The sequence below is a fragment of the Thalassobaculum sp. OXR-137 genome, from assembly GCF_034377285.1.
In the GTDB taxonomy this organism is placed as follows: Bacteria; Pseudomonadota; Alphaproteobacteria; order Thalassobaculales; family Thalassobaculaceae; genus Thalassobaculum.
The window spans coordinates 1,869,487-1,983,041 of the sequence record NZ_CP139715.1 but is presented as its reverse complement, the minus strand read 5'-3'; the positions used below and the strand labels follow the sequence as shown (position 1 = coordinate 1,983,041).

The 113,555-nt window shown below is 68.6% G+C and carries 102 protein-coding genes (2 of these 102 only partly in view); 44 read left to right on the top strand and 58 right to left on the bottom strand.

The features are described 5' to 3' along the window. On the bottom strand, nucleotides 1–4,599 hold the 5' portion of the coding sequence (locus T8K17_RS09275) for a PAS-domain containing protein (protein ID WP_322334221.1). It extends 3 nt beyond the left edge of the window; only the first 4,599 of its 4,602 coding nucleotides appear in the window; its start codon is at nucleotides 4,597–4,599; the stop codon falls past the left edge of the window. A gap of 245 nt (nucleotides 4,600–4,844) precedes the next feature. Here T8K17_RS09275 and T8K17_RS09270 point away from each other — a divergent pair, with 245 nt between their 5' ends. The 7 genes from T8K17_RS09270 to trxA all read left to right on the top strand — a co-directional run bounded on the left by T8K17_RS09270 (nucleotide 4,845) and on the right by trxA (nucleotide 15,976). Next, nucleotides 4,845–6,797, top strand: coding sequence for a sensor histidine kinase (locus T8K17_RS09270; RefSeq protein WP_322334220.1), 1,953 nt, complete (start codon nucleotides 4,845–4,847; stop codon nucleotides 6,795–6,797). Then, on the top strand, nucleotides 6,794–7,285 hold the full coding sequence (gene tsaE / locus T8K17_RS09265; protein WP_322334219.1) for a tRNA (adenosine(37)-N6)-threonylcarbamoyltransferase complex ATPase subunit type 1 TsaE: 492 nt from the start codon (nucleotides 6,794–6,796) through the stop codon (nucleotides 7,283–7,285). The genes T8K17_RS09270 and tsaE overlap by 4 nt, the downstream gene beginning before the upstream one ends. Further along, on the top strand, nucleotides 7,278–8,327 hold the full coding sequence (locus T8K17_RS09260) for an aminoglycoside phosphotransferase family protein (RefSeq protein WP_322334218.1): 1,050 nt from the start codon (nucleotides 7,278–7,280) through the stop codon (nucleotides 8,325–8,327). The genes tsaE and T8K17_RS09260 overlap by 8 nt, the downstream gene beginning before the upstream one ends. Before the next feature lie 21 nt (nucleotides 8,328–8,348). Then, the gene (locus T8K17_RS09255; RefSeq protein WP_322334217.1) at nucleotides 8,349–9,113 is read left to right on the top strand and encodes a nucleotidyltransferase family protein; all 765 of its coding nucleotides are present in this window, start codon (nucleotides 8,349–8,351) and stop codon (nucleotides 9,111–9,113) included. Nucleotides 9,114–9,133: 20 nt separating this feature from the next. Continuing rightward, nucleotides 9,134–12,139: a double-strand break repair protein AddB gene (gene addB, locus T8K17_RS09250; RefSeq protein ID WP_322334216.1), complete on the top strand. Its 3,006-nt coding sequence runs from the start codon at nucleotides 9,134–9,136 to the stop codon at nucleotides 12,137–12,139. Beyond that, the gene (gene addA / locus T8K17_RS09245) at nucleotides 12,136–15,594 is read left to right on the top strand and encodes a double-strand break repair helicase AddA (RefSeq protein ID WP_322334215.1); all 3,459 of its coding nucleotides are present in this window, start codon (nucleotides 12,136–12,138) and stop codon (nucleotides 15,592–15,594) included. The genes addB and addA overlap by 4 nt, the downstream gene beginning before the upstream one ends. A 61-nt stretch (nucleotides 15,595–15,655) precedes the next feature. Continuing rightward, nucleotides 15,656–15,976, top strand: a complete 321-nt coding sequence (gene trxA / locus T8K17_RS09240; protein ID WP_322334214.1) for a thioredoxin — start codon at nucleotides 15,656–15,658, stop codon at nucleotides 15,974–15,976. A gap of 69 nt (nucleotides 15,977–16,045) precedes the next feature. On the opposite strand, the gene T8K17_RS09235 is transcribed toward trxA, so the two are convergent. Further along, on the bottom strand, nucleotides 16,046–16,972 hold the full coding sequence (locus T8K17_RS09235; protein ID WP_322334213.1) for a LysR family transcriptional regulator: 927 nt from the start codon (nucleotides 16,970–16,972) through the stop codon (nucleotides 16,046–16,048). A gap of 105 nt (nucleotides 16,973–17,077) precedes the next feature. On the opposite strand from T8K17_RS09235, the gene T8K17_RS09230 reads away from it, so the two are divergent. Then, nucleotides 17,078–17,977 carry a TauD/TfdA family dioxygenase gene (locus T8K17_RS09230; RefSeq protein WP_322334212.1) on the top strand — a complete coding sequence of 300 codons (900 nt, stop codon included), beginning with the start codon at nucleotides 17,078–17,080 and terminating at the stop codon, nucleotides 17,975–17,977. 18 nt (nucleotides 17,978–17,995) lie between these two features. On the opposite strand, the gene T8K17_RS09225 is transcribed toward T8K17_RS09230, so the two are convergent. The 5 genes from T8K17_RS09225 to clpB form a co-directional block, all read right to left on the bottom strand. Beyond that, nucleotides 17,996–19,207, bottom strand: a complete 1,212-nt coding sequence (locus T8K17_RS09225; RefSeq protein ID WP_322334943.1) for a folylpolyglutamate synthase/dihydrofolate synthase family protein — start codon at nucleotides 19,205–19,207, stop codon at nucleotides 17,996–17,998. Nucleotides 19,208–19,366: 159 nt separating this feature from the next. Next, nucleotides 19,367–20,317 carry an acetyl-CoA carboxylase, carboxyltransferase subunit beta gene (gene accD, locus T8K17_RS09220; RefSeq protein ID WP_322334211.1) on the bottom strand — a complete coding sequence of 317 codons (951 nt, stop codon included), beginning with the start codon at nucleotides 20,315–20,317 and terminating at the stop codon, nucleotides 19,367–19,369. Nucleotides 20,318–20,357: 40 nt separating this feature from the next. Then, nucleotides 20,358–21,194 (bottom strand): tryptophan synthase subunit alpha, encoded by an 837-nt coding sequence (gene trpA, locus T8K17_RS09215; protein ID WP_322334210.1) that lies wholly within the window; start codon nucleotides 21,192–21,194, stop codon nucleotides 20,358–20,360. Then, complete coding sequence (gene trpB / locus T8K17_RS09210) at nucleotides 21,194–22,420, bottom strand: tryptophan synthase subunit beta (RefSeq protein WP_322334209.1); 1,227 nt, start codon at nucleotides 22,418–22,420, stop codon at nucleotides 21,194–21,196. The genes trpA and trpB overlap by 1 nt, the downstream gene beginning before the upstream one ends. A 429-nt stretch (nucleotides 22,421–22,849) precedes the next feature. Next, the gene (clpB, locus tag T8K17_RS09205) at nucleotides 22,850–25,465 is read right to left on the bottom strand and encodes an ATP-dependent chaperone ClpB (RefSeq protein WP_322334208.1); all 2,616 of its coding nucleotides are present in this window, start codon (nucleotides 25,463–25,465) and stop codon (nucleotides 22,850–22,852) included. Between the two features lie 247 nt (nucleotides 25,466–25,712). Here clpB and T8K17_RS09200 point away from each other — a divergent pair, with 247 nt between their 5' ends. Then, nucleotides 25,713–26,471 carry an MOSC domain-containing protein gene (locus T8K17_RS09200; RefSeq protein ID WP_322334207.1) on the top strand — a complete coding sequence of 253 codons (759 nt, stop codon included), beginning with the start codon at nucleotides 25,713–25,715 and terminating at the stop codon, nucleotides 26,469–26,471. A 304-nt stretch (nucleotides 26,472–26,775) separates the two neighbouring features. Here T8K17_RS09200 and T8K17_RS09195 read toward each other — a convergent pair whose 3' ends face one another. The 8 genes from T8K17_RS09195 to T8K17_RS09160 form a co-directional block, all read right to left on the bottom strand. Further along, complete coding sequence (locus T8K17_RS09195) at nucleotides 26,776–27,705, bottom strand: DUF4167 domain-containing protein (protein WP_322334206.1); 930 nt, start codon at nucleotides 27,703–27,705, stop codon at nucleotides 26,776–26,778. Nucleotides 27,706–27,916: 211 nt separating this feature from the next. Next, the gene (gene prmC, locus T8K17_RS09190; protein WP_322334205.1) at nucleotides 27,917–28,780 is read right to left on the bottom strand and encodes a peptide chain release factor N(5)-glutamine methyltransferase; all 864 of its coding nucleotides are present in this window, start codon (nucleotides 28,778–28,780) and stop codon (nucleotides 27,917–27,919) included. 10 nt (nucleotides 28,781–28,790) lie between these two features. Next, the gene (gene prfA / locus T8K17_RS09185) at nucleotides 28,791–29,861 is read right to left on the bottom strand and encodes a peptide chain release factor 1 (protein ID WP_322334204.1); all 1,071 of its coding nucleotides are present in this window, start codon (nucleotides 29,859–29,861) and stop codon (nucleotides 28,791–28,793) included. Then, nucleotides 29,858–31,114 carry a glutamyl-tRNA reductase gene (gene hemA / locus T8K17_RS09180; RefSeq protein WP_322334203.1) on the bottom strand — a complete coding sequence of 419 codons (1,257 nt, stop codon included), beginning with the start codon at nucleotides 31,112–31,114 and terminating at the stop codon, nucleotides 29,858–29,860. Before hemA ends, prfA begins: the two co-directional genes overlap by 4 nt. Nucleotides 31,115–31,235: 121 nt before the next feature. Further along, a complete protein-coding gene (gene ispG, locus T8K17_RS09175; protein ID WP_322334202.1) occupies nucleotides 31,236–32,366 on the bottom strand; it encodes a flavodoxin-dependent (E)-4-hydroxy-3-methylbut-2-enyl-diphosphate synthase in 1,131 nt (376 codons plus the stop codon). A gap of 127 nt (nucleotides 32,367–32,493) precedes the next feature. Then, nucleotides 32,494–33,846, bottom strand: coding sequence for a RodZ domain-containing protein (locus T8K17_RS09170; protein ID WP_322334201.1), 1,353 nt, complete (start codon nucleotides 33,844–33,846; stop codon nucleotides 32,494–32,496). A 375-nt stretch (nucleotides 33,847–34,221) separates the two neighbouring features. Beyond that, nucleotides 34,222–36,432, bottom strand: coding sequence for a phosphoenolpyruvate--protein phosphotransferase (gene ptsP, locus T8K17_RS09165; protein ID WP_322334200.1), 2,211 nt, complete (start codon nucleotides 36,430–36,432; stop codon nucleotides 34,222–34,224). A 59-nt stretch (nucleotides 36,433–36,491) separates the two neighbouring features. Then, entirely contained in the window at nucleotides 36,492–37,721 is a 1,230-nt protein-coding gene (locus T8K17_RS09160; RefSeq protein ID WP_322334199.1) for an aspartate kinase, read from the bottom strand. Between the two features lie 164 nt (nucleotides 37,722–37,885). Here T8K17_RS09160 and ubiG point away from each other — a divergent pair, with 164 nt between their 5' ends. Next, nucleotides 37,886–38,689: a bifunctional 2-polyprenyl-6-hydroxyphenol methylase/3-demethylubiquinol 3-O-methyltransferase UbiG gene (gene ubiG, locus T8K17_RS09155; RefSeq protein WP_322334198.1), complete on the top strand. Its 804-nt coding sequence runs from the start codon at nucleotides 37,886–37,888 to the stop codon at nucleotides 38,687–38,689. 251 nt (nucleotides 38,690–38,940) lie between these two features. On the opposite strand, the gene T8K17_RS09150 is transcribed toward ubiG, so the two are convergent. From T8K17_RS09150 to T8K17_RS09120, 7 genes are all read right to left on the bottom strand, one after another. Next, nucleotides 38,941–40,176 (bottom strand): phenylacetate--CoA ligase family protein, encoded by a 1,236-nt coding sequence (locus tag T8K17_RS09150; protein WP_322334197.1) that lies wholly within the window; start codon nucleotides 40,174–40,176, stop codon nucleotides 38,941–38,943. A 26-nt stretch (nucleotides 40,177–40,202) separates the two neighbouring features. After that, nucleotides 40,203–41,036, bottom strand: a complete 834-nt coding sequence (locus tag T8K17_RS09145; RefSeq protein ID WP_322334196.1) for an ABC transporter ATP-binding protein — start codon at nucleotides 41,034–41,036, stop codon at nucleotides 40,203–40,205. Nucleotides 41,037–41,130: 94 nt separating this feature from the next. Next, the gene (locus tag T8K17_RS09140) at nucleotides 41,131–42,444 is read right to left on the bottom strand and encodes an ABC transporter substrate-binding protein (protein ID WP_322334195.1); all 1,314 of its coding nucleotides are present in this window, start codon (nucleotides 42,442–42,444) and stop codon (nucleotides 41,131–41,133) included. Nucleotides 42,445–42,567: 123 nt separating this feature from the next. Then, on the bottom strand, nucleotides 42,568–43,644 hold the full coding sequence (locus T8K17_RS09135; protein ID WP_322334194.1) for a branched-chain amino acid ABC transporter permease: 1,077 nt from the start codon (nucleotides 43,642–43,644) through the stop codon (nucleotides 42,568–42,570). A 2-nt stretch (nucleotides 43,645–43,646) separates the two neighbouring features. Beyond that, nucleotides 43,647–44,543 carry a branched-chain amino acid ABC transporter permease gene (locus T8K17_RS09130; protein ID WP_322334193.1) on the bottom strand — a complete coding sequence of 299 codons (897 nt, stop codon included), beginning with the start codon at nucleotides 44,541–44,543 and terminating at the stop codon, nucleotides 43,647–43,649. A 17-nt stretch (nucleotides 44,544–44,560) separates the two neighbouring features. Further along, nucleotides 44,561–45,358 (bottom strand): ABC transporter ATP-binding protein, encoded by a 798-nt coding sequence (locus T8K17_RS09125; protein WP_322334942.1) that lies wholly within the window; start codon nucleotides 45,356–45,358, stop codon nucleotides 44,561–44,563. A gap of 47 nt (nucleotides 45,359–45,405) precedes the next feature. Beyond that, on the bottom strand, nucleotides 45,406–47,334 hold the full coding sequence (locus T8K17_RS09120) for an AMP-binding protein (protein WP_322334192.1): 1,929 nt from the start codon (nucleotides 47,332–47,334) through the stop codon (nucleotides 45,406–45,408). Nucleotides 47,335–47,639: 305 nt separating this feature from the next. On the opposite strand from T8K17_RS09120, the gene T8K17_RS09115 reads away from it, so the two are divergent. From T8K17_RS09115 to T8K17_RS09100, 4 genes are all read left to right on the top strand, one after another. Next, complete coding sequence (locus T8K17_RS09115; RefSeq protein WP_322334191.1) at nucleotides 47,640–48,392, top strand: alpha/beta hydrolase; 753 nt, start codon at nucleotides 47,640–47,642, stop codon at nucleotides 48,390–48,392. Between the two features lie 112 nt (nucleotides 48,393–48,504). Beyond that, complete coding sequence (locus T8K17_RS09110) at nucleotides 48,505–49,041, top strand: RNA polymerase sigma factor (protein WP_322334190.1); 537 nt, start codon at nucleotides 48,505–48,507, stop codon at nucleotides 49,039–49,041. Continuing rightward, entirely contained in the window at nucleotides 49,031–49,912 is an 882-nt protein-coding gene (locus T8K17_RS09105; RefSeq protein WP_322334189.1) for a hypothetical protein, read from the top strand. The genes T8K17_RS09110 and T8K17_RS09105 overlap by 11 nt, the downstream gene beginning before the upstream one ends. Nucleotides 49,913–49,915: 3 nt before the next feature. After that, on the top strand, nucleotides 49,916–51,058 hold the full coding sequence (locus T8K17_RS09100; RefSeq protein ID WP_322334188.1) for a 2OG-Fe(II) oxygenase: 1,143 nt from the start codon (nucleotides 49,916–49,918) through the stop codon (nucleotides 51,056–51,058). 211 nt (nucleotides 51,059–51,269) lie between these two features. Here the strand turns inward: T8K17_RS09100 and T8K17_RS09095 are convergent, their stop codons facing one another. Next, the gene (locus T8K17_RS09095) at nucleotides 51,270–53,000 is read right to left on the bottom strand and encodes a sensor histidine kinase (protein ID WP_322334187.1); all 1,731 of its coding nucleotides are present in this window, start codon (nucleotides 52,998–53,000) and stop codon (nucleotides 51,270–51,272) included. A 42-nt stretch (nucleotides 53,001–53,042) separates the two neighbouring features. After that, the gene (locus T8K17_RS09090) at nucleotides 53,043–53,738 is read right to left on the bottom strand and encodes a response regulator transcription factor (protein WP_028793497.1); all 696 of its coding nucleotides are present in this window, start codon (nucleotides 53,736–53,738) and stop codon (nucleotides 53,043–53,045) included. A gap of 152 nt (nucleotides 53,739–53,890) precedes the next feature. Between T8K17_RS09090 and T8K17_RS09085 the strand changes: the two genes are divergently transcribed. The 3 genes from T8K17_RS09085 to T8K17_RS09075 all read left to right on the top strand — a co-directional run bounded on the left by T8K17_RS09085 (nucleotide 53,891) and on the right by T8K17_RS09075 (nucleotide 55,664). Then, nucleotides 53,891–54,646, top strand: coding sequence for a HugZ family protein (locus tag T8K17_RS09085; RefSeq protein WP_322334186.1), 756 nt, complete (start codon nucleotides 53,891–53,893; stop codon nucleotides 54,644–54,646). Between the two features lie 71 nt (nucleotides 54,647–54,717). Further along, nucleotides 54,718–54,978, top strand: a complete 261-nt coding sequence (locus tag T8K17_RS09080; protein WP_322334185.1) for a hypothetical protein — start codon at nucleotides 54,718–54,720, stop codon at nucleotides 54,976–54,978. A 140-nt stretch (nucleotides 54,979–55,118) separates the two neighbouring features. Then, nucleotides 55,119–55,664, top strand: coding sequence for an NUDIX hydrolase (locus tag T8K17_RS09075; protein WP_322334184.1), 546 nt, complete (start codon nucleotides 55,119–55,121; stop codon nucleotides 55,662–55,664). 168 nt (nucleotides 55,665–55,832) lie between these two features. Here T8K17_RS09075 and T8K17_RS09070 read toward each other — a convergent pair whose 3' ends face one another. After that, nucleotides 55,833–56,603 carry a molybdopterin-synthase adenylyltransferase MoeB gene (locus T8K17_RS09070; RefSeq protein WP_322334183.1) on the bottom strand — a complete coding sequence of 257 codons (771 nt, stop codon included), beginning with the start codon at nucleotides 56,601–56,603 and terminating at the stop codon, nucleotides 55,833–55,835. A gap of 202 nt (nucleotides 56,604–56,805) precedes the next feature. Here T8K17_RS09070 and T8K17_RS09065 point away from each other — a divergent pair, with 202 nt between their 5' ends. From T8K17_RS09065 to T8K17_RS08995, 15 genes are all read left to right on the top strand, one after another. Continuing rightward, nucleotides 56,806–58,440: an acyl-CoA synthetase gene (locus tag T8K17_RS09065; RefSeq protein ID WP_322334182.1), complete on the top strand. Its 1,635-nt coding sequence runs from the start codon at nucleotides 56,806–56,808 to the stop codon at nucleotides 58,438–58,440. Continuing rightward, nucleotides 58,437–59,030, top strand: a complete 594-nt coding sequence (locus T8K17_RS09060; protein WP_322334181.1) for a 2-hydroxychromene-2-carboxylate isomerase — start codon at nucleotides 58,437–58,439, stop codon at nucleotides 59,028–59,030. Before T8K17_RS09065 ends, T8K17_RS09060 begins: the two co-directional genes overlap by 4 nt. 5 nt (nucleotides 59,031–59,035) lie before the next feature. After that, nucleotides 59,036–59,884: a sugar phosphate isomerase/epimerase family protein gene (locus T8K17_RS09055; protein ID WP_322334180.1), complete on the top strand. Its 849-nt coding sequence runs from the start codon at nucleotides 59,036–59,038 to the stop codon at nucleotides 59,882–59,884. Between the two features lie 63 nt (nucleotides 59,885–59,947). Continuing rightward, a complete protein-coding gene (locus T8K17_RS09050; protein ID WP_322334179.1) occupies nucleotides 59,948–60,361 on the top strand; it encodes a hypothetical protein in 414 nt (137 codons plus the stop codon). 239 nt (nucleotides 60,362–60,600) lie between these two features. Continuing rightward, complete coding sequence (locus tag T8K17_RS09045) at nucleotides 60,601–61,170, top strand: queuosine precursor transporter (RefSeq protein ID WP_322334178.1); 570 nt, start codon at nucleotides 60,601–60,603, stop codon at nucleotides 61,168–61,170. A 13-nt stretch (nucleotides 61,171–61,183) separates the two neighbouring features. After that, a complete protein-coding gene (gene queA, locus T8K17_RS09040; RefSeq protein ID WP_322334177.1) occupies nucleotides 61,184–62,221 on the top strand; it encodes a tRNA preQ1(34) S-adenosylmethionine ribosyltransferase-isomerase QueA in 1,038 nt (345 codons plus the stop codon). Further along, the gene (gene tgt / locus T8K17_RS09035) at nucleotides 62,218–63,342 is read left to right on the top strand and encodes a tRNA guanosine(34) transglycosylase Tgt (protein WP_322334176.1); all 1,125 of its coding nucleotides are present in this window, start codon (nucleotides 62,218–62,220) and stop codon (nucleotides 63,340–63,342) included. Before queA ends, tgt begins: the two co-directional genes overlap by 4 nt. 152 nt (nucleotides 63,343–63,494) lie before the next feature. Continuing rightward, nucleotides 63,495–64,607 (top strand): tRNA epoxyqueuosine(34) reductase QueG, encoded by a 1,113-nt coding sequence (gene queG / locus T8K17_RS09030; protein WP_322334175.1) that lies wholly within the window; start codon nucleotides 63,495–63,497, stop codon nucleotides 64,605–64,607. A 77-nt stretch (nucleotides 64,608–64,684) separates the two neighbouring features. Then, entirely contained in the window at nucleotides 64,685–65,188 is a 504-nt protein-coding gene (locus T8K17_RS09025; protein ID WP_322334174.1) for a PAS domain-containing protein, read from the top strand. After that, a complete protein-coding gene (gene queF, locus T8K17_RS09020) occupies nucleotides 65,185–65,652 on the top strand; it encodes a preQ(1) synthase (RefSeq protein ID WP_322334173.1) in 468 nt (155 codons plus the stop codon). Before T8K17_RS09025 ends, queF begins: the two co-directional genes overlap by 4 nt. Before the next feature lie 220 nt (nucleotides 65,653–65,872). Next, complete coding sequence (locus tag T8K17_RS09015; RefSeq protein WP_322334172.1) at nucleotides 65,873–66,295, top strand: hypothetical protein; 423 nt, start codon at nucleotides 65,873–65,875, stop codon at nucleotides 66,293–66,295. A gap of 68 nt (nucleotides 66,296–66,363) precedes the next feature. Further along, nucleotides 66,364–67,167 (top strand): hypothetical protein, encoded by an 804-nt coding sequence (locus T8K17_RS09010; protein ID WP_322334171.1) that lies wholly within the window; start codon nucleotides 66,364–66,366, stop codon nucleotides 67,165–67,167. A 176-nt stretch (nucleotides 67,168–67,343) separates the two neighbouring features. Next, nucleotides 67,344–68,030 carry a DUF4286 family protein gene (locus T8K17_RS09005; RefSeq protein WP_322334170.1) on the top strand — a complete coding sequence of 229 codons (687 nt, stop codon included), beginning with the start codon at nucleotides 67,344–67,346 and terminating at the stop codon, nucleotides 68,028–68,030. 10 nt (nucleotides 68,031–68,040) lie between these two features. Continuing rightward, a complete protein-coding gene (locus T8K17_RS09000) occupies nucleotides 68,041–70,092 on the top strand; it encodes a hydantoinase/oxoprolinase family protein (RefSeq protein ID WP_322334169.1) in 2,052 nt (683 codons plus the stop codon). Continuing rightward, nucleotides 70,089–71,777, top strand: a complete 1,689-nt coding sequence (locus tag T8K17_RS08995) for a hydantoinase B/oxoprolinase family protein (RefSeq protein ID WP_322334168.1) — start codon at nucleotides 70,089–70,091, stop codon at nucleotides 71,775–71,777. The genes T8K17_RS09000 and T8K17_RS08995 overlap by 4 nt, the downstream gene beginning before the upstream one ends. On the opposite strand, the gene T8K17_RS08990 is transcribed toward T8K17_RS08995, so the two are convergent. From T8K17_RS08990 to T8K17_RS08885, 22 genes are all read right to left on the bottom strand, one after another. Beyond that, the gene (locus tag T8K17_RS08990) at nucleotides 71,747–71,956 is read right to left on the bottom strand and encodes a hypothetical protein (protein WP_322334167.1); all 210 of its coding nucleotides are present in this window, start codon (nucleotides 71,954–71,956) and stop codon (nucleotides 71,747–71,749) included. The two genes, T8K17_RS08995 and T8K17_RS08990, sit on opposite strands and share 31 nt — an antisense overlap. Beyond that, complete coding sequence (locus tag T8K17_RS08985) at nucleotides 71,953–72,159, bottom strand: hypothetical protein (protein WP_322334166.1); 207 nt, start codon at nucleotides 72,157–72,159, stop codon at nucleotides 71,953–71,955. Before T8K17_RS08985 ends, T8K17_RS08990 begins: the two co-directional genes overlap by 4 nt. Before the next feature lie 30 nt (nucleotides 72,160–72,189). Then, nucleotides 72,190–72,390, bottom strand: coding sequence for a hypothetical protein (locus tag T8K17_RS08980; protein ID WP_322334165.1), 201 nt, complete (start codon nucleotides 72,388–72,390; stop codon nucleotides 72,190–72,192). A 143-nt stretch (nucleotides 72,391–72,533) separates the two neighbouring features. Further along, nucleotides 72,534–72,959, bottom strand: coding sequence for a hypothetical protein (locus tag T8K17_RS08975; RefSeq protein WP_322334164.1), 426 nt, complete (start codon nucleotides 72,957–72,959; stop codon nucleotides 72,534–72,536). Nucleotides 72,960–73,011: 52 nt separating this feature from the next. Continuing rightward, a complete protein-coding gene (locus T8K17_RS08970; protein WP_322334163.1) occupies nucleotides 73,012–73,530 on the bottom strand; it encodes a hypothetical protein in 519 nt (172 codons plus the stop codon). Between the two features lie 35 nt (nucleotides 73,531–73,565). Beyond that, nucleotides 73,566–74,420 carry a hypothetical protein gene (locus T8K17_RS08965; protein ID WP_322334162.1) on the bottom strand — a complete coding sequence of 285 codons (855 nt, stop codon included), beginning with the start codon at nucleotides 74,418–74,420 and terminating at the stop codon, nucleotides 73,566–73,568. A gap of 6 nt (nucleotides 74,421–74,426) precedes the next feature. Then, nucleotides 74,427–75,944 carry a hypothetical protein gene (locus T8K17_RS08960; protein ID WP_322334161.1) on the bottom strand — a complete coding sequence of 506 codons (1,518 nt, stop codon included), beginning with the start codon at nucleotides 75,942–75,944 and terminating at the stop codon, nucleotides 74,427–74,429. After that, nucleotides 75,941–79,444: a hypothetical protein gene (locus tag T8K17_RS08955; RefSeq protein WP_322334160.1), complete on the bottom strand. Its 3,504-nt coding sequence runs from the start codon at nucleotides 79,442–79,444 to the stop codon at nucleotides 75,941–75,943. The genes T8K17_RS08960 and T8K17_RS08955 overlap by 4 nt, the downstream gene beginning before the upstream one ends. Nucleotides 79,445–79,458: 14 nt before the next feature. Next, nucleotides 79,459–79,806, bottom strand: coding sequence for a hypothetical protein (locus T8K17_RS08950; protein WP_322334159.1), 348 nt, complete (start codon nucleotides 79,804–79,806; stop codon nucleotides 79,459–79,461). Next, nucleotides 79,764–80,219, bottom strand: a complete 456-nt coding sequence (locus T8K17_RS08945) for a hypothetical protein (RefSeq protein WP_322334158.1) — start codon at nucleotides 80,217–80,219, stop codon at nucleotides 79,764–79,766. The genes T8K17_RS08950 and T8K17_RS08945 overlap by 43 nt, the downstream gene beginning before the upstream one ends. Before the next feature lie 26 nt (nucleotides 80,220–80,245). After that, on the bottom strand, nucleotides 80,246–81,415 hold the full coding sequence (locus T8K17_RS08940) for a phage tail tube protein (RefSeq protein WP_322334157.1): 1,170 nt from the start codon (nucleotides 81,413–81,415) through the stop codon (nucleotides 80,246–80,248). A 43-nt stretch (nucleotides 81,416–81,458) separates the two neighbouring features. Then, on the bottom strand, nucleotides 81,459–81,818 hold the full coding sequence (locus T8K17_RS08935) for a hypothetical protein (RefSeq protein ID WP_322334156.1): 360 nt from the start codon (nucleotides 81,816–81,818) through the stop codon (nucleotides 81,459–81,461). Continuing rightward, nucleotides 81,815–82,285 carry a DnaT-like ssDNA-binding protein gene (locus T8K17_RS08930; RefSeq protein ID WP_322334155.1) on the bottom strand — a complete coding sequence of 157 codons (471 nt, stop codon included), beginning with the start codon at nucleotides 82,283–82,285 and terminating at the stop codon, nucleotides 81,815–81,817. Before T8K17_RS08930 ends, T8K17_RS08935 begins: the two co-directional genes overlap by 4 nt. A gap of 12 nt (nucleotides 82,286–82,297) precedes the next feature. Further along, a complete protein-coding gene (locus T8K17_RS08925) occupies nucleotides 82,298–82,564 on the bottom strand; it encodes a hypothetical protein (protein ID WP_322334154.1) in 267 nt (88 codons plus the stop codon). Nucleotides 82,565–82,692: 128 nt separating this feature from the next. Continuing rightward, nucleotides 82,693–83,847 carry a P22 phage major capsid protein family protein gene (locus T8K17_RS08920; protein ID WP_322334153.1) on the bottom strand — a complete coding sequence of 385 codons (1,155 nt, stop codon included), beginning with the start codon at nucleotides 83,845–83,847 and terminating at the stop codon, nucleotides 82,693–82,695. Nucleotides 83,848–83,947: 100 nt separating this feature from the next. After that, nucleotides 83,948–84,259, bottom strand: coding sequence for a hypothetical protein (locus T8K17_RS08915; RefSeq protein ID WP_322334152.1), 312 nt, complete (start codon nucleotides 84,257–84,259; stop codon nucleotides 83,948–83,950). Between the two features lie 466 nt (nucleotides 84,260–84,725). Then, complete coding sequence (locus T8K17_RS08910) at nucleotides 84,726–85,358, bottom strand: hypothetical protein (RefSeq protein ID WP_322334151.1); 633 nt, start codon at nucleotides 85,356–85,358, stop codon at nucleotides 84,726–84,728. Nucleotides 85,359–85,383: 25 nt separating this feature from the next. Then, the gene (locus T8K17_RS08905) at nucleotides 85,384–86,736 is read right to left on the bottom strand and encodes a DUF4055 domain-containing protein (RefSeq protein ID WP_322334150.1); all 1,353 of its coding nucleotides are present in this window, start codon (nucleotides 86,734–86,736) and stop codon (nucleotides 85,384–85,386) included. A 16-nt stretch (nucleotides 86,737–86,752) separates the two neighbouring features. Then, nucleotides 86,753–87,157: a phage tail terminator-like protein gene (locus T8K17_RS08900; protein ID WP_322334149.1), complete on the bottom strand. Its 405-nt coding sequence runs from the start codon at nucleotides 87,155–87,157 to the stop codon at nucleotides 86,753–86,755. A gap of 731 nt (nucleotides 87,158–87,888) precedes the next feature. Continuing rightward, entirely contained in the window at nucleotides 87,889–89,163 is a 1,275-nt protein-coding gene (locus T8K17_RS08895; protein WP_322334148.1) for a DNA-packaging protein, read from the bottom strand. Beyond that, a complete protein-coding gene (locus T8K17_RS08890; protein ID WP_322334147.1) occupies nucleotides 89,111–89,599 on the bottom strand; it encodes a hypothetical protein in 489 nt (162 codons plus the stop codon). Before T8K17_RS08890 ends, T8K17_RS08895 begins: the two co-directional genes overlap by 53 nt. Before the next feature lie 145 nt (nucleotides 89,600–89,744). Beyond that, nucleotides 89,745–90,206 (bottom strand): DUF6362 family protein, encoded by a 462-nt coding sequence (locus T8K17_RS08885; RefSeq protein WP_322334146.1) that lies wholly within the window; start codon nucleotides 90,204–90,206, stop codon nucleotides 89,745–89,747. 127 nt (nucleotides 90,207–90,333) lie between these two features. Between T8K17_RS08885 and T8K17_RS08880 the strand changes: the two genes are divergently transcribed. From T8K17_RS08880 to T8K17_RS08865, 4 genes are all read left to right on the top strand, one after another. Continuing rightward, entirely contained in the window at nucleotides 90,334–91,065 is a 732-nt protein-coding gene (locus T8K17_RS08880) for a S24 family peptidase (protein WP_322334145.1), read from the top strand. A 77-nt stretch (nucleotides 91,066–91,142) separates the two neighbouring features. After that, entirely contained in the window at nucleotides 91,143–93,233 is a 2,091-nt protein-coding gene (locus T8K17_RS08875) for a hydantoinase/oxoprolinase family protein (RefSeq protein WP_322334144.1), read from the top strand. 27 nt (nucleotides 93,234–93,260) lie between these two features. After that, on the top strand, nucleotides 93,261–93,680 hold the full coding sequence (locus T8K17_RS08870; protein WP_322334143.1) for a hypothetical protein: 420 nt from the start codon (nucleotides 93,261–93,263) through the stop codon (nucleotides 93,678–93,680). Between the two features lie 16 nt (nucleotides 93,681–93,696). Beyond that, a complete protein-coding gene (locus T8K17_RS08865; RefSeq protein WP_322334142.1) occupies nucleotides 93,697–95,370 on the top strand; it encodes a hydantoinase B/oxoprolinase family protein in 1,674 nt (557 codons plus the stop codon). A gap of 30 nt (nucleotides 95,371–95,400) precedes the next feature. Here T8K17_RS08865 and T8K17_RS08860 read toward each other — a convergent pair whose 3' ends face one another. Next, nucleotides 95,401–95,724, bottom strand: coding sequence for a hypothetical protein (locus T8K17_RS08860; protein ID WP_322334141.1), 324 nt, complete (start codon nucleotides 95,722–95,724; stop codon nucleotides 95,401–95,403). A gap of 190 nt (nucleotides 95,725–95,914) precedes the next feature. Between T8K17_RS08860 and T8K17_RS08855 the strand changes: the two genes are divergently transcribed. After that, nucleotides 95,915–97,153, top strand: coding sequence for a TIGR04372 family glycosyltransferase (locus tag T8K17_RS08855; protein WP_322334140.1), 1,239 nt, complete (start codon nucleotides 95,915–95,917; stop codon nucleotides 97,151–97,153). A gap of 18 nt (nucleotides 97,154–97,171) precedes the next feature. Here the strand turns inward: T8K17_RS08855 and T8K17_RS08850 are convergent, their stop codons facing one another. The 4 genes from T8K17_RS08850 to T8K17_RS08835 all read right to left on the bottom strand — a co-directional run bounded on the left by T8K17_RS08850 (nucleotide 97,172) and on the right by T8K17_RS08835 (nucleotide 100,208). Continuing rightward, nucleotides 97,172–97,558, bottom strand: coding sequence for a type II toxin-antitoxin system HicB family antitoxin (locus T8K17_RS08850; RefSeq protein ID WP_322334139.1), 387 nt, complete (start codon nucleotides 97,556–97,558; stop codon nucleotides 97,172–97,174). A gap of 5 nt (nucleotides 97,559–97,563) precedes the next feature. After that, nucleotides 97,564–97,752: a type II toxin-antitoxin system HicA family toxin gene (locus tag T8K17_RS08845; RefSeq protein ID WP_322334138.1), complete on the bottom strand. Its 189-nt coding sequence runs from the start codon at nucleotides 97,750–97,752 to the stop codon at nucleotides 97,564–97,566. Nucleotides 97,753–97,866: 114 nt separating this feature from the next. Then, complete coding sequence (locus tag T8K17_RS08840; protein ID WP_322334137.1) at nucleotides 97,867–99,033, bottom strand: M20 aminoacylase family protein; 1,167 nt, start codon at nucleotides 99,031–99,033, stop codon at nucleotides 97,867–97,869. A gap of 14 nt (nucleotides 99,034–99,047) precedes the next feature. Then, nucleotides 99,048–100,208 carry a M20 aminoacylase family protein gene (locus tag T8K17_RS08835; RefSeq protein ID WP_322334136.1) on the bottom strand — a complete coding sequence of 387 codons (1,161 nt, stop codon included), beginning with the start codon at nucleotides 100,206–100,208 and terminating at the stop codon, nucleotides 99,048–99,050. An 82-nt stretch (nucleotides 100,209–100,290) separates the two neighbouring features. Between T8K17_RS08835 and T8K17_RS08830 the strand changes: the two genes are divergently transcribed. Then, complete coding sequence (locus T8K17_RS08830) at nucleotides 100,291–100,938, top strand: GNAT family N-acetyltransferase (RefSeq protein ID WP_322334135.1); 648 nt, start codon at nucleotides 100,291–100,293, stop codon at nucleotides 100,936–100,938. Nucleotides 100,939–100,974: 36 nt separating this feature from the next. On the opposite strand, the gene T8K17_RS08825 is transcribed toward T8K17_RS08830, so the two are convergent. The 3 genes from T8K17_RS08825 to T8K17_RS08815 are packed head-to-tail and all read right to left on the bottom strand — an operon-like array spanning nucleotide 100,975 to nucleotide 103,534. Then, a complete protein-coding gene (locus T8K17_RS08825) occupies nucleotides 100,975–101,613 on the bottom strand; it encodes a 2-dehydro-3-deoxy-6-phosphogalactonate aldolase (protein WP_322334134.1) in 639 nt (212 codons plus the stop codon). After that, entirely contained in the window at nucleotides 101,610–102,521 is a 912-nt protein-coding gene (locus T8K17_RS08820) for a 2-dehydro-3-deoxygalactonokinase (protein WP_322334133.1), read from the bottom strand. The genes T8K17_RS08825 and T8K17_RS08820 overlap by 4 nt, the downstream gene beginning before the upstream one ends. Further along, complete coding sequence (locus tag T8K17_RS08815; RefSeq protein ID WP_322334132.1) at nucleotides 102,518–103,534, bottom strand: NADP-dependent oxidoreductase; 1,017 nt, start codon at nucleotides 103,532–103,534, stop codon at nucleotides 102,518–102,520. Before T8K17_RS08815 ends, T8K17_RS08820 begins: the two co-directional genes overlap by 4 nt. A 139-nt stretch (nucleotides 103,535–103,673) precedes the next feature. Between T8K17_RS08815 and T8K17_RS08810 the strand changes: the two genes are divergently transcribed. Genes T8K17_RS08810 through T8K17_RS08795 form a run of 4 tightly spaced genes read left to right on the top strand, consistent with a single transcriptional unit; the run spans nucleotide 103,674 to nucleotide 107,264 of the window. Beyond that, nucleotides 103,674–104,519: a fumarylacetoacetate hydrolase family protein gene (locus tag T8K17_RS08810; protein WP_322334131.1), complete on the top strand. Its 846-nt coding sequence runs from the start codon at nucleotides 103,674–103,676 to the stop codon at nucleotides 104,517–104,519. A gap of 17 nt (nucleotides 104,520–104,536) precedes the next feature. After that, on the top strand, nucleotides 104,537–105,727 hold the full coding sequence (locus T8K17_RS08805) for a fumarylacetoacetate hydrolase family protein (protein ID WP_322334130.1): 1,191 nt from the start codon (nucleotides 104,537–104,539) through the stop codon (nucleotides 105,725–105,727). A gap of 11 nt (nucleotides 105,728–105,738) precedes the next feature. Next, nucleotides 105,739–106,488 carry an SDR family NAD(P)-dependent oxidoreductase gene (locus T8K17_RS08800; RefSeq protein WP_322334129.1) on the top strand — a complete coding sequence of 250 codons (750 nt, stop codon included), beginning with the start codon at nucleotides 105,739–105,741 and terminating at the stop codon, nucleotides 106,486–106,488. 14 nt (nucleotides 106,489–106,502) lie between these two features. Then, the gene (locus T8K17_RS08795; protein ID WP_322334128.1) at nucleotides 106,503–107,264 is read left to right on the top strand and encodes an SDR family oxidoreductase; all 762 of its coding nucleotides are present in this window, start codon (nucleotides 106,503–106,505) and stop codon (nucleotides 107,262–107,264) included. Between the two features lie 632 nt (nucleotides 107,265–107,896). On the opposite strand, the gene T8K17_RS08790 is transcribed toward T8K17_RS08795, so the two are convergent. Beyond that, nucleotides 107,897–109,135, bottom strand: coding sequence for an MFS transporter (locus tag T8K17_RS08790; RefSeq protein WP_322334127.1), 1,239 nt, complete (start codon nucleotides 109,133–109,135; stop codon nucleotides 107,897–107,899). A gap of 102 nt (nucleotides 109,136–109,237) precedes the next feature. On the opposite strand from T8K17_RS08790, the gene T8K17_RS08785 reads away from it, so the two are divergent. Further along, nucleotides 109,238–110,026, top strand: coding sequence for a helix-turn-helix transcriptional regulator (locus T8K17_RS08785; RefSeq protein WP_322334126.1), 789 nt, complete (start codon nucleotides 109,238–109,240; stop codon nucleotides 110,024–110,026). Between the two features lie 99 nt (nucleotides 110,027–110,125). Beyond that, the gene (locus T8K17_RS08780; RefSeq protein ID WP_322334125.1) at nucleotides 110,126–110,533 is read left to right on the top strand and encodes a nuclear transport factor 2 family protein; all 408 of its coding nucleotides are present in this window, start codon (nucleotides 110,126–110,128) and stop codon (nucleotides 110,531–110,533) included. 117 nt (nucleotides 110,534–110,650) lie between these two features. On the opposite strand, the gene T8K17_RS08775 is transcribed toward T8K17_RS08780, so the two are convergent. Both T8K17_RS08775 and T8K17_RS08770 read right to left on the bottom strand, forming a co-directional pair. Continuing rightward, nucleotides 110,651–111,514: an OmpA family protein gene (locus tag T8K17_RS08775; protein WP_322334124.1), complete on the bottom strand. Its 864-nt coding sequence runs from the start codon at nucleotides 111,512–111,514 to the stop codon at nucleotides 110,651–110,653. A 422-nt stretch (nucleotides 111,515–111,936) separates the two neighbouring features. Further along, nucleotides 111,937–113,555: the 3' portion of a TRAP transporter large permease subunit gene (locus T8K17_RS08770; RefSeq protein ID WP_322334123.1), read on the bottom strand. 367 nt of this gene lie beyond the right edge of the window; only the last 1,619 of its 1,986 coding nucleotides appear in the window; its start codon lies off the right edge, out of view; the stop codon is at nucleotides 111,937–111,939.

The window sequence follows — 113,555 nt, the reverse complement described above, 5'->3', positions numbered from 1 at the left end:
GGTCGGCGCCTTCGTGCGTCGCAGATAGTCGAACACCTCCGCGCTGCGGCTCTCCACCTCTCCGAACAGGCGCGCGACCGAGCCCTCGTCTCCGTCGGTCGCCGCGAGCTGGAGGGCCTCCAGGGCGGCGCGCAGGCGGTTGGCGCACGCATTTGCCGAAGCCCCCTTGGCCGCGTGGGCGGTCTCCCGCAGCAGCCCCATATCGCCGGCCTCGATCGCAGCCCGCATCTCCGCGTTCAGCGACCGGAAGCTCTCCGCGAAGAGGTCGAGCATCGAGGCGGTGAAAGCCGGGTCGGTGCTGCCGAGGATCAGCCTGAGCTGCCCGAAATCGATCGGACTGTCGGCGGCGCCGTCCGCCTCTGCCCCCGCGACAGGCCGGGTCGCGGCATCGAGCCAGCGGTTGAGGGTGGCCCCCATGGTCTCCAGCGTCACCGGTTTGGCCAGGTAATCGTCCATCCCCGCCGCCAGACACCGTTCCGCCTCGCCCACCAGGGCGTTCGCGGTCAGGGCGACGATCGGCACCCGGCGTCCGGTTCCCTTCTCCGCCTCCCGGATCGCCGCCGTCAGCTCGTATCCGTCCATGTTCGGCATGTGGCAGTCGGTGAGCACGAGGCCGTAGGGCTTCTCGCGCCACATCCTCAGCGCCTCCACCCCGTCGACAGCCGTCTCCGCGGCGAGACGCAGGAAGCCGAGCTGGCGCTCGACGACCATGCGGTTGGTGGCGTTGTCCTCGACCACCAGGATCAGCCGCCCCGCGGCGGCGGCCTCCTCGACGGAGGGCGCTTCGGCGACATCCGTCGTCCGGTCCCGCCGCGGAACCGCCTTCGGCGCCTCCGGGAAGGCACGGCCGACGCTCGCCGCCACCGCCTGCAGCAGAGGGGCGCGGCGCACCGGCCGGAGGACGGCGATGGGCATCATGTCCGGGGCTCCGGCGCTGGCGACCCAAAGAGCCCGGGTTTCATGGCCGGAGACATCGTGTCCCCAGGCGCCGGAAGGGATCAGCCGGCGCAACAGGTCCGTCCCCAGCCGGCCGTCGACGATCGCCGCTCCGCCAGGGTCCGGCAGCACCGCATCGGCATCGCCCACGCGGGACACGACCATGCCCCTGTCGGACAGCAGGGCGGCGACCTGATCGCCCAGCGGTCCCGGCCGGATCGCGACCAGTGCCGGAACGCCGCTCAGATCGATGGCGTCGACGTCGGACCTCGCTTCCAGGATCGCCGGTTCCACCGGGATATCGACCCAGAAGGTCGAGCCCGCCCCCGGCTCGCTCTCGACACCGATCAGGCCCTGCATCATGCCGACCAGGCGGCGGCAGATGGAGAGGCCGAGACCGGTTCCGCCGTATCGTCTGGTGGTGGATACCTCCGCCTGGCTGAACGGCTCGAAGAGCTGGTCCAGCCGGTCGGCCTCGATGCCGACCCCGGTATCCCTGATCTCCAGCCGCAGCCGCATCCGCGATGCCAGATCGTCGTCCGGTCGGGCCGAGGCATGGATCGCCACCGAGCCGGTCCGGGTGAACTTCACCGCGTTGCCCGCGAGGTTCATGAGGATCTGCCGCACCCGGGTCGGATCGCCGACGAAGACCGCCGGCGCCGACGGATCGATCTGCAGCACCAGGTCCAGATCCTTCGCCTCCGCGGCGGGCGCCAGCGTGTCGAGCACGGCCTCGCAGACCGCCCGCAGATCGATCTGTTCCACCTCCAGGTCCAGGCGGCCCGCCTCGATCTTGGAGAAGTCGAGGATGTCGTCGATGATCCGCAGCAGCACCTCCCCGGAATCGCGGATCGTGGCCGTGATGGCCCGCTGGTCGTCGTCCAGGCCGGTCTGCTCCAGCACTTCGGCCATGCCGATGACGCCGTTCAGCGGGGTGCGGATCTCGTGGCTCATCGCCGCCAGGAAGGCCGACTTCGCCCGGGTCGCCTCCTCCGCCGTGTCGCGGGCGTCCAGGGCCGTGCGCTCGGCCTGCTTCTGCTGGGAGATGTCGACGATGACATTCACCCGCCCACCGTCCGGCAGGGAGGCGACGATGTACTGGACGTCCAGGCCGGTGCCGTCGAAGAAGAACTCGGTCGTGAAGCGCTCGTCCGAGTCGTAGACCTGCCGGCGGAACGCCATGAACCTGTCCAGGCTCATATGGCGGCGGCGGTCGTGGGCATCGTAGATGTAGCGGGAGTAGTCGCGGAAATGAGGGCGATCCACTAGCGCCTCCGCCGGGATGCCGGTGAAGTTGCAGTACGCGTCGTTCCAGAACGCCACGTGCATGCTGGCGTCGTAGACCAGCACGCCGACCGGGATGGACTGCAGGATGGCGCGGATCCGCTCCCGGGTCTCCTCGGCCTCCTCGCGCGCCGCCACCGCCTCGGCCTCGCCGCGCTTGCGTTGGGTGATGTCGGTCAGGGTACGCACCGTGCCGCCGCCGCTCAGCTTGCGGCCATAGACCAGCATCCAGTTCCCGCGACGGAACTCCCGCTCGTGGATGAAGATGTCGGAGGTGTCGCTGCCGACCCAGTCGTTCCAGTGATCCACATAGGCGGCGATCTGCGGATCGGCGGTGTCGAATTCGCCGAGACGCCGGCGCACCTCCCGCAGTTCCTCGATCGTCGGCTGCCCTTCCATGGCCGAGACCGGCAGGGCCAGGATCTCACGCGCCCGGTCGTTCCACAGGATGATCCGGCCGCGCGCGTCGGCCACCAGGACACCCTGCTCCATCGCGGCCAGTACCGTTTCGAGGAACTCGGTCTTCTCCACCAGGGCCTGCCGGGACCGCCGCGCCTCGGTGATGTCGCTGAAGGTGCGGATCACCCGGCCGTGGGCCAGCGGCTGGAAGACCGCATGTATCCACCGGCCGTTCGGCACCATGCGGTCGTATTCGAGCCGTTCCACCGTCTCGCCGCTCTGATGGCGCGCGAGCCAGTCGTCGATCCGGCGGTTGAGCTCGGCCGGGATCTCGACCTCTGTCTGCGCCAGATGATGGGCGTAGACCACGGAGGACGGCCGGTTCTCCCGGTACAGGTCCAGCGGGACGCCGAGCAGATCCGCCAGCCGGTCGTTGAACACCAGAACGTTGTCGTCCGCGTCGCGCATGATCACGCCCTGGTCGATGCTGGCCAGGGTCGTCTCCAGCAGTTCCCGCCGTTCCGCCGCGGAGATTTCCGCCAGCTTGCGGCTGGTGATGTCGGTGAAGGTGCGGACATGGCCGCCCTCGGGAAGCCGGTTGGCGACGATCAGCAGCCAGTTGCCGTTCGGCTGCCGGCGCTCGTAGATCAGCCTGGGCGACGGGTCTTCGCCGGTCTCCCAGCGATCGATGCAGGCGTTGAGCTCGGGCGAGAGCCCGACCAGTTCTCCGCGCGCCTCCAGATCGTCCAGGACCTGCTGCAGCGGCACCGGGCGGCGGCTGTAGTCCTCCGGCAATCCCAGCAGTTCGCAGTAGCGCCGGTTCGCGAGGACCTGGTCGCCCTCCGCATCGACGATGGACAGACCCTGGTCGATGCTGTCGAGGGTGAGTTGAAGCATGCGGGTCCAGCGCGCCGTCTCGCGTTCGGCCGCGCGTTCGTCGGAGACGTCGGTCCAGGACCGCACCCAGCCGCCGTCGGGCATCGGACGGTTGTCGACGCGCAGAACCCGCCCGTCCGGCAGAAGCCGCTCGTAGCCGAAGGGGCTACCGCCTCCGCTGAGCCGCTCCCAATGGGCGATCTGGGCCTCCATCTGGGCCGGGTCGAGGTGGTCGAAATCGCCCCGTTCGGACCGGAACTCGTTGAACTGGCGGTGGTTCAGTGTCCCGTCGAGGAGATTGTCCGGCAGGTCGAACATCGTCTGGAACCGGTCGTTGGCGTAGACGACACGGCCCTGGGGATCGACAACGGCGATCGCGTTGGGAATCGCCTGGAGGACGGATTGCAGCACGGCGCCCTGTCGTGCGACCCGGTCGGCGAGATCGACATTCTCCAGACGTCCCTTGATCTGGTCGACCAGCGCCCGCTCGAACCGGCGGGAAAACCGCAGAAAGAACCCGCACATGATCGCGCAAAGAACGGCGATGATGAGCAGGTCGAGATTTGCGTCGAGGTACCAGAGCTCCAGCAGCAGCAGCAACAGCGGCGCCATGGAGGCGAACAGGTAGAATCGGAACGCGTTCGCATAGGCCGACAGCGTGCCGAGCGCGCCGCCGGCCATGCCCGACATGATCAGCAGGATCCAGGCGGTGACCTGAAAGTTCTCCGGATCCAGAAACAGCACCGGCAGCAGGCCGAACAGCCCGCCGGAGGCGAAGGAGATAGCTTCGAACCAGCGTCGCCAGCGCCGGGTTTCCTCGGGCGTGAGGTTCTCGCGGGGGAAGCGGCGATAGAGCAGCAGGCGGGACGCGGCCACCGACAGGGCGACGCCGAGCCAGACGATCAGCGCCGTCTGGTCGACCGGCTGGTTGATCAGCAGCAGGAAGACCGCGATGGCCAGGACCGTGTGGCCCGCCACGGCGTCCCGCGTCTGGCCGAAGAAGAACCGGAGCTGCTCTCCGAGGACGCGGAACTCCATCGCCTCCCGGCCCGCGGCACCGGCGGGCCCGCCACCTCCCGTCTCGACATCCCCGACCACCGTCATCGCCACCCTCCATCCGGCTCACGACGCCGGCCGCCTCGAACCCCGAGTCCGAGAATACGCCATTGAAGAGCACACAGTACCGCAGCGCGACTATGGGAAGTTGCACATGCCGGAGCGCTTCCGGCGAGCGTCGACTTGCGCTGCGCAGGCGGCTAGGCTTCGGATGTGAAAAAGGTTTCCAATAAAAAATTCGATCGTGGCGCGCCGCCCCTCACCGGCCCGCCGTCGAAGGGGAGAAAGCGGCCATGACCCCGCTGTCCTGGGGCGCGATCGCGCTGCTGGGTTTGACATCCGCCTGCCTGGGCTGGATCGCCTACCGGCGCTCCCAACGGGTCGCCGCGCTGGAAGCCGAGTTGGAGCGGACCCGGCGACAGGCGCCCGATTCAACCCTGGCGGCCCTTCCCAGCCCGGCCTGGCGCCGCGACCCGAGCGGAGCCGTTTCCTTCGTCAATGCCGCCGCGGTCCCGCTGGCCGACGACCTGGACCGCAGCACCGCCCTCGCCGCGCGGGCCCAGGAGACCGGTCGGGCTCAGAGCGAGAGCCGCAACCTGGTGATCGACGGCGACCGGCGGCTGTTCGAGATCTTCGAGACGCCGCTGGCGGCCAGCGCCGGTGCCGGCACGATCGGCCTGGGCCGGGACGTGACCGGCCTGGAGCAGATCCAATCGGACCTCGCCCGCCATGTGGACGCCCATGCGGAGGTGTTGGAGAAACTGAACAGCGCGATCGCCGTCTTCGGCCCCGACCGCCGCGTGGTCTTCGCCAACACCGCCTTCGCCCGGATGTGGCAGATCGAGTCCGCCCGCCTGGAGATCGGCCCGACCCTGTCCGAGGTCCTCGACATGGCGCGGGAAAGCCGACGCCTGCCGGAACAGTCGGATTTCCGGGCCTGGCGGGACGACTTCAACCGGCTCTTCACCACCCTGATCGACGCCCATGAGGAGCTGCTGTTCCTGCCCGACGACAGCACCGTGCGCATGGTGGTCACGCCGCATCCGTTCGGCGGGCTGCTGATGACCTTCGAGGACGTGACCGACCGGCTGACCCTGGAGCGCTCCTACAACACGCTGACCGCCGTGCAGCAGGAGACGCTGGACAATCTGTACGAGGGCATCGTGGTGTTCGGCGTGGACAGCCGCATGAAACTGTCCAACCCGACGTTCCGCGCCCAATGGGGCTTGCGCGGCACGCCGGACGATCCGGTGTTCCTGGAACCCGAACCGCCGGCGGAAGTCGTGTTCCAGGCGATGCGGCCGAAATTCCCGACCGACCGGCCCTGGACCGACATCAAGGCGGAGTGGATGAGCTACCTCGCCGGGCGCGAGGCGACCAGCGGAACGCTTCACCTGACCGACGGCCGCGCGCTCGACTTCGCCATCGTGCCGCTGCCCGACGGCGCGACCCTGCTGAACTTCCGCGACGTCACCGACACCCTGGCCGTCCAGACCGCCCTGCAGGAACGCACCGAGGCGCTGGAGACAGCCGACCGGCTGAAGAGCGAGTTCCTGGCCAACGTCTCCTACGAGCTGCGCACGCCGCTGAACGCCATCATCGGCTTCTCGGAAGTTCTCGAGCAGGAATATGCCGGGCCGATGAACGAGCGGCAGAAGGACTATGCCAACGCCATTCTCGGCTCGTCGAACCGGCTCGTCCGACTGGTGAACGACATCCTCGACCTCGCCTCCATCGAGGCCGGCTATCTGGAGTTGGAACGCGAGAAGATCGCCCCGTCCGCCCTTGTCACCGCCGTGGAGTCCCTGGCGCGCGAGCGCGTTCGGGCACGCGGGGTCGGCCTGTCGGTCAACTGCCCGGCTGATCTGGCGCCGATCGAGGTGGACGAGCGCCGCCTGACCCAGGCGCTGTACAACGTCGTCTCCAACGCCATCGCCTTCACCCCGGAAGGGGGCGACGTGATGATGTCGGTGGAGGACCGGGGCGACACGGTCGCCTTCATCGTCAAGGACACCGGCGTCGGGATCGCGCTCGACGACCAGAGCCGGGTGTTCGAACGGTTCGAGCGCCGCGGCCGCTCCAGCGGCGCCGGTCTCGGCCTGGCCCTGGTGAAATCGCTTATCGAGCTGCATGACGGCACCGTCGCCCTGACCTCCGCGCCGGGCGAAGGCACCGAGGTGATCTGCACGGTCCCGCGCCATCCGCGGAAGATGGAGACCGAAGAAGCCGGAGACGACACCGAGTGACGTTCCTGCCGCCGCCCCTCTCCCTGGACCACCTGGACGCTACCCACCGCCTCGCCGCCTCTCTAGCCGACAGGGCCGAGCCGGGCATGGCCATCCTGCTGACCGGACCGCTGGGCGCCGGCAAGAGCGAGCTCGCCCGCGCCTTCGTTCGCGCCTGGCTGGACGACCCCGAGGCGGAGGTGCCCAGCCCCACCTTCACCCTGGTTCAGCCCTACGAGGGCGAACGCGGCACCGTGTGGCATTGCGACCTGTACAGGCTCGGCGATCCGGACGAAGTGGAAGAGCTCGGACTGCTGGAGGCGTTCTCCGAGGCCGTGGTGCTGGTGGAATGGCCGGACAGGTTGGGGGCACACCTTCCGTCGGATCGGCTCGAACTCGCGCTCGAAATATGCCATGGAAACGACCGGCGGATCGCCCGCCTGACGCCCCATGGGCGCTGGGCCGACCGCCTTGGCGAGATTGAGACGGGAACCCTGCCGGGTGAGTGACCGCGAGACCGAGATCAAGACATTCCTGGAGAATGCGGGCTGGAGCGGGGCCGAGGTCACGCTGCTGGCCAAGGATGCGTCCTACCGGGTCTATCACCGGGTGCTGCGCGACGGCGCCCGAGCCGTGCTGATGGACGCCCCGCCGACCCTGGAGGACGTGCGGCCGTTCCTCGACATCGCCGGCCAGCTGCGCCGATTCGGCTATTCCGCCCCGGCTGTCCTGGCCGAGGACGTGCCCGCCGGCCTGCTGCTGCTGGAGGATTTCGGCGACCGCACCTTCACCCGCATCCTGGCCGATCCGAACGAGCGGGCCTGGAGCGAGGAGGCGCTGTACGCCATCGCCGTCGATCTGCTGGCCGACCTGCACGACCGCGCGCCGGAGATCGGCTTCTCGGCCCCGCCCTATGACGGCGGACGGCTGGTGGAGGAGGCCGACCGGATGTTGCGCTGGTACGCACCGCTGACCCTGGGCGATGTGGTGCCCGACGACGCGGCCGAGTCGTATCGAGCCGCCTGGCAGGACGCCGTGCCGGTGATGACCTTCGGCGACGACACCCTGGTGCTGCGCGATTTCCACGTCGACAACCTGATGATCCTGGAGGGCCGTGAGGGCCTGGCGCGCTGCGGCCTGCTGGACTTCCAGGACGCCCTGTCCGGCAGCCCCGCCTACGATCTGGTCTCGCTGCTGCAGGACGCGCGGCGCGACCTGGCGCCGGGGCTGGAGGCGGCGATGCTGGAGCGCTATCGCGACCGGCGGAACGTCTCGGACTGGGACGCCTTCCTGCGCGCCTATCACGCGCTCGGCGCCCAGCGGGCGATCAAGATCCTGGGGCAGTTCGGCCGCCAGCAGGGCTTCTTCGGACGGACCAGCTACATGGTTCATATCCCGCGCTGCTGGGCCCATATAGAGGCCGATCTGACACGGGCCGGCCTGGACGGCGTGGCCGCGTGGCTCGACCGGGAGATGCCGTCCGCCGTACGCCGCATCCCCGAGCCGGACAGGCGCCTGCCCAGTTCGATCAGCCCCGAGATCAAACGATGAAAGACCGGTGAGGACACACGCATGCTGCTGCCCGGACTGAGCCGCCGGCCCGACTGGCTGCCCGAGACCGCGATGGTGCTCTGCGCCGGCCGCGGAACCCGCCTGGCGCCGATCACCGACAACCTGCCCAAGCCCATGGTCCCGGTCGGCGACGTGCCGATCCTGGAACGCACGCTGGAGCACCTGAAGGACGCCGGGGTGAAGCGGGTGGTGGTCAACACCCACTACCTGTCCGACTACGTCACCCGCTATATCGAGCGCCGCAAGGACCCGGCGATCACCGTCATCCACGAGGACAATGTGCTGGAGACCGGCGGCGGGGTGAAGAACGCCCTGCCCCAGCTCGGCGACGAGCCGTTCTTCGTCATCAACGGCGACAGCGTCTGGCTCGACGGCTTGCGGAACGCCCTGCACCGCTTCGCCGATACCTGGGACGCGGAGAAGATGGATATCCAGTTGCTCCTCTACCCCTTCGCCCGGGTACTCGGCTGGCACGGCTATGGCGACTACACCATGGACGAGATCGGCCGGCTGACCAGCCGCGACGAGGTGCGGGTCGCCCCCTATGCCTATATGGGCGTGTCCATCGTCCACCCGCGGATCTTCGCCGACGCGCCGGAGGGCGCCTTCTCCATGCGCAAGCTGTACGACAAGGCCGAGGAAGAAGGCCGGCTTTTCGGCGCGCTGCATGACGGGCTCTGGTACCATATCTCCACGCCGGCCGACCTGGAGCGCGCCAATCAGCGCTTTGCCGCGGGGCATCTGGCCGACGTGCCCTTCTTCTGAAGCCTGACCGGCGGAGCCGGATGACCGACCGCGTCTACACTATTCCCATCGGCACGCCGTTCCTCGACCGGCTGGCGGCCGGCGTGTGGGAGCGGGTGGCCGGCGATCCGATCGCCCTGACCGACGTCCGCCTGCTGCTGCCGACCCGCCGCGCGGTACGCTCGGCGGCGGATGCCTTCCTGCGCTTCGGCGACGGACGGCCGATGCTGCTGCCCAAGCTCTCCACCGTCTCCGACGTGGACGAGGACCTGCTGGACGTGGAGATGGGCTCGGAGGCCGGTGCCGCCGGCGCCCTGGAGATCCCGCCCGCCATCCCCGACCTGCAGCGCCATCTGGAGCTGATGCGGCTGGTGACGGCCTTCCTGCGGTCCGATCCGGACAGCGCCACGCCGGACGCGCCGGAGCACGCCTACCGTCTGGCCGCGGCCCTGGCGCGGCTGATCGACGAGGTGCAGATGCACGGGCTGGAATTCGCCGGCCTGAAGGATCTCGCCCCGGATGCCTATGCCGCCCATTGGGACAAGACCATCGCCTTCCTGAAGATCGTCACCGAGATCTGGCCGGCCCGGCTGGAGGAGCTGGCGGCGATCGATCCCATGGCCCGGCGCGACGCCCTGATGCGGGCGGAGGCCGCCGCCCTGCGCGCCAGCCGTCCGGCGACGCCGGTCATCGTCGCCGGCTCGACCGGGTCGATTCCGGCCACCGCCGAGCTGATGCGCGCGGTGCTGGAGCTGCCGGCCGGCGCCATCGTGCTGCCGGGACTCGACCGGGACAGCGATACGGCGAGCTGGGCCGCCATCGGCGACGACCCGACTCACCCCCAGCACGGCCTGCACAGCCTGCTGCGCAGCCTCGGCATCGACCGCGAGCAGGTGCGCGACTGGTCCCCCGCCGTGACCGGCGGCCGCGACCGGCTGATCCGCGAGACCATGCGCCCGGCGGCCACGACCGAGGCCTGGCGCGGCCTGTCCACCGCGCCCGACGCCCCCACCCCGGCCGCCTTCGACGGCATCACCCGGATCGACGCCGCCTCGCCGCGCGAGGAGGCCGGGATCATCGCCCTGCTGATGCGCGAGGTGCTGGAGCATCCGGGCAAGACCGCCGCCCTGGTCACCCCCGACCGCCGGCTCGCCCGCCGGGTCGCCGTCGAGCTGCGCCGCTGGCGGATCGAGGCCGGCGACGGCGAGCGGCTGGAGGTGAACGATTCCGGCGGCGCGCCGCTGTCCAACAGCGCGCCGGCGGTGTTCCTGCGTCTGCTGGCCAGGGCTTCGGTCGACTGCGCGCCGGTTGCCCTGCTGTCGCTGCTGAAGCATCCCCTCAGCGGCGCCGGTCTGCCGCCGGAGCGGTTCGAGCGGCTGGTGGAACGGCTGGACCGGGACATCCTGCGCGGCCCCCGCCCCGCCCCCGGTCTTGCCGGGCTGCGCCGGGCGGTGGCGCTCTCCGGCCTGAAGTCGGACCCCATGGCCGCACTGATCGGCTTCTGCGACCGGCTGGCCGACGCGCTGGGTCCGCTGGAGGCGGCGTTGTCCCAACCCTCGGTCGCCGTGCCGGAGATCCTCGACGCCCATCTGCGCGCGGCGGAGATCCTGGCCACCTCCCAGGACACCCATGGCAGTCTGCGCCTGTGGGTCGGCGAGGCGGGCGAGGCCCTGGCCCGGCTGTCCAACGAGTTCGCCGACGGGGCGGCCGGCATGGAGCCGATCGCCGGCCGCGACTGGCCCGGCCTGTTCGACGCCCTGCTGGAAGGCCGGGTCGTGCGCCCGCGCTACGGCAGCCACCCGCGCCTGCACATCCTCGGCGTGCTGGAGGCCCGTCTGTTGGCCTTCGACCGGGTGATTCTGGGCGGGCTGAACGAAGGCACCTGGCCGGCCGAGCCGAAGCCGGACCCATGGATGAGCCGGCCCATGCGCCGGGATTTCGGCCTGCCCTCCATCGATCTCGCCATCGGCAAGGCCGCCCATGACGTCGCCATGGCCATGGGCGGGCGCGAGGTCTTCCTGACCCGCGCCCAGCGGGTCGACGGCAGCCCGACCATTCCCTCGCGCTGGCTGCTGCGGCTCGATACCGTCGCCCGCGCCCTGCACAGCGAGGAGCGGCTGGCTTCCTGGCCCGCACCCGCCCGCTGGCACGCGCTGCTCGACACCCCCGCCGCCCCCGACCCCGGCCGTCCGCCGGAGCCGCGCCCGCGCCTGGATCAGCGGCCCCGCCGGCTGTCCGTCACCCGGATCGACACATGGCTGCGCGACCCCTATTCGATCTACGCCCGCTACATTCTCGATCTGCGCAAACTCGACCCGTTGGACATGGAGGTCGGCGCCATCGAGCGCGGCAACGCCATCCACGAGGCGCTGGACGCCTTCGTGCAGGACTATCCCCGCGACCTGCCGCCCGATCCGGCCGAGGTTCTGATCGAATACGGCAAGCGCAGCTTCGCCGGCCATATGGACCGACCCGGTGTCTGGGCGTTCTGGTGGCCGCGCTTCGAGCGGGTGGCCCGCTGGTTCGTGGAGACCGAGCGGGAGCGCCGCAGGTCGCTCGACTATTCCGCCACCGAGCGGCAGGGCGCGATGACCCTGGCCGGCCCCGGCGGTCCGTTCGAGCTGTTCGGCACCGCCGACCGGATAGATAAGCGCGGCGATGGCACCTACGCGATTGTCGACTACAAGACCGGCTCGAACCCGAGCTTGAGCGACCTGAAGGCCGGCCGCGCGCCGCAGCTTCCGCTGGAGGCGATGATCCTGATGGCCGGCGGCTTCCCGGAGATGGCGGCGGCCGACGTGGCCTCGTTGGAATACTGGCGGGTCGGCGGCGGCACCCCACCGGGCAAGATCGACGCGGTCGATGCGATCGTGCCGGAGCTGGTGCAGGGCGCCCGCGAGGGACTGGAGGCGCTGATCGCCGCCTTCGACGACGAGACCACCCCCTATCACGCCGCCCCGGACCCGCGCCGCAGCCTGCGCTTCAACGACTACGACCACCTGGCGCGCACCGGCGACTGGTCGGCCGGCGAGGAGGGCGAGGGATGAGCGTCATCGACTCGGTCAGTGCAGTCGAGGAAGCCACCCGCAACCAGCGCGAGGCCGCCGATCCGTCGGTCTCCGCCTGGGTCGCAGCCTCCGCCGGCTCCGGCAAGACCAAGGTGCTGACCGACCGGCTGCTGAACCTGCTGCTGGCCGGCACCAAGCCGCAGCGGCTGCTCTGCCTGACCTTCACCAAGGCGGCGGCGGCGGAAATGGCGACCCGCCTGTCGCGCACCCTGGCGAAATGGACCGTGCTCGACGCCGACGCTCTCGGCAAGGAACTGGAAGCCCTGGACGGCCGGGTTGCGAGCCAGGACCGCATGGCCAAGGCGCGCCGCCTGTTCGCCGAGGTGCTGGATGCGCCGGGCGGGCTGAAGATCCAAACCATCCACGCCTTCGCCCAGTCCCTGCTCGGCCGCTTCCCGCTCGAGGCCGGCGTGCCGCCGAACTTCCGTCTGGCCGACGACCGGGCGGCGGCGAGCCTGCTGGAGGATGCCGAGCGCACCGTGCTCGAACGGGCGCGCAGCGGGGCCGACGGCGATCTGGCCGACGCGCTCGCCGTGGTGACCGAGCGGGCGGCGGAGCAGACCGTGCGCGACCTGCTGAAGACCATGCTGGTCCAGCGCACCCGCCTGACCCGCTCGGTGGAGGCCGCCGGCGGAGTCGACGCGATCGCCGCCCGGCTGCACGCCACCTTCGGAACCGACCCGGACCAGACCGACTGGACCCTGCGCCGGGTGGCCAGCGAGGACGGCGCCTTCGACCGGGACGCCCTGCACGACGCGGCGAGCGCGCTGGCGGCCGGCGGCAAGACCGACGCCAAGCGGGCCGACGCCCTGTTCGCCTGGCTCGCCCTGCCCGACGGCGATGCCCGGGCGGTGGCCTGGGACGACTACAAGCGCGCGCTGCTGACCCAGGAGGGCACGGTCCAGGCCCGGCTCGCGACCAAGGGGGTGCAGGAGCGCGCGCCGAGCGTGGTCGACGACCTGACGCGGGAGGCGGAGCGGATCCTGGAGGTGGAGGAGCGGCGCAAGGCCCTGGACACCGCCCTGCGCTCGGCCGCCCTGATCCGGCTGTCCACCGCCATCATCGACGCCTATGCCACCGCCAAGTCCCGCCGTGCCCTGCTCGATTTCGAGGATCTGGTGGAACGGGCCCGCCGGCTGCTAGCCGCCCCCGGCACCGCCGGCTGGGTGCTGTTCAAGCTGGACGAGGGGCTGGAGCACATCCTGATCGACGAGGCCCAGGACACCAGCCCGGCCCAATGGGAGATCGTGCGCGCGCTCGCCGAGGAGTTCTTCTCCGGCATCGGCGCCGCCGCGGAGCGCGCCCCGGACCGGCCCCGCACCATCTTCGCCGTGGGCGACGTCAAGCAGTCGATCTACAGCTTCCAGGGTGCCGACCCGGCCGGCTTCACCCGGGCGCGCCTGCATTTCGCCGCGCGGGTCACCGCCGCCGAGCAGCGCTTCCGCGACGTGCAGATGCAGGTCTCCTTCCGCTCCACCGCGGCGGTGCTGGGGGCGGTGGATGCGGTCTTCGCCCGCGAGGACGCCCGCCAGGGCGTGGCCGAGGTGGTGGCCGGCGTCGCCCGCGAGATCGCGCACCGGGCCAGCCGCACCGGCCAAGCGGGACGGGTCGAGCTCTGGCCGGTGATCGAGCCGATGGACGAGGAGGAGGCCGATTTCTGGTCGCCACCCCTGACCCGCGCCGCCATGGACGCGCCGGTCACCCGCCTGGCCCAGCGTGTCGCCGGCCGCATCGCCGGCTGGATCGCCTCGGGCGAGATCCTGGAAGCGCAGAACCGGCCGATCCGGCCGGGCGACGTCATGGTGCTGGTCCGCCGCCGCGGCGCCTTCGTTGCCGAGCTGGTGCGGGCGCTGAAGGCCGCCGGCGTGCCGGTGGCCGGCGTCGACCGCATGGTGCTGACCGAACAGATGGCGGTGCGCGACCTGATCGCGCTCGGCGAGGCGCTGCTGCTGCCCGATGACGATCTCACCCTCGCCACGGTGCTGAAGAGCCCGCTGGTCGGGCTGAGCGAGGACGACCTGCTGGACCTCGCCCAGGGCCGCCGGGAGCGCCGTCTGTGGGCCGAGCTGTGGCGCCGGGCTGAGGAGCGCGACGTCTTTGCCCGGGCTGCCCGACGGCTCGCCCGCTGGACGACCATGGCCCGTCACCTGCCGCCGCATGCCTTCTACCAGCAGATCCTGTCGGCCGAGCGCGGCCGCGAGCGGCTGGTCGCCCGGCTCGGCCCCGACTGCGAGGACGCGATCGACGAGTTCCTGGCCCAGGCCCTGGACGACGAGCGCGAGAACCCGCCCTCGCTGCAGAGCTTCCTGCACGCGGTCGCCACCAGCGCCCAGGAAGTGAAGCGCGAGCTGGAGGGCGGCGAGGTCGACCAAGTCCGGGTCATGACCGTGCACGGGGCCAAGGGCCTGCAGGCGCCGATCGTCATCCTGCCCGACACCGTGCGCCCGCCGCAGCTTCGCGACGCCGTCGTGTGGCATGCCGACGGCATCGACCTGCCCCTGTGGGCGCCGTCCAGCGCCAGCGCCGATGCCGTGTCCGCCGGTGCGCGGGCGAAGGCGCGCGAGGCGATGGAGGAGGAGTACCGCCGCCTGCTCTATGTCGCCATGACCCGGGCCGAGGACCGGCTGATCGTCTGCGGCTGGAAGGGCAAGCGCGATCCGATCGACAAGGGCTGGTTCGGCCATGCCCGCGCCGGACTGCCGGGTCTCGCCACCGAGGATGCGGACGGCACCCTGGTCCTGGCCACCCCGCAGGAGGCCGCCCTGCCCGCCGCCAAGGCGGAAGCGGCGGCGACCGGTCCGGCTCCCCTGCCCGCCTGGGCCACGGCCGACGCGCCGCGCGAGCCGACCCCGCCGCGCCCGCTTGCCCCGTCCCGCCCGGCCTCGGACGAGCCGCCGGTGCGCTCGCCGCTGCAGCGCGACGGCACCGACCCGTTCAAGCGCGGCGTGCTGCTGCACCGGCTGCTTCAGCTTCTGCCCGACATGGAGCCCGCCCGCCGACGCGAGGCCGGCCGCGCCCTGCTCGCCCGCCCGGTCCATGCCCTGAGTACCGATCAGGTCGAGGCCTGGCTGGAGGAGGTGCTGGCGGTGCTGGACGATCCCGGATTCGCCCCGGTCTTCGCTCCTGGCTCCCGCGCCGAGGTGCCGATCGTCGGTCAGGTCACCGGACCGGACGGGCTGCAGATCGTCTCCGGCCGGATCGACCGGCTTGCCGTCGGCCCGGACGCGGTGCTTATCGTCGATTACAAGACCAATCGGCCACCCCCGTCTTCAATTAACGCCGTGGCCGACACATATATGCGCCAGATGGCCACCTATCGGTCGCTGGTGGCCTCCCTATATCCCGGTCGTGAGGTGCGTTGTGCCCTGCTTTGGACCGACGGACCGACCCTAATGCCGATACCGGACCACTTGCTTCAAGGGTTTGGTGCATAGCCTTGACCACGGCCGGCGGCGTTCCTAATCTCCGCCGGAGGAACCGCGAAAGGATGATTCGATGACGACGAGCCCGGTTTCCGACGCCTCTTTCGACGAGGACGTCCTGAAATCCGACACCCCTGTGGTCGTCGACTTCTGGGCCGAGTGGTGTGGCCCCTGCAAGATGATCGGCCCGTCCCTGGAGAAGATCTCCGATGAACTCGGAACCCAGGTGAAGGTCGTGAAGCTGAACATCGACGACAACCCGAAAACCCCGGCCGCCTATGGCGTACGTGGCATCCCGACCCTGATGGTGTTCAAGGACGGACAGGTCCACGCCCAGAAGATCGGCGCCCTGCCGGAGACCCAGCTCAAGCAATGGATCGAATCCTCGATCTGAGGGCTAGAGCGACACAGTTTGCCTGACAGGACGGCCCCGCTTCGGCGGGGCCGTTCGTGTTTGGACCGTTCACGCCGCGCGCAGACGGGTAATGAGCCGCCGCTCGAATTCGGCCAACGCGCCTTCCACCAGATCGAGAATTGCCGTCACAATGGGGGACGGCTCCCGCCGGGACGGCGACACCGCCATGACCTCCAGCGCGAGCCCCTGCGGATCGAGCGGTCGCACGGTCATCGCCCCGCTGTCGATCTCAGGCGCCACCATCACCGCCGGGACGATCGTGACGAAATTGCTGTTCTGTACGAACTCGAGCGTTCCGAACATGCTGTCCATGTCCATCAGCGCGTCCAGTTCCACCCCTCGGGAGCGGAGATAGGCCAGCACCTGGCGGCGGCGGATGGTACCCTCCGACTGGAGGATCAGTCGCATCGGCGACACGCTCCGGACGTCGACCGGCCGCATATGGAGGCCTTCGTCCGCCGCCCTGCCGATCAGCACCTCTCGTGTGCGACCGAGCAACCGGCAGCGAAGCGATGGCGGGGCGTCGAACACCGGAATGATGGCGGCGTCCAACCGGTCGTCCACCACCTCCTCGATGAGGTCGGCGCTTGCCCGCTCGACGAGATTGACCGTGACGTTCGGGTTCTCAGCCAGGTAACGCCGGAGCACCGGCCCCATCTCCGACCGCGTCAGCGCCGGCATGACGCCAAGGGTGACACTGCCGGTCGCCCCGCGCCCGAGATCGGCGATCCCTCGCTCCACGGTAGAGATCTCCCGGAGAAGTGCGATCGAGCGTGCGTAGAGTTGGCGACCCGCCGGCGTGGCGACAGCACCGCGCGCCCCGCGTACCAGAAGCCGGGTACCGAGGGCGCGTTCCAGACGGGCAACTTGCTGCGATACTCCGGATTGGGTGGCATTCAAGCGCTCGGCCGCCGCCGTAAACGATCCTTCCTCGAAGACGGCGGCGAACACCCGCATCCGGTCGATCGAGAGCATTGTCATCACCTTAGATAATGAGAATATGAAAATAAGATAATTTCACATTCTATCCGAGGGTATTCAGGCTGACTGAAAGAAAACTCATTCAGGGAGAACGCCGCCATGTCCGTCGCCCAAGCCTGTACCGACAGCATCACCGTCGAGAAACGCCACCCGCATATCGGCGCCACCGTACGGGGGGTCGATCTTTCGCTGCCGCTGGACGGTGCGACGGTCGAGGCTGTGCACGCGCTCTGGATGGAGCACCTGCTGCTGGTCTTTCCCGACCAGCGCATCACCGACGAACAGCATATCGCCTTCGGTGAGCGGTTCGGCCGACTTGAGATCCATCCCTCCATCGCTCACCGGTCGTCACGGAACAAGGCGATCTACCGTGTCTCCAACGTGGACGAGAACGGGAACATCGTGCCGCCCACGGATACGGCCTGGCAGTACCTGAACCAGTCCTGGCGCTGGCATACCGATAGCTCGTTCCGGGAGGTGCCGAGCAAGGGGTCGATCCTCCACGGCATCGAGATCACCCGCGAGGGCGGCAGCACCCTATTCGCTAACATGTATGCGGCCTACGAAGCGCTCTCCGACGAGATGAAGGCCAGGGTCGAGGGTCTCTGGGTCATCCATGCCCATGATTACATCCTTCGCACGGCCCCGGAACTGGCCGGCAAGATCGATCAGGGCACCTATGACGACCTGCCGCCGGTCCGCCACCCGCTCGTGAAGCGTCACCCGGTGACCGGGCGCAAGAGCCTCTTCCTCTCCCCGCATACCATGGTGACGATCGAGGGGATGGCGGACGCCGAGGCGCGGGCACTGCTGGACGAGTTGACCGCCCATTCGACCGACGGGCGGTTCGTCTACCGCCATGTCTGGGAGCCGCACGACGTCATCATGTGGGACAATCGCTGCACCATGCATTCGGTCGAGCCGTTCGACAACCGGACCACACGCCGGATCATGCATCGGGTGACCCTGGTCGGAGAGGGCGTCCCGACCCCGGCCTGAGGCGGTCAGGGCCGCGCGCTACCCGTTCTCCGCCAGGATGCGCCCGGCCAGATACAGCGAACCGGCGATCAGGACCCGGCCGCGCTCGCCACCGCCGGCGACGATCCCCTCCAGTGCCGCTGCCACGTCGTCGCGGGCCGCAGCCGCCACGCCGGCGGTGCCGGCCATCGCCGCGAGAGCCTCGGCGGACAGGCTCGCCGTCTCGCCGGGGATGGTCACCGTGGACACGCTCTGCGGCAGGCCGGCGAAGGGGCGCAGGTAGTCGTCCGCCGCCTTGGTGTTCAGCATGCCGACGATCAGGTGCACCGGCTCGTCCGGCCGCTCGCGGCGCCACGACGCCACCTGGGCGGAGACCGCGCGGCCGGCATCGGCATTGTGCCCGCCGTCGAGCCACAGGCTCCAGCCTGCCGGCAGCCTCTCGACCAGGGGGCCGCGGGTCAGCCGCTGCATCCGGGCCGGCCAGGACACGCCGCGCAGGCCCGCGGCACGGTTCTCGCCGGTATTGGAAAGCGAGCCGGCCACCGCACGGGCGACGGCGACCGCGACGGCGGCATTGTCGATCTGATGCGCTCCCGGCAGGGAGGGCAGCGGCAGGACCTCGGGCTCTCCCCCAACCTCGACCACCAGCCCGTCGTCCTGGCGGCGAACCGAATAGTCCCGCGCGAACACGGTCATCGGCGCGCCCAGCTCGGCCGCCCGGTCGGCGATCACCTGGAATGCCCTCGGGTCCTGCGGCCCGACGATCACCGGGACGCCCGGCTTGATGGTTCCGGCCTTCTCGAAGGCGATCTTCTCGATCGTGTCGCCCAGGAAGGCCACATGGTCGATGGACACCGGCGTGATGACGCAGGCCAGGGGCCGGTCGATCACGTTGGTGGCGTCGAACCGCCCGCCCAGGCCCACCTCCAGCAGCAGCACATCGGCCGGCACGCGGGAGAAGGCGAGGAAGGCGGCAGCGGTCGTGATCTCGAACAGGGTGATCGGCTCGCCGCCGTTCGCCGCCTCGCATTCCTCCAGCACGTCGGACAACGCGGCGTCGTCGATCAGCTCGCCGGCGAGCCGGATGCGTTCGTTGAAACGCACCAGATGGGGCGAGGTGTAGGCATGGACCCGGTGTCCGGCCGCCTCCAGGATCGCCCGCAGATAGGCGACCGTGGAGCCCTTGCCATTGGTGCCAGCCACATGGATCACCGGCGGCACGGAATGCTGCGGATTGCCGAGACGCGCCAGCAGCGTCTCCAGGCGGCCCAGCGACAGGTCGATGGCCTTGGGATGCAGGGTCTGCAGCCGCGCAAGGATGGCGTCCGGAGCCTGGATGTCGGCGCTGGCGACGGGCGACGGGGCGGTTATGGCCGTATCCTCCGCAGGAGTGCCGGGACGTTCAGGCGATCAGGGCTTCCGGGGCTCCGCCATCTCGGGATCCTCCGCGTCGTCGTCACGGTCCGGGATGTCGAGATCCGGCTGCGGCAGGGCGACCACCTCGGCCGAGGGCTCGCGGAACATCATCAGCCCGAGCAGCCGGCCCAGCATGGCCTTCAGCTCGCGGCGGTGCACCACCGCATCCACCATGCCGTGGTCGCGCAGGTATTCGGCCTTCTGGAAGCCTTCGGGAAGCTGCTCGCGGATGGTCTCCTGGATCACCCGCTGACCGGCGAAGCCGATGATCGAGCCCGGTTCGGCGATGTGCAGGTCGCCAAGCATGGCGAAGGACGCGGTCACCCCGCCCGTGGTCGGGTCGGTCAGCACGACGATGAAGGGCAGACCCTTCTCCTTCAGCCGTTCGACGGCCGCCACGGTCCGCGGCATCTGCATGAGAGAGAGGATGCCCTCCTGCATGCGCGCGCCGCCCGAGGCCGGGAACACGATCAGACCGGCATCCTGGGTCTCGGCCAGCCGTGCGGCGCGGACCAGGCCGTCGCCGACGCCGGTGCCCATGGAGCCGCCCATGAACGAGAAGTCGAACACCGCGCAGACCGCCGGCGCGGTCTCGATCGTGCCATGGGCGACGATGATCGCGTCGTTGCGCCCGGTCTTCACCTGGGCCTCGCGCATCCGGTCGGTATAGCGCTTGCGGTCGCGGAACTTCAGCGGATCGGCCGCCGTCTTCGGCAGCTCGATGGTCTGGTACTCGCCCTTGTCGAACAGCATCTCCAGCCGGTCGACGGCACTCATCCGCAGGTGATGGTCGCAGGCGGTGCAGACCTGGAAGTTCTCCTCCAGATCCCGGTGGAACAGCATCTGGCCGCAGGACGGGCACTTATGCCACAGGTTGTCGGGCACCTCGCGGGCGCCGACCCAGGCCTTGATCTTCGGCAGGACCGAGCTGGTGAGCCAGTTCATTTCCGCCTCTCTACTCCGCTTCCAGGATCACCGACCGCCGTCAGGCGCGCGCGCCGCGCACGCCGTCGGCCAGTGTCTTCACAAAGTCCAGGGTCGCCGACACCGTCTTGTCGGTCGCCTTGCCCTCCCCGTCGAGGGAGTCCTTGATCGCGTTGACCACCGCGGTGCCGACGATGGCGCCGTCGGCGACCTTCGCCACGTCCGCCGCCTGCTGCGCCGTCTTGATGCCGAAACCGACGCAGACCGGCAGGTCGGTATGTCGCTTCAGCCGCTCGACCGCACTGGTGATCATATCGTTAGACGCCGACGCGGTGCCGGTAATTCCCGCGATGGAGACGTAGTAGACGAAGCCGGCTGTGTTGGTCAGCACCTTGGGCAGCCGCTTGTCGTCGGTCGTCGGGGTGGCGAGGCGGATGAAGGCCATGTCCTTCTTCAGCGCCGGCACGCAGAGCTCGTCATCCTCTTCCGGCGGCAGGTCGACGACGATCAGCCCGTCGGCCCCGGCGTCCAGCGCGTCGGTGAGGAAGGCGTCCACCCCGTAGGCGTAGATCGGGTTGTAGTAGCCCATCAGGATGATCGGCATGTCCTGGTTGTCCTGGCGGAACTCCCGCACCAGGGCGAGGGTGCCCTTCAGGGTCATCCCGCCCTTCAGCGCGCGCTGGCTCGCCTCCTGGATCGCCGGGCCGTCGGCCATCGGATCGGTGAACGGCATGCCGAACTCGACCATGTCGGCGCCCGCCCCCGGCAGGCCCTTCAGGAGTGCCGCACTGGTCTTCGCGTCGGGATCGCCGGCGGTGATGAACACGCCCAGGCCGGCCCGGCCCTGTTCCTTCAGCGACGCGAACTTGGCGTCGATGCGCCCCACACCAGACCCCATCAGACCAGACCCTTCGCCTCGAGCTTCGGAATGACCGCGTCGACATCCTTGTCGCCGCGCCCGCAGAGATTCATGACCACGATATGGTCCTTCGGCAGGTCGCCGATCATCTTGGCCACATGGGCCAGCGCATGGGACGGCTCCAGCGCCGGAATGATGCCTTCCTTGCGGGTGCAGAGCGCAAAGGCTTCCAGCGCCTCGTCGTCGGTCACGGAGACGTAGTTCACCCGACCGAGCTCATGCAGCCAGGAATGCTCCGGCCCGATGCCCGGATAGTCCAGGCCGGCGGAGATCGAGTGCGCCTCGGTGATCTGGCCGTCCTCGTCCTGCAGCAGGTAGGTGCGGTTGCCATGCAGCACGCCCGGGCGCCCGCCGGTGAGCGAGGCCGCATGCTGGCCGGTATCGATGCCGTAGCCGCCCGCCTCGACGCCGACCAGGGCGACGTCGGTGTCATCCAGGAACGGATGGAACAGGCCCATGGCGTTGGAGCCGCCGCCGATCGCGGCCACCAGCGTGTCCGGCAGCCTTCCCTCGGCCTCCAGCATCTGCGCCTTGGCCTCGATGCCGATCACCGACTGGAAATCGCGGACCATGGCCGGATACGGGTGCGGGCCGGCGACGGTGCCGATGATGTAGAAATGGGTGTCCGGCTTGGAGACCCAGTAGCGCAGGGCCTCGTTCATCGCGTCCTTCAGGGTGGACGAGCCGGAGGTGACCGGATGGACCTTGGCGCCGAGCAGGCGCATGCGGTCCACGTTCGGCTTCTGGCGCTCGACATCGACCGCGCCCATGAAAACCTCGCACTCCATCCCGAACAGGGCACAGGCGGTGGCGGTGGCCACGCCGTGCTGGCCGGCACCGGTCTCGGCGATGATCTTGGTCTTGCCCATGCGCTTGGCGAGCAGCGCCTGGCCGATCACGTTGTTGATCTTGTGCGCGCCGGTGTGGTTCAGCTCGTCGCGCTTGAAGTACAGCTTGCCGCCGCCGAAGTGGTCCGTCAGCCGCTCGGCGAAGTAGAGCGGGCTCGGCCGACCGATGTAGTGCTTCTGGTAGTACTCGAACTCGCGCTGAAACTCGGGATCCAGTTTAGCGGCGGTGTAGGCCTCTTCGACCTGGAGGATCAGCGGCATAAGCGTTTCGGCAACGTAACGGCCGCCGAAGATGCCGAAATGCCCGTTCTTGTCCGGACCGGATCGCAGGCTGTTCGCAGGAGCTGGGCTGGCCATGCCGAAACCTCGTGAAAGCGTTGGTGAGGCACGGTCTTAAGGCCGCAGACGGGGGGATGCAAGGGAGGAGCGCGGGCGGCAGTAGTGCCGGGGCGTGCGGTAGGCATCGGGTTACCGCATTCGGGGTTGCGCCGAGTGCTGACGGCGCGTTGTCGCCCGGTCCGGGGCAGCCCCCCGGATCACGTCCGGGTTCTCCCGGGATGACGACCGATTGTTTTCATTCCCCTCCAATCCCGTCATCCCGGGAGACCCCGGGCTCGGCCCGGGGGCTGCCCGGGACCCGGTGGCCACGGAGGGATCACCGAAAATCCATTTCGCGTTGCGCGCATCCGGTCTCGGACGCGCCGACCCTGACAGCAATAAGGGGACGGCCCCGAAGAACCGTCCCCATCTGAATTGAAGTGTGGGACCCGAAGGCCCTGGCGGCCCCTACTCCGCCGCCTCGATCGCCACGTCGCCGTTGGCCGCCGTCTCGCCGTCGATGACGAGCGCACCGTCCACCGCCGAGACGATCACCACGTCGCCGTCCTTGATCCTGCCTTCCAGGATCCGGTTGGCCAGCGGGTTCTGCAGCGAGCGCTGGATCACCCGCTTCAGCGGCCGGGCGCCGTAGACCGGGTCGTAACCGGTCTCCGCCAGCCAGGCCAAAGCCGCGTCGTCCAGGGCCAGCTTGATGTCGCGGTCGGCGAGCATCTTGCGCAGGCGGCCGAGCTGGATGTCGACGATGCCCTTCATGCTCTCCCGCGCCAGGCGGGTGAACAGCAACACCTCGTCGATCCGGTTCAGGAATTCCGGCCGGAACGACGCCCGCACCACCTCCATCACCTGCTCGCGCACCGACTCCACACCCATGCCGTCCGGCATCGCCGCCAGGGCGTCGGCGCCGAGATTGGACGTCATGATGATCATGGTGTTGCGGAAGTCGACCGTGCGGCCCTGACCGTCGGTCAGGCGGCCGTCGTCCAGCACCTGCAGCAGGACGTTGAACACGTCCGGATGCGCCTTCTCGACCTCGTCGAACAGCACGACCTGGTAAGGCCGGCGCCGCACCGCCTCGGTCAGGGTGCCGCCCTCCTCGTAACCGACATAGCCCGGAGGGGCGCCGATCAGACGGGCAACGGCGTGCTTCTCCATGAACTCCGACATGTCGAGCCGCACCATGGCGTGCTCGTCGTCGAACAGGAACTCCGCCAGCGCCTTGGTCAGCTCGGTCTTGCCGACACCGGTCGGGCCCAGGAACAGGAACGAGCCGATCGGCCGGTTCGGATCCTGCAGCCCGGCCCGCGCCCGGCGCACCGCGTTGGCGACCGCCGTGATGGCCTCGTCCTGGCCGACCACCCGCTTGTGCAGGTTGTCTTCCATGGCCAGCAGCTTGTCGCGCTCGCCTTCCAGCATCTTGTCGACCGGAATGCCGGTCCAGCGCGACACCACCGAGGCGATGTCGTTGTCCGACACCTCCTCCTTCAGCATCCGCTTGGACGAGGCGTCCTCGGCCTGGGCCAGGGTCTGTTCCAGTTGCGGAATGACCGAGTAGGTCAGCTCGCCGGCCCGGGTCAGGTCGCCGGCACGCTTGGCCACTTCCAGATCCTGGCGCGCCGCGTCGAGCTTCTCCTTCACCTTCTGGGCGCCGGTTAGCATCTCCTTCTCGCCCTGCCAGCGCGCGGTCAGTTCGCCCGACCGCTCCTCCAGGTCGACCAGTTCCTCCTCCAGCACATCGAGGCGGTCCTTGCTCGCCTTGTCGGCTTCCTTTTTCAGGGCCTCGCGCTCGATCTTGAGCTGGATGATCTTGCGGTCCAGCTCGTCGATCTGCTCGGGCTTGCTGTCGACCTCCATGCGCCGCCGGCTCGCCGCCTCGTCCACCAGGTCGATGGCCTTGTCCGGCAGGAAACGGTCGGTGATGTAGCGGTTGGACAGGTTGGCGGCCGCCACGAGCGCGCTGTCGGTGATCCGCACGCCGTGGTGCAGCTCGTACTTCTCCTTCAGCCCGCGCAGGATCGACACGGTCTCCACCACGCCGGGCTCAGCCACCAGCACCGGCTGGAAGCGACGGGCCAGGGCCGCGTCCTTCTCGATATGCTTGCGGTATTCGTCCAGGGTCGTGGCACCCACGCAATGCAGCTCGCCGCGCGCCAGGGCCGGCTTCAGCATGTTGGAGGCGTCCATCGAGCCTTCGGCGGCGCCGGCACCCACCAGGGTGTGCAGCTCGTCGATGAACAGGATGACCTCGCCGTCGGTGTTGCCGAGCTCGTTCAGAACCGCCTTCAGCCGCTCCTCGAACTCGCCGCGGAACTTAGCACCGGCGATCAGCGCGCCCAGGTCGAGCACCAGCAGCTTGCGGTTCTTCAGCCCCTCCGGCACGTCGCCGTTGACGATGCGCTGGGCCAGGCCCTCGACGATGGCGGTCTTGCCGACGCCGGGCTCGCCGATCAGCACCGGGTTGTTCTTGGTGCGGCGGGACAGGACCTGGATGGTCCGGCGGATCTCCTCGTCGCGGCCGATGACCGGGTCGATCTTGCCGTCGCGCGCCGCCTCGGTGAGGTCGCGGGTGTATTTCTTCAGGGCGTCGAAATTGCCTTCGGCGTTCGCGCTGTCGGCGGTGCGGCCCTTGCGCATGTCCTGGATCGCCTTCTCCAGGTTCTGCGGCGACAGGCCGGTCTCGGTCAGCGCCTTGGACGCGTCGGTTCCGGCGGCCAGGGCGATCGCCAGCAGCAGCCGCTCGACGGTGACGTACTGGTCGCCCGCCTTCTTCGCGACGTCCTCGGCCTGGGTCAGGATCTTCGCCAGTTCCGGCGACATGTAGACCTGACCGGCGCCGCCGCCCTCGACCTGGGGCATCTTGTTCAGGATCTCGTCGACCCGGGCCAGGGCGGCCTTGGAATCGCCGCCGGCGCGCTGGATCAGCGTGGCCGCCAGCCCTTCGGAATCCTCGATGAACACCTTGAGCAGGTGGGCCGGCAACAGCCGCTGGTGGCCGCGGCCGAGCGCCATGGTCTGCGCCGCCTGCAGGAAGCCCTTGCAGCGGTCGGAAAGCTTTTCGAAGTTCATGTATCAATCTCCACGAGTACCGCGTTTCGCCAGTACGACCGCCGACGCCCCATTCAGGCGGCCTCGACGACCTCTTCCAACCAGGAGAAGCGTACTCCCGATCGGTCTTTCAAGGCGGCCCAATGAGGCACCGCCCGTCTCCGGATCAGACATAGGTGTTGCACTGCGGCAACACAAGAGACCGAGCGGCGGATATTGCCCGCACGCCCGCGTTGACAGCGCCCGCGTGCGGGCGTTCTGTCGAGGCATGAACGCGCGCGTCACATCGATCCACCGCTTTCCGGTGAAAGGCCTGTCCGCCCAGACGCTTGACTCGGTCGAGCTGTCCGTCGACCGGCTGATCCCCTTCGACCGCCGCTTCGCCATCGCCCACGGTTCCGCCCCGGTCAATCCGGCCGCCCCGGACTGGCTGTCCAAGGCGCATTTCCTGCAGGTGATGAGCGTGCCCAAGCTGGCGGCGCTTGAGACCCTGTTCGACGACGCCACGGCGACCCTGGAGATCCGGCGCAACGGCCGATCCATCGCCCATGGCGAGCTGACCAGCCGGACCGGCTGCACGGTGATCGAGCAGTTCTTCGCCGCCTATGCGAAGAACGACCTGCGCGGCGCGCCGAAGATCGTGGATCTGGGCGAGCGCGGCTACACCGACGTGGACGCGCCGTTCCTGTCGATCATCAACCTGGCCTCCGTGCGCGATCTGGAGCGGGTGGTCGGCAAGCCGGTCGACCCGATGCGCTTCCGGGGCAATCTTCTGGTCGACGGTCTGGAGCCCTGGGAAGAGATGGGCTGGGTGGGCCGGTCGCTGACCGTCGGCGGGGCCACGGTGCTGGTGGAAGAGATCACCGGACGCTGTGCTGCGACCAATGCCGATCCGGCCACCGGCCAGCGCGACCTGACCATTCCCCACGACCTGCAGCGCGGCTTTGGCCATACCCAGTGCGGGATCTATGTCCGCGTCACCGGTGCCGGCCGGGTGTCGACGGGCGATGCGGTGCGCCTGGGCTGAGGCCCTCCCCTAGCAATCGACAACGGTCGTAACGGACGCTCCCGGACCCGATCCGGTGCTCGATCGACCCAGGCCCGGGCCGGGACTCGGTTGGGGTGCCTGCGGCTTGGCCCTGACTTTCGTCAGGACCAAGCACCCGACGTCAGGGCCCGTCCTGGGCGCTACCGCCAAGCCCGGCCCCGGGCAGGTCCCGGATCAGGTCCGGCGCTCCCTGGGTGACGGGTCAGGGGAACAAGGACATGCGGAAAGGAATAAGGCCCGGTCGCGGGGACCGGGCCTTTCTTGTGCGGTAGGGACGAGGCGATCAGCTCGCCGCGGCGGCGCCGTCGTCGTCGGTATTGGCCGGCTGGTCGGCGCTGGCCGCACGGCGGCGGCGCGGCCGGGCCGGCTTCTCCTCGCCGGAGGCCTCGGACGGAGCCGGAGCGGCCGGCGTCTCGGTGGCAGCGTCCTTGCTGCTGGCGACACGGAGGGTGCGGCGGATGCCGTCCTCCTCGACCGCCGGCGCGGCATCCTCCGTCGCGGCAACACGGCGCGGACGGCCGCGGGGACGGCGCACCGGAGCGGCCTCTTCCTCGGGTTGCGCCTGCGGGGCCGGCTCGGCCGCCGTCACCTCGTCAGTGCGGCTGTCGTTGCGGCCCTCGTTGCGACCTTCATTGCGCGGCTCGGCGCGCTCGGGCCGGTCGCCCCGGTCGGACGGCTGATCGTCGGAGGACCGACGGTCCCGGCGGTGGTCGCGCTGCTGGTCGCCGGAGCGGGCCTCGCGATGATCGCCGGACCGGTTGCCGTCGCGATTCCCCTCGCGGTTGCCACCGCGGTTGCCGTCGGCATCCTGCGAGCGGTTGCCGCCGCCATTGCCGTTGCCGCCATTGTTGCCGCCGGCGCGGTAGTCGTCCCCGTCGCCGTCGTCATCGTCGTCGTTCCAGTCGCGCGGGCCGCCATTCGGCTGACCCTGCCCGCCGCTGCGGTTCTGCCGCTCCGGGTCGTTCTCGGCGAAGGCGCTGACGATCCGGTAGTAGTGATCGGCGTGCTGGAAATAGCTTTCCCCAAGCACCCGGTCGCCCGCCGCCGTGGCGTCGCGGCCGAGAGCCAGATACTTCTCGTAGACCTGATTGGCGTTACCGCGGATGCGGACGTCGGGCCCGTTGCTGTCGAAGGTCTGGTTGCGGTTAGGCGTGTTCGGGCGACGATTGTTACCCCGTCCGCGACCACGCTTCTGGTGTGGGCCTTGTCTCATGCCAACCACATTTCCTGTTGTTTCGAAGCGGACCCCGTGTCCGGTTCGCAGGCCACATTGAAACAGATCGGCCGGCGTCCCCTCGGGCACCGGGCGGACCGCGCTCTGCGATCACCATGTTGAATGTGGCATCGGCCTGGGCCAAATATGCCCCTTGCCTGATCTGCACACTATCTTGCTTCCCCATGTATTCCAAGCGGTTTTCCGACTGCTAGGGGGTGTTCGAACGGGTGTCATTCCATTTGAGAACAAGTGATCTGGGGATGCCGGCGAGATCGGCTTTTCGATCGACCTCCAACAATCCGACGGACGCCATCAGCGCGGCGACCGCGTCGCCCTGACCGATCCCCAGTTCCAGGATCGCCACACCGTCCGGCGCCAGCACGCGGGCCAGAATCGGCGCGAGCGCACGATAGGCCTCCAGCCCGTCCGCGCCCGCCACCAGCGCCCCCAGGGGGTCGTGCAGCCGCACGTCCTCCTCCAGGGTGGGGATCTCGGCTTCCGCAATATAGGGCGGGTTCGACAGGACCAGATCGAACCGCTCGTCCGACGCCAGTTCCGACCAGTCCTGGCAACGGATCTCCGCCCGGTCGGCGAGTCCCGTCTCCTCTGCGTTGCGGCGCGCGACCGCGGCGGCGGGCCCGGACCGGTCGATGCCGAGACCGGTCGCCTGCGGAAACTCCGACAGGGCGGCCAGCAGCAGACAGCCTGTCCCCGTGCCGAGATCCAGGATCCGCCGCGGCGGGTCGCGATCGGCAAAGGCCGCCAACGCCGACTCGATCAGAGTCTCGCTGTCCGGACGCGGGTCCAGGGTGTCGGCGGTCACGGCAAGATCGAGCGTCCAGAACGCCCGGCGGCCGACGATCTTGCTCACCGGCTCACGGGCGAGGCGGCGGTCCACCAGCATGCGAAACCGGGCGAGCGCCGCGTCGTCCAGCGGTGCGTCCTCGTGCGGCCAGACCGCGCGGCCCAGCACGTGGCCGAGCAGCAGCCTCGCGTCGAGCCGCCCGCCCTCGATCCCGGCGCGGGCGAGGTCGGCCGCAGCCGTCTTCAGCGCGTCTCGAATACCGGTCACCGTCCCGCCGTCAGGTGAGCGTGGCCAGACGCTCGGCCTCGTCCTCGGAGATCAGCGCGTCCAGCACTTCGTCCAGCGCCTCGCCGGTGATGACGCGGTCGAGCTTGTAGAGGGTGAGGTTGATGCGGTGGTCGGTGACGCGCCCTTGCGGGAAGTTGTAGGTGCGGATGCGCTCCGACCGGTCGCCGGAACCGACCTGATTCTTGCGGTCCGCCGCCCGCGCTTCGTCGGCCGCCTGGCGCTGCAGGTCATAGAGCCGGGCGCGCAGGATGCGCATGGCCTTGGCGCGGTTCTTGTGCTGGGACTTCTCGTCCTGCTGGGTGACGACGACGCCGGTCGGGATATGGGTGATCCGCACCGCGCTGTCGGTGGTGTTGACGTGCTGGCCGCCGGCGCCGCTGGAGCGGTAGACATCGACCCGCAGGTCCTTGTCCTCGATGTGGATGTCCACCTCCTCGGCCTCCGGCAGCACGGCGACCGTGGCGGCGGAGGTGTGGATGCGGCCCTGGCTTTCGGTGACCGGCACCCGCTGCACGCGGTGCACGCCGCTCTCGAACTTCAGCCGGGCGTAGACCCCGCGCCCGGTGATGGAGGCGACCGCCTCCTTGTAGCCGCCGAGCTCGTTCTCGGAGACTTCCATGACCTCGACCCGCCAGCCGCGGTTCTGGGCATAGCGCTGGTACATGGCGAACAGGTCGGCGGCGAACAGGGCCGCCTCGTCGCCGCCGGTGCCGGCGCGCACTTCCAGGATGACGTTCTTCTCGTCCGCCTCGTCCTTCGGCAGCAGCAGGATCTGGACCTCGCGCTCCAGTCCCGGCAGCCGGGACTCGATCTCGTAGACCTCGGCCTCGGCCAGTTCCTTCATCTCGGCATCGCCGCCATCGGCCAGGGCCCGGGCCTCGGCGAGCTCGGCGCGGGTCCGCTTCAGCTCCTCGACCTTCGCCACCACCGGCGCCAGTTCCGACAGCTCGCGCGACATCTTCTGGAACGCGCTGGAGTCCAGCTTGTCCGGGCTGGACATCAGCGCTTCCAGCTCCTTCGCGCGATCGACCACCCGGTCGAGGGTCGCCTCAAGGCTCACGTCTCGTCTCCTCCCTGCGGGTCCGGCATGTCGAACAACCGGAACACCATGTCTTTCGTCTGCCGGTCGAGCCGGCCCCGTTCCGCCAGGTCGCGCAGCATCACCGACGGCGCGTGGGCCAGCCGGGCGGCGATGCGGCGGGCGAGATCGCCGTCCGTCCCCGCCACCTCGGCCACCATCGCCTCCACATGGGCGCGCAGGGCGGCGATGTCCGGCGCGGCGTCACGACCCGACCGGTCGCGGGTGAAGGCCGCCACCGCCTCCTCCACCATCCGCTCGGCACGGGCCGCCTCGCCCGCCCGGTCGGCCATCCCGGCGCGGGTGATCGCCTCCAGATCGCCCACGTCGTAGACGAAGGCCTCGTCGAGACGGTGAACCGCAGGCTCTACATCGCCGGGCACCGACAGGTCGAGAAGGAAGAACGGACGCCGCCGCCGACGGCGGAGCGCTGCCTCGATCATGTCGGCGGTGATCAGATAATGCCCCTCGCCCAGGGTCGTCACCACGACATCCGCCCGGTCCAGCGCCGCCGCCAACCGGTCGAGCCCCGCATGATGGGCCTCCAGCTCGCGGGCCGCCAGGGCGGCCCGGCGGGGAAAGCGGTCGAGCACCTCCAGCCCGTCCATGCCGGCCGACGCCATATGCTCGGCGATCAGCAGACCCAGCTCGCCGGTGCCGACAAGCAGGCCGGCCCGTCCGTCGAGGGCGCCGAACAGGTCGCGCACCCGCGCCACGGCGGCGGCGGCCAGCGAGACCGGCCCCTCGCCGATCTTCGTCTCGCTGCGCACCCGCTTGGCGACCGCGTAGGCCGCCCGCAACGTGTCCTCGACGACCGGTCCGGTGCCGCCCAGATCCCGGCACAGGCGGTGGGCGGCACGGACCTGGCCGAGCACCTGCGGTTCGCCGACCACCTGACTGTCGAGGGAGCAGGCGACCCGGAAGACGTGCCGCACCGCCTCGTCGCTCGCATGGGCGTAGAGCAGCGGCCGCAGCACGGCGCCGTCCAGCTCGACCGGGCGGCCCAGCTCGGCGGCGACGGTTTCGGGCGATATCCGCGGATCCTCGAAGCGGCCGATCACTTCCACGCGGTTGCACGTGGACAGCACCATGGCCTCGCGGGCGCCACGCGCCTTCAGCGCGTCCAGCATGGCCGGCATTTCGGAATCGTCGACGAACAGCTTCTCGCGCACCCCGTCGGGGCAGGATCGGTGATCGACGCCGATCACCTGGAGCGGCGGAGGAACGGCAGGCATGGCTCGGCCCTAAAGCGCCAGGGCCCGCGCCCCCGCGATCCGGTCGAGTCCGCGCTCCCGATGACGTCCTGCCAAATTCCGACTCCTGTGGCGAACGGGCGCCCCGCTCTGTTCCCGGCCCCTACTCGGCGGCGACGCCGGCATCCTGCGCGGCGCGTTCGGCCTCGATTTCGGCCGCCTTCTTCTCGATCAGCTCGACCATGTGGTCGACCACGTCCTTGCTCTTCAGGCGGTGGTCCGGCTGGCCGGCGATATAGACCATGTGGGTCCCGTTGCCACCGCCGGTGATCCCGATATCGGTCTCGCGCGCCTCGCCCGGACCGTTCACCACACAGCCGATCACCGAGACGGTCATCGGCGTGGTGATGTGGGCCAGGCGCTCCTCCAGAACGCGCACGTTCTCGATCACGTCGAACTGCTGGCGGGCGCAGGACGGGCAGGAGATCACGTTGACCCCGCGGTGGCGCAGGTTCAGCGACTTCAGGATATCGAAGCCGACCTTGACCTCCTCCTCCGGGGCGGCGGAGAGGGACACGCGGATCGTGTCGCCGATGCCGCTCCACAGCAGCATGCCGAGGCCGATGGACGACTTCACCGTGCCGACGCGCTGCGCCCCGGCCTCGGTCACGCCGAGATGCAGCGGGTAGTCGCAGGCCTCCGCCAGCCCCTGATAGGCGGCGGTGGCGAGGAACACGTCGGACGCCTTCACGCTGATCTTGAAGTCGCGGAAGTCGTTGTCCTCCAGGATTTTCGCGTGATCCAGGGCACTCTCGACCATCGCCTCCGGGCAGGGCTCGCCGTATTTCTCGAGAAGATGCTTCTCCAGACTGCCGGCATTGACGCCGATCCGCATGGAGCAGCCGTGATCCTTGGCCGCCTGCACCACCTCGCGCACCCGCGCGGCCGAGCCGATATTGCCCGGGTTGATGCGCAGGCAGGCGGCCCCGTTCTCGGCCGCCTCGATGGCCCGTTTGTAGTGGAAATGGATGTCGGCGACGATCGGCACGCTCACCTGCGCGGTGATCTGCTTCAGCGCCTTGGAGGAGTCCTCGTCGGGACAGCTCACCCGCACGATGTCGGCGCCGGCGGCCTCGCAGCGCTGGATCTGCGCCACGGTCGCCTGGACGTCGGCGGTCAGGGTGTTGGTCATGGTCTGGACGGAGATCGGCGCCCCGTCGCCCACCGGTACGGATCCCACATAGACGCGGCGGGACGGACGCCGGTGGATGTCGCGGTACGGTCGGACACTCATGGTGGCCTCGGCTTGTCGGTGCAGGGGTATCTGCTTCGCGCGCCCGTTATAGACGATGAGCGGCCGTCAAGAAAGCCGAGCCGGGGCCGGGCGACGGAAAGCCGCCCGCCCGGTGCGACAGGCGCGGCTAATTGCGGCCGGCGACCGCCGTTCCTTCGGTCAGACGGTCGGGGTCGAGCGCGATGTTACGGACGACTTCCCCGAAGGTACCGAGACTCGGCGTCGGCTTGCCGTCGACCACGATCTCCAGCGCCCCGGCATTGCCGGTCGCCAGGGTCAGGCCGGACCGGTCGGGGACGCGGTAGACGTCACCGTTGCGCAGGACCCGGGTAAACAGGGTCGTGCCGTCCTGGGAGCGGACCTGGACCCAGCTCTCTCCGGTGGCGCGGACCACGACCCGCTCGATGGCGGCGGGCACCGGATTGGCGGCGGTCCCGGGCACGGCGGCTTCGGACGCGCCGATCAGACCGCTCAGACGCGGTGCGGTCGGCACCGCATTGCCGGAGGGCGCGGGAGCCAGCGGCCGGGCCGCGGCCAGCGCCTGGGTCGGGGCCGGGGCGGCGGATGCCAGCGCGGTCGCGCTCGGCTCGGGATCGGCTGCGGGCGTGTCTTCCGCCGTATCGGCGGCCGGAGCGGCGGGGACGACCGTGTCGATGCTCGCGACCGAGCTGTCCGGCGCCGGAGCCGCGGTCACCGTGACCGGCGCGACCGGCGCGGGCTGAGCCGCAGGCGCATCGGTCGTCGGCCGGGTGATGGCGGAGACGGGTGCAGGCGCGGCCGGTTCGGTGGCCGGCGCCGGCTGCAGATCAGAGGTCTGGGTACCGGACGTCGGAGAGACGGAGGCCGTCGCTGCCTCGCCGCTGGTGGAACGCGCGGTCACCGGCACGCTGGTCGGATTGGCCGCCGTATAGGCACTGTCGGTCGCCGAAGCCGGGGCGGTGGACGGCGGCGCCGATGCGACGGACTCCGTCGCCGGGACGGCGGTGGACGGACCGGTCGCGGGCGGAAGCGTGGTCGGCGGGTTCTGGCCTTCGATCAGGGTCGCCAGGCGTTCCGGCACGTCCGGCACCATGTCGTAGACCGACATCCCGCGCTCCGACAGCCAGTACCAGCCGCCATAGGCGAGGCCGGCCAGCAGGACCGAGGCGAACATCAGGCCGACGCCCGGAACGCGCCCTTCCGGGGCCGGCGAGGGGAAGACGAGTTGGGTGCGCTGGTCGAGACCGGCGGCTTCCTGCTTGAAGCGGGTGACCGCCCGCTCGACGTCGAGGCCGAGAAAGGCGGCATATGTCCGCACATATCCGATGGCGTAGGTGGTGCCCGGCAGCACGTCGGGCCGCCCCTCTTCCAGCGCGGCCAGAAATTCCTTGCGGATCCGAAGCTGCGCGGCAACGTCGGCGATCTCGAGACCGGCCGCCTGGCGCGCCTCGGTCAGTTCCTGCCCGATGGTCGGATCCGACCCGGAGTCTCGATATGGCATCGCGTCTCCCTCCTTCGCGGACGACCGTCCCACGGTCCGGCCGGCTGTCGCATCGAAGGCCGAGCGACCCGCCGCGCCGTTGCGGTTCCGCGAACCGGCCTCGTTCGCCGCCTCCCGGGCGCGGGCCCGTCCGGCCTGCGTCAGCGACTCGATATCCGTCAGCCGCAACTTTGTCCGTGCCGTCTTAAGCGTCATCGTCGCCTCGACCAAGTAGCGGTATGGCAACTTTCGGCTCGCGTCTCCGCCCCCGCGCGAACCGCTCTCAATACGCGGCGACGATACTTCAATGTATGATGTAATTCAATTACCTATTCAGGAGAGCCATCTTCGCGTCTTAGAAAGGGCAGCGAAAATCCCGACCAGTAATGCCGGGTTTCAGCGATGGTCGGCCAGATAACTCTTCAAGTGATTTCGGAGGGAACCTGTCTTTTTTTTCATCGAATACAAAATAAACTCGGATAACTGATTGATATCGGCTGAAAGAATGGCTTCCTTGACCGGCCCGATGGAGACCGCCGACATCGACAGGGTCCGATAGCCGAGGGCGGCGAGGGCCAGGGCCTCGATCGGTCGACCAGCCATTTCGCCGCAGACCGAGACCTCGATACCGGCGGCCTTGCCGGCCTCCACGATACGTCGCATGGCATCGAGAAATAACACCGAAAGCGGGTCGTAGCGATTCGCCGTGCGTTCGCCGCCCCGGTCGGCGGCGAACAGGAACTGCAGCAGATCGTTGCTCCCGACCGACAGGAAGTCGGCCGCCTGGGCGAGTTCCTCGATTGCCAGCAGGGCGGAGGGCACCTCGACCATCGCGCCGACCGAAATGGAGCCGGGCATCGCGTCGGGCCGCTTGGCCGCCCGGGCGATCTCCAGATCGACGATCGCACGCGCGGCGCGGAATTCGTCCACGGTCGCGACCATCGGCACCATGATCCGCACCGGCCGCGTACCGGCGGCCTGGATCATCGCGCGGACCTGCTGACGCAGGATCGCCGGCTGGTCGAGGCCGATACGCAACGCCCGCCAGCCCAGGGCCGGGTTCTCCTCCACCTCGTGGACGAAGGAGTGCAGCCGCTTGTCGCCGCCGGCATCGAGGGTGCGGAAGGTCACCGACCGGCCGCCGGCGCTGTCGAGGATGCGGCGATAGAGTTCGGTCTGGGCGTCCACGTCGGGATATTCGCGGCGCACCAGGAACGGGATCTCGGTGCGGTACAGGCCGATCCCTTCCGCGCCGACCGAGTCGAGTTGGGTGACGTCGACCAGCAGGCCCGCATTCATCTGCAGCGACATCCGCACCCCGTCGCGGCTGACCGCCGGGGTGGCGCGCAGGGCCGCATAGCGCGCTCGGGTGGCTTCCCGGGCGGCGAGGCTCTCGCGGAACTGGGCACGGGCGTCGTCACCGGGTCGCACCAGGACCTGGCCGTGATCGCCGTCGACGATCAGCGGATCGCCCGGATCGACCTCCTCGATCAGATGGGCCAGCCGTCCGACCACGGGAATGTCCAGCGCGCGGGCGACGATGCCCACATGGGCGGTGGCCGACGCCTCCTCCAGCACAAGTCCCTTGAGCTGGGCGCCGGCATAGTCCAGCAGTTCCGCCGGCCCCATGGAGCGGGCGACGAGGATGAACGGCTCGTCCGGCCCGGCCGGCTCCTGCTCCGGCTCGCCGCCGGCCAGGCGGCGCAGCAGCCGTAGGGCCACGTCCTCGAAGTCGGCCAACCGTTCGCGCAGGTATTCGTCCTTCACCGCCGCCATGCGCGACCGGGTGTCGTCGCGCACCTTCTGCACGGCGGCGGCGGCGGTCAGGCCGCTGTCGATGGCGTCGCGGATGCGGCCGATCCAGCCGGTGTCGCGGGCGATCAGCCGGTAGGTCTCCAGCACGTCGCGATGCTCGCCCGCCGCGGACAGGGCCTCGGACTCCATCACCCGGTCCAGGGACTCGTGCATGTCGGCCAGCGCGGCCCGCAGCAGCTCGTGCTCCACCGCGGAATCCTCGGCGACCACCCCGCCGATCACCACCCGCGGCTGGTGCAGCCTGGCATTGCCGATCGCCACCCCGTCGTGGATGCGGATGCCGTGGATCACCAGCGGTCCGCGGTCGCGGTTGGGATCGCCGCCGGGCAGGCTCATGGTCGTCAGCACTTCGGCCAGGACCATCGCCAGGGTTTCCAGCGACTCCACCTCCTCCTCGTCCAGCTCGCGCATCGACACGTGCTGCACGACGAGCACGCCGAGCACCCGGTCGGAGCGGCGGATCGGCACGCCGGCGAAGGACTGGAACGCCTCTTCCCCGGTCTCCGGGCGGTAGGCGAATTTCGGATGCTTCTGCGCCTCGGCCAGGGTGAGCGGCAGGCGGGTCTCGGCGATGTGGCCGACAAGGCCTTCGCCCGGCTGGAAGAACAGCCGGTGGACCGCCTGCGGGTTCAGACCCTGGGTAGCGCAGAGTTCCAGCACCCGGCCCGGGCGCTGGACATAGATGGAGCAGACCTCGGCCCCCAATTCGTGGGCGATCACCTGGACGGTGCTGTCGAGGCGCTGCTGCGGCGTGCCGACCCCCGCCATGACGTCGCGCAGACGGCGCAACATCTCACGGGGACCGCCCCCCGGTCCGGTTTCACGGGTTCCGGTGGGGGCGTTCATGACACTTAGCCGTCACCTTCGGCGTCGAGGCCGTAGGCGGTGTGCAGGGCGCGCACGGCGAGCTCCGTGTAGTCGGAGCCGATCAGCACGCTGACCTTGATCTCCGAGGTGGAGATCACCTGAATGTTGATGCCCTTGGCGGCCAGGGTCTGGAACATGGTCTTGGCCACGCCCGGCTGGCTGCGCATGCCGACGCCGACGACCGAGATCTTGCAGACGCTCGCATCGGAGACGATGTCGGAATAGCCGAGCTCGCCCTTCAGGCCGTCGAGCACCTGATGGGCGCGGTCGAGGTCGGTGGCGCCGACCGTGAAGGTCAGGTCGGTGGACTTGCCGTCCTGGCTGACGTTCTGGACGATCATATCGACGTTGACCGCCGCGTCGGCCAGCGACCCGAAGATGGCACCCGCCACGCCCGGACGGTCCGGCACGCCGACCAGCGTGACCTTCGCTTCATCGGGGCTGTAGGCGATACCGGTGACGACTTGCTGCTCCACGATTTCTCCCTCGTCGACGACCATCGTGCCGGGCTTGTCCTCGAAGCTGGAGAGGACCTGCACACGCACGCCATGCTGCATGGCCATGGCGACCGATCGGGTCTGGAGGACCTTGGCCCCCTGGGAGGCCAGTTCCAGCATCTCCTCATAGGTGATGCGGTCGATCTTGCGCGCCTTGGCGGTGATCCGCGGATCGGTCGTGTAGACCCCGTCCACGTCGGTATATATGTCGCACCGGTCGGCATCCAGCGCGGCGGCCAGCGCCACCGCAGAGGTGTCCGACCCGCCACGCCCGAGCGTGGTGATGCGGTTGTCCGGGCCGATGCCCTGGAAGCCGGCGACCACGGCGACCTGCCCCTGCTTGAAGCGCTCGCGCATGACCGTCGTGTCGATCTCGCCGATGCGGGCCTTGCCGTGCATGCCGTCGGTGTGGAACGGGATCTGCCAGCCGAGCCACGAGCGGGCGTTCACGCCGATCTCCTGCAGCGCGAGCGCCAGCAGGCCGACGGTCACCTGCTCGCCGGAGGCGACGACCACGTCGTATTCCCGGGCGTCGTGCAGGCGCGCGATCTCGTTGGTCCAGGCGACGAGCTGGTTGGTCGTGCCGGACATGGCGGAGACCACGACGGCCACCTCGTTGCCGGCATCCACCTCGGTTTTGACGCGGCGCGCCACGTTCTTGATCCGATCCGTATTGCCGACGGAGGTCCCGCCGAACTTCATCACGATGCGCGCCATCGTCTGTCCGCTCCGAGTCTTCTGGATGCCCTGTGTGTTCAGGGTGCCCTGCCCGATGCGCCTTTCGGTCGCAAAGCCTTGCCGGACAAGGGCGGCGCTATCCATAGTATGGGGACTCCGATGGAGCAAGCGGCAGGACCGCTTAATGATGTGAGGATTCTATCATGCTGAGGTCTCTCCTGCGCCGGGCGGCGGACGCACGGACCGAACGGACGCCACGTGCGCCGGTCGATGCGTCGGCGCGCGGGACCGTGGACCGGGCCGATATCGACCGTTTCGCCAAGCTTGCCGAGCGTTGGTGGGATCCGGACGGGCCGCACGGACCGCTACACCGCTTCGTGCCGGTGCGCATGCAAGTGATCCGCGACGCGCTGGCGCCGCTGGCGAAGAAGACCAAGGGACGGCAGGTACTGGCGGGGCTCACGGTACTGGACATCGGCTGCGGCGGCGGCCTGCTGTCGGAACCGATGACCCGACTCGGCGCGCGGGTGACCGGCGTCGATGCCGACGCCGCAGGGATCGCCGCCGCCATCGCCCATGCCGGCGAGATGGGGCTGGAGATCGACTACCGCGCCGGGGCTGCCGAGGATCTGGCGGCGGCGGGGCTGCGGTTCGACGCGGTGGTGGCCAGTGAGGTGATCGAGCATGTGGCCGACAAGCCGGCTTTCGTGGCGGCGCTGGCGTCGCTGCTGAAGCCGGGCGGGGTGCTGGTGCTGACGACCATCAACCGCACCGCCAAGTCCCGCGCCCAGGCGATCGTGGCGGCCGAATACATCCTGCGCTGGGTCCCGCGCGGGACCCACGACTGGAACCAGTTCCCGACTCCGGCCGAACTGACCGGCCTGCTGGAAGGCGCGGGTTTCGAGGTGGACCCCGCACTCGGGATGGTGTTCGACCCGATCGACGGGACGTTCTCGCTGTCGGCCGATGCGCGGGTGAACTACGCGCTGGTGGCGCGGAAGCGTTAGGTGAGCACGCCGCTCTGCCCCCCCCAAAAAAAATCACTCCCCGGACCTGTTCCGGGGCAAGGGGTGGGCTCGCTCGACCGCTAATGATTAATTTGCCGACGACACGCATTGCAGCGGTGTTGCCCCGGAACAGGTCCGGGGAGTGGGAGAGAGCGGAGAGAAAACTCTCTACCGCCCAGACTTCGCAAGCAACGGCGCTGGCGGGGGTGTCGATAGGCAGCACATAGAGCGCGCGCCCGCCACCAACCCCGCTACTCGTAGCTGCGCTGGTCGTCGATCACCTTGCCGTCGTTCGGCAGGCTGCCAGGGGCGACCATCTCCACGCCGCCGCGCATCTTGGTTACCGACTGCAGGCTCTCGGCCACCGCCACCCGCAACGCCTCGCCGCCGCCGGAGACCTCCACCGACAGGGTCATGGCGTCCACGCCCTTCTCCCCCGTGACCGTCAGCCGGGCGCGGGCGACTTCCTTGTGGCGGGCGACGATCGCCGCGATCTGGGACGGATGCACGAACATGCCCTTCACCTTGGTGGTCTGGTCGGCACGGCCCATCCAGCCCTTGATGCGCAGGTTGGTGCGCCCGCACGGGCTCGGCCCCGCGAGAACCGCAGAGAGGTCGCCGGTGGCGAAGCGGACGAGCGGGTAGTCCGGGTTCAGCACCGTCACCACCACCTCGCCGACCTCGCCGTCGGGCACCGGATCGCCGGTGCCGGGGCGCACGATTTCCACGATCGCGCCCTCGTCGGCGAGCATCCCCTCGCGCGCCGGGCTCTCATAGGCGATCAGACCGAGATCGGCGGTGGCATAGGCCTGGGCGCAGCTCACCCCCAGCCCCTCGATCTCCGCCCGCAGGCTCGGCGGCAGCGCCCCGCCGGACACCAGCGCCTTGGACAGGGAGGAGACGTCCTTGCCCGCCTCCGCGCCCTTCTCCAGCAGCGTCTTCAGAAAGGCCGGGGTGCCGAAATAGGCGACCGGCTTCAGGGCGGCGATGGCGTCGAGCTGCTGCTCGGTATTCCCGACTCCGGCCGGGATCACCGGACAGCCCAGCGCCTCGGCCGCCGACTGGCCGATCCATCCGCCCGGCGTCAGGTGATAGGCGAAGGTGTTGATCACCAGATCGCCCCGCCGGAAGCCGGCGGCGAACAGCGCCCGGGCGAAGCGGTAATAGTCGGCCGAATGCCCCTCCGGCTCGAAGATCGGCCCCGGCGAGATCAGCACCCGCGCCAGATCGGACAGCGGCGTGGCGTTCAGCCCGCCGAAGGGCGGCGTCTTCTGCTGCAGGTCGATCAGGTCGGACTTCCGCAACACCGGCAGCTTCGCCAGATCGGCGCGGCTGCGCACTCCGTTCGCATCCACGTCGGCCAGCGAGCGGGCGAAATAGGCGGTGTTGGTCTTGGCATGGGCGATCTGCGCCGGCAGACATTCCGCCAGCGACGCGGCGCGTTCGTCGGCGCTGCGGGTCTCCAACGCGTCGTAATGGTCGGCCATGGGTCCTCCGGAGGTCGGGTTGGGGATCAGCCGATCCAGCGCTTGCGGCGGCGGTAATGCTTCACGTCGCGGAAGCTCTTCCGGCCCTCGCCGCCGAGGCCGAGGTAGAATTCCTTGACGTCCTCGTTGTTGCGAAGCTGCTCGGCCTCGCCCTCCATCACCACCCGGCCGCTTTCCAGGATGTAGCCGAACTTGGCGTAGCGCAGGGCGATGTTGGTATTCTGCTCGGCCAGCAGGATGGTCACCCCCTCCTGCTCGTTGATCTGCTTCACGATCTCGAAGATCTGCTCCACGAGCTGCGGGGCGAGGCCCATGGAGGGCTCATCCAGCAGGATCATCTTCGGCCGGCTCATCAGCGCCCGGCCGATGGCGACCATCTGCTGCTCGCCGCCCGAGGTGTAGCCGGCCTGGCTGGTGCGTCGTTCGCGCAGCCGCGGGAAGTAGTTGTAGACCATCTCCAGGTCGCGCTGGATGCCCTGGCGGTCGTTGCCCCGGGTGAAGGCCCCGGTCAGCAGGTTCTCCTCCACGGTCAGGTGCTCGAAGCAATGGCGGCCTTCCATCACCTGGATGCAGCCGCGCTTGACCAGTTCGTTAGGACTGGAGGCCTGGACGGCCGCGCCGTCGAATTCGATGCTGCCCTTGGTGACCTCGCCGCGCTCGGTGCCGAGCAGGTTGGAGATCGCCTTCAGGGTGGTCGTCTTGCCCGCTCCGTTGGCGCCCAGGATGGCGACGATGCCGCCCTTGGGCACTTCCAGCGAAATGCCGCGAAGCACCAGGATCACGTGGTCGTAGATGACCTCGATGTTGTTGACCTTGAGCAGCGGCTGGGCCGCGCCGGGGGCCTCGGAAACTACGCTCATCGCTTCTCGTCCTGGGTTCGGGCCGGGCTCGGAGGTGGAGAGTGGAGAAGCGCCGGGGGTCCGGCGCCTCTCCGATCGTGTCGGTCGTCGTCGCTCAGGAGCAGCTACGCGGCGTGATGCTGCTTTCCTTGGCGTACTGCTCGGCGTCCTGCTCGATCAGCGGACGGGTCAGGGCGGTGTCGGCCTTGATCCAGTCGGTCTTGATCTCCCATTCCTTGCCGTTCCACTGCTGGATCTTGATCGCCGGATCCTGACCCTCGTGGTTGTCGCAGGTGATGGTCACCGGCGGCATCAGGCCGGTCATGCCGAGCTCCTCGATCCGCGCGTCGGTGACGTCCAGGTTCTCCATGCCCCAGCGCATCTCCTCGCCGGTGATCACCCGGTTGCCGTACTGCGCCTGCGCGGTGCGGATGGCCTCGACCACGTAGGCCGCCGCCGCCATGCCGCGGGAATACAGCACGCCGCCGATCTCCTCGCGGTTCCAGGACCCCTTGCCCGCGTCGTAGAGGGCGTTGATGTCCTTGTAGACCTTGAAGTCGGTGCCGACGCCGTTGAAGGTCGCGCCCTTGTAGCCGACCGCACCCTCACCGGCCGGAATCACGTCCGGCTCGGCCGCGGCCCACCAGTTGCCGATGAACTTCTCCATCGGGTACTTCACGTTCGAGGCCTCGTTGATGGCCGTCGAGTTCATGGCGCCCCAGCCCCACATGATCATGTAGGCCGGGCGGGAGCGGCGAACCTGCAGCCAGATCGACTTCTGCTCGGTCATCGCCGCCGGCGGGACCGGGTACTTCTCGTAGGTGAAGCCGTACTTCTCGGCCAGGATGTCCAGGGTCGGGATCGGCTCCTTGCCGTAGGGATGGTCAAGGTAGATGAAGCCGAGATTCTGGCCCTTCAGCTTGTCGTATCCGCCCTCCTGGTCGGCGATGTACTTGATCACCGCCGTCATCTGGTTCCAGTAGGTCGAGGGGAAGTTGAAAACGTAGGGGAAGACCCGGCCGTCGGCCGCCGAGGTGCGGCCGTAGCCCATGGACAGCAGCGGGATCTTGTCGGCCGTGGCCTTCTCGATCAGCGCGTAGGTGATGCCGGTCGACCACGGGTTGATGACCGTCGCGCCGCCATGCTGGTTCTTCACGCGGTCGTAGCACTCCACGCCGCGGTCCGTCTTATAGCCGGTCTCGCATTCCTCGTAGATGATCTGGACGCCGTTGATGCCCCCGTCGCGGTGGTTGATCATCGCCAGGTAGTCGGCGAAACCGTGGGCGGTCGGCGTGCCGCTCGGCGCGTAGGGGCCGGTCTTGTAGACCAGGTTCGGGATGAACTGGCCCTCGGCCTGCGCGGCGCCGGCCAGCCCGAAAAGGCCGACCGCGGCGGCGGCCATGGTCATGGTCACTGATCGGAAGTTCATCTTCCTATGTCCTCCCTGTTTGCAAAGCGGAGCTTTGCTTCTGTTGGCGGGTGCCGGTGCGGTCGATGCCGCATCGTGTCTCCGCCGAAACGACACGCCTGAGCGTTTTCCCTACCAGTTGGCCTAGTACGGGAACGGCCACAGGCGCAGTTTCTCCTTCGTGATCGCCCAAAGACGGGCGAGGCCGTGCGGCTCGACGATCAGAAAGAAGACGATGAGCGCACCGAACACCATGAACTCCGCATGGCTGATGAGTTCGGTGGGCACTTCCAGGCCGATCCATCCGGGGGCGCTGTTCAGGAAGATCGGCAGCAGGAAAATGAAAAAGGCGCCCAGGAAGCATCCCAGGATGCTGCCCAACCCGCCGATGATCACCATGAACAGCACGGAGAACGACCGGAAGATGTCGAAGGCGGTCGCCTCGACGGTGTTGATGTAGCAGAACGACCAGAGCACGCCGGCGACGCCGCAGTAGAACGAGCTGACGGCGAAGGCCGAGAGCTTGGTCGGCAGCGGCTTGATGCCGATCAGTTCGGCGGCGATGTCCATGTCGCGGATCGCCATCCAGGTCCGTCCGATCCGCCCGCGCACCAGATTGGCGGCGACCAGGGCGAGCACCACGGTGAAGGCGAGGATGAAGAGGTAGCGCGCCTCGACCGACGCCTCGGCCCCGGTGACCAGGTAGCCGAACATCTCCCGCGGCGGCGCCGTCGGCACGCCGGAGATCGAGTCGTTCACGAACCACGGAACTTTCTGGAACAGCCAGAGCAGGAAGAACTGCGCCGCGAGCGTGGTCACCGCCAGATAGAAGCCCTTGATCCGCAGGCTCGGCAGGCCGAACGCGACGCCGATCAGCGCCGCCGACAGGCCGCCGATGATAACCACGGCCCAGATCGGCATCCATGGGAAGGCCGTGGCGACCTTGTAGCCGAGGAAGGCGCCGGCGGCCATGAAGGCGCCGGTCCCGAGGCTTAGCTGGCCGCAATATCCCAGCAGGATGTTCAGGCCGATCGTGGCGATCGCCATGATCAGGGTCGGGATCAGGATCGAGCCGAGCCAGTACTCGTTGCCGATCACCGGGATCACGAAGGTGGCGACGAGCACCACGGCGATCACGAAAATGCGGTCGAGCGGGATCCGGAACAGGGCCTGGTCGGCCGCGTAGCTCGTCTTATAGATGCCGGCTTCGCGATAGAACATCCTCAGACCCTCTCGATGATCTTGTCGCCGAACAGGCCCTGCGGCCGGTACAGCAGGAACAGCATGGCGACGACATAGGCGAACCACTCCTCGATACCGCCGCCGATATACGGGCCGAGATAGATCTCGGCGACTTTCTCGCCGATGCCGATGATCAGGCCGCCGACGATGGCGCCGGGCACCGAGGTGAAGCCGCCGAGGATCAGCACCGGCAGGGCCTTGAGCGCCAGGATCGACAGCGAGAACTGCACGCCGAGGCGCGAGCCCCAGATGATGCCGGCAACCAGCGCCACCAGCCCGGCCACCGCCCAGACGATGATCCAGATCTGGTTCAGCGGGATGCCGACCGACAGGGCGGCCTGGTGGTCGTCGGCCACCGCGCGCAGCGCCCGGCCGATCCGCGTGTAGGTGAAGAACAGAGCGAGGGCGGCGACCAGGCCGCCGGCGATGATCGCGGCGGAGACGTCGAACTGCTGCACCATGATCGCCCCGTCGGGGCCGATGAACCACGCTCCGTCCGGAATGCCCACGTCCAGCGGATGCACGTCGGCACCCCACAGCAACTCGCCGAAGCCTTCCAGGAAGAAGGCGATGCCGATCGTCGCCATGAACAGGATGATCGGCTCCTGGTTCACCAGATGGCGCAGCACCAGCCGCTCCACGGCGAAGGCCCAGGCGACCATGATCGCGCCGGCCAGGATCAGCGCGACGACCATCGGCAGCCCCATTTCGAGGAAACCGACGAAGCACAGGGCGGCGAACAGCACCATGAAGCCCTGGGCGAAGTTGAACACCCCCGACGCCTTGAAGATCAGCACGAAGCCGAGGGCGATGAGCGAATACATCGTGCCGGCGAACATCCCGTTCAGCACGACTTCGATGAAGAACCAGAACTCCATTACGCTGTCTCCGCCCGTCAGTCTTCGTGGGGAACGCCGAGATAGGCGTCGATCACGTTCTGGTTTCTGCGCACCTCGTCCGGCGTGCCGTCGGCGATCTTGCGCCCGTAGTCGAGCACGACCACCCGGTCCGAGATGTCCATGACGACGCCCATGTCGTGCTCGATCAGCACGATGGTGGTCCCGAATTCCTCGTTCACGTCGAGGATGAAGCGAGACATGTCCTGCTTCTCCTCCACGTTCATGCCGGCCATCGGCTCGTCGAGCAGCAGGATGCTCGGCTGCATCGCCAGGGCGCGGCCGAGTTCCACCCGCTTCTGCAGGCCGTAGGGCAGGCGGCCCACCGGCGTGCGGCGGATCGACTGGATCTCCAGGAAGTCGATGACCGTCTCGACGAAGGCGCGGTGCTCGATCTCCTCGCGCTGGGCCGGTCCCCAGCGCAGCGCCTGCCAGAAGAACCCGCGGTTCATCTTCAGCACGCGGCCGGTCATCAGGTTGTCGAGGGTCGACATGCCGCGGAACAGCGCGATGTTCTGGAAGGTGCGGGCGATGCCGTTGGCCGCCGCGTAATGTGGGTCCATGCCGGACATGGTCATGCCGTTGAAGGTGATGGTCCCCTTCTGCGGTTTGTAGAAGCCGTTGATGCAGTTGAGCATCGACGACTTGCCGGCACCGTTCGGCCCGATGATCGCCCGGATCTCGCCCTTGCGGACCTCGAAGCTGACATCGTTGATCGCCTTCACGCCGCCGAAGCCCAGCTCGATATTCTCCAGCTTCAGGACGACCTCGCCCGCCTCCTGACCCGGCAGCTCCATCGCGTCGGAGGCCGTTTCCGGTTCGAACCCTTGCACTGCAGCCACGGTCAGCCCGCCTTTCTGAGGGTGCCGGCCGAGGATCCCGCCTCGACCTGCATGATCTTCATATCCGCCTGGACCCGGGTGCGCCGGCCGTCCTCGAAGGTCACCTCGGTGTCGAGGCGCGCAGTGCCGGCATCGCCGTAGAGCCCGTCGATGATCTGGCCGTAGCGCTCGCCCACCACGCCGCGCCGCACCTTGCGGGTGCGGGTCAGCTCGCCGTCATCGGCGTCCAGTTCCTTGTAGAGGAGTAGGAAGCGGCGGATGCGCTGGTGCTCCGGCAGGCCGGCATTGACCCCCTCGACCTCGCCGCGGATCAGCTCGTAGATCCGCTCGTCCGCCGACAGTCCGGCATAGGAAGTGAAACCCACCCGGTTCTTCTCGGCCCATTTGGAGACGGTGGAGAACCGCACGCAGATGATCGCGGTCAGGAACGGTTTGCCCGACCCCAGGATCACCGCCTCGCCCACATAGGGGGAGAACTTCAGCTTGTTCTCGATGTATTGCGGCGAGAACTTCACCCCCGTGGAGGTCTCCGCCATGTCCTTGAGCCGGTCGATCACGGTGAGCCGGCCCTTGGCGTCGAAATAGCCGGCATCGCCGGTATGCATCCAGCCGTCGCGCAGATCGGCGGCGGTCGATTCAGGGTTCTTGTAGTAGCCGATGAACATGTTCGGGTGGCGGGTCACGATCTCGCCCACGCCCTCGGGATCGGGGTTCTCGATCGTCACCTCGCAGCCCTCGAAGGGGATGCCGACCGTATCGACGTCGAGTTCCTTGCCGTCCTGCAGGGTATAGGCGCCCAGGGTCTCGGTCTGGCCGTAGAGCTGTTTCAGCGGAACGCCCATGGCGAGGAACAGCTTGAAGGTGTCCGGCCCCATCGCCGCACCGCCGGTCGCCGCCGAGGTCACATTGGCGAAGCCCAGCCGGTCGCGCAGCGCGCCCATGACCATCATGTTCGCCAGGCTCGAATGCCGACCCTGCTCGACCGCCTCGACGGCGATCTTCAGGCCCTTGTCGAACAGCCACTGGTTCAGGGACGAGGCGTCCATCATCCGGGCGCGCATGTCGGCGGCGATCTGCTCCAGCACCCGCGGAGCGAGCAGCAGGAAGGTCGGTCCGATCTCCCGCAAATCGGCGAAGCTGGTCTCCTCGCTCTCCGGGAAATTGATCTTCATCCGCGACACCAGACTGAAGCCGAAGACGTAGACCTGCTCCATGATCCAGGGCAGCGGCAGCACCGAGACGTACTCGTCGTGCGGTCCCTTGGGATCGGCGGCCAGATAGGTATGCATGTGCCGCACGAACCGGCCGTGGGGCAGCATCGCCAGCTTCGGGTTGGAGGTCGTGCCGGAGGTGGTGCACAGGATCGCCACGTCCTCGCCCTTGGTGGCGGCGACCATGGCGTCGAACGCGCCCGGCGCTTTGCGGTCGGCCTCGATGCCGGCGGCGATCAGCGTGTCGAGATGGATCAGCCGGGGATCGGAGCGCTTCCGCATCCCTCGGTCGTCGGCATAGACGATGTGGCGCAGGGTCGGTAGCCGGTCGGCGAGCGAGAGGAACTTGTCCACCTGCTCCTGATCCTCGGCATAGACCAGCTTCACCTCGGCATATTCGGCGAGGTAGCCGACCTCCTCCTCCAGCGCGTCGCGGTAGATGCCCATGGTCATCGCGCCCGCGGCATGGCCGGCGATCTCGAAGGCGGTCCAGTCGCTGTCGTTGTCGCCGATCATGGCGACCACGTCGCCCCGGGTCACGCCCAGGTCGCGGATGGCCAGCGCGATATGCTTCACCTTGGCGCCGTACTCGGCCCAGGTGGACTCGTGCCAGATCCCGAGATCCTTCTCGCGGACGGCGATGTCGGAGCCGTGGTGGTCGACATTGTGCTTAAGGAGTTTCGGCAGCGTGTCGTAAACCGCCGGATCGGGATATGCCATCAGCCCATCGTCCTCCACGTCACACGCAGGGACCGAGCGGCATTCCATCCGGCTACACGACGCCCTTCATGGCTGCCGCAAGCGGACATGTTCCCGTTTCCATCCCTGTTTTTGCCCCGCCCCTTGTTCCTCCGCTTGACGCGGATGGCCGGATCGGTGGCTTTATTTTTTTACCCCGCCGCAGCAGGGTCCTGATTTGGATACGCCGATTCCTGTTTCCCCGCAAGACACAAGCCATTGCCGAATTTGCACTAGACAACCCGTGTTGCGCTGCAACATCCAGCCCACCGCCAGGATTGGTAAGCATGAGCGAAGAACATCCCGTCCGGATCCCCGGGCCCTCGCCGGAAATCGTGTTCCTGCATGAGGGATTGGGCGCGGCCACCATGTGGCGAGGCTTTCCCGAGGCTCTCTGCGCCGCGTTGGGGCGGGGCGGATTGGTGCCGGACCGGCGCGGTCACGGAACGGCCGAGCCGTTCGACGATCCGGTGCGCGGCGGCCACGCGCTGGACTATCACGTCCGCGAAGCGGAGGCGCTGATCGACCTGCTGCAGCGCGAGAGCATCGGGCAGGCGATCCTCTTCGGCCATTCCGACGGCGGCACCATCGCCCTGCTTGCCGCCGCGATGGCGCCGGAGCGAATCGCCGCCTGCATCACCGAGGCCGCCCATGTCTTCGTCGAGGAGATCACCCTGGCCGGGATCCGCGAGGCGGTCGGCGCCTACGAGGCGCCGGACAGCCGGCTGAAGGCGGCGCTGCTGCGCCACCACGGGCCGGAACGGGCCGAGAAGGTCTTCTACCGCTGGGCCGATGCCTGGCTGACGCCGCCCTTCGCCGCCTGGAATATCGAACACCGTCTGTCCGACGTGCGCTGCCCGGTGCTGGCGATCCAGGGACTGGACGACGAATACGGCACCCCCGCCCAGGTCCATGCCATCGTCGACCAGGTTTCCGGTCCGTCGGAAGCGCTGCTGATCGAGAACAGCGGCCACGCGCCCCATCTCGACAGCGCCGACCGCGTCATCGAGGCGGTTGGCCGGTTTGTCGGCGACCTCTGACGGGCCGAATCCGGACAACCGTCCGAAGGCGGTGCACGATTTTTTTCCACGGGACGGGATAAGCCTGGAAACCGGCGGCGTATATCTCCTGTAACCCCCGGAGAAGGCCGCCATGGTCACCAGTTCCGAAATCCTCGACCACGTCCATCAGCTTCGCCGCTACGCGCGGATGCTGACCGGCACGCCGGTCGATGCGGACGACCTTGTTCAGTCGACCCTGGAAAAGGCGGTCCGCAGCGCCGGCCAGTTCGTTGACGGCCGCAACCTGCGGGTCTGGCTGTTCTCCATCATGCACAACACCTTCCGGTCGTCGATCCGCGAGAACCGGTCGCGCCGGGATCGCGAGACCTCCTGGTCCGAACACATCGCCCCGACCGTCGCCGGTACCCAGGAGACCAGCGCCGAACTGACGCGGGTGCTCGGCGCGATCGCGAAGCTCCCGCCGCAGCAGCGGGAGGTCCTCCTGCTGGTCTCCGTCGAGGGCTTCGGCACCGACGAAATCGCGGCGGCTATGGACATCCCGGTCGGCACGGTGCGCTCCCGCCTCGCCCGCGGCCGAGAGGCGCTGCGCCAGTTGCTCGAAGACGAAGACGAAGACCGCTCACCTGTCATTCCCCTCACCGTGGTTGGAGGACGCAATGTCCAGTAGGAACGGCAACGGTACCGGCGGCGTCGGCCAGACCGGCGCAGGCTCCATCGAAGCCGGCACCATCGAAGCCGGTACCATCGAAGACTGGGAACTCGGCGCCTATGTGGACGACGAGCTGTCGGCGCAGCGGCGGCGCGAGATCGAGGCGGCGGCCGAGGACTCGCCCGACCTGGCCCGCAAGATCGAGGCCTATAGCCGCCACAAGACCCTGCTCGCGGGTCTCGCCGACCGGTCCGACCACGACGAGATCCCCGAGGAGATGCGGGCGGCGGCGAGCCGTCTGAGCCGGGCGACCACGGTCCATTCCTGGATGCGGCGCGGGCGCGGCGTGCTGATGGCCCAGGCCAGGATCGCCGCGGTCCTGGTGGTGGGTGCCGTGGTCGGCTGGACAGCGCAGGAGATCCTGAGCCCCCGGCCGGGCAACGCCACCGACGGACCGCTCGCTTTCATCGACGAGGCGACCGAGGCGCACCGAACCCTGGCCCTGGCGCCGATGTTCGCCACCGATGTGGCCTCGGTCGACTTCGCCAAGCTGTCGGAGATGTTCTCCGAAGGCCTCGACCCCTCGGCGCTGAAGGCGAAAGGGCTGGTCCTGTCGAAGGTCGACATGGCCTCCACCGACCAGGGACCGGCGGTCCAGTTCCTGTTCTTCGACCGGGAAGCCCGCCCGGTCTCCCTGCTGCTGTCCGTCAACAGTGCCAGCCTGACCTCGGTCGGCGTGCCGGACGGGGAGATGGTGGTCACCAGCTACAACGATTTCGCCGTCGCCTTCGGGCGCCGCGACTCCATCGCCTTCGTCGTCACCGCCGCCCTCCCCGAACGGCGCGTCGGCGAGATCGCCCGCCAGTTCGTCGCCTCTGCCGGATTCTGAGTCATGAGCCCCCACCCGCATCCCACCTTCCGGCCCGGCGACTTCCTGCCGGCCTTCATCGCCGACACGCCGATCAATCCGCGTTTCGAGTTCGACGCGGTGGCCGGCCGCACCGTGCTGCTCTGCTTCGTCGGCAGCGGCACCAAGGGCAACGCCGCCCAGGCCGTCAGTACCCTGCGCTCGGTGGAGAAGACCCTGCATCGGGCCGGCATCCTGGTCTATCTGGTAACCGCCCATCCCGAGGAACGCCAGAACCCGGCGCTGATGTCCGACGACAAGCGCACGATGCCGTTCTACGACATGGACCTGAAGGTCCACCGCGCCTACGGGATGGTCGGGAAGAGCAACGGCTCCGGCCAAAACTACACCGTGCTGCGCAACGGCTGCTTCCTGATCGGCCGCAACCTGCGGCTCGCCGACTATATCGACTTCGGCCCGCTGGACACCTTCACCGCACGGCTCGCAGCGTCGGTGGCCAGACTTCCGGCGGAGCCTTCGGTCGCGCCGGCCGGCGGCCATGCGCCGGTGCTCTACGTGCCCGACGTGTTCGAGCGGGACCTCTGCCGGCAGCTCATCGACGAGTACGAGGCCCATGGCGGCGGCCCCAGCGGGGTCATGCGCGACGTGAACGGCGTCACCACCGGCTTTCTCGACGACTCGGTCAAGCGGCGGCGGGACGCTCCGATCCGCAATCCCGATACCCTCGTCCGGGTGCGCCGCAACCTGATCAACCGCCTCACCGGCGAGATCAAGAAGGTCTACAATTTCGACGCCACCCATATCGAGCGGTTCATGGTCGGCTGCTACGACAGCGGCGACAGCGGCTTCTTCAGCGCCCATCGCGACAACGGCGGCTCCGGCACCGCCCATCGCCGCTTCGCGGTGTCGATCAACCTGAATGCCGAGGAGTTCGAGGGCGGCGAGCTCTGGTTCCCGGAATACGGCCCGCATCTGTACAAGCCGGCGACCGGCGGCGCGGTCGTGTTCTCCTGCTCGATGCTGCATGAGGCCCGCAAGGTTACGGCCGGACGCCGCTATGCTTTCCTGCCGTTCCTGTTCGACGCCAAGGCGGCGGCGATCCGCGACGCCAACCGGGGCTTCCTGAGCAAGGACGCGCCGATCCAGGTGGGAACAACGGCCGCCTGAGCCTGAACGTGCCCACCCTGACCCCGGGTCGTTCCGGGGCTGCCCCGACTGTCCCCCCGGTCCCGGCAGCCCCGACCCGGCTTGCGGCCCTTCCCCAGGTCCCGAGACCGGCGGCGCCGTAGGCAGGGTGAGCCGCAGAGGTGGGGTGGAGAGGCCCGCTCCGCCCCACCTCCATTTCTTGCCGTGAACTGCCTGGGACCTGCCGGGCGGCTCAGTCCTCGGCGGCCGGCAGCCGGATGATGAAACGGGCGCCCAGGGTCTTGCCGTCGGGGCTCTTGCGGTTCTCGGCCCGGACCAGCCCGTCATGGGCCTCGATGATCTGACGCGAGATCGACAGGCCGAGGCCGGAATGGGTGCCGAACTTCTCGCCTTCCGGGCGCTCCGAATAGAACCGGTCGAACACGGCCTCCAGCTTGCCGTCCGGCAGGCCGGGCCCGTCGTCCTCGACCACGATCATCACCTCCCCATTGGCGGGATGCGCCCGCAGGCGCACCGCCCCGTCGGGCGGGGAGAAGCTGATCGCGTTCTCGATGAGGTTCCGCAGCACCTGAACCAGCCGGCCCTCGTGGCCGTTGACGATCAGCTTTTCCGGGTCGGTCAGTTCGGCGCGGACCGGCGGGCCGCCGCGATCCTCGCGGGCAACGCCATAGACCTCCGCCAGCGTACCCAGCAGCCCGCCGACATCGACCCGCTCCTCCTCCTCCCGGCTGATCTCTGCGGCGATGCGCGAGGCCGAGGAGATGTCGGTGATCAGTCGGTTCAGCCGCTCCACATCGTCGACGATGACGGCCAGCAGGCGCCGCTGGCGCTCCGGATCGTCGATCCGGGCCGCCGTCTCCACCGCGCTGCGCAGGGAGGTCAGCGGATTCTTGATCTCGTGGGCCACGTCGGCGGCGAAGCCCTCGATCGCGTCGAGCCGGCGCCACAGCTCCTCGGTCATCGAGCGGATCGAGCGCGACAGGTCGCCGATCTCGTCCTTGCGGCCGCCGAAATCGGGGATCTGGATGCGCCGGTGCCGATTGTTGCGCACCAGCACGGCGGCATGGGCCAGGCGCTGGATCGGCCGGGTGATGGTGCCGGCCAGATACAGCGAGAGCAGGATCGTCACCAGCAGGGTGAAGGCGAAGATCGACAGGATCTCAAAGCGGACCTCGCGCACGGCGGTGTCGATCTCGTCGCCGTCGAGCGACAGCATCAGCGCGCCCAGCACCTGTTTGTAGCGCTGCACCGGGACGGCGGTGGACAGGACCAGTCCGCCCTGCTCGGTCTTCCGCACCGCCCGCTCGGTGGTGCCGGCCAGGGCGGCGGTGACCTCCTTCAGGACCCCGCCGTCGCTCGGCTGCTCGCGCCAGACCGGAAGCTGACCGCGGCGCGGCAGCCAATTGACCATGGCGTTGTAGAGATCGATGGCCAGCCGGGCGAGCGGCTCGTTTTCCATCGGCGGCGGCAGCGGGACGATCCGGACCATGCCCGCCGGTCCGGCGAGCCGGCGGCTGTCCGCCAATAGCAGGCCGGTGGGGTGATAGACCCGGATCCGCGAGGAGGTGACGACCGACAGTCGCCGGACGATGCGCTGGACGCGAACCGGGTCCAGACCCTCGTCCTGGATCACGTTCGGCTCTATGCCGAGTTCGCCGATCGCCCGGGCGATCACCTCCGCCTGACGGGTCAGGGCGTCCAGCTCACCACGGATCAGGGCGTTCTGGTAGCGGTCGAGATACAGCACGCCGACGAACAGGATGGCGATGGACACCAGGTTGATCGCCAGGATGCGGGCGGTGAGCCCGGATACCGACGGCCAGCGCAGGGCGAAGACGCGGCGCCGCTTGGCCGCCGCCCCCCGACGGGTCCTGGCGGCACCCGCGCCGCTCTCCGCCTTGCCCGCGGCAATCCGCTGATCGCTCGGATCGGCCCGCAATCCGTCTCGGCCCGTTACCGCCATTGCCGTCCCCGGTCGCCCGTCATCTCCGGTCCTGGTCCCGGATCACTCGCGGTACCGGTAACCCACCCCGTAGAGGGTTTCTATCTTGGAGAACTGGTCGTCGGCGGATTTGAACTTCTTGCGGATGCGCTTGATGTGGCTGTCGATGGTGCGGTCGTCCACGTAGATGTTGTCGCCATAGGCGGCGTCCATCAGTTGGTCCCGGCTCTTCACATGGCCCGGCCGCACCGCCAGCGCGCGCAGGATGAGAAACTCTGTGACGGTCAGCGGCACCGGCTTGCCGGCCCAGGAGCAGATGTGCCGCGCGCCGTCGAGCACAAGCTCGCCGCGCACCAGCGGCGCCTCCGACTGCGGATTGAACTCGTCCTGCGCCAGATCCTGGCGCCGCAGCAGCGCCCGGATGCGCTCGATCAGCAGGCGCTGGGAGAACGGCTTGCGGATGTAGTCGTCCGCGCCCATCCGCAGGCCGAGCACCTCGTCCACCTCGTCGTCCTTGGAGGTCAGGAAGATCACCGGCAGGGTGGAGGTCTTGCGCAGGCGCTGCAGCAATTCCATCCCGTCGAGCCGTGGCATCTTGATGTCCAGCACCGCCAGGTCGACCGGCCGCTGGTTCAGACCGCGCAGGGCCTCCTCGCCGTCCTTGTAGGTGCGCACCTGGAAGCCTTCCGACTCCAGCGCCATGGAAACAGATGTGAGGATGTTCTGGTCGTCGTCGACCAGCGCGATGGTGTTCGTCATGATCCGCCCCTTTCCCGCAACACGTCGTTGCCAGTCTTCGGGTTTGCCCCCCCATTCCGGCGAGGGCTTGGCCGCAATGGGGCGAAAAATTCGGGCGGCGCCCCGAATGCGCCGCATTTCGATCACCGCCCGTCCCGGTGTATAGCATGGGAATGAGCGATCCAGACGCCAAGTCTTCCTCTCCGGCCCGGCCGGTGCGGGATCTCCTGCGGTCCTGCGACCGGGCGGTGCTGGCGACCCTGCAGCGCGACGGTTCCGACGCGCCGACCGGCTGGCCCTACGCCTCCCTGGTGATGATGGCCGTCGATCAGGACGCCTCCCCGATCCTGCTGATCTCCACCCTGGCCGACCACACCCGCAACCTGCTGGCCGATCCCCGCGCCAGCCTGCTGGTCGACGGCACCGCCGGGCTGGACGAGCCGCTGACTGGCGCGCGGGCGACGGTGATGGGACGGCTGGAGAAGACCGACGATCCCCGCCACCGGGCGCGCTTCCTCGCCCGCCACCCCTCCGCCGAAATGTATGCCGGGTTCGGCGACTTCTCGGTCTGGCGCATGGCGGTGGAGCGCGCCCATATCGTCGCCGGTTTCGGGCGCATCCACTGGGTCGACGGCGCCGCCGTTCTCGGCGACGCGCCGGCGGCGCTGGCGGAGCATGGGGCGGACGTGGTCGGGCACATGAACCAGGATCACGCCGACGCCGTCGCGCTCTACGCCAAGGTGCTGCTCGGCCTGAATGGGGAGGGATGGATCCTGACCGGTGTCGACGCCGAGGGCGCCGACCTGCGCTGCGGCGGCCGCACCGCCCGCCTGCCCTTCGACAAGCCGGTCCACGACGCCGAAACGGCCCGCGTGGAGCTGGTCAGATTGGTTAAGAGGGCGCGCGCCCGGACATCCGACGGGGCCTGAAAACCGCAGGTTTCCGCAGTTCCTTGAATCCGAAGACGTTAAGCTCTATATTTGCGGTTGGAGACTGAAAAATGCTTCAACCCGCTCTCACACCGTCGACATCCACCACGCTGCCCAATGCCGGGCTGGTGGTCCCGCGTCCGGTGCAGCAGGAGCGGTCCTCCACCGCCACCCGAAACCTCACCTCAAATCCGGTCCAGCAGAATTCGGAAGCCGAGCAGGTCGGAGCCGATAACGAGCAGGATCGTCAGCAGCGGGTGGAAGGCGGCCGCGCCGCCTTCGCGTTCAGCCGGGGCAGCGGGCGCGGCGAGAATCTCGATATCTTCGTCTGATCTCGCTGTCCTCTGAGTAGAGGCGACGAATCGACCAAAGCGGCTCAAGGCCGCTTTTTTTGTACCCCGATGTCGGGCTCGCCGGCGGAAAACGTCCGGCGCCAGTTGCGGGCGGCGACGCGGCCCGCCAAACTCTGCGCATGTCAGACACCGCGCCTCCCCCCTCCGGCCCCCAGGGTCCCGTCATCCGCCGCGTCCCCCATGGCGACAACCGGGAGCGGCTGGTTTGCGACGATTGCGGGTTCATCAACTACGTGAACCCGAAGATCGTCGTCGGCTCGGTGGTCACCCTGGGCGACAAGTTCCTGCTCTGCCGCCGCGCCATCGATCCGCGCGACGGCTACTGGACGATCCCGGCCGGCTATATGGAAGAGCGGGAGACCACCGTCGAGGGGGCGATGCGCGAGGCCTGGGAAGAGGCCTATGCCAAGATCGAGATCGACGCCCTGCTCGGCATCTACAACATTCCCCGGATCAGCCAGGTGCAGATGATCTACCGCGCCCGGCTGCTCGACCCGGACGTGAAGGCGGGCGAGGAGACGCGGGAGGTGGGGCTGTTCACCTGGGACGAGATCCCCTGGGACGACCTCGCCTTCCCCAGCGTGCACTGGGCGCTCGACCACTGGCGCCGCACCCAGGGCCAGACCGATTTCGCGGCGTTCCCGGAGCCGGTGCAGGGGCTGTAGGGCTCCAACTTCCTTCTTTCCCCGACTTCCTGGACGGGCTCCGGACTTGATCCGGAGACCGATCCAGGACCCTATGATCGACGGTCGAATAACGGTCCTGGATCAAGTCCAGGAAGTCGGGAAAAGGGAAGTCGGGCAAGAAGCGCTATGGGGACATTATCCCCACCGTCACCCGCAGGTCGGACAGCCCGGCCGCTTCCTGTAGCGGATCTCCTGCACCGACATGTCGAGCGCATCCCACAGCATCAGTCGGCCGCGCAGGGGCTCGCCGAGGCCGAGGATCAGCTTCAGGGTCTCGGTCGCCTGCAGCGTGCCGATCACCCCGGCGACGGCGCCCAGGATCCCGGCCTCCTCGCAGCGCGGCGTGAGCGCCGGATCGGGCGTCTCGGGGAACAGGCAGCGGTAGCAGGGCGCGTCGGCCTCGGGCATCACCGTGGTGAGCTGGCCCTCGAACCGCGACAGGGCACCGGCCACCAGCGGCACGCCCGCCGTCCGGCAGGCGTCGTTCAGGGCATAGCGGGTGGCGAAATTGTCGGAGCCGTCGACCACCACATCGGCGCCGGCCAAGATCCGGCCGGCATTTTCCGGCGTCAGCCGCTCGGCCACCCGCTCCACCGCGATCTCCGGATTGACCCGCGCCAGGGTCTCCGCCGCCGAGTCGACCTTGGGCCGGCCCACCGCGTCGGTCATGTGCACCACCTGACGCTGCAGGTTCGTCAGGTCGACCTCGTCGTCGTCCACCAGTACCAGGGTGCCGACCCCGGCCGCCGCCAGATACAGGGACACCGGCGCGCCCAGGCCGCCGGCGCCGATCACCACGACCCGGGCGTCCAGCAGCCGCGCCTGGCCCTCCTCCCCGACCTCGTCGAGGATGAGGTGGCGGGCGTAACGGTGGAATTCGGCTTCGCTCAGTTCACGCATGGGAAATTTGTAGCCCATCGCGGCCTCGCCGCGCCACACTCACGGACCGCCGGCCGCGCCCTGCCGGATCGGGCGGGCGGAATAACCCTTCAATCCACGCAGTCTTGAGAGAACGTTCCTGTACGCCGTACCCCTCCAGGCCCATTCTGGCGCCCCCGTCAGCCCTCAGCGGCCTTGCCCGCGCCCTGGGAGCGCGCTTTGATCTCCGAAGGGAGGACCCATGCTCGACCCCGCCGCCAGCTATGAGGAGGCGTGCGCCCGCTTCCGATGGCGGGTGCCGGAGCACTACAATATCGGCGTGGATATCTGCGACCGGCACGCCGATGCCGGCGCCGGGACCGCGCTTATCCATGTCCATGCCGACGGCAAGGTCCGCGAGCTCTCGTTCACCGAGCTGAAGCGCGCGTCGAACCGGCTCGCCAACGTGCTGGCGGGCGCCGGGCTGGTCCGCGGCGACCGGGTGGCGATCCTGCTGCCCCAGCGCCCGGAAACCGCCATCGCCCATATCGCCGCCCACAAGGCCGGCATGGTCTCGGTGCCGCTCTTCACCCTGTTCGGCGAGGACGCCCTGCTCTACCGCTTGGCCGACAGCGGGGCCGCCGCCCTGGTTACCGACCGGGAGAGCCTGCCCAAGATCGAGGCGATCCGCGACCGGCTGCCGAACCTGAAGCTGGTCCTGGTGGCCGACGAGAGCCGCGACGGCGCCGGCTGGGAGGCCTTCGCCCCGGCCCTGGCCGCCGCATCGGATCGCTTTGCACCGGTCGACACGTTGGCCGACGATCCGGCGATCATCATCTACACCTCGGGCACCACCGGCCCGCCCAAAGGTGCGCTGCACGCCCACCGGGTGTTGCTCGGCCATCTGCCGGGCGTGGAGTTTCCGCAGGAGTTCTTCCCCAAGCCGGGCGACCGGTTCTGGACGCCGGCCGACTGGGCCTGGATCGGCGGGCTGATCGATGTGCTGCTGCCGTCGCTGCATCACGGCATCCCGGTGGTCGCGTACCGGTTCGCCAAGTTCGAGCCGGAGGCCGCGTTCGACTTCATCGCCCGGCACGGGGTGCGCAACGCCTTCCTGCCGCCGACCGCGCTGAAGATGATGCGCCAGGTACCGGACGCCCGCTGCCCGACCATGCGGTCTATCGGCTCCGGCGGCGAGAGCCTGGGGGCCGAGTTGCTGGACTGGGGACGGCGCACCTTCGGCTTCACCATCAACGAGTTCTACGGCCAGACCGAGTGCAACCTGGTGGTCGGCAACTGCGCGTCGATCATGGAGGTGCGCCCCGGCTCCATGGGCAAGCCGATCCCCGGCCACAAGGTCGCGATCGTCGACGGCGACGGCAATTTCATGCCGCCCGGCGAGCCCGGCGCCATCGCCGTGCGCCGCGGCGACCCGGTGATGTTCCTGAAATACTGGAACAAGCCGGAGGCGACCGAAGAGAAGTACGTCGGCGACTGGATGCTGACCGGCGATCTCGGCCGTGCCGACGAGGACGGCTACCTGCACTATGTCGGCCGCGACGACGACGTCATCACCTCGGCCGGCTACCGCATCGGGCCGGGCGAGATCGAGGACTGCCTGATGACCCATCCAGCGGTGGCGCTGGCGGCGGCCATCGGCGTGCCGGACCCGCTGCGCACCCAGGCGGTGAAGGCCTGCATCGTGCTGGCCGAGGGCCAGGTGCCGAGCGACGATCTGAAGCGCGCGATCCAGAGCCATGTGAAGACCCGGCTCGCCGCCCATGAATATCCGCGCATCGTGGAGTTCGTCGACGAACTGCCGATGACGACAACCGGCAAGATCATGCGGCGCGTGCTGCGCGATCGTCACGCCCACACCGAAGGAGACAGGCCTTGAGCCTCCATATCGACTACTACATCTCCACTTCCAGCCCCTGGAGCTATCTCGGCTCCGGCCGCTTCCTGGACATCGTCAAGCAGGCCGGCGCCACGGTCGGCGTGCATGCGGTCGATTACGGCGCGGTCTTCGCCGTCTCAGGCGGCCTGCCGCTGCCGAAGCGCGCGCCGCAGCGCCAGGCCTACCGGATGATGGAGATGAAGCGCTGGCGCGACTTCCTCGACATTCCCCTGGTGCTGGAGCCGAAGGCCTTCCCGATCACCACGCCGATCTCCTCGCTCGCCATCATCGCCGCGCGCGAGACCGGCGCCGACGCGCTGGCATTGAGCGACGCGTTGCTGACCGCCCTGTGGCGCGACGACCGCGACACCGGCGATACCGATGTGGTGAAGGAGATCGCCGACAGCGTCGGCCTGGACGGGGCGGCCATCGTGGAAGCGGCGCCGAACTACAACGACCAGCTGACCGCCGACACCCAGAAGGCGATCAATGCCGGCGTGTTCGGCGCGCCGAGCTACGTCCTCCCCGACGGCGAGATCTTCTGGGGCCAGGACCGCATCGACCTGCTCCGTTGGCGCCTCGGGCTCTGACATCCATGCCAGCGATCCCCACCGTCGCCCTCATCACCGATGAAGTGAGCCAGAACCTCGACGAGGTTCTGGCCTTCACCGCCGAGCACGCGGTCACCCAGGTCGACATCCGCGCGGTGGACGAGCGGAACGTCATCCTGTTCGACAATGCGGAGTTGGGGGCCCTGGCCGCGCGGCTGGCCGAGGCGGGGCTGACGGTGGGTTGCTACTGCTCGCCGCTGCTGAAATGGACGAAGCCGGGCATGCCGGTACCGGAGGGGACGAACTTCCACGGCTTCGACCCGGACGCCATGAGCCACGAGACCGCGATGGTCCATGCCTTCGAGGTGGCGAACGTGCTGGGCGCGCGGCAGATCCGGATCTTCTCCTATCTGGCCTATCCCGGGTTCACTCCGGCCGATCTGGACGACGACCTGGAGATCCTGCTCGACCTGGCCGAGGCCCATGGGGTGGATCTGGTGCTGGAGAACGAGCATGTCTGCAACGTCGCCACGCTCGCCGGAATCATCGCCGTCGCCGAGCACCATCCGCACCCCCGCCTGAAGGCGGCGATCGACCTCGCCAACCAGATTTCCGCCGGTCATCCGCCGCCAAGCGAGAACGAGCTCGTCCACGCGGCCCGGCTGGGCGGCACCGTGCATGTGAAGGACCTTGCCCCCAATAAGACCTATGTGCCCGTCGGCCAGGGCGTGATCGACCACGCGGGCAGCCTCGCCACGATCCTGAACGCGGCCCCGGGCGGCGAACTGCCGATCGTCATCGAGACCCACATGCCCCATGACGGCCCGAGGGCGACCGCCGCCTCGCTGAAAACGCTGCGCGCGATGCTGGCTGAGATTTGCGACGAAACTTGATCCGGGAACCGGGACGGGGTTGAGTCGTCCTCGGTAGGGGCCCGCCACGTTCGGAGAACGACCATGACGACGACCGCGCTTTCCCTCGCCCGATCCGCCGCCCTGCTGCTGCTCTGCGGCGGCGTTCTGGCGGCCTGTGGATCGTCCAACCGGGAGGAATTGGCCAAGTTCGCCCCCTATGGCGCCGAGCCTCAGGAAAGCTGCGGCGAGACCTCGCGCGGCGTGTCGCTGGAGGATCTGGACGACGACGTGGAGGACTGGGATATCGAGGAGGCCCGCGAGGAGCTCGGCCCGCCCCAGCTTCTGTCGGTGGAGGGCGCCATCCGCCGCGCCGGCTGGTACGACGTGGTGCTGGGGCAGAAGACCTGCGGCACCCTGCTGGAGATCCTGGAGCGCGGCGACCAGCGCATCGTGACGGTCCGCGACCTCAAATCCCATGAGATCTGGGGCGTGCTCGACGGCAAGTTCCCGGAATAGCCTCCGCCCCTCTCCTATCCTGTTCCCTGTCATCCCGGTGAAGCCCGGGCTCGACCCGGGGGTCGGCCGGGACCCAAACGGGAGCGGCTCGGTCCCGGCCGCCCTCCGGATCGGGTCCGGAGGGCACCGGGATGACAATGAGAGAGGGGAAGAGGCGAAGAAGCACACACCCTCGACATTCCCTCGCTTCGGCGTTAGAACCCCGCGCTTTCCGCGCTCTTGAAGTCGAGGTGCCGTCCATGCGCACGCACACCGCCGAACGTTCGGCCCTGATCGCCGCCATGGTGGCCATCGGGCTCGTCGTCCTGGTCTCCAACATCGCCGTGCAGTATCCGATCGGCGACTGGCTCACCTGGGGCGCGTTCACCTATCCGCTGGCCTTCCTGGTCACCGACCTGTCGAACCGGATCCTCGGTGCCGCCTCGGCCCGCCGCGTGGTCTATGCCGGCTTCGCCGTCGGCGTGGTGCTGTCCTTCCTGGCCGCGACCGACGCCTTCGGCCAGCGCATCGCGGTGGCGAGCGGTGCCGCCTTCCTGACCGCCCAGCTCCTGGACGTGTGGATCTTCAACAAGCTGCGCCAGGGCACCTGGTGGCGGGCGCCGCTGGTCTCCTCCCTGGTCGCCTCCGCGCTCGACACGGCGATCTTCTTCGCCGGCGCCTTCGCCATGACCCAGGTGCCGTGGGTCCAGCTCGCGCTGGGCGACTACGCCGCCAAGCTGGCGATGGCGGCCCTGCTGCTGGTGCCGTTCCGCGCCCTGATCCGCCTGCTGCCGGCGGAGTGGCAGGAGGCCCCGGTGCGGCCGATCTGAGGACGGACGCCGGATGCGCGTCGACCTCTTCGACTACACCCTCCCGGAGGAGCGGATCGCCCGCTTCCCGGCCCGTCCCCGGGAATCCGCCCGCCTGCTCGACCTGACCGGCGGTGGGGTAGTCGATCGGACCGTCCGTGACCTGCCCGACCTGCTGCGCCCGGGCGACCTGCTGCTCTCCAACGACACCCGCGTGATCCCGGCCCGCCTGAAGGGCAAGCGGGGCGAGGCCGGGGTGGAAGTCACCCTGCACAAGCGCGACGGCGACGCCGTCTGGCGCACCTTCGCCCGGCCGGCCAAGAAGCTGCGCCCCGGCGACCGGATCGTGTTCGCCCCCGATCTCGCCGCCGACGTCACCGACAAGGGCGAAGCGGGCGAGGTTACCCTCACCTTCTCCTGCGGGGGGCCCGAGCTGATGGCCGCGCTGGAAGCCCACGGCACCATGCCGCTGCCGCCCTACATCAAGCGGGCCGCCGGCGAAGGGGCGGAGGACTCCCAGGACTATCAGACCGTCTTCGCCGCCCGCGACGGGGCCGTAGCCGCCCCGACCGCGGGTCTCCACTTCACCCCGGCGCTGCTGCAGGCGGTGGAGGCGAAGGGCGTGAAGCGGGCGCTGGTCACCCTGCATGTGGGGGCGGGCACCTTCCTGCCGGTCAAGGCGGACGATACCGACGACCACGTCATGCACACCGAATGGGGTGAGATCTCGCCCGAGACCGCCCGCGCCATCGCCGAGACCCGTGCCGCCGGCGGCCGGATCGTCGCCACCGGTACGACGACCCTGCGCGTGCTGGAAGCGGCGGCGCGGGAGGACGGCACGGTGCGGGCCTGGTCCGGCGACACCGATCTGTTCATCACCCCCGGCTACCGGTTCAAGGCGGTGGACCTGCTGCTGACCAACTTCCACCTGCCGAAGTCGACGCTGCTGATGCTGGTCAGCGCCTTCGCCGGTCGGGAGCGGATCCTGGCCGCGTACGACCACGCGATCGCGCAAGGCTACCGTTTCTTCTCGTACGGGGATGCCTGTCTGCTGGAAAGGACCGCGCCATGAGTATCGGCTTCGAGACCTGGGCCAAGGACGGCGCCGCAAGGCGAGGCCGCCTCACGCTGGCCCACGGCACCATCGAGACCCCCGCTTTCATGCCGGTCGGCACGGCGGCGACGGTGAAGGCGATGCGGCCGGAATCGGTGGCGGAGACCGGTGCTGAGATCCTGCTCGGCAACACCTATCACCTGATGCTGCGCCCCACCGCCGAGCGGATCGCCGAGTTGGGCGGCCTGCACAAGTTCATGAACTGGAACAAGCCGATCCTGACCGACAGCGGCGGTTTTCAGGTCATGTCGCTGGCCGGGCGGCGCAAGCTCGACAAGGACGGGGTGACCTTCCAGAGTCATATCGACGGCAGCAGCCACCGGTTGACCCCGGAACGCTCCATCGAGATCCAGCACCTGCTGGGCTCGGACATCACCATGGCCTTCGACGAGTGCACCCCGCACCCGGCGACCCACGAGCAGGCGGCGGAGTCCATGCGCCTGTCGATGAAATGGGCGGCGCGATCGAAGGACGCCTTCACCGACCGGCCGGGGCACACCCTGTTCGGCATCGTCCAGGGCAGCGTCTATGACGACCTGCGGCGGGAGTCGGTGGAGGCGCTGACCGGGATCGGTTTCGAGGGTTATGCCGTCGGTGGGCTGGCGGTCGGCGAGGGGCAGGAGGAGATGTTCCGGGTGCTGGAGGCGACCGTCCCGCACCTGCCAGACGACGCCCCGCGCTACCTAATGGGGGTGGGCAAGCCGGGGGATTTGGTCGGTGCCGTGATGCGCGGGATCGACATGTTCGACTGCGTGCTGCCGAGTCGATCTGGCCGCACCGGCCAGGCCCAGACCCGGCGCGGACCGGTGAACCTGCGCAACGCCCGCCACGCCGCCGACCCGCGACCGCTGGACGCCGACTGCGCCTGCCCGGCCTGCACCGGCTACAGCCGCGCCTATCTGCATCACCTGCAGAAGGCGGACGAGATCCTCGCCCCGATGCTGCTGACCTGGCACAACCTGCACTATTATCAGGAGCTCATGGCCGGCCTGCGCGGCGCGGTGGAGACCGGCACGCTGGCCGATTTCGCCGCCGCCTTCGCCGAGCAGCAGTCGGCCGGAGACATTCCGGCGCTTTGACGCCGCCTTCTTCTTCCTACACCGTCATCCCGGTTCGTCCCCGGGCCCGACCCGGGGCGAGGCCGGGACCTTGACGCCATCGCTGGGTCCCGGCCCGTTCCCGGATCAAGTCCGGGCCCGGCCGGGATGACGAGGTAAGATAAGATTTGGACATGACCAACACCCCCTCCCTCACCGACCGCATCAAGGCCGAGGCCCGAGAGGCCGGGTTCGACGCCGTCGGCATCACCCGGGCGGAGGTGGGCGCGCGGGAGCAGGCGCGGCTGGACGCGTTCGTCGAGGCGGGCCAGTACGGCGAGATGGCCTGGATGGCCGAAACCCTGGAGCGCCGCCGGGACCCGAAGACCCTGTGGCCGGAGGCGCGCAGCGTCGTCGTCTGCGCCATGAACTACGGGCCCGACCACAACCCGCTGGACGAACTGACCCACACCGACCGCGGCGTGATCGCCGCCTACGCGCGCAACCGCGACTACCACGACCTGGTGAAGAAGCGCCTCAAGCGGGTCGCCCGCTGGATGCATGCCGAACTGGACTGCCAGGTGAAGGTCTTCGTCGATACAGCGCCTGTGATGGAGAAGCCGCTGGCCGCAAGCGCGGGGGTCGGCTGGCAGGGCAAGCACTCCAACCTGGTCAGCCGCGAGCACGGATCCTGGCTGTTCCTGGGCGAGATCTTCACCACCCTGGACCTGGCCCCGGACGCGGCGGAGACCGACCATTGCGGTTCCTGCCGGCGCTGCCTGGACGTCTGCCCGACGGATGCGTTCCCCAGCCCCTACACCCTCGATGCGCGACGCTGCATCAGCTACCTGACCATCGAGCACAAGGGGCAGATCCCGCGGGAGTTCCGCGCCGCCATGGGCAACCGGATCTACGGCTGCGACGACTGCATCGCGGTCTGCCCCTGGAACAAGTTCGCCGAGACCGCCCGCGAGGCCGCCTTCGTCGCCCGCGAGGACCTCACACTGCCGCTGCTGAGCGAGTTGGCGGAATTGGACGACGCCGGGTTCCGGGCGCGGTTCTCCGGATCGCCGATCAAACGCACCGGGCGCGACAGGTTCGTGCGCAACGTGCTGATCGCCCTCGGCAATTCCGGAAGCGCCGACGCCCTTGCGTCGGTGGCGGCGCTGCTGGACGACGGCAGTCCCCTGGTACGCGGCGCGGCGGCCTGGGCTTATCTGAGGCTTGGGGGAGAGCCGGGCGACCGGCCGGCACGGGAAACCGACCCGGAGGTCCTGTCGGAATGGAGTTACCCAGCTTCTTCGTAAAAATTCAAAAAATATTTACTTTTTTCTAAGACAGTCAGGCGACCTTACCAGAACGGTAATTTTGGAAAGTCTGTCGCATGCGCGAACGCGCTTCCTACATCCGCGAAGGCCTCTGGCTGCGTCCGCTGGAGGACCCGACCCTGCTGCGCGACAGGCATCAGCGGGCGATGTTCGAGTACTGGCTGGCAGCGCGCGACGGCGCCGATCTGCCGCTGCCGTCCCGGATCGATCCGGTGGAATTGCCCCGCGGATGTCTGCCCTACATCATGGTCAAGGAACACGAGCCCGGCACCGGCCGCTATCGCACCCGCCTTACCGGCACCGCGTTCCGGGACGCGTCGGGTTTCGACGGCACCAACCTCTATTCCGACGAAATCCTCGGCAACGCCGGAACGCTGGAGCGGTTCAACTGGGCGGTCGCCAATCGGCAGCCGTACTGGTATCAGGGCCCGCTGTCGTTCAGCGTGTTCGACTATAAGAAGTTCAGCGCGCTGGTCCTGCCCTTCGCCGACCCAGGCCAGCCCGTCACAAGGCTCGTCGCGGTGTTCGACTTCCAACCTGACCGCGAAACGAAGCCATGAGCGACCAGACGATCTACAGCGGACTGAACCAGCTCGGCGGCGCCACCGCCCTGCCCGCATCGCCGGAGCAGGCGGTGCTGGAGCGGGTGGAGAACCCGCACCGGGGCACCGACTACGTCGTCCGCTTCACCCAGCCGGAATTCACCTCGCTCTGCCCGGTGACCGGCCAGCCCGACTTCGCGTTCCTGATCATCGACTATGTCCCCACCGACTGGCTGGTCGAGAGCAAGTCGCTCAAGCTCTATCTGGGAGCGTTCCGCAATCACGGCGCCTTCCACGAGGGTTGCACCATCGACATCGCCAAGCGACTGGACGGTCTGCTCGCGCCCAAATGGCTGCGCATCGGCGGCTACTGGTATCCACGCGGCGGCATGCCGATCGACGTGTTCTACCAGACGGGCGAGCCGCCCCAAGGATTGTGGATCCCGAGCCAGGACGTCCCGGTCTATCGCGGCCGCCCCTGACCACCGCGCGGCATATCGCCAAAATCCTGCACGAATACCGATCAAACTAGGTTGAAGACCTATATCGGTATGATTGAAATATTTCACTGTCCAAAAATCGTCCCCTGACCCTATATCATTGTCCGATGTGAGTTTCACCGGGGACCGGATGACGAACAAATGCACCAAGACTCTGAAAATACAGAGTCATCTGTTTCGCCCATTCACCGATATAGGCCTCTTGTCCGATTCCAATCAGCGCGATCTTTTCGAGTATTGGCTGAAATTTCAGAGAGAATCCGATCTTCCCTCACCCGACCGGATCGACGCCCTGGCGTTTCCGCGGCGGGCACTGCCGTTTCTGGTGGTTGAGGAGTTCGAGCCGGACACGCGGCGGTTCCGGACCCGGTTGGCGGGCACCGCCTACCGCGATGCGGTGGGATACGAGAGCACGAACCGCCGGACGGACGAAACGCCGGGTGCCGCCGAGGCGAGCGCCCGTCTCGCCTGGACCGTAGAGGCGCGGCAGCCCTATTGGTACCAGGGGCCCTTCACCTTCTCCGCCCGCCCGTGGACGACATTCAGCGTCCTCGGCCTCCCGTTCGCCCATCCCGGCGAGCCGGTGTCGCGCGTGCTCTGCGTGTTCGATCTGAACCCTGCCTGACGCGTATGGCTGGACCCGCGGCCGCGCGGCAGCCAGGATATCGGCACCAATCTGGAAAGCCGCCGACCATGCAGACGCCAGCCATCGTCTTCGCCGACAGCGTAACCAAGCCGACCGAGGCCTGGATCGGCGCGGTGCTCGTCTCCGCCTCCCATGGCGGGGTCTACGCCGCCTACTGCGCCGCCAAGGCGGGGGTGCGGGCGGTGATCCTGAACGATGCGGGGCGGGGGAAGGACGATGCCGGGATCGGCGGGGGGGCCTGGTGCGAGGCGCTGGGGCTGGCCTATGCGGCGATCGACACGATGTCGGCGCGGATCGGCAATGCGGAGGACATGGGCGCGCGCGGCGTGATCTCCACCGTCAACACGGTCGCCCGTTCCCTCGGTGTCGCCCCGGGTCAGTCGGTATCGGAAGCCAGCCAACTGCTGACCGCGGCCCCCATCGTGACCGCCGAGATCCCGGATTACGAGGAGGCGCGCACCGAACTCCCGCCGGGGCCGAGCGGGCGGCACATCGTGCTGGCGGATTCGGCCTCGCTGATCGGACCGCAGGATGTCGGCCAGGTCATCGTCTGCGGCAGCCATGGCGGGATGCTCGGCAGCGACCCGAAGACCGCGCTGAAGGTCGACGGCTTTGCCGCCTTCTATAACGACGCGGGCGGCGGGGCCGACGGGGCCGGCTTCACCCGTCTGCCCGCCCTGGACGAGCGCGGCATCGCCGCCGGCACGGTGGCGGCCATGAGCGCGCGCATCGGCGACGGCCGCTCCACCTACGAAGACGGCGTTCTGAGCCGGGTGAACGAGACGGCCCGTAGGCTCGGCGGGGCTGAGGGAATGATGCTGAAGGCGTTCGCCCAACGGCTGATCGCCTGACCTTCCGCACCGGCGGCATAAGCCGGTATGGCGCGACGATGGAAATATGTGTCGCCAGGACCTAAGAAAGACCCTTGGCAGGGCCGCACCTTACGGGGTGAGATCTGCGCCCGCGCGACCGACGGTGCGCGGGGTCATCCGACGTCCCGCGTTACCGACCACCGATGGAGAGAACGATGCCGCTCTATGGCAAGGGCATGCTGGTCACCTTTACCGAGGTCGCCAGCGAGCACGAGGAAGAGTTCAACGAGTGGTACAACCGCGAGCATGTGGACGAGCGGGTGTTCATGCCGGGCTTCAAGCGGGCGCGCCGCTATCTGGCGGCCGACGACCGCGCCAAGGTGAAGTATTTCGCCACCTATGAGACCGACACCGTGCGCGACCTCTGCGCGCCGGAATACATGAAGCTGCTGGGCGACCAGTCGCCCTGGTCGAAGAAGGTGATGGCGCTGTTCACCCATTTCGACCGGCTGACGGTCGAGTGCACGGTCGATCTGACCCACGGCTTCACCGGAGCCGCCGGCCTCGCCCGGTTCTATCCCGCCGACGGCCAGAAGGCCGATCTGCGCAAGGCGCTGGCCGAACAGATCCTGCCGGAAGTGATCAAGCGTCCAGGCGTGATCGGCGCCTGCGTGCTGGAGAACGATCTCGACGTGGTGGCCGAGGGGCTAAAGGCCCAGGGCAAGCCGGTGCCGGCCGACATGAAGCAGGAATGGCTGGTGATCCTCGACACCGATACCCCGGCGACGGCCACCCTGGCGCTTGAGGCGGCGTTCGGAAACGACGTGCTGCAGCCCTACGATCTGCCGACCTCGGCTGTCGAGGCGTCGTCCTACTATATGACTTTCGGCAATCAGCGCTGACGGAGTTCGCATGTCCTGGTTTATCGGTGTCGACGTTGGCGGCACCTTCACTGATTTCTATGCCGTCGACCGCGACAGCGCCCAGGTCGTCGTGCACAAGACGCCGTCGACTCCGCATAACCCGGCCGAAGCGATCCTGGAGGGGCTCGATGCCCTGTCGAAGGCGAACGGTATCCCGGCCGAGGCGATCACCCGCCTCGCCCATGGGACGACCGTCGCCACCAACGCGCTCATTCAGCGTAAGGGTGCCGCACTGGCACTGATCACCACGGAAGGCTTCCGCGACCTGCTGGAGATCGGCCGTCAGATCCGCCCGAAGATGTACGACCTGAAGGCCGACGCGCCGCCGCCGCTGGTCCCGCGTAAGCACCGCTATGAGGTGCGCGAGCGTATGATGGCCGACGGCACGCCGCGCATCGCTCTGGAGGACGACGCGATCGAAGCGGCGATCGACCAGGTTGAAGGCTCGGGCGCGGAAGCCGTGGCGGTCTGCCTGCTGTTCGCCTTCCTGAACCCGGAACACGAACAGAAGATCGGCAAGCGACTGGCGGAGCGCCTGCCGAACGTGGCGGTGTCGCTGTCGAGCGCGGTGCAGCCGGAGTTTCGGGAATACGAACGGTTCTCGACCGCTGCGCTGAACGCCTATCTGCAGCCGTTGATCGGCCGGTATATGCGGCATCTGGGGAAAGAGCTCGAGGAGAGAGCGCCGAAGGCGCGTCTCGGCATCAACCAGTCGAGCGGCGGGTTGATGTCGGTGGAGCGGGCGGCCGACTTCCCGGTCCGCACCGCCCTGTCGGGCCCGGCGGCCGGTGCCGTGGGTGCGGCCCATGTTGCGCGGCTGGCCGGCAAGCCGAACGTGATCACCCTGGATATGGGCGGTACCAGCGCCGACGTGGCGCTGATCCGCGACTTCGAAGCCGAGATCGGCTTCGGCCGGGAGGTCGCCGGTTTCCCGGTGCGCCTGCCGATCGTCGATGTGGATACGGTGGGTGCCGGCGGCGGCTCGATCGCTTGGTTCGACCGCGACGGGCTGCTGAAGGTGGGACCGGCCTCGGCGGGCGCGGTACCCGGCCCGGCCTGCTACCGCCGCGGCGGCACCGAGGCCACCGTCTCCGACGCCAACCTTGTCCTCGGCCGGCTGTCCGGCAGCCTGATCGGTGGGGCGATGACCCTGGACCTGGATCTGGCGAGACAGGCGATCCAACCGATTGCCGACACGCTCGGTTTCTCCATCGAGAAGACGGCGGAAGGCATCCTGGGCATCGTCACCGCGAACATGGTCCGGGCCATCCGCACCGTGTCGGTGGAGCGCGGTCACGATCCGCGCCACTTCACCCTGATGCCGTTCGGCGGCGCCGGCGCGCTGCATGCGGGCGACGTGGCCCGCGCCCTGGACATGGCCGAGATCGTCGTCCCGCCGGCGCCGGGCATTCTCTGCGCCCAGGGGCTGGTCGTCTCCGACCTGAAGGAGGATTTCGTCGCCACCGCCCGCCTGCCGCTGGCCGAGGCGAGCCGTGCCGATATCGACGCGGCCATCGCGCCTATGGCCGAGGCCGCACGGGCCTGGTTCGAAACCGAAGAGATCGCGCCGTCGCGCCGCCGTCTGCGGCTGGCCATCGACCTGCGCTATGTCGGCCAGAACTTCGAGCTGCTGGTCGCCACGGACGAGACCGACGGCTCTGCACCAAGCCTCCCGGACATGGAGGAGCTGAAGCGCCGGTTCTTCGCCGCCCATGAGAAGACCTACGGCCATTACACGGCCGACGATCCGATCGAGACGGTGAACCTGCGGCTGACCGCTATCGGCGAGGCCGAGCGCATTCCGCCGCCGGCGGTCTCCGGTGACGGCAGCAAACATCCGACCCCGACCGCGCACCGGCCGGTCTGGTTCGACGGCACGGAGCACGACACGCCGGTCTATGACCGCGCCACCCTAGCTCCCGGGCAGCAGTTCAAGGGCCCAGCCATTGTCGATCAGCTCGACGCCACCACCGTGGTCCATCCCGGCGACACCGTGACGGTCGACGCCGCCCTTAACCTGATCATCGAGGTGTCGCGATGAGCACTCCTGATCCGATCACCACCGAGATCGTCTTCAACGCCCTGCAGTCGGTGGCGGACGAGAGCTTCGTCGCCCTGATGAAGAGTGCCTACTCCACGAACATCAAGGAGCGCCACGACCACTCCACCGCGATCGTCGACCGCGACGGACGGCTGGTGGTTCAGGCCTCGGGGTCGATCCCGATCCACCTGGCCTCGATGCTGGGGTTGATGAAGAAGATCCTGGAGAAGTATCCGGTCTCCGAGATCCACGAGGGCGACGTGTTCTGCGCCAACGACCCGCATGTGGGCGGCGGCACGCACCTGCCGGACGTGAACCTCGCGATGCCGGTGTTCTCGGACGGGCAGTTGGTCGGCTTCGTGTGCAACATCGCGCACCATGCCGATGTGGGCGGCATGTCCCCCGGCTCGATGGCCGGCGGCATGACGTCCATTTATCAGGAAGGGCTGCGGATCCCCGTCATCAAGCTGTTCCGACGGGGAGAGCTGGACCGGGATCTGTTCGATCTGATCCTGCTGAACGTCCGTGTCGTGGAGGAGCGGCGGGGAGACTACAACGCCCAGTTCGCCGCCCTGCGGCTGGCGCATCGCCGGCTGCTGGAGATCGTTCAGCGCCACGGTCGGGAGACCGTGGAGGCGGTGTTCGACGGCATCATCAGCCGCACCCACGCCCGCATGAAGGAGAGCATCGCCGCCATTCCGGACGGCATCTACAGCTTCGAAGACTTCATGGACAATGACGGGGCGGGGATCGACGACGTGAAGATCGCCGTGACCATCACGATCAAGGGCGACGACGCGGTCTTCGACTTCACCGGCACCGACGCCCAGGTTCCGGGCAACGTGAACATCCCGCTGAACGGAACGCTGGCGGCCGTCTGCTACGTGCTGAAGGCGATGCTGGACCCGGAAATCCCGAACAATCACGGCGTGATCGACGCGGTCACCGTCACCGCGCCCTCTGGCACGGTGGTGAGCTGCGTGGAGCCGGCCTCGGTCGCCTCTCGGGCACACACCTCGCAGCGCATTGTCGACGTGGTGATCGGCGCGTTGGCCGATGCCCTGCCTGACAAGGCGGTGGGAGCGGCGAACGGCGCCAATTCCATGGCGATCTTCGCCGGGACCGACCCTCGGTCGGGCCGGCCCTACGTTTATCTGGAGACACTCGGGGGAGGGTTCGGCGGCCGGAACGACCGCGACGGGAAGGACGGGGTGCAGGTCCACATCACCAACACCTCCAACCTGCCGGTGGAAGCGATCGAGATGGAGTACCCGCTGCTCGTGGAGGCCTATGGCCTGATCGAGGATTCCGGCGGGGCCGGTACCTGGCGCGGCGGCTCGGGTCTGCGCCGGGTGGTGACGCCGGTGGGCCATGACTGCGTCTTCACCGGCATCGGCGAGCGCTTCCGCCACCAGCCCTGGGGCATCTTCGGCGGCAAGCCGGGCAAGTCCGGCCATTTCGCCGTCCGCACCAGGGAGGGCGACCTCAAGGACATGCCGACCAAGTTCGGCGATGCCCCCCTGCGCCAGGGGGACAGTGCCATCGTCGAGACCCCCGGTTCTGGCGGCTATGGCGCACCGGAGAAGCGGCCGACCGAGACGCTGGCGGAGGACTGGGAGTCCGGCAAGTTCTCGGCCGACTTCATGCGGGAACATTACGGCTGGGAAGCCCCGCCGAGCGACTGAGCGATCCGGCGGACCACCGCATCGCGGACCGCGACGACGATGTCGAAGACCGGCGAGATGACGGCCCCGATCACGGCCGCCACCTCCGCCGGCATCGGCGTCTGCGGATAGGCGGCATTCCAGGCCCACGCCACGAGGACGCCCGAGCCGACGGCGGCTCCCGTGACGGCGCCTTTCATCGGTCGGTCTCCGAAGGAAAGCAGGCGACGACGCGGACACCGGCGGACAGCCGGTCCCGCACCGCCTGCTTACCGGCCTCGGTCGTCGTGCGGCAATACGTATCGACGGCGGTGGCAACCGCCATGCCGGCAACCATCACACCGGCCGGCGTGCAGCTCCCCACACCGAACGCCAGAACGGCACTCGCCAGAACTCTGATCATGACGATACTCCCTAGAGTAGCTTCAAGCAGTCAGGGCCGAGGCAGATTGAGGAGCGCGGCGACCCCTCCGGCCACCGACAGGGCGATGGTGCAGAGTACGCCGAGGAGAAAGGCCTCGATCCGTCCGACCCGCCGTTCCAAGTCGCGCAGTCGGTAGTGCAGAAGCGGCGTCTCGGGACGCGGCCCGGCGACCTGATCCGGCGACGGCTCCACCACACGAAAGTCAGGCATAGCGCCCCTCCTGCGTTGCTGCCGCCCCGAGAGGTGACCCTGCTATAGGGCAGCGCGGCAGCCCGCGACCGGTCGTGGCGGCTTCCCTCCGACCGGCTGCCGCCCACCATTGGACCCACCGGACGGGGTCTGAGGCTCCGCCATCAGTAGTCCGCTCCCATGGCAACGGCGATCACCTGCCCTTCGGCCAGGCTGACGGCGATGGCGAAGCCCAGAACCCCATCTGGCGGCAAATCGAACAGGTCCGCGGGATCCGTCCGATCGATCACGGTGACCCGACTGGCATTGAGGGTGGTCACCGTCAGGGTATGTGCCGGAATCAGCACCTCCAGATGGGGGAGATAGGTCCAGTTGAATCCGCCGTTATGGGACATGAAGAACCGGACGGCGGTCGCAGTGACGCTCGCCGAAGCACCGACATAAAGGCCGGTGATCCGGGACCCGTTCTCCCCGGCGGCCAGAAGGGGAGCGATCGCGCCGGATCCATCCGTCGCCGTATTCGCCGTGGCCACGCTGGCCGTCTGAAACCGTGGCATCTGCGGCCAGGCAGGCGTGTTCGTCAGGGCCATGGACAGGTCCTCCGGATGATCAAGGAGATTGGAAGGATGGGATTGGCTTCTCTCAGCGAGAGAGCGCGTACGCGGCACCCAGGGTCACGGCGTAGCTCTGCATGTTCGAAGTGTTGTTTATGGCAAAGCCACCGGCGTCCAGGTTTGCATTGAGGCTTGGCGCGGGATCCAACAGAAGGCTTCTTACCACCATGAACGGGTGTCCGATGATCCAATCATTGGCGTAACCGCCAGATGACGCGATCGTCACTTCGATATGCAAACTGGTTCCCGCAAATGACGTGACAACACCTATGAGATACACACTCAGATCGCTTGCACTTGCCACCCGAACCAATGTCCCCGTCGGCAGGAAGATCGCGCCGGCGTCCTGGTGCGTCGTCAGGACGACCGAGCCGGTCTCTGCGAAATAGCCGGTAGAGGACGTCGCGTAGATCCCGGCGACTGCGGCGGCGGTTTCCGCCATGGACCGCAGGATCGCCGGCAGGCCATTGTCCTCGTCGGCATAGGCGTTCCCTTCCACATTCGCCTGGGTATAGGTCCGCCCGGCGATGGTCACGCTCCAAGCCATGACTGCTCCTTCCGAATGTTGAAAAAAGGCGTGGTTCAGAGAAGCTCCTCGACCACGAACCGCCTGGAATAGCGCCCGGGCTGGGCGTTGATGATCGGAGCGGATTCCGCCAGCGCCCCATACAGCGTGTGGCGGTGGCCATGGGTGAGATCGTCCGGGTCGGCGATGACCATGATGTCACCGCCCTTGCCCTTGAGCCGCTCCAACTCGTAGGCATGGGCGAACATCTCGTCCTTCTCCAAATGATCGATCGTGAACCGCAGGCGGCGAAACCGGGGACGGGCATTCACGAAAACCTGGCCGCCGCGGGAGCGCTTGATCTCGCTCTCATCGACCTGTTCGATGGACCAGCCATACTGGAAATTGATCGACGGCTGCCAGGCAGGCCCGGCCACCAGCCTGCCCGCTTGCAGGAACCCTGCGGGGTTCGCCTCGTCCGAGAGATCCAGGCGCAGATACCGGGCGCGGACCGGCTCGGCGATGGCGTGGATCGCCTGGGCGCCGTAGGTCTCCACTTCGTCCGGGTCGAACCGGCCACCCCAGTTGAATTCCCCCCAGGCGCCGACGCCGAACGGAAAGGCCGCGGGCCAGATGTCGAAATTGCCGCTGTCATGCAGCAGCTCGGAAAGCCCGGGGTCGTTGCCCAACCGGATCCGCCATCGGCCCGACTGGGTCAGATTGTGATGGATCAGCGCCGCGAAGCGCACGAGCTGCCGCTCTCCGAAATCGACGAGGACGACCGATCCCGCCGGATCGGTCCCGAGCGTTCGGGCGATCTTCGACGGTTGACGGTCGGCCAGGTTGGAGACCGGCAGCGTCTGGCTCCAGGCCCCACCCGAGAGCGTCGCCGCATCGACGTGGTTGCGGTAGGAAATCAGGATGCTCGCCATCGGTTCCTACCCCCAAAGGTCAAGAGTGATCTCGTTTACGGCGGAATCCTCCACCATGCCAACGATCACCAGATTGCGCCCCGCCGTCAGGCCATGGCGCGGATAGGTCAACCGGACGGTCTGGCCGAGCTCCAGGGCGAAAGGCTCGGTTTTCAGCACTACCCGGAACGCCACGCGGCCAGAGCCGAAAAGGGAGAGCAGGCGGCTCGCCTCGGCGGAAGCGGATGCCGCTTCGGTGAGAAGCGTCGTCACCACGGCCTCTTCGCTGAGCGGATGAAGCGTTCGGATGGCCGGATCCGCAGCCGCTTCGACGCGCACCGGCTCCGCAAGGTCGGCTCGGGCCTCGTCGCCGACCGCGCCGGCGACGGAGGCCGCATCCAACGGCTGCCAGTACCGGCGATACTCCACGCTCTGGCGCCACACCGGCCGGGCCACCGCCAGGCGTTCGAGATCCAGCACGTTGGAGACATCGAACCGCGCTACGGGCGTGGCAGCCGGGACCTCCACCCGGCCGATCGTCATCCGGCCCGCGCGGTCGAAACCGAAATGGGCGCCGACACTGTCCGCCAAGGCGTCCAGCACCTCGCCCATGCTTCGTCCCTCGCGGATCCACAGTCCGACCTGATAACTGCAGATGCCGGCAAACGCCGCGAACCCGGCCATATCGAGGGCGATGGGCGCCTGGGTGGATGCCCGCGTCGTCACCAGCCGTTCCATGATGCCGGCGACGGTGTCCACGTAGACTCCGCCGGTCTTGTCGCCGCGGACATGCGCGGTGACGGTTCCCGCCGCCGACGCGCCGAGCCTGAAAGTCCCGGTGGCGGCCTCCACGCTGTACTGCCCGGCAATCGGCACGCCCGCCGCCTTGGTGAGGGCGAGGCCGGAATCGAAGACCGCGTCCACATCCTCGATGGGGCCGTCATGTACCTGATAGGTCAGGGACGCCGGATCCACCAGAATGGCCGGGACATGAAACACCCGCCCGAAGGTGAGCGGCTTCTCGCGGTCCTTCAGGCCGACGCGGCCGACCAGGCCGCCGGTCCCGCCATAGATGCCCCGATCCACCCCCGCCTCGAACCGCGACTGCAGGTCCCGCAGCCGAACCGTGACGGCGATGTCGTCGAACTCGATCCCGTCGGCGGTACCGTCGAAGATCGTCTCGAACTGGGTGTAGAGAAAGCCCTCGCCGCCCAACAGCACCCGCACCCGCCGTCCGTCGAAGGCCATGGCCGTGATCGGATCTAGCGCGCCGTCGGCATTGTTGAGCTGCAATGTGCCCGCCCCCGGCACCGAGCGGCCGGACAACCGCCCGTCGGTGAAGAGCTGACGCTCGAAGTTCAACGCCGTCAGCAGCCGGGGATCGAAATACGTGTCGGCCGGCGTGTCGGTCGGAAGCGTGACGAAGCCGTCATCGCTGAAGTACTGCGGAACAATCCCTTCAACCGCCGGATCGTAGGGCTCCAGGATCACTAGATACCGCCGGCGGGCGAGCGGGTCGGCGATCAGCGCGTCGAAAGCGCTCATGCCGCCCTCCCCGGTCCGCGGGATGCCGCGACCACCCGTTCCAGCCCCCGGCGCAGCGCCGCGTTGTCCGCCCGCATCGCGGTCAGCGCGGAGGTCATGCGGCGCGTTTCGGTGATCAGATCGGCCAGGCCTTCGTCGTGACCCGGGCTGGCCGGCCGGTCATTGGCCGGTTGGGCGATGGTCACCGGGATCGACCGGCCGTCGGGCAGCGGCACGAAAGCCTCCGGCAGTCGGCCTTCCCCGAACAGGGCAAGCTGCGGGCTATCCGCGACCCCGCCAGCGGCATAGCGGGCCAGGGGAAGCGGTCCGCTTTCCGTCATGATGCCGCCCTGGGCGAACGGGATGGTCTGATCGAGCAGGTCGACGATCCGGTTGATCTCCGGGGATAACCCCGCTCGGAAGGCGCCGAACTGCCCGGCTCCGAAATCCCCGGCATAGCCGGTGAGCTGCGCGATGATCCGGTTGCGGGTCGGCGCATTGCCGAAATTCGCATTCGGATTGGGCAGCCCGCCCAGATCTCCCGAAAAGCCGCGGGCGATCGTCCGCAACTCCTCAAGCTGCGCCTGCGCCACACTGAGCTGACGTTCGGCCACGCTTTGGGTGTCGCCCAAGGCGCCGTCGACGGCGGCGAAGATCCGGGCGTAGTCCTCGTTGCTCGCATAGAAGTCGCGGGCGAGTTGTAGGTAATCCTGTGCCGCGCCGCCGAGATCGAGCTGCGCCTCCTGATCGCCTTCCGCCGCACGCGCCGCCAGGCTCTCGAAGAAGCTGCGGGCCTCGTCGAGCTGCTGTTCGGGCGAGAGGATCGACAGGTTCGCGTCGAGGGCGATCCGGCGTCGGGTATCAGAGATGCCCTCGATCACCCGCTCGGCCGTGGTCGCCAGGCGTTCCTGCTCCTCGATCTGCCGAGCCAGCTCCCGGGTCGCCAGACGGGTCGCGTCGGCGACCGAGAACTGGGCGGTCGCGTTGTCGTTCGCTGCCGCGAGCGTGTTCTCCAGGGCGTCGGCCAGCGCTTCCAGGACCAGCGTATTGCCGGCGAAGGCCACGCGGATGGCCTCGATCGCGTCCAGGTCGAGGGCGTCGGCGGTGAAGAGATCGGCGAGCTGATCGCGCAGGATCGTGTCGAGGCCCGACAGGTCGGCCAGCACGAGCGACTCGCCGATGGACTGCTGATCCTCGTACTCCGCCAACCGGTCGGAGATGTCATCGACAATCCCGATACCCGCCGCCGCGCGGGCATTTCGGTCGATCTCCTCGGAGAAGGACCGGCCCAGGTCGGCAAGAACCTCGGGAAGCAGGGCACCGGATTGTTGGAGGTCGGAGAACGCGGCGCCGAGCTGATCGAGTACGCCGGCGAGGTCGTCGCTGTCCTCAAGGAGGCTCAGGATCCGCTCGCGATAGAGCGTCTCCAGATCGGAGAAGTCGGTGATCCCGATCGCCTCGCCGTCGGCGAGTCGATCCCGATACTCGCCCACCAGAGCGGTCACATCGTCGGCCGCGCCCAGCCCGGATTCGTCCCGCAGGTCGCGGGACACCTGATCCGTATAGTTGGATCGAAGCTGGTTGGTCAGAAGGTCGGTCGCCTCCGCCACCTTGGCCGCCACGTCGATGACGGCCACCCCGAGATCCGGGAACACCTCCGTCGCCTCGGCGATATCCTGGTTGATCCTATGGAGTTCGCTCTGCAACTGGCCGATAGCCGCGGTTCCGGCCAGCAGCCGGTCTTCAAACGGGCCGATGGTTTCCGGCTCTAAGCCTCCGGCAATGGTCGCGATCAGGGCATCCACATCGGCCGCGGCGATCGCGAACGCGTCGCGGACCCGCTGCTGGTTGTCGAGATAGGCCTGGCTGCGTTCGGTCGTCCGGTCGACTGCCTGGCCGAGATCGGAAGCGGTGGAGGCCAGGTCGCTGAGCGCATCGTTGGCGATCGTGACAACCCCGCCGACGATCTCGATCATCCCATCGGGCAGGTTTTGGTCGCCATAGGGACGTCCCTCATCGGTCCGCTCGCCGCCGACGAAGGTCAGGGCCCGGCCGGCCACCTCCAGGCCCGTCAGATAGCCTTCGAGGTCGTCGTAGAGCCCCGTGACGCCCGGCTGAAATCGGCCGGTTCCCTCGTCCTGCTCGTAGAGCACCGTTCGGTCCTCGCCGGGAAGCGCCGTGCCGATACCGGACGTGTCAGCGATGGCACCACCTGCGCCTGCGGAGCCCGGGTCGGTCTCGCCCGGAAACAGGGTCATCGCCCGGTCCAGGAAATCGCGGATCGCCTGGACCCCATCGGTCGCCAGGGTGCGGCCGGCTTCCTGGCTCGCCAGGCGCTGGCGCTGCAGGGCCACGGTATAGGCATCGACCCCGTCCCCGGCTTCGGCCAGCGCATCGCGCAGGACGCCGAAGCGTTCGGCGAAGATCAGATCGTCGAACAGATCCTCCAGGCTGTCGGCGACCGAGTGCCTGGCCGCTTCGGCCACCTCGGGCACGTCGATGCCCTCCAGCCCCTCGCGGACGATGAACTTCACCGCCTCGGCGATCAGCTCCGGCTCGCTCAGGCCGCGGAACCGGTCCTCGTCCTCCATCCGGCCGGCGACGATGGCCTTGAAGTTGTAGCCCCCGGTCTGGCCGGAGCCGTCCTCCGGGCTGGGGAAATAGCCGATGTCGAAGCCGTTGCCGTTCAGCAGGCCGCCGAACCGCGACTGGACCCGCTCGATCCCGTGGAAGATGGCGTCGATCGTGTCGACCAGTGCCGCCGGGTCGCCGTCGTTGTCGGTGGAGTAGACCGCCTCGCCGGTTGCGGGAGTAACCCGGGCGACCGTGGTCGGCCCGACGGAGGGCGACGGCGCGAATAGGGTCGGCCCCAGGATCTGCGCCAGGGTCAGCGCGCCGGCGATATAGGGGCTCGCGGCGCCCAGAGCGCCCAGTCCGCTGCCGAACACTCCACCCAGCGGCCCGCCGCCCGTGACCATGCCGAAGATCGAGGATCCGGCGCCGAGAAGTGACCCGATATCGAGCCCCCCCCGGGTACCGCCACCCAGCAGGCCGGCGATATCGAAACCGCCGGTTCCCGCAACCCCGCCCAGCACGCCGCCGAGCTGCCGGATCAGGGTGCCGACCATCGGCAGGATAGAGCGGAACAGCGAGGAGACGCTGATTTCGCCGTCGCGGGCGATCTGGTCGAACAGGTCGCCGAACAGGCTGGCCATGCGGTCGCCGAACCGGTCCCAGACCTCCAGCGACCGGGCGACCGCCCGCGCATTGCTGCGCAGGATGCCGTCGGCCATGCGGTCGCCGGCGAGATCCATCTCGCGGGTCAGGTCGTCGACCAGTCCCTGGAAGCTCCCGCCGGTCTCGGCCAGCGTCTGCGGCGAGGCTGCCTGCGCCGCCAGCCGGGCAAAGGCGCCTTCGGCCCGCAAAGCCGCATCCGCCAGGGCGCGCAGCGAGGCGGTCACCTTGTCCAGATGCTCGCCGCGCACCCAGGCACCGGAACTGTTCGTGACATCCAGCAGCATCGCCGGCTCCAGGCTCAAAGGGTCGGTTGGGTCTTCTCGGCAGCGGCGCGCCGGGCGCGGACCCGCTCCAGATAGGCGGCGTCCATGACCCGGATCAGGCGACTGAATTCAGCCGTGTCGGTGATCCCACACAGACGGCAATAGGCGTCGATTTCGGCCAGCGCGATCGGATTGGCGATCGCCCCGCCGAGCCCCATGGACAGGGTCCGGCCGGCCGACAGGGTGGCGAAGGCCTCCACGACCTCGTAGAGGTCCTCGTACAACTCCGGTCGGTCGGCCAGCGCCGCCGGCTCCTGGCCGGTCTGGGCCGCCAGCGTGGTCAGGAAGTCGAGCCGGTCACCCCAGTCGAACTGCCATCGCACGACGTCCCGAAGTTTTTTTCCGCCTCCTCCAGGTCGCGCTCCCGATACAGGTCGAGCTCGCCCGCCAGTTCCACAACCAGGTCGCGGAAGTCGCGATAGGCCGGGTTCAGCAGCAGGTCGCGGGCGGTCTCCCGGCTGTAGGCCAGCGGCGCGTTACCGTCGGTCAGGCCGCGCCAGTCGAGCAGCACGGTCTCGGCCAGCACCTCGGCGGTGATCCGCTCGGTGACGGACTCGTCCAGGGTGCCGGCCCGCAGCGCCCGGCGATACGGCTTCAGGCGCCGGGCCATCGCCTCGCGATAGCGGCGGTTGCCGATCCGGGCGAGGCGGATCTGCGCGTCGGAGGAAGCGTCGATGGTGGTCCACACGCCCTCGTCCTCGCGCGCGGTGTCGGTCTTGAAGCGGCTCAGGTCCATGGCTGTTCTCCTCGGGGTAAGGGGCGTCAGGCCGCGAACCGGTCGATCTGGATGGTGCAGCCGGTGTCGGGGTCGCGCAGGGCCTGGAAATCGAAATCGGCCATCACGTCGCGGTCGTTGCCGCCGGCCTGGACCCGGCCGCCGGTCAGCTTCACCTTGGGCAGGCTGACCACGTAGGCGTTGCCGTCGCCGTCCTGCACCCGGAAGGAAAGCGAGGTCTGCGTGCCCGCCAGGTACTTCTGGTACCAGGCGCCGTCGGAGAAATAGATCGACACGCTGCCGGTCACCGTGCAGCGGCCGGCGCCGATATCCACATTGCCCAGCGCCCCCACCGCCTGGATCCCGCGCAGGCCGTTGGCCACCCGCACCGACAGCGAGCGCAGCACGGTGCCCGCGAGCACCACGCCGCCCTCGCGCACCTCGCCGATGTTGTTGACGGCGTTCATCACGTCGTTGACCGACGCGGCGGTCGCGGGACCGGTGCCGACCGAGGCATCGCCGATGGCCGCCGCCTTGCCCATGAAGCTGGCCGAGCCGCGCAGCACCTGGCCGGTCTGGATATCCAGGCTCAGGGTGTTGGCGACCATGCCGGTAAAGGCGATGAACTTGCCCACATCGGTGAAGGCCTTCTCCAACGTGAAGGAGCTTTCGGTCACCCCGTTGCGCAGCACCGCGCCGGTCAGATCGACGGTCAATCCGGCCGCCGCCTCGTCCGAGACCGGGGCCGGCGACACGCCGAGGCTGTTCGCCGCGATGCTGGTCACCCGGTAGTAACCGTCATTAGCCCCCGAGGAGGAGGCGAAGCCCGACACCCGCAGCCATTGGCCGACGACGATCCCGGCGGCGGTGAAATCGGTGGACGAGCTGGTGAAGGCGCTGCCGGAGTTCGAGGCGGCGATGTCGGAAGAGACCGAGACCGCCACCGGCGTGCCCCAGTCCGAGAACAGGGCCCCCGCCAGGAAGGCGTCCTGGGCGCCGTAGCTCAGCTCGAAATCGACATTGCCCGAGGCTTCGGCCCCGACCTGGATCAGGTCGACGATCTGGCGGTCGGAGCGGACCTCGTTGCTGGTCACGTTGCTGATGTTGTAGCCCAGGCTCTCCGACGTGTAGCGGAGCTGGGTCATGGCGGCGGCCGGGGTGGTGCCCCAGACCGACTCCTTCAGGCTGTAGAGCTGTGCGCGACTGGTGTCGGCCATCGTGCCGTCTCCTTCGTTGGGCATACGGGAAATGCGGGAGGGATCAGCGCCGGACGTGCAGGCGGAACACCGCCGGCCGGTCGCCGGCATAGGTGGCGGTCACCGAGACCACCCGGTGCGTGTCGCCGCCGACGATCAGGTCGTCGCCCGGCGCGGGATCGATCTGCAGTCGCTCGGCGGCGACGGTGACGATCCGGTCGCCCCGGCGCACGACACCGTCGGCATGGCCGGTCTCCACCTCTTCCAGAACGCCGGCCAGCGCGATGTCGACCGTTGTTTCCGTGACCTCGCCGGTCGCCGGGTCGTAGCTGGGCACGCCGACGCGGCGCAGGGTCATCGGCGCGCCGGCCCGGGCGATCAGTCCGGCGACGACCGGACGGATCGCCTCGCCGAGCCGGGTCATGCGCGGCTCACTTGGTTGGAGGCGGCCGAGCGGACCAGCCCGGTCAGCAGCAGGTCGATATAGGGAAAGGCCCGGCCGACCGGCGCGTCCTGCGCATAGGTCACCTCCACCGAGCCGACCCGTTCCGACAGCACCCGCCCGCCGCGCTCCACCTGGGGGGCGAGGTCGTAGGACAGGGCGACCCAGGCCAACTCGGCGCAGGCGTGCTTCACCGAGGCGGGGATGCCCGTATGGGTGCGGCCTTCCGGATCGGTGGCGCCGAGCCGCGGCCAGGCCAGGGGCTGTTCGCTCTGGGCACGGGTGCCGATCCAGCGATATCGGCCGTCGAGATAGGCGGTGGCGCGCAGCAGCCCGGCCTCGCGCTCGGCCGTCGAGGCATCGAACCAACTGCTCACGGTGCGGGCGGAGAAATAGGCGTCGGCCTCGGCGAGGTCGGCATAGACGTCGGTTCCGGCGGTGACGGTCATCTCGGCCTCCGATCAGCGATGGGCGCGCCGGCGGCGGCGCTTGCGGGATTTCTGCGCGCAGGGCGCGGGTGCCTGAGCGGGCGCAGGCGGCGGCACGGCCGCACATGCCTCCTCGCTCGGCAGCGGCGGCGGGGCGATGAAGTCGCCCTGGCCCATCAGTCGCCAGTCGGCGTAGCGGCTGTCCTTGCGCGCCATGTAGTCGCGCTGGTCGACCACGATGGGCTGGCCGGTGCGGGCATGCTCGAGCACGACCGTCGGCAGAATTTCGACATCGGACACGGGCATCTCCTTCGGTTCGGCCATGACGGAGGCACAAAAAAGCCGGGGCCGATCCGCGCGAACGGACCGGCCCCGGCAGGGTCCCGGCCGGTGGGGAACGGCCGGGCGGGGAGGACTGGAAAGGCGGCTCAGCCGGCGATGCGCACGGCCAGCTCGGGGCGCACCAGCTTCACGCCCCACAGAACGTCGAACTCCCAGACCGTCTGCTTGTACTGGCGGCTGACCTCGAGCCGCAGGGACAGGCCGGTCTGGGCGTCGGTCATCGCCAGGATCTGATTGCCCAGCGACAGGTCGGCGAGCCCGGCGGAGAGCGGCCGCATGGCCAGCGCGAAGGCGTCGCGGTGGAAGGCCAGGTTGACCACATGGCTCTCGCGCACCGTCACCGACGCGCCGGGCGCCACGTCCGATTTCAGCGCCGGAGAGATCGCGACCACGGTGTTGCCCGTGGTCAGCCCGGCGCCGGTGGTCACCACATAGGTCTGGTCGTGGCCGGCGAAGGAGATCACGTCGCCCGTCACCAGGGCCGGGGTGCCGGTGTCGGAGGTCAGGGTGACGGAGGTATCGCCAGTGGTGCCGCCGGCCCCGGTTGTGATGGTGTAGGTGCCGTCGTCGGATGCGGTGCCGGCCGTGTGGGTCGGCACCCCGTCATCGGCGAACCAGTCGATGCCGAACTTGCGCCCGACCTCGCCGTCGATCTTCACCGAGGAGGAACCGACCTTCTCCGCGTCGGAGAACTGGGCGAGCGCCAGGGCGTTGGTCTCGGCGTCGAAATCGAGCACGCCGCGGCGGTCGCTGCGCGGGGCGAGCTGCCGGTTCAGCAGCTTGCGGGCCAGGGTGGCGTCGGTGACGTCGCTGCCGAAGGGGGTAACGCCGGCGGTGCCGACATAGCCGTAGATGCCGACATACTCGCCATGAACGCTGGCGTTGACCGCATTGGCCAACGCCCGGATCGCCTCCGACATCTGCATCGGCACGAAGCTCTCGTCGTGGTCGATCTCCATGACCTCGCGGTCGGTCAGGTGGAAACCGGCGCGCTTCCAGTTGTTGAGCTGGATCTGCACCACATTGGCGGCCAGCGAGGTCGGCACCGGCGGGGTGTTCGAGGGCGTGACGTCGGTCGCGGCGATGGCGCTGGGCAGCGGCACGTCGATCGTGTCGCCCTTCTTCGCCGCGTCGGAGGAATAGTCGGAATTGACCAGGCGGGGCATGACCGCCTGCTCGCGCAGGGCCATCAGACCGCGCGCCAGGATCTTCGGCATGATGTCGGAGAGGCTGTTCGCCATGACGAACTCCTTGTGAACGGATGAGGAAAAGGGGGTCGCTCCGGCATCCCGCCATGGCGCGCATTGCTCAGGGTCCGGCCACCCGGGCCGGCAATACGGGTCAGTTCTTCGGGACCTCGCGGCCGACCGATCGGCCACCGGTCCAGCCGACCCTGATGTCGGCGACGAGAGCGTCGATCGCCCGCCAGATCCGGTACTCGACTTCAGTCCGCTGGTTGATCGAGCAGCGGCCGCGCCAGTCGGTGTGTTTCAGGACACGGGCCATGATGGCTTCCATCTCCGCACTCCTCTCGGAGAGGCGCAACGCCTCGGCCTCGGTGGCGACGGAGAACTCCATCACCGTCGCCTGGGCGACCAGGTCGCCGACCCAGTCGCGCTGGAAGGTGAGGACCGGACCGACTGTGACGGTCACCGGAAGATCGCGGGACGCATCTCGACTCTCGGTCCAGAGGGCGCGGGTGTGCTCGGTCGGCGCCTCGTTGAAACAGGAGACGAACTCACGGTGCTCATATTTGGCTGGTTCAGCGGTGGTCTGGGCTCCCGATACGCTTGAGCCCAATGTCAGGAGAAACACCAGAAGTGTCCGAAGGTAGTCATCCAGAGATCGGCAGCAACTCACACCGGACCTCGCCATTCGCCGCAATGCAGACGGCCTTCCACCCCGGTCCAGCGTATCGCCCGTCGACCTGGGGCAATGGATCTGCATTCCAGTAGACCCTGACTCGGCCATTAATGACCTCGCATCGAACTCCGTCACCGACTACTTCGCAGGAGGCCCATTCGCCCTCAGCCTGCCCATGCGCTTTTGAGCTCTTCGCGTGATCGAACATAGCTCGGCCCTCTATCTTGAGAAGGTTATGGCAGCCCTAGCGTCAGATTTACGCCAGCCGCACCCTGCCGGCGGCGATGTCGGCGATGTGGCGGGCGACCGCGCGGGGGTCGGAGGCAGAGACCGTCACCGGCCCCGCATCGCCGCGCCCCGCCACCGGCGCGCCGCTGCCGCCCTTGCCCGAGGCGTCGAAGGCACGGCCATAGACCGGATCGGCGCGCAGGGTCTCCACTAGCTCGGCGACCGACAGGGTCGTGCCGTCCCCGGTCGCGGCGGCGATGGAGCCGTCCTGCGCGACCGAGAGGCGGGAGACCACAACCGGCAGCAGCAGTTCCGGCACGCCGTGCGCGGCCTGGATCGCGGCGCGGGCCTCGGCTTCCAGGAGCCGGGCTTCCAGCGCGGCGGCGCGGTCTGGTTCCGACGCCGCTGGTACCGGTTCGGGTTCGGGCTCCGGAGCGACTTCAGACTCCGCCGGCGCTTCCTCCACGCCGTCGCGGGCGGCCAGTTCGACCTTCAGCGCCTTACGCTCGGCCCGTTCCTTCTCCAGCGCCGATTTCAGGCCGGAGACGTCCTCCACCCCCTCGGCGTCGAGGCGCCAGCGGCCGTCCTCGGTCTCCACGTAATGGGCCCGCACCGCCTCCGGCAGCGCGTCCAGATTGTCGACGTAAGCGGGAAGCGGCATCGGTCGGTCTCCGTCGGGTGAAAGCTCAGGCGAGGTCGGCGAGAATGCCGCGGCGGCGGATCTCGGCGAGGAAGGTCGGCCGGTCGATCTCGCCGGCGATCCGGGCGCGCAGCAGCAGGTCGACCTCCTGCGCCTCCTGGGCGTCGAGGCCCATGTCGGGGTCGAGGGTGACGCGGCCCGCACTCTGCGGCGGCAGATCCATCCATTCGGCGGCGAGGCCCAGCGCGCGGGTCAGCCCCTCCTCCACCTCTCGGGCGAGCCCGGCCAGCGCGCTGTCGGCGCGGGCGGCGTCGATGGCGCGCTCGGTGGCGGTCGCCCCGCCGGTACGCCCGACCATCAGGTCGAGCCCCATCACCGCCATGCGGTCCTCCAGGTCCACAAGATCCTGGCGGCCGGCGGCGATGGCGGCACCCGAATGCTCCACATAGCGCAGGTCGGCGCTGTCGCCGTCGCCCAGGATCAGGCGGTTCGGACCGATCTCCACCCCGTCCTCGCCGACCTTCAGGTTTCGGGCGAACAGGATGGGCACGCGGGCCACATGCAGGATGTGCCGCTGGTCCGAGCTCGACTGCCAATGGGCGAGGTTCAGCCAGGCCAGGTCCATCAGCGGCGGCCGGGCGGTGAGAAACCCGGTGCGGCCGGCATAGATCGAGACGAAGGGGATGTGGTCGAGGCTGGTCTCGCCGCCCGCGACCTGGCGCCAGGGGGCGTCCTCGGTGGTCTGCGGCTTGCGCCAGACGGCCCAGCGTCCGGGCTCCAGCACCCGGACCTGCGGCACCACCCGCTCGCCCCAGGCGCCGTCGCGTTCGACCACCGTCTCGCGGATGCGCAGCCGTTCCAGCTTCCCGCCGTCGCCGACCCGCCAGCCGATCAGGTCGCGGGCCGGGACATGGACGCAGTACGGCCGTGCCCCCCGGCTGCGTTCGTCATGCAGGGTCTCCACCCCGCCCGCCGCCTCCGGGTAGTCCACCAGCAGGTGGGTGACGCCATCGGTCAGGGCGGCGCGCAGCACGTCGCGGGCGAAGGTGGTCAGGTCGCGGCCGCCGAGATCGATGTCGCGGCACAGCGCCCGGATGCGCGGATCGGCGCCGTCGTCCAGGCTCGCCGGCTTGGCGAAGGGCTTGCCCGACAGGGTCTGGATTGCCCGGGCGAAGCCGTTGAACAGGACGGTCCGAGACAGGCGGATGCGGTAGGCCTCCAGGCTCTCCCGCGGCTCGCGCGGCAGCCAGCGCTCGCCGGCGGCCCGCATCGCCCGGGTGCCGCCCTGCAGGTCGCCGATCAGCTCCCAGTCCGGGGCCATGGCGTGCCAGGCGGAACAGGGGGTGGCGACATCGGCCTCGCCGGTGGCCACGGCAGGGGCGTTCGCGCGCTGTCTCATGGGGGTCTCCAACAGGTCAGCGGAAATCGTCGTGCCAGAACGGGATGGCGACGGTCAGGCGGAAATAGGGGCCGTCCGGCTGGCCGGCCTCCGACGCCGTGGCCGCCGCCTCCAGGGCGAGGCCGGGGATGACGGCCGCGGCGACCAATGCGCCGACCTGGTCGGCCAGGCGATAGGCTCCGGCCGTGCCGGTGCCGCGCGCCACCTGGATCGCGACGCGCAGGGTGCCGGTGCAGCGGAACCGCCGAACGCTGCCGCCGAAGGAGGCCTGCGCCGTCTCCCCGCCCTCTATTGCAAGGCGGATCCACGGGGCGAGGCCGGGCGGCGGGGTGAAGGCGACGTTCTCGTAGGCGATGGGCGTTGCGGTCCAGCCGGCGGCGAACAGACCCTCCAGGGCCGCCCGCGCCTCGTCATGGGTCATGCGGCCCTCCTTGAGGTTTTCTATCCACTCCCCGGATTCATTCCGGGGCGATCCCCTCAGCGTGACGGGTCTTCAGGATGATTTCCCGGCGCCCGCCCGGCCCGACGGATTGCCCCGGAATAAATCCGGGGAGTGTCTGTTTTCAGGGGTGTCGTTGTTTTTCAGGGGTGTCGTTATTTTCTTAGGTTCGAGAGGCCGCCGGACGCCGTTCTCTGCCCCATCACCCTCACCTCACTCCCCGGATTTATTCCGGGGCGATCCCCTCCGTGTGACGGGTCTTCAGAGTGATTTCCCGGCGCCCGCCCGGCCCGACGGATTGCCCCGGAATGAATCCGGGGAGTGTCTGTGTTCAGGGGTGTCGTTGTTTTCGTAAGTTCGGGAGACCGCCGGACGCCGTTCTCTGCCCCATCACCCTCACCTCACTCCCCGGATTCATTCCGGGGCGATCCCCTCCGCGTGACGGGTCTTCAGAGTGATTTCCCGGCGCCCGCCCGGCCCAACGGATTGCCCCGGAATGAATCCGGGGAGTGTCTGTGATTTCGTTATTTTCGTAGGTTCGAGAGGCCGCCGGACGCGGTTCTCTGCCCCATCACCCTCACCTCACTCCCCGGATTCATTCCGGGGCGATCCCCTCCGCGTGACGGGTCTTCACAGTGACTTCCCGGCGCCCACCCGGCCCGACGGATTGCCCCGGAATGAATCCGGGGAGTGCGGAGGAGATGAAGGCGCGTTCAAACCAGAAACTCCCGGCTCTCGGCCGCTCTCGGCGCCGACATCAGGTCGGTCAAGGCCCAGACCAGCGCATCCAGCCGGTCCGGCGAGGCCTCTCCCGATCCACCGGTGAAGCCCGTCATCTGGTCCTCCAACTCCGGGAACGACCCGGCATGGCGCACCTTGCCCTGCTCGTAGAGCGCGGCCACCGGTTCGGCGCGCAGGCGCTTTCCCCGGGTCGCCCGCACCGACCGCACCGGCAAAGACGGATCGACCGTGCGCAGGGTGGCCGCGACCAGGTCGCCGCCCTGGTTGACCTCACAGACCACCGCGTCGGCCCGGTGCCGTCCATAGGCTTCCACCGCGCGGCGCGCCCAGAGGTCCGGGCTCAGCCTTGCGGTCAGATCCTCCAGCACCCAGAAACCGCCGGCACCGTCCCGCCCGGCGACCACCATGCCGGTCTCGTCGGAGTCCGACCCGCTGGTCACCGCCGGATCGACGGCGACGACGATACGGGCCAGGTCCGGCACCGCCCCGCCGTGACGGGCGGCGGCGAGCAGCGCCCGGGTCCACAGGGCGCCCGGCGTATCGACGAGATACTCGCCCTCGATCTCCTGGCGGCCCAGACGGGTGCCGTCATAGCGGGCCAGGATCTGCTGCAGGAAGGCCGGGGCCAAGTTGGCCGCGTTCTCCCGCGTCCCGCCCCGCGTCACCGCCGTGCGCGGATCCGCCATCAGCCGCGACAGCCACGCCCGCGGCTTCGGCGTCGTCGTCGCCACGCAGCGCGGGTCGAGGCCGAGGCGCAGGCCGAGCATCAAATTGTCCCAGGCGGCCTCGTAGCGCCATTTGGCGATCTCGTCGGCCCATGCCGCGTCGAATTGCGGCCCGCGCAACTGGTCCGGATCGTCGGCCGAGAAGCAGGTCGCCATCGCGCCGTTCGGCCAGGTAATCCGCCGCTTCGACGGCTCGTAGAGCGGCCGGGCCCAGGGCGGGCAGCAGGCCAGAAGCCCGCTCTCCCCCTCGACCATCACGTCGCGGGCGTCGCTCGCGGTCTCGCCCACCAGGGCGATGCGGCCGGCCCGATTGCCCTCGGCCAGCGCCCGCACCCACTCCGCCCCGGTGCGGGTCTTGCCGAAGCCGCGCCCGGCCAGGATCAGCCAGACGCGCCAGTCGCCCGGCGGCGGGAGCTGCTTGTCGCGCGCCCAGAGCGGCCAGTCGTGCAGCAGGTGGGCGGCATCGCGATCAGTCAGCCCCTCCAGCAGGGTCCGTGCCGCCGTCGGGCCCGTCCTCCGCATCCGGATCAAGGCGCGCAAGGCGGTCGGCGAGGGCGTCGCGGGCGCCGGCGTAATCTTCGGTGTCGTCATGGCCGTCCTGTCGGCTGCTCGCGGCAGCGGTGCGCTCGCGATAAAGGTCGGGGCGGTGGGCCCGCAGCAGGAACATCAGCAGAGAATCGGAATACTTCTTCACCGTCCCGGCGATCTGGCCCTGGTGGAAGCGCGGCGTGTCCACCCCGTCCATGGCGCGGCGCCGCGCCTCGGCATCCAGCGCGTCGGTCGCCATCTCCAGCGCCTCGCTCCACTCCTCCGCGAAACCGACATCCTCGGCCTTGAGCTGATAGGCGCGGGAGCGCGAGGCCTTGGCCGCGCGGGCCGCCGCCGACACGTTGCCGGTTTCGGCGAGCTTCTTCAGGAACTTGGCGCGGCGCGCGGTCGTCCATATCTGAGCGGGCATGGCGGCCTCCGGTCGCAAACGCAAACGGGCCGACCCCGGAGTGACGGCCCGTCTGACGGATATCGTGATCTGCGGAGCGGCATCGGAGCCGGTGGGCGCTCAACGATGCAGTGCTCCAAGCGTGAGGGAAGTTTTAGCCGCTTTTCTAAACCGTGTAAAGCGGTTTTTTCATATCATTCGTTTTTTTCTTATCGTCCGCAGCCAGCAAAACCCGGATCTGGTCGTGACCGCGGGCGACGATCTTGCGCAGGGTCACATGGCTGCGGCCGTCCATGTCCTCCAGGCGGCGCCAGGAAATCCCGGTCGCCCGCGCCCAGACCAACCGGCGGGCCTCCTCGTCGCAGGACAGCAGCCAGCCCAACGTCCGGTCCATCCGGTCGATCGCCTGGGGCGAGGGCGGCGACGGTCGCCGGCCCGCCCCGTCCGGGGCGGCGAGCAGGGAGACGCTGTCGCGGACCACCTCCGGCCAGCTCGACAGGCGCGGCTTCGCCACGCCGCGGGGCAGGCGGCGCAGGGTATCCGCCGCTTCCCTGAGCAACAGGGGCACGGGATCGGGGGTCGCCTGCGGTCGGGTCCGGGACGCCGGGAAGGACGCAGCACTGGTCATAGGGAAACGCCTCCAGTCGCTATCATTTGCATACAATAGGAACAGATCAACCTATGGCATCACTTCGCGGCATACAATAGGAAAATTATTCTGTACACCTGCGTATAATCGGAATATGATCGAACTCATGAAACTCGACCCTATTCGCCGCCGCGTCCTCGAGCTGATCGCGCACCGCGATCCCCCCACGGACCTCAAGAAGGCGTCGATCGCCTGTGGCAAGAACCATGCGTACCTGCACCAGTTCGTGCACCGGGGCACGCCGCGGAAGCTGCCGGAGGATGTACGGCATCTCCTGGCCGGCCATCTCGGCGTGGACGAGAGCGAGCTGCGCGACGGCGCGCCGCCCAAGGTGATCCCGTCGGGCGCACGGCAGGCGAACGAGATGACGACGCGGCGCGCGGTGACCTACGCGCGGGCGCTGACCATCGACAACGACCCGGCCGTGGCCGCCGTGCCCGAGGTCCACATCATCGCCTCGGCCGGCGGCGGTTCCCTGATGGATCAGGAGCAGCGGGGGGAGAACTGGTATTTCCCGGTCGCCTGGCTGCACCATGAACTGCATGCCGATGCCGACAACCTGCGCATCATCTCCATCGACGGCGACAGCATGGAGCCGATCCTGGAGGCGGGGGACAAGATCCTGGTCGACACCTCCCGCCGCGCCCCCTCCCCGCCCGGCATCTTCGTGCTGTTCGACGGCATGGGGCTGGTCGCCAAGCAGTTGGAGCCGGTGCCGAATACCGAGCCGGCCCGGGTGCTGATCCGCTCGGCCAATCCGCGCTACCAGGACTACGAGCGCACGGTGGACGAGGTCTCCATCATCGGCCGCGTGGTCTGGTTCGCCCGCCGGGTCTGAACCTCAACTCTCCCCTTCCCGCCCTCCGGAGCATTCGTTAGCATACGAACAAGTTTCTCGCAGGGAGGTCGATCGCGGTGAGCGGCAACGGCACACGCCCCACGGCGCCGAGTCCCAGGGCGCGCATCGTCGGCGTCGATGTCGGCGGAACCTTCACCGATCTGGTCTATCTGGACGCCTCGCTGCCCGGCGGGCTGGCGCTCGCCAAGGTCCCGACCACCCTCGACAACCAGGCCGGCGGCGTGATGGCGGCGCTGGAAGCGGCCGGGGTCGACACCGCCGCCCTCGACCAGATCGTCCATGGCACGACCACCACCACCAACGCCCTGCTGGAGCGCAAGGTCGCCCGCACCGGGCTGATCACCACCAGGGGCTTCCGCGACGTGCTGGAGCTGGGGCGACGCACCCGGCCGACCCCCTACGGCCTGACCGGCCATTTCGAGCCGCTGATCCCGCGCGAGCTCCGCCTGGAGGTGGCCGAACGCATGGATGCGGAAGGCGAGGTGCTGACCCCGCTGGACGAGGACGCGGTCGCGGCGGCCGCCGATGCGCTGAAGGCGGCGGGTTGCGAGGCGGTGGTGATCCACTTCCTGCACAGCTATGCGAACCCGTCCCACGAGCGCCGGGCCGAGGAGATCGTGCGCGCCCGCTGGCCCGACGCCGAGGTCACCGCCGGCTCCGCAATCCTGTCGGAATTCCGGGAATACGAGCGCGGCACCACGGCGGCGGTGAACGCCACAGTCCAGCCGGTGCTTCGGCGCTATCTCAAACGCCTGACCGACCGGCTCGAAGACGGCGGCTACACGCGCACCCTGCTGGTGATGCAGGGCAATGGCGGCACCATCTCGGCCGAGCGCGCCGCCGACCAGGCGGTGAACACGGTGATGTCCGGCCCGGCCTCCGGGGTGATGGCCGCAGCCTATACCGCCCGGGCGGCCGGCTTCGCCAATGTGCTGACCTACGACATGGGCGGCACCAGCTCCGATGTCGGGCTGATCATCGACGGCATCCCCAGCATCCACAGCGAGCTGGACCTGGAATACGGCATGCCGATCCACGTCCCCATGGTCGACGTGCACACGATCGGCGCCGGCGGCGGGTCGATCGCCTCCGTCGACGCCTCGGGCCTGCTCAAGGTCGGCCCGGAGAGCGCGGGGGCCATGCCCGGTCCGATCTGTTACGCCCGGGGCGGCACCGAGCCGACGATCACCGACGCCAATCTGGTGCTCGGCCGGCTCGATCCGGCGCGGCTGCTGTCGGTGGACAACCCGGTGTCGCTCGACGACGTGCGCGCCCGGATCGTGGAAGCGGTGGGAGCACCGCTGGGCCTGTCGGCGGACGCGGCGGCGGCGGCGATCCTGCGGGTGGCCAACGACCGCATGGCCGGCGCGATCCGCATGGTCTCGCTCTCCAAAGGCCACGACCCGCGCGACTTCGTGCTCTTCGCCTTCGGCGGCGCCGGGCCGCTACACGCAACGGCGCTGGCCCGCGAGCTGGCGGTGCCGACGGTCGTCGTGCCCGCCCGGCCGGGGATCACCAACGCCATCGGCTGCGCCGTCGCCGACCTGCGCCACGACTTCGTCAACACGCTGAACACCCCCTTGGAGGCGCTCGACATCGCCGTCGTCCACAGCCTCTTCGCCGAGCAGGAGGCCGAGGGCCGAGCCCTACTGGAGGCCGAAGCGGTGGCGCTGGCCGGCGTCGAGATCCGCCGCAGCGTCGACATGCAATTCCTGGGACAGTCCCACATCCTGCAGGTGCCGCTCGACGGCGCCACGCCGAGCCTGGACGACCTCGCCCGGCTGTTCGCCGCCGCCTATTGGGAACGCTTTGCCGTCGAGCTGCCCGAGATCCGCCCGGTTCTGGTGAACCTGCACACCGCCGTGCTGGGCCATCGCCCAGCCGTGCCGCTGGCCCAGCTCGCCGCCTCCGACGACCGCGCCGCGACGGTTGAGGCCGCCCGGGAGAGCACCCGCGACGTCTGGTTCGAGGACGGCGGCTGGCAGGCCACGCCGGTCTTCCGGCGCGAGCGCCTGCCCGAGGGCGCGCGGTTCGACGGCCCGGCCATCGTCGCCCAGTTCGACTCCACCACCGTCATCGAGCCCGGCCAGTCGGCAAAGCTCGACGATTTCGGCAACCTTCTGGTCTCCGTCGCGTTGTTGCGATGAGTATGTCCAAAATGTGAGGCTGCCGTCATGACTTCGCCCCGTCTCTCCAGCGCCCTTTCCGCCCGCGCCCACGCGCACGCTTCGGTCCCCGACCGGTTCCCGACCCTGCTCGTCACCGTGCTGGTCGGCTTCGCCCTACTCTGCATGGCGCTTGGCAGTGCCGGCGCCCGCGCCGCCGCCGAGACCCCGCAGGAAGAGGTCTACCTGAACTACCAGATCGGCCTGCAGGCGGTCGCCAAGTGCCGTGACATCACCCTGAGCCACGACCAGCAGCAGCGGATCGGCCAGCGGATCGACACGCTGACCGGCACCGCGGTCGGCGCCGGCCGCCGCCTGTTCCTCATCGAGGAAGCCAAGGAGATCATCAACGCCGAGGGCTGCGACGATCCCGTGGTGACCAACGGCCTCGCGGCCTACGACGCCAACCTCGCGTCGGCGGCCCAGTAACGACCATGGAGTGCCGATGACCGGACCAGCCGCCCTCTCCCGCGATCCGCATCCCGCGATCGACCCGATCACGCTGACGGTCATCCAGAACGGTCTCCAGCAGGTCTGCAACGAGATGGACCTGGCCTTCTCGCGCGCCGCCTTCTCGCCGGTGATCAGCGAGACCCACGACCGCTCCGACGGCATCTACCACCGCGACGACGGCGCCCTCATCGCTCAGGGAGAGGATGGGCTGCCGGTCTTCGTCGGCACCATGCAGGATTGCTGCGCCACGGTGATCGAGCGCGCCCGCACCCTGCAGCCGGGTGACGTCTACATCGTCAACGACCCGTATCTGGGCGGCACCCACCTGATGGACGTGAAGTTCGTCAAGCCGTTCTTTTACAAGGGCGATCTGTTCTGCTGGCTGGCCAATACCGGCCACTGGCCCGATACCGGCGGTGCGGTGCCCGGCGGCTTCTCCGCCAGCGCCACCGAGGTGGAACAGGAAGGCCTGCGCCTGCCGCCGGTGAAGCTCTACAAGGCCGGGGTGATCGACGAGGAGATCCTGTCGATCATCAACTCCAACATCCGCATCGCCGACCAGCGCATCGGCGACATCAAGGCCCAGGCCGCCGCGCTGACCGTGGGCGAGCGGCGGCTGGCCCTGCTGCTCGACCGCTACGGCGCCGACACCGTCGACCGGGCCATCGCCGAGATGCGGGTCCGCGCCGCCCAGCAGATGCGCGCCAAGATCGCCGCGGTGCCGGACGGGGTCTATGAGAGCACCGCCATCGTGGACAGTGACGGGGTGGTGAACGAACCGCTGACCATCGCGCTAACCCTGACGATCCGGGGCGAGGAGGCGCATTTCGACTTCTCCCGCTCGTCGCCGCCCTGCCAGGGGCCGATGAACAGCGTGATCGCCACGACCCGCTCCTCGGTCTATCTGGCGATGAAGCACATCTATCCCGACGTGGCGATCAACGCCGGCACCTTCGAGCCGCTGCGCATCGCCGACCCGGACGGCACCTTCCTCTACGCCAAGTACCCGCGCCCGGTCTCCGGCTGTGCCGCGGAGGTGAGCCAGCGCATCGCCGAGGCGGTGTTCGCCGCCATGACCCGGGCGGTGCCGGACCATCTGTTCGCCGCCCCCGCCGGGACCAGCGGCAACTTCTCGCTGGGCGGCACCGATCCGAAGACGGGGCGCGGCTATGTCTGCTACCTGATCTCCGGCGGCGGCTATGGCGGCCATGCCGGCGGCGACGGGATCTCCAACGGCTGCTCCACCATCGGCATCTCCAAGACCACGCCCATCGAGGTGGTCGAGCAGCGCTATCCGATCCTGTACGAGGAATACGCGCTGCGCGAAGGCTCCGGCGGGGCGGGCGAGCATCGCGGCGGCTTCGGCGTGCGCTACAAGGTGCGGCTGCGCCGAGGCAACGCGCGGGCCAGCTTCGTGATGGATCACGGCCGGGTCGGCCCCCAGGGCGCGCTGGGCGGCGCCGACGGCGCGCCGAACACGGTGCTGGTGGAGCGCGGCGGCGAGAGCTACACGCCGCTGCACCTGTCGAAGGAACAGGGCATCGCCATCGCGGAAGGCGACGCCATCACCGTGCAGACCCCCGGCGGCGGCGGCTACGGCGACCCCGCAAAGCGCGATCCCGCCCTGGTCGAGCGGGATCGGGTGCGAGGGTATTATCCGAGCTGAGAATGGAGCGGGCGGACGCCCGCCCATATCCTAATCGGTGAAGGTGTATTCGCCCAATTCGCACAGGTCGAGCGCCAGGTCCTCCAGCACGTCGCCGTCTTGGAACACGCCGCGCAGGTCGTAGATGCAGGTGGTCAGGCCGTCGGCGATGGTTACGGTGACCTCATAGCCGCTCGCCAGGATGCGGCCCTCCAGCAGGTTCTCTTCCCAGTGCTCGGAACTGGCCGCCGACGCATAGAAGCCGGTCAGGGTGCTGCTCGAGTTGTTCACCAGAAGGAACTCGAGATCCTCGGCCGCCGCGGGGGCGGCGAACGCACAGGTCATGACAGCCGCGACGGCAAGGTATTTGCGCATGGTCTTATCCTCTCAGCAGCGCCGCCACACGGCGGGCCGATCCCGCGCGACGGTATGACAAGTCCGCGCGGCGGGGTAGCGGATTCCATGGGCGGGTGTGTGCGATGTCGGCACGGCATCGCGATGTGACAGGATGAGCCCGAATCTGGTGTACTGCGTCCCTCACAGCGTCACTGGAGCGGAGCGTGTCATGCAGCAACCGGGGACTCCGCCCACCGAATCGCGGCCGGAGCGACAGGTCACGCAGAAGACGCTGAACCGGCTGCTCTCGCTGGTGATCCCGCACCTCACACCGGGCGAGCCGGTGCTGGTCTACGTGCTGCACCAGTGGCGGCGCTTCGGCCATCTGGTGATCGAGCCGCAGATGCTCGCCACCCTCTATGGCGACCGATACCGCCGGATCGTGATCGTCACCGGCAATCTCGACCTGCCCGGCTCCAACCGGGCGCTGGCGGAGTGCCTGGACGACCGCTTCGTGCTGGTCGAGACCGATTTCCGCGACGTGCTGGCGCTCGGCGCCGTCGATGGCGGGCTGATCGACATGAAGCACCTGCACTGGCTGGCGATGTCGGCGCGCACGCTGATCGTGGAGTGCTGGCGCGCCGTGGTCGCCGGCACCCGGCCTGCCCTCTACACCCTGCCGGACGGGCTGCGCGAGCGCGGCGCCGCACGCCTTGCCGAACGCGGCATTGACCCGGACGCGCCGCTGGCCCTGTTCCACACACGGACCATGGCCTATCTGCCGGACGAGGCCCATCACGGACACCGCACCGCGTCGATCGGCAGCTACGATGCCTCCCTCCGGCGGATTCTGGACGCGGGCTATCAGGTTCTGCGGATCGGCGAGCCCGGGCTGGAGACGTGGGAGACGGCCCCCGACGGCTATCTCAGCCTGCCCGACGCCTTTCCCGGCGAGCGCTGGATCGACCTGTATGCCTGCGCGGTGTGCCGCTTCATGTCGGCGCAGAATTCCGGACCGATCTGGGTGGCGGCGGCGTTCGGCAATCCGTCCCTGCGCACCAACACCCCGTTCGAGCACCTGAATCTGCCCTTTAACGACGACCTTTCCCTGTTCAAACGCTACCGCCGCGTCGGCGAGGATCGGTTTCTCACATACCGAGAAATCCTCGACGCCCGGCTGCCCGGGGTGTTCCGGGATGCCGATTTCGAGGCGCTGGGCGTGGAACTGGTGCAGAACACCCCCGAGGAGGTCGATGCCGCCACCGCTGAGTTCCTCGACAAGCTGAACGGAAAGTGGGTGCCGGACATGGCGACGCACGAGCGGTTCCGCGCGCTGGGTGCCGCCTACGAGGCGGCGATCCGGCAGGAGCCGCGCTTCGTGTCGGAGACCCTGGATTTCTACGGCTACGGCCACCCGTTCGGCTGGGTGGCGCGCGGAACGCTGGATCTGGATGGGTTCCTGGAGTGAGGGGAGAGGGAGGGCGTACTAAGAAGACCCGACACCGACCTTGGCAAGATACGCGGAGCGGCTGAGCCCGTGCATCGCCGCGTTCCGGTCGATTGACGCCAGCACCGAGCGCCGCATGGTCAGGTTGATCCGGATCGTCTCGTCCCGGATGTCGGGAGCCGCCACCAGAACCGGCATTCCGTCGGAGAAGTCCGGATCGGCCATCACGGTGTCGATGGAGGACGGAGACGGGATGCTCGCCCCATCCTCCGCCAGGATCTGGATGTGCCCGGCCAGAGCCTCCTCGGCATTGGCCTTCAACGCCTCGACCGTCTCGCCGGCGGAAACGCAGCCGGGAAAGTCGGGGAAGGAAATGCCGTAATCGGTGCCTTCGTCGCGATGGATGATGCCCACGTAATAGACCATCGTCGTCACCTCAGGCTCACGCCGGCCTGTTTCTCGATACTCCGAAGCGTGCCGACCGGCAGATCGCGTTTCGGATGGGGGACAGTCACGAGGCCCGGCTTCGTGGGATGTTTGAAGTGATGGTGGCTGCCGCTCACCCGGACCTGCCGCCATCCATCCGCTTCAAGTCGCGTGATCACGTCCGCGCTTTTCATGTGTATAAATATACACACGATACATGAAACTCAAGGTTCCTGCGGAACGACGGCTGCCCGGTCCTGGATCGGGCCCGGCGACCCGTCCAGGAAGTCGGCAGGGGGTGGGCCGGATCAAGCCCGCTTCAGGCGGTCCTCCACCAGCTGCGCCCAGAAGCTCGCCCCGTGGGGCAGGCCGGCGTCGTTGAAGTCATAGTCCGGGTGGTGGACGCCGGCGGTGTCGCCGTTGCCCGCCCAGATATAGGCCCCCGGCCGCTGGTTCAGCATGTAGGAGAAATCCTCCGCCCCCATCATCGGCGTCGGGTTGCGGTCGACCCGCTCGTCGCCCGCCACGCGGCCGGCAATCACGGCGGCGATCTCCGCCTGGTCCGGGTCGTTGATGGTGGCCGGATAGCCCTTCATGTAGTTCAACTCGGCGCTCGCCCCGAAGGTGGCGCAGACTCCCTCCATGATCCGGGTGATCCGCTCCGGCAGGCTGTTCTGGACCTCGGGGTCGAACACCCGGCAGGTGCCGCGCAGCACCATGTCGTCGGGCACCACGTTGAAGGCGTGACCCGCATGGAACTGGGTCACCGAGAGGACCAGCGCCTTCTGCGGGCTCAGGTTGCGCGAGGTGATGGACTGCAGCGCCATCACCATATGGGCGCCGACCAGCACCGGGTCGATGCCGTGATGCGGCATCGCGCCATGAGAGCCCTTGCCCTTGATGGTGATCTCGAAATTGTCGCGCGCCGCCATCATCGGCCCCGGCGAGACGGCGAAGCTGCCGACCGGAATGCCGGGGATGTTGTGCATGCCGAAGACGGTCTCGCAGGGGAACTGATCGAACAGCCCCTCCTGCACCATCTTGTCGCCGCCGCCTTTGCCTTCTTCGGCGGGTTGGAAGATGAAATGCACGGTGCCGTCGAAGTTCTTGGTCTCCGCCAGATACTTGGCCGCCCCCAGCAGCATGGTGGTGTGGCCGTCATGGCCGCAGGCATGCATGACGCCGGCATTGACCGAGCGGTGCGGCCGGTCGTCCTCGCCGCGCTCCAGGATCGGCAGGGCGTCCATGTCGGCGCGCAGACCGATGGTGCGCCCCGAGCTGCCGGACTTCAGCACGCCGACCACGCCGGTGCCGGCCAGGCCGCGATGCACCTCGATGCCGAAGGACTCCAGCTTCGCCGCGACCACATCGCTGGTGCGGTGCTCCTCGAAGCCCAGTTCCGGATGGGTGTGGAGGTCCTGCCGCCACGCGGTCATCTCGTCGTGGAATTCGGCGATACGGTTGACGATGGGCATGGTTCTTCCTCCGCTCAGGCCTTGGCGAGCTGCTGTTCGACCAGGGTCGACCAGTAGCTGGCGCCGTGGGTGAGCGCCTCGTCGTTGAAGTCGTATTCCGGGTGATGGACCGAGGCGCCAGGGCCGTTGCCCATGAGGATGTAGGAGCCGGGAACCGCCACCATCATGGCGGCGAAATCCTCCGAGCCCATGAGCGGGGTCATCTCGTCCTTCACCCGGGTCTCGCCGGCGACCGCGCGGGCCGCACTCAGCGCGTGCTGGGTGGCGTCCTCGGCGTTCACCGTCACCGGGAAGATCGCCTTGTAGTCGATCTCCGCCGACGCCCCGTGGGCGGCGCAGATGCCGTCGACCACCCGGCGGAACCGCTCCTCCAGGGCGCCGTGGATCTCCATGTTCAGGGTCCGGCAGGTGCCGCGCAGCACGACGCTGTCCGGGATCACGTTGAACGCCTCGCCGGCATGGAACTCGGTGACCGAGACGACCAGCGCGTCCTGGGCGCTGACGGTACGGCTGACCAGGGTCTGCAGCGCGATGATCAGGTTGGAGCCGACCACCACCGGGTCGATGCCCTGGTGCGGCATGGCGGCATGGGCGCCGCGGCCCTGGATGGTGATCTCGAAGGTGTCGCCGGCGGCCATGATCGGGCCGGTGCGGATCGAGAACTCGCCGACCGGAATGTTCGGCATGTTGTGCATGCCGTAGACCCGGTCGCAGGGAAAGCGCTTGAACAGCCCGTCCTCCAGCATGCCGTAGGCACCGCCAAGACCTTCCTCGGCCGGCTGGAAGATGAAATGCACCGTGCCGTCGAAGTTCCTGGTCTCGGCCAGATACTTGGCGGCACCCAGCAGCATGGTGGTGTGGCCGTCATGGCCGCAGGCATGCATGACGCCGGCGATCTCCGAGGCGTAGTCCTTGCCGGTGCGCTCGGTGATCGGCAGCGCGTCCATGTCGGCGCGCAGGCCGATGCGCCGGTCGCCATTGCCCGCCTTGAGCACGCCCACGACGCCGGTCTTGCCGATCCCCTTGTGCACCTCGATGCCCCACTCGGCCAGCTTGGCGGCCACGATCTCGCTGGTGCGCTGCTCCTGGAACCCGAGTTCCGGATGGGTGTGGAAATCGCGGCGCCACTCGGTCATCTCGCTATGAAAATCCGCGATGCGGTTGATGATCGCCATGTCGGAAAATTGCTCCGGTTGATCGGAAAGAGGTTCGCGAGTATCGAGCCCCATCCCCATGCATGCAAGAGAGGTCGCCCCGATGGCTGCCGCCCTTCGCAGGAATTCCCCCACGCCGGTGCTCGAGACCGGGCGGCTGCGGCTGCGCGGCTTCAGCGACGCCGACCGGCCCGCCTACACGGCGCTGCGCTCCGACCCGGATGTGGTGCGCTATCTGGTGGGCGGCGAGGCGCTGATCCCCTTCGCCGCGCAGATCGCCGAGAGCCGGATCGCCGGGTTCCGCGAGGCCTGGACCGCCGGGTTCGGGGTCTGGGCGGTTGAGGAACGCGCCACCGGCCGCTTCATCGGCCAGGCCGGGCTGACCCGGCTGGGCCGCTCGTCCGACGTGGAGGTGCTCTACGCCTTCGAGCGGCGGGCCTGGGGCCGGGGCTATGCGCGCGAGGCGGTGCGCGCGGTGCTGGGTTTCGCCTTCGAGACCGTGCTGCTGCGGCGGGTCGTCGGCTTCGTCATGCCGCAGAACCGCGCCTCGATCCGGGTGCTGGACGCGACCGGCTTCGCCGCATCGGGCCCGCGGAGCTTCAACGGCTTCTCGGTGCTCGGCTTCGCGATCACCGCCGAGGCCTGGGCCGCCAACCGCGGGGAGCAGTCAGTCGGTCAGGGCGAGCATGTCGGCATGATCGGGCACGATCTTCAGGATCATGGTTCAGGATCGTGGGCGCCAGGATCATAGCGCCCGACAATCGGCGCGATCAGCGCGACCAGGGGCTTATGCCGAGCGCGAGGGGAGAGTGACCCAGGCATCGCGAAAGGCTTTGGCCTTGCGGGAAACGCTCTCCACCGTGTCGCCCGGCCTGTACAGCGCCGATCCCAGCCCGAAGCCGTTGGCCCCCGCCGCGACATAACCGGCCATCGTCTCCGGCGTGATACCGCCGACGGGAAGCACGGCGACCTCCAGGGGCAGGACCGCGCGCATCGCCTTCAGCACGGCCGGCGGTGCGGCCTCTGCCGGAAACAGCTTCAGGGCGTCGGCTCCCGCCCGCAACATGGCGAAGGCCTCGCCGGGCGTGGCGAAACCGGGGATGGCCAGGGCGCCGAGGGACTTGGCTCGCTCGACCACCGCGGCATCGGCATGGGGCATGACGATCAGCCGCCCGCCGGCCGCCACCACACGGTCCACCGCCTCGGGATCGATCACCGTGCCGGCGCCCACCAGCATCCGGTCCCCGACCGTCTCGGCCAGCCGGGCGATGCTCTCCAGCGGGCGCGGAGAGTTGAGCGGCACCTCGACGATGGAGAACCCGTTCTCCTCGAGGGCCAGCGCGATCTCGACGACCTCCACCGGCTCGACGCCGCGCAGGATCGCCACCAGCGGGCACCGCTGGAGGTAGGGGGCGAGGCCGGTCATGGATGTCGTCCTTTCCGCAAGCTGTCGGCGATGAGGAACAGGCCGCAGGCGGCCGCCTGGGCCGCCACCGGCTCGCCGTGATGGCCGAGCGCCTTCAGCCCGGCGATGTAGAGGCGGACCAGTTCCTCCTCCCCGATCAGATGGACGGGTCCGACCGGGGCGGCGGCGCGGATCTCGTGGCCGATGACCAGTCCGGACAGGAACGCCCCGGACCGCTCCGGCGTCAGATCCCCGAACAGGCCGGCGGCCCGCACGCCGAAGAGATGGTGCAGCAGCCCGCCCTCGGCCCCCGATCGCTCGACCCCGGCGAGAAAGGCGTCGTCGTCCCAGGCGGCATGCTCGATGCCGCGCCCCAGGATGCTATGGCGGCGCAGGACGTCGAAGACCTCGCCGGTCATATGGGTGGCGAAGCCGGTGACGCGCCGCCGCTCGACCCGCGCCCATTTCGAGTGGGTACCGGGCAGGCAGACGGTGGCGGCGTCGGCGCCGAGCAGGTCGACCGCGCCGAGAATCTGCACCTCCTCGCCGCGCATGACGTCGGGCACCCCGTCGGCGGCCCGCTGGGACAGGCCCGGCGCCACATGAATCACCCGCCCGCGCGCCAGCGCCAACGGCACCAGGGCGCCGGCGATATCGTCCACCGCGGCGGGACAGGGCAGATAGGGCGTCTCCACCCAACCCTGACGGCTGCCGATCATGCCGGACAGCACCACCGGGACGGTGGGGGCGGCATCGAGCCAATCGCCCACCAGTTCCTCCAGGGCGTCCTCGAACTCCCCGTCGTCGATGGCCAGGATGCCGGCCGGGGCGCGGCGTCCCTCCTCCACCGCGCCGTCGGCGGCAAAGCGGAAGGCACGGAAGGAGGTCGTCCCCCAATCGATCCCGATGGCAACGGTCTCCGCGCTCAAGGGTCGTCTCCCACCCGGACCAGGGCCTTGCCGGTGTTGCGGCCGGCCAGCAGTGCGACCAGAGCGTCCGGCGCGGTGTCGAGACCGACGGTCACGTCCTCGCGGTACTTCAGGTGCCCGTCGCGGTACCAGCCGGACAGCCGCTCGACGATCTCGGCGAAGCGGTCGTAATGGTCGAGGATCAGGAATCCCTCCATCCGCGCCCGCTTGACCAGGAGCTGGCGGTTCGGCCGGGGTCCCACCGGCAACGGGAAGGACGGCATGCCGATGGTGCCGCAGATGGCGATCCGGGCGCCGACATTGATCCGATCCAGCACCGCGTCGAACTGGGCGCCGCCGACATTGTCGAAGAAGCAGTCGATCCCGTCCGGTGTGGCGGCGTCCAGGCCCGGGCCGATATCCTCGGCCGCCTTGTAGTCGATGGCGGCGTCGAAGCCGAACTCCTCCAGGCAGATCCGGCGCTTCTCCGGCCCGCCGGTCACGCCGACCGCCCGCGCGCCCAGCGCCTTGGCGATCTGCCCGACCACCGAGCCGACCGCGCCGGCGGCCGTGGTCACCGCCACCGTGTCGCCCGCCTTGACCCGGCAGACATCGACCAGGCCCACATAGGCGGTGGCACCGTTCATCCCCAGCACGTGCAGGGCGGTGGAGATCGGCGCCAGGGCCGGGTCGACCACCCGGTCGATGTCGCTGCCGTCCGACACCGCGAACCGGCGCCAGCCCTGGCGGCCCTGGACGATGGTGCCCGCCGGGTAGCGCGGATGCCGGCTCTCCACCACCTCGCCCACCGTGAACCCGGTCATCGGCGCGCCGATCGGCACCGGCTGGCTGTAGTTCGGGGCGTCCGCAATCCAGCCGCGCATGGCCGGCTCCAGGGACAGCCAGATCACCCGGATCAGCATCTGCCCATCGGCGATCCGCGGCATCTCCGCATCGACCGTTTCGAACAGGTCGGCGCGCACCGCGGGATCGGGCCGACCGCGCAACACCACATGCCGATTCTCGTCGCTCAAGTCCCTTCCCCCCAGCTTGACACTCTTCAGACCGCTTGCGAGGCTCGCGCTCCACACTTCGATCGCTGCCGGCTCCTTGGCCGAAGCCCTCGATTCAACCACATCGTGAATTCACGAAAAACACCAGGGGGAAACCACCATGAAGCTGCTGCGCTACGGCCCGAGCGGTCAGGAGAAGCCGGGCGTGCTCGACGCCTCGGGCGGCATCCGCGATCTGTCGGGGATCATCGACGACCTGTCCGCCGCCGCCATCGCGGCCGGCGCCCTCGACAAGCTGAAGGGCACCGATATCGAAAGCCTGCCGGCGGTCTCTGGCACCCCGCGCATCGGCGCCTGCGTCGGCGCCCCGGGCAAGGTCGTCTGCATCGGCCTGAACTATTCCGACCATGCCGCCGAGACCGGTGCGGAGCCGCCGAAGGAGCCGATCGTCTTCATGAAGGCGACCAGCGCCGTGCAGGGCCCGAACGACACGGTCCGCATGCCGCGCAACTCCAAGAAGTCCGACTGGGAAGTCGAGCTCGGCGTGATCATCGGCAAGCAGGCGAAGTACGTGAGCGAGGCCGACGCCCTGTCCTACGTCGCCGGCTACTGCGTCGCCAACGACGTCTCGGAACGCGAGTTCCAGGCGGAGCGCGGCGGTCAGTGGACCAAGGGCAAGTCCTGCGACACCTTCGGCCCGATCGGCCCGTGGCTGGTCACCGCCGACGAGGTCGCCGACCCGCAGGCGCTGGACATGTTCCTGGACGTGAACGGCAAGCGGTTCCAGACCGGCAACACCAAGACCATGATCTTCTCGGTGGCGCACATCATCCACTACTGCAGCCAGATGTTCTCGCTGATGCCGGGCGACGTGATCATGACCGGCACCCCGCCGGGCGTCGGCCTGGGCGTGAAGCCGAACCCGGTGTTCCTGAAGGACGGCGACGAGATGCATCTGGGCATCGCCGGTCTCGGCGAGCAGCGCCAGAAAGTCGTGGCCGACTGAACGGGAGCCCGCAGATCATGCCGAACCTCGACCTCACGGTCGACGCCGTGCTGCCCCAGGACCGCGATGCCGCGGTCCTGGTCGGCCGCGTCTGGCGTCCCGACGTGGCCCATGGCGCGGGGGGACCGGCACTGGTCGTCCTGCGCGGCGACGCCGTCATCGACATCACCGCCACGGTTCCGACCTGCTCGGAGCTGATGAACGCCGACAACCCGCTCGCCATCGCCCGGGCGACCGCCGGCGAGAAGGTCGGCACCGTCGCCGAGATCCTGGCCAATACGCCGGTCGACGGCCGCGATCCGGGCAAGCCCTGGTTCCTGAGCCCGATCGACCTGCAGGCGGTCAAGGCCTGCGGCGTCACCTTCGCCGAGAGCATGATCGAGCGGGTGATCGAGGAGAAGGCCAAGGGCGACGCGTCGGCCGCCGACGCCATCCGTCAGGAGATCGCCGAGAAGATCGGCAGCGATCTGTCGAAGATCACCCCGGGCTCCGAAGAGGCCGAGGCGCTCAAGGCCGCGCTGATCGAGCGCGGCATGTGGTCCCAGTATCTCGAGGTCGGCATCGGCCCCTATGCCGAGGTCTTCACCAAGGCGCCGCCGATGTCCTCGGTGGGGGTTGGCGCCGATGTGGGCCTGCACCCGATCTCCACCTGGAACAACCCGGAGCCGGAGATCACCCTGGTGGTGAGCGCCGCCGGCACCATCGTCGGCGCCATGCTCGGCAACGACGTCAACCTGCGCGACGTGGAGGGCCGCAGCGCCCTGCTGCTCGGCAAGGCCAAGGACAACAACGGCTCGGCCGCGGTCGGCCCGTTCGTGCGGCTGTTCGACGACGGCTTCACCCTGGACGACGTGCGCGCCGCCGAGCTCGACCTGCGGGTGGAGGGAGAGGACCAGTTCGTGATGAACGGCCATTCCTCCATGCGCAAGATCAGCCGCGACGTCGCCGACCTGGTGTCCCAGACCATCGGAGCGACCCACCAGTATCCGGACGGGGTGGTGCTGATGACCGGCACGCTGTTCGCCCCGACCCAGGATCGCGGCGCAAAGGGCCAGGGCTTCACCCATGCCGACGGCGACATCGTCTCGATCTCGACGCCGAAACTCGGCGCCCTGATCAACCGGGTCGGCCGGTCCGACAAGATCGCGCCCTGGACCTTCGGGACCGGCGCGCTCATGCGCAACCTCGCCAAGCGCGGACTGATCTGAGGAGGGCGTCCATGGTCAGTTACGACTTCACCGGCCAGAGCGCCATCGTCACCGGCGGGGCGCGGGGGATCGGCCTCGCCGCCGCCAAGCGGCTGTCCGATGCCGGTGCCTCGGTCAGCCTGTGGGACGCCGATGCGGCCAAGCTGGCGGAGGTGGTCGGCTTCTTCCCCGAGGACCGGGTTCACACCGCCACGGTCGACGTGACCGACGACGTCGCCATCGACCGGGCGGCGGCCGAGGTCGAGCGCGAGTTCGGCCGGATCGACGTCCTCGTCGCCTCGGCCGGGATCACCGGACCGAACACCACCACCTGGGAATATCCGGTCCAGGACTGGCGCCGGGTGATCGACATCAACCTGACCGGCGTCTTCCTGTGCGACCGGGCGGTGGTGCCCTACATGCGGGCGAAGAAGAAGGGGCGGATCATCAACATCGCCTCGATCGCCGGCAAGGAGGGCAACCCGAACGCGCCGGCCTATTCCGCGTCGAAGGCCGGCGTCATCGGCCTGACCAAGTCGCTCGGCAAGGAGCTGGCGGCCACGCCGATCACGGTGAACTGCATCACGCCCGCGGCGGTGAAGACCGACATCTTCGACCAGATGACCCCGGAATTCATCGAGTTCATGCTCTCCAAGATCCCGATGGGCCGGTTCGGGCTGGTCGAGGAGATCGCCAATCTGGTCGCCTGGCTGGCCAGCGAGGATGCGTCCTTCTCCACCGGCGCGGTGTTCGACTGCTCCGGTGGGCGCGCCACCTACTGACCGCCGGGCGGGGCATGCGCCAAACTCAGTATCCGGACCTCGCCGGACGGACGGTGTTCGTCACCGGCGGGGCCTCCGGGATCGGTGCGGCGGTGGTGTCCCGGTTCTGCGCCCAGGGGGCCAATGTCGGCTTCATCGACATCGCCGAGCGCGAGGCCAAGGGGCTGATCGCGACGATCAAGGAGGCCGGCAACCCGCCGCCCTTCTTCATCGAGGGCGACGTCCGCGACCTGAGCGAGCTGAAGAAGGCGATCTCCACGGTCCGGCGCAAGTTCGGCATGATCAGCGTGCTGGTGAACAACGCCGCCAAGGACGACCGCCACACCCTGGAGCATGTCACCCCCGACTACTGGGACGACCGTTTCAGCCTGCTGGTCCGCCCGATGTTCTTCGCCGCCCAGGCGGTTGTGGCCGACATGCGCTCGCGCGCCGGCGGGTCGATCGTCAATCTGGGGGCCGCCGACCGCCCCCTGCACAGCAGCCGCAGCGCCTATGACGCCGCCAAGGGCGCGGTGCACGGGCTGACCAAATCTCTCGCCTACGAGCTGGGCCGAGACGCGATCCGGGTGAACACGGTGTCCCCCGGCTGGGTGCTGACCGACCGGCAGCGCGAGCTCTGGCTGACCGAGAACGCGGCGGAGGAGTTGAAGACCCGCCAGTCCATGCGCCGGGAGATAAAGCCCGAGGACGTGGCGGCCGCGGTGGTGTTCCTCGCCTCTTTGGAAGCCGAGATGATCTCCGGCCAGGAGATCGTGGTCGACGGGGCGTACCGGTAGGGAGCGCCTCTTCTCGTTCTCCACACCGTCTTCCACCGGCGCAGAGCCGGGAAGACGTTCAACAGTTTTCTTCTCCCACTCCCCGGACCTGTTCCGGGGCAAGGCCTGGGTCGTCGGATCGTCACCGGTTGGGCCCCGTCACGCGGACCGGCTTGCCCCGGAACGGGTCCGGGGAGTGTGGAAAGGGGGAAGGAATGCCAGCCTCCCACTCCGTCGGCTGGGTCAGCGTCTTCCGCCGGCGCAGAGCCGGGAAGAATTCAAAGGTATCTCACTCCCACTCCCCGGACCTGTTCCGGGGCAAGGCCTGGGTCGTCGGATTGTCACCGCTTGGGCCCCGTCACGCGGACCGGCTTGCCCCGGAACGATCCCGGATTCAATCCGGGACGGGGAGTGTGGAACGGGGGAAGGAATGCCAGCCTCCCACTCCGTCGGCTGGGTCAGCGTCTTACGCCGGCGCAGAGCCGGGAAGAATTCAAAGGTATCTCACTCCCACTCCCCGGACCCGTTCCGGGGCGAGGCCTGGGTCGTCGGATCGTCACCGGGTAGGTCCCGTCACGCGGACCGGCTTGCCCCGGAACGATCCCGGATTCAATCCGGGACGGGGAGTGAGGAGAGGGTAAAACTCCCGCCCCCTACTCCGCCGGCTGCGCCGCCGGTTTCTGGCGGCCGAAGCCGAAGCTCCAGTCCACTTCGTTGCCGATCTCCGGGTGGGAGGGAACCAGGCGGGCCAGGATCAGGCTCACCCCGGCCATTGCCGCGCCAGCCAGGAACACCGCCGCCGGCGACACCAGCCATAGCAGCCCGAAGGTCACCGGAATGAACACCGCGGCGATGTGGTTGATGGTGAACGACACGCCCGCCGTCGGCGCGATCTCCGCCGGGTCGGCGATCTTCTGGAAATAGGTCTTCATGGCGATCGCGATGGCGAAGAACGCATGGTCGATCACGTAGAGCGCGCCCGCCAGCCAGACGTTGGTGACGAAGGCATAGGTCGCGAACACCCCGATCAGCCCGACATACTCGAAGGTCAGGGCGCGGCGCTCGCCGAAGCGCACGATGAGCTGGCCGATCTTCGGGGCGAGCGTCATGTTGATCGCGCCGTTGATGAAGAACAGGGCGGCCACCTCGTGCACCTCGTAGCCGAACCGCTCGACCATCAGGAACCCGGCGAACACAGTGAAGATCTGCCGGCGGGCGCCGCCCATGAAGGTCAGCGCGTAGTACAGCCAGTAGCGCTTGCGCAGGATCAGCTTCTTGTGCTGCGGCACGCCCTCGCGGAACGACGGGTAGGCGACGAACAGGAAGATCAGGACCACCAGGGTCAGGCAGCCGGCGATCAGGAAGACGGTGGTGAAGGACAGGTTGAAGCTGTCCCAGCCGACGAAGATCAGCCCATAGGCCACGAGCTGGGCAAACGCACCGACGGCGATGATCTTGCCCATGCTGGCCGCCGCCGTCGCCTTGGGCAGCCACTGCAGCGACAGGGACTGGGCGGCGGTCTCGTAGTAGTGGAAGCCGACCGACATCACGAAGGTGGTCAGGTAAAAGCCCCAGACCGTCGGGAAATAACCGGTCGCGGCCACGCCGATGCCGAGGCAGAGCAGCGACAGGTAGGCCAGGGTCTGCTCGCGCATGAACAGCAGGAAATACACCGCCAGGAAGGACAGGAAGCCGGGGATCTCCCGGATCGACTGCTGCAGCCCGATCTCCTTGCCGGTGAAGTCCAGCTCATGAACCGCGAAGTTGTTCATCAGGTTCCACCAGGCCGCGAAGGAGAGCTGCATGGCGGCGGCCATGATCATCAGCATCACGGCGGGCGAGCGCCACCCGGTGGCGGCCTTGGGATCGGCGGTGGTGGTCAGGTAGGACATCGCGGCACTCGGGACAGGACAGGAAGCATGGATTTCGTACTACTCCCGCGCGGTCCGTACGTGTTAGCGGTATATCGTCAATGAATGTGGACGACTCGCCAAATGATCCACCCCTCGGTCTATGCCTCCGCCGCCGCCCAGGACGATCACGCCGCCCCGGTCATCGCCTATGCCGCCGAGGCGGAGAAGCACACCCGCGGCGATCCCCACAGCCATAGCCGGCATCAGCTCTTTCACCTGGTCTCCGGATCGGTGACCGTGGAGACGGCGCTGGGCAGCTTCGTGGTGCCGCCGGAGCGCGCCCTGTGGATGCCCGCCGGCACCGTCCACGCCACCACCTACCTGCAGCCGAGTTCGCTGCGCTTCCTGTATTTCCGCCCCGAGGCGGTGCGGGACGTGCCGGCCACGCCCTCGGTCATCCGCATCTCGCCGCTGCTGCGCGAGCTGATCCTGGCCTATATGGCCTATCCGCGCGATCCGGTGGTACCCGACGGCCCCGCCGCCCGGATCGCCGGGGTGATCATCGACCAGATCGCCACCGAGCCGGTCTCGCCGCTGCACCTGCCGATGCCGACCTCCGAGCGGCTGCGCCGGGCGGTGGAAGACCTCGCCGCCGATCCGGCCTGCGCGGTGTCCCTCGCCGACGTCGCCCGGCGCGCCGCCCTGTCCCAGCGCTCCTTCGAGCGGCACTTCCGGGCGGAGACCGGCCTGAGCTACCGCGCCTGGCTGCGGCAGGCCCGGCTGATGAAGGCGGTGGAGTGGCTGTCCTTCGGCGATACGGTCGGCGACATCGCCCACCGGCTCGGCTACGAGGGGGCGAGCGCGTTCGTCGCCAGCTTCCGCAAGGCCTTCGGGGTGACGCCGGGCCGCTACTTCGCCGACGCCGCCTGAGCCCTCGCCGGCGTCTGGCACGCCGGGACGCCCATGCTATAAGAACAACCCAGAGGCGACCGGTCGGCCAACGGCCCAGGCCAGAGGGTGGAAAGTTCGATGAGCCAGGAAGCGGCGGTCCTGTTCGCCAACGAGGCGTTCTATCTGGCCTTCGCCATGCGCGACCTGAAGAGCATGGAGGAGATCTGGTCGCGCGACGCGCCGATCACCTGTGTGCATCCCGGGTGGCGGCCGCTGATGGGCCGCGACGAGGTGATGGAGAGCTGGGTGACGATCCTCGGCAATCCGGGCTCGCCCGCCGTGGAGTTCCGCAACGCCCGGGTCTTTCTCTACGGCGACGTCGCCTGCGTCCTCGGCTACGAGGTGCTGCAGGAGGGCGTGCTGGCCGCGACCAACACTTTCGTGAAGGAAGGCGTGAGCTGGCGCCTGGTGCATCACCATGCCTCGCCGGTCGCCGACAGCCCGCAGTTCAGCGAGGCGCCGCCGAGCCGCGGCCCGTTGATGTAGGCGACGCCGGCGCCCCGACTCCTCGAAGCGCCCGATCCCCAAACGAAAAGAGGCGGACAGTCGCCTGTCCGCCTCCCCGTCTGACGTGCCGGCCGCGTGGACCGGACCAGATCGCGCTTACTTGCGGATCTCGATCTTCACACGGCGGTTCTTCGCTTCCTTCACGCCGTCCGGCGTGATGACCTTGTTGTTCTTCTCGCCGAAGGCCTCGATCGTCATCGCCGGCGCACCGCCGCCCAGCAGACCGCGCAGTTCGTTGGCGACCGCGTTGGCGCGGCGCTCGGACAGAGCCATGTTGTACTGCTCCGAACCCGAGCGGTCCGCATAGCCGGACACCGTCATCGTCGAGGCACCCATGTCGTCGGACGCATCGGCCGCATCGATCAGCGTCGAGAGCGTCTGCGGGGTGATCGCGCTGCTGTCGAAGTCGAAGTACACGGTGAAGTTGGCGAAGGTCACCGGCGCGGCGGCAGCCACCGGCTGCTGGGCGACGGCGGCTTCCATGGCCTCGATCGCCGGCTTGAACCGGTCGCGGCACCAGGCGATGTCAGCCGGCTGGAAGTTCTCTTCGGCTTCCTGCATCCAGCAGTCGAACATGGCCTGACCGCGCGCGGAGGCTTCCGGCACCTTGGTCGCGGCACCGGCGGCCAGCGCGGCCGTCAGACGGCGATGCGCCTCGGACAGGGCACCCTTGTGCTCGGCCGGGATGACCCGCGAGTCCAGCGCTTCCGGCGCCGTCGGCGTGCCGTTCGCAGCGGCGATGGCCGCGGCGGCGAAGACATCGGAATCCTCGTAGTCGCCCTCGGCGAATTCCATCTCGGAAAGCGTCAGGTATTCCTGATACAGCGCCTTGCTGAAGGCATCGCCGCTCGGGGTGAGACCACGGGCGTTGTCCAACTGGAAGCCCGCGCAGGCCGCCAAGCTCATCATCGCCGCGGCGGCGAAGAACGGCTTGGCTCCTCCCAGAATTTTTTGAAGCATATCCATCTCCTTTACGTGTTCCGTCGCGCCTCGTCTAAGGCACCGTCACCGAAAGGGTCCCCGCCCCCGGACAACTGTGTAGACGCGCTTGTGGAGCCGAGCATAGCGGCTCCAACTGCTGGTATTTCAACACGTTCAGGCTGGAACGCAAGGAAAACCCGGAGGCCGCCTGCGGCTCGGACAGGAGTCACGCCGTCCCCTCAGATAAACGCACATCAACGTGCATTCGGGGGTCGGCCGTCTCCTGTCCGAGGACTTTTCGGACCGCCTGCGGCGATCAGGCGAAGCCGGTCGCCATGGCGAACATGGTCACGAAGATCGCCGCCGCCAGGGCGAAGCCGACGATCGTCGGCCAGAGGCCGAAGGCCCGGCTGTCGTCTTCAGTATCGGGAGCCATCACACATTCTCCTTGTCGATGCCGGTCAGGTCAGAACCTGAGGGAGCCATAGGGCGATCTCGGGGAAGATCATCACCAGGATCAGACCGATGATCTGCAGTCCGATGAACGGGATGACCGCGGCGAAGATCTCCTGCAGTTCGATGTCCGGCGGCGCCACCGACTTCAGCCAGAAGCAGGCCGGGCCGAAGGGCGGCGACAGGAAGTAGATCTGCATGTTCATCACGAACAGCACACCGAACCAGACCGCGGCCCATTCCGGATCGAGACCGAGTTCCGGCGCCATGTCGACAACCACCGGGGCGAAGATCGGCACCGTGATGAACACGATCGCGATCCACTCCATGAACGTGCCGAGCACGACCAGGATCGCCATCATCACCAGGATGATGCCGATGGCCGGCAGGTCCAGCCCGGAGAACAGGCTGCGCATGAACTCGCCGCCGCCGACCAGGTTGTAGATGCCGACGAAGCTGACCGCGCCGAGGATCAGCCAGATGATCGTCCCGACCGTGGCCATGGTCTGGGTCAGGGCTTCCTGGAGCATCTTCCAGTTGAAGCGCATGCGCACCGCGGCCACGACGATCGAGCCGAACACGCCGACGCCCGCGGCTTCGGTCACGCTGGCGATACCGCCGTAGATCGAGCCCATGACGCAGGCGATGAGCAGGATCGACAGGCCGACCGCAACCGACCGGTTGGAGGACAGCTTCTGCTCCACATGGCCGCGTGCCGCCACTTCGGAAGCGGTGGGCGCGAGGCTCGGGTTCAGATAGCAGCGGATCAGAACGTAGATGATGTAGAACGTCGCCAGCAGCAGGCCCGGCAGGGCGCCGGCCATGAACAGGTCGCCGATGGAGACCTGGGCCGACAGGCCGTAGACGATCATGATGATCGACGGCGGGATCAGCGTGGCGAGCGAGCCGCCGGCGCAGATCGTGCCGATCGACAGCTTGCGGTCGTAGCCGAGGCGCAGCATCTGCGGCAGGGCCACTAGGCCCAGCATGACGATCTCGCCGCCCATGATGCCGGACATGGCCGCCATGATCACCGCGACGATGACGGTCTGCACCGCCACGCCGCCGCGCAGGTTGCCGGCGAAGATCGACATGGCGTCGAACAGGTCCTCGGCGATGCCGGCCTTCTCCAGGATGGACGCCATCAGCACGAACAGCGGCACCGCGACCAGCGGATAGGATTCCAGCAGGCCGAAGGCGTTGGTCGACACCAGGTAGAGGCCCTTGGGGCCGAAGAACAGCAGGGCGCAGACGATGGAGATGATCAGCGTCACCACGCCGAGCGGCATGCCCGTCATCATCAGCAGCAGCAGCGTGATGACGATGCCGACGCTCACCGTGCCGATGTGGTAGGCGCGGATGTTGATGAGCTGGCGCAGGTCGATGGCCTGGGCGATCGAGGCGACGGCGCTGTCGGCCCATTCCGACAGGATGAAGCCTTCGTAATAATGGCCGATCAGCAGCAGGACGAGCCGGCCGATCAGCAGAACCGAGACCACGACCACCGCGAGGCGCGCGATCGGGTTCGCGAGGTGCCGGTAGAAATTGGCCAGAAGCTGCAGCAGATAGACCGTCGCGCCGAGGAACAGCGCGGTCTTCAGCAACATCGGTTCCGGCGAGTTGAAGG

Excerpts from the sequence above, each read along its gene's own strand:
- T8K17_RS09110 (WP_322334190.1), top strand. The coding sequence starts at position 48,505 with ATGGTCACCAGTTCCGAAATCCTCGACCACGTCCATCAGCTTCGCCGC.
- T8K17_RS09235 (WP_322334213.1), bottom strand. The coding sequence starts at position 16,972 with ATGCTCTCGATCGACCGGATGCGGGTGTTCGCCGCCGTCTTCGAGGAA.
- clpB (WP_322334208.1), bottom strand. The coding sequence starts at position 25,465 with ATGAACTTCGAAAAGCTTTCCGACCGCTGCAAGGGCTTCCTGCAGGCG.
- T8K17_RS08785 (WP_322334126.1), top strand. The coding sequence starts at position 109,238 with ATGATCCACCCCTCGGTCTATGCCTCCGCCGCCGCCCAGGACGATCAC.
- T8K17_RS08995 (WP_322334168.1), top strand. The coding sequence starts at position 70,089 with ATGAGCACTCCTGATCCGATCACCACCGAGATCGTCTTCAACGCCCTG.
- T8K17_RS08955 (WP_322334160.1), bottom strand. The coding sequence starts at position 79,444 with ATGCTGCTGGATGTCACGAACAGTTCCGGTGCCTGGGTGCGCGGCGAG.
- T8K17_RS08850 (WP_322334139.1), bottom strand. The coding sequence starts at position 97,558 with ATGGTCTATTACGTGGGCATCATCCATCGCGACGAAGGCACCGATTAC.
- T8K17_RS08985 (WP_322334166.1), bottom strand. The coding sequence starts at position 72,159 with ATGATCAGAGTTCTGGCGAGTGCCGTTCTGGCGTTCGGTGTGGGGAGC.
- T8K17_RS08840 (WP_322334137.1), bottom strand. The coding sequence starts at position 99,033 with ATGCCCATCGTCAACCGTATCGCCGAATTCCACGACGAGATGACCGCG.
- trpB (WP_322334209.1), bottom strand. The coding sequence starts at position 22,420 with ATGGCCAGCCCAGCTCCTGCGAACAGCCTGCGATCCGGTCCGGACAAG.
- T8K17_RS08805 (WP_322334130.1), top strand. The coding sequence starts at position 104,537 with ATGCCGAACCTCGACCTCACGGTCGACGCCGTGCTGCCCCAGGACCGC.
- T8K17_RS08865 (WP_322334142.1), top strand. The coding sequence starts at position 93,697 with ATGACCGGACCAGCCGCCCTCTCCCGCGATCCGCATCCCGCGATCGAC.
- T8K17_RS08930 (WP_322334155.1), bottom strand. The coding sequence starts at position 82,285 with ATGACCGTCACCGCCGGAACCGACGTCTATGCCGACCTCGCCGAGGCC.
- T8K17_RS08855 (WP_322334140.1), top strand. The coding sequence starts at position 95,915 with ATGCAGCAACCGGGGACTCCGCCCACCGAATCGCGGCCGGAGCGACAG.
- T8K17_RS09095 (WP_322334187.1), bottom strand. The coding sequence starts at position 53,000 with ATGGCGGTAACGGGCCGAGACGGATTGCGGGCCGATCCGAGCGATCAG.
- T8K17_RS09090 (WP_028793497.1), bottom strand. The coding sequence starts at position 53,738 with ATGACGAACACCATCGCGCTGGTCGACGACGACCAGAACATCCTCACA.
- T8K17_RS09050 (WP_322334179.1), top strand. The coding sequence starts at position 59,948 with ATGACGACGACCGCGCTTTCCCTCGCCCGATCCGCCGCCCTGCTGCTG.
- T8K17_RS09055 (WP_322334180.1), top strand. The coding sequence starts at position 59,036 with ATGCCAGCGATCCCCACCGTCGCCCTCATCACCGATGAAGTGAGCCAG.
- T8K17_RS09170 (WP_322334201.1), bottom strand. The coding sequence starts at position 33,846 with ATGCCATATCGAGACTCCGGGTCGGATCCGACCATCGGGCAGGAACTG.
- addB (WP_322334216.1), top strand. The coding sequence starts at position 9,134 with ATGACCGACCGCGTCTACACTATTCCCATCGGCACGCCGTTCCTCGAC.
- ptsP (WP_322334200.1), bottom strand. The coding sequence starts at position 36,432 with ATGTTGCGCCGTCTGCGCGACGTCATGGCGGGGGTCGGCACGCCGCAG.
- T8K17_RS08920 (WP_322334153.1), bottom strand. The coding sequence starts at position 83,847 with ATGGCGAACAGCCTCTCCGACATCATGCCGAAGATCCTGGCGCGCGGT.
- ubiG (WP_322334198.1), top strand. The coding sequence starts at position 37,886 with ATGCTGAGGTCTCTCCTGCGCCGGGCGGCGGACGCACGGACCGAACGG.
- T8K17_RS09100 (WP_322334188.1), top strand. The coding sequence starts at position 49,916 with ATGAGCCCCCACCCGCATCCCACCTTCCGGCCCGGCGACTTCCTGCCG.
- T8K17_RS09135 (WP_322334194.1), bottom strand. The coding sequence starts at position 43,644 with ATGTTCTATCGCGAAGCCGGCATCTATAAGACGAGCTACGCGGCCGAC.
- T8K17_RS09105 (WP_322334189.1), top strand. The coding sequence starts at position 49,031 with ATGTCCAGTAGGAACGGCAACGGTACCGGCGGCGTCGGCCAGACCGGC.
- T8K17_RS09000 (WP_322334169.1), top strand. The coding sequence starts at position 68,041 with ATGTCCTGGTTTATCGGTGTCGACGTTGGCGGCACCTTCACTGATTTC.
- T8K17_RS08970 (WP_322334163.1), bottom strand. The coding sequence starts at position 73,530 with ATGGCTTGGAGCGTGACCATCGCCGGGCGGACCTATACCCAGGCGAAT.
- T8K17_RS08935 (WP_322334156.1), bottom strand. The coding sequence starts at position 81,818 with ATGACCCGGCTCGGCGAGGCGATCCGTCCGGTCGTCGCCGGACTGATC.
- T8K17_RS09070 (WP_322334183.1), bottom strand. The coding sequence starts at position 56,603 with ATGGGCTACAAATTTCCCATGCGTGAACTGAGCGAAGCCGAATTCCAC.
- T8K17_RS09080 (WP_322334185.1), top strand. The coding sequence starts at position 54,718 with ATGCTTCAACCCGCTCTCACACCGTCGACATCCACCACGCTGCCCAAT.
- trxA (WP_322334214.1), top strand. The coding sequence starts at position 15,656 with ATGACGACGAGCCCGGTTTCCGACGCCTCTTTCGACGAGGACGTCCTG.
- T8K17_RS08975 (WP_322334164.1), bottom strand. The coding sequence starts at position 72,959 with ATGGCCCTGACGAACACGCCTGCCTGGCCGCAGATGCCACGGTTTCAG.
- T8K17_RS08845 (WP_322334138.1), bottom strand. The coding sequence starts at position 97,752 with ATGAAAAGCGCGGACGTGATCACGCGACTTGAAGCGGATGGATGGCGG.
- T8K17_RS08880 (WP_322334145.1), top strand. The coding sequence starts at position 90,334 with ATGAAACTCGACCCTATTCGCCGCCGCGTCCTCGAGCTGATCGCGCAC.
- T8K17_RS08775 (WP_322334124.1), bottom strand. The coding sequence starts at position 111,514 with ATGCTTCAAAAAATTCTGGGAGGAGCCAAGCCGTTCTTCGCCGCCGCG.
- T8K17_RS09085 (WP_322334186.1), top strand. The coding sequence starts at position 53,891 with ATGAGCGATCCAGACGCCAAGTCTTCCTCTCCGGCCCGGCCGGTGCGG.
- T8K17_RS08870 (WP_322334143.1), top strand. The coding sequence starts at position 93,261 with ATGACTTCGCCCCGTCTCTCCAGCGCCCTTTCCGCCCGCGCCCACGCG.
- T8K17_RS09125 (WP_322334942.1), bottom strand. The coding sequence starts at position 45,358 with ATGGAGCTGCCGGGTCAGGAGGCGGGCGAGGTCGTCCTGAAGCTGGAG.
- trpA (WP_322334210.1), bottom strand. The coding sequence starts at position 21,194 with ATGGGGTCTGGTGTGGGGCGCATCGACGCCAAGTTCGCGTCGCTGAAG.
- T8K17_RS09150 (WP_322334197.1), bottom strand. The coding sequence starts at position 40,176 with ATGGCCGACCATTACGACGCGTTGGAGACCCGCAGCGCCGACGAACGC.
- T8K17_RS08905 (WP_322334150.1), bottom strand. The coding sequence starts at position 86,736 with ATGAGACAGCGCGCGAACGCCCCTGCCGTGGCCACCGGCGAGGCCGAT.
- T8K17_RS09195 (WP_322334206.1), bottom strand. The coding sequence starts at position 27,705 with ATGAGACAAGGCCCACACCAGAAGCGTGGTCGCGGACGGGGTAACAAT.
- T8K17_RS08910 (WP_322334151.1), bottom strand. The coding sequence starts at position 85,358 with ATGCCGCTTCCCGCTTACGTCGACAATCTGGACGCGCTGCCGGAGGCG.
- addA (WP_322334215.1), top strand. The coding sequence starts at position 12,136 with ATGAGCGTCATCGACTCGGTCAGTGCAGTCGAGGAAGCCACCCGCAAC.
- T8K17_RS09005 (WP_322334170.1), top strand. The coding sequence starts at position 67,344 with ATGCCGCTCTATGGCAAGGGCATGCTGGTCACCTTTACCGAGGTCGCC.
- tgt (WP_322334176.1), top strand. The coding sequence starts at position 62,218 with ATGAGTATCGGCTTCGAGACCTGGGCCAAGGACGGCGCCGCAAGGCGA.
- hemA (WP_322334203.1), bottom strand. The coding sequence starts at position 31,114 with ATGCCTGCCGTTCCTCCGCCGCTCCAGGTGATCGGCGTCGATCACCGA.
- T8K17_RS08965 (WP_322334162.1), bottom strand. The coding sequence starts at position 74,420 with ATGGCGAGCATCCTGATTTCCTACCGCAACCACGTCGATGCGGCGACG.
- T8K17_RS08980 (WP_322334165.1), bottom strand. The coding sequence starts at position 72,390 with ATGCCTGACTTTCGTGTGGTGGAGCCGTCGCCGGATCAGGTCGCCGGG.
- accD (WP_322334211.1), bottom strand. The coding sequence starts at position 20,317 with ATGAACTGGCTCACCAGCTCGGTCCTGCCGAAGATCAAGGCCTGGGTC.
- T8K17_RS09270 (WP_322334220.1), top strand. The coding sequence starts at position 4,845 with ATGACCCCGCTGTCCTGGGGCGCGATCGCGCTGCTGGGTTTGACATCC.
- T8K17_RS09065 (WP_322334182.1), top strand. The coding sequence starts at position 56,806 with ATGCTCGACCCCGCCGCCAGCTATGAGGAGGCGTGCGCCCGCTTCCGA.
- T8K17_RS09230 (WP_322334212.1), top strand. The coding sequence starts at position 17,078 with ATGTCCGTCGCCCAAGCCTGTACCGACAGCATCACCGTCGAGAAACGC.
- queA (WP_322334177.1), top strand. The coding sequence starts at position 61,184 with ATGCGCGTCGACCTCTTCGACTACACCCTCCCGGAGGAGCGGATCGCC.
- T8K17_RS09025 (WP_322334174.1), top strand. The coding sequence starts at position 64,685 with ATGCGCGAACGCGCTTCCTACATCCGCGAAGGCCTCTGGCTGCGTCCG.
- T8K17_RS08860 (WP_322334141.1), bottom strand. The coding sequence starts at position 95,724 with ATGCGCAAATACCTTGCCGTCGCGGCTGTCATGACCTGTGCGTTCGCC.
- T8K17_RS09045 (WP_322334178.1), top strand. The coding sequence starts at position 60,601 with ATGCGCACGCACACCGCCGAACGTTCGGCCCTGATCGCCGCCATGGTG.
- T8K17_RS09010 (WP_322334171.1), top strand. The coding sequence starts at position 66,364 with ATGCAGACGCCAGCCATCGTCTTCGCCGACAGCGTAACCAAGCCGACC.
- T8K17_RS09075 (WP_322334184.1), top strand. The coding sequence starts at position 55,119 with ATGTCAGACACCGCGCCTCCCCCCTCCGGCCCCCAGGGTCCCGTCATC.
- T8K17_RS08960 (WP_322334161.1), bottom strand. The coding sequence starts at position 75,944 with ATGAGCGCTTTCGACGCGCTGATCGCCGACCCGCTCGCCCGCCGGCGG.
- T8K17_RS08895 (WP_322334148.1), bottom strand. The coding sequence starts at position 89,163 with ATGCGGAGGACGGGCCCGACGGCGGCACGGACCCTGCTGGAGGGGCTG.
- T8K17_RS09130 (WP_322334193.1), bottom strand. The coding sequence starts at position 44,543 with ATGGAGTTCTGGTTCTTCATCGAAGTCGTGCTGAACGGGATGTTCGCC.
- queF (WP_322334173.1), top strand. The coding sequence starts at position 65,185 with ATGAGCGACCAGACGATCTACAGCGGACTGAACCAGCTCGGCGGCGCC.
- T8K17_RS09120 (WP_322334192.1), bottom strand. The coding sequence starts at position 47,334 with ATGGCATATCCCGATCCGGCGGTTTACGACACGCTGCCGAAACTCCTT.
- T8K17_RS08835 (WP_322334136.1), bottom strand. The coding sequence starts at position 100,208 with ATGGCGATCATCAACCGCATCGCGGATTTTCATAGCGAGATGACCGAG.
- ispG (WP_322334202.1), bottom strand. The coding sequence starts at position 32,366 with ATGAGTGTCCGACCGTACCGCGACATCCACCGGCGTCCGTCCCGCCGC.
- T8K17_RS08790 (WP_322334127.1), bottom strand. The coding sequence starts at position 109,135 with ATGTCCTACCTGACCACCACCGCCGATCCCAAGGCCGCCACCGGGTGG.
- T8K17_RS08825 (WP_322334134.1), bottom strand. The coding sequence starts at position 101,613 with ATGACCGGCCTCGCCCCCTACCTCCAGCGGTGCCCGCTGGTGGCGATC.
- T8K17_RS08990 (WP_322334167.1), bottom strand. The coding sequence starts at position 71,956 with ATGAAAGGCGCCGTCACGGGAGCCGCCGTCGGCTCGGGCGTCCTCGTG.
- T8K17_RS09200 (WP_322334207.1), top strand. The coding sequence starts at position 25,713 with ATGAACGCGCGCGTCACATCGATCCACCGCTTTCCGGTGAAAGGCCTG.
- T8K17_RS09255 (WP_322334217.1), top strand. The coding sequence starts at position 8,349 with ATGCTGCTGCCCGGACTGAGCCGCCGGCCCGACTGGCTGCCCGAGACC.
- T8K17_RS09115 (WP_322334191.1), top strand. The coding sequence starts at position 47,640 with ATGAGCGAAGAACATCCCGTCCGGATCCCCGGGCCCTCGCCGGAAATC.
- T8K17_RS08810 (WP_322334131.1), top strand. The coding sequence starts at position 103,674 with ATGAAGCTGCTGCGCTACGGCCCGAGCGGTCAGGAGAAGCCGGGCGTG.
- T8K17_RS08940 (WP_322334157.1), bottom strand. The coding sequence starts at position 81,415 with ATGGCCGACACCAGTCGCGCACAGCTCTACAGCCTGAAGGAGTCGGTC.
- T8K17_RS08795 (WP_322334128.1), top strand. The coding sequence starts at position 106,503 with ATGCGCCAAACTCAGTATCCGGACCTCGCCGGACGGACGGTGTTCGTC.
- T8K17_RS08885 (WP_322334146.1), bottom strand. The coding sequence starts at position 90,206 with ATGACCAGTGCTGCGTCCTTCCCGGCGTCCCGGACCCGACCGCAGGCG.
- T8K17_RS08890 (WP_322334147.1), bottom strand. The coding sequence starts at position 89,599 with ATGCCCGCTCAGATATGGACGACCGCGCGCCGCGCCAAGTTCCTGAAG.
- queG (WP_322334175.1), top strand. The coding sequence starts at position 63,495 with ATGACCAACACCCCCTCCCTCACCGACCGCATCAAGGCCGAGGCCCGA.
- T8K17_RS08780 (WP_322334125.1), top strand. The coding sequence starts at position 110,126 with ATGAGCCAGGAAGCGGCGGTCCTGTTCGCCAACGAGGCGTTCTATCTG.
- T8K17_RS08830 (WP_322334135.1), top strand. The coding sequence starts at position 100,291 with ATGGCTGCCGCCCTTCGCAGGAATTCCCCCACGCCGGTGCTCGAGACC.
- T8K17_RS08800 (WP_322334129.1), top strand. The coding sequence starts at position 105,739 with ATGGTCAGTTACGACTTCACCGGCCAGAGCGCCATCGTCACCGGCGGG.
- T8K17_RS09160 (WP_322334199.1), bottom strand. The coding sequence starts at position 37,721 with ATGGCGCGCATCGTGATGAAGTTCGGCGGGACCTCCGTCGGCAATACG.
- T8K17_RS08945 (WP_322334158.1), bottom strand. The coding sequence starts at position 80,219 with ATGGACCTGAGCCGCTTCAAGACCGACACCGCGCGCGAGGACGAGGGC.
- T8K17_RS09140 (WP_322334195.1), bottom strand. The coding sequence starts at position 42,444 with ATGAACTTCCGATCAGTGACCATGACCATGGCCGCCGCCGCGGTCGGC.
- T8K17_RS09145 (WP_322334196.1), bottom strand. The coding sequence starts at position 41,036 with ATGAGCGTAGTTTCCGAGGCCCCCGGCGCGGCCCAGCCGCTGCTCAAG.
- T8K17_RS08900 (WP_322334149.1), bottom strand. The coding sequence starts at position 87,157 with ATGACCCATGACGAGGCGCGGGCGGCCCTGGAGGGTCTGTTCGCCGCC.